Source organism: Kitasatospora saccharophila (assembly GCF_039529925.1).
Classification (GTDB): domain Bacteria; phylum Actinomycetota; class Actinomycetes; order Streptomycetales; family Streptomycetaceae; genus Kitasatospora; species Kitasatospora saccharophila.
Genome location: NZ_BAAANS010000014.1, coordinates 57,672 through 152,951, shown reverse-complemented (window position 1 = coordinate 152,951; position 95,280 = coordinate 57,672). Strand labels below are relative to the sequence as shown.

General features: G+C 74.6%; 88 protein-coding genes and 2 pseudogenes (1 of these 90 cut by a window edge). 41 read left to right on the top strand and 49 right to left on the bottom strand.

Features of this window, described 5'->3' with window-relative positions:
• A pseudogene (locus tag ABD345_RS13210) lies at window positions 1–93 on the bottom strand (electron transfer flavoprotein subunit beta); the annotation flags it as partial.
• Between the two features lie 116 nt (window positions 94–209).
• A complete protein-coding gene (locus tag ABD345_RS13205) occupies window positions 210–1,847 on the bottom strand; it encodes an FAD-dependent oxidoreductase (RefSeq protein WP_344552188.1) in 1,638 nt (545 codons plus the stop codon).
• Between the two features lie 94 nt (window positions 1,848–1,941).
• Between ABD345_RS13205 and ABD345_RS13200 the strand changes: the two genes are divergently transcribed.
• A complete protein-coding gene (locus ABD345_RS13200) occupies window positions 1,942–2,544 on the top strand; it encodes a helix-turn-helix domain-containing protein (protein ID WP_344552187.1) in 603 nt (200 codons plus the stop codon).
• A gap of 69 nt (window positions 2,545–2,613) precedes the next feature.
• On the opposite strand, the gene ABD345_RS13195 is transcribed toward ABD345_RS13200, so the two are convergent.
• Together ABD345_RS13195 and ABD345_RS13190 are read right to left on the bottom strand one after the other, a co-directional pair.
• On the bottom strand, window positions 2,614–3,276 hold the full coding sequence (locus ABD345_RS13195; RefSeq protein WP_344552186.1) for a Tat pathway signal sequence domain protein: 663 nt from the start codon (window positions 3,274–3,276) through the stop codon (window positions 2,614–2,616).
• Window positions 3,277–3,443: 167 nt separating this feature from the next.
• Complete coding sequence (locus ABD345_RS13190; RefSeq protein WP_344552185.1) at window positions 3,444–4,373, bottom strand: hypothetical protein; 930 nt, start codon at window positions 4,371–4,373, stop codon at window positions 3,444–3,446.
• Between the two features lie 543 nt (window positions 4,374–4,916).
• Between ABD345_RS13190 and ABD345_RS13185 the strand changes: the two genes are divergently transcribed.
• The 5 genes and pseudogenes from ABD345_RS13185 to ABD345_RS13165 all read left to right on the top strand — a co-directional run bounded on the left by ABD345_RS13185 (window position 4,917) and on the right by ABD345_RS13165 (window position 8,800).
• Window positions 4,917–5,546, top strand: a complete 630-nt coding sequence (locus tag ABD345_RS13185) for a DUF6230 family protein (RefSeq protein WP_344552184.1) — start codon at window positions 4,917–4,919, stop codon at window positions 5,544–5,546.
• Window positions 5,547–5,727: 181 nt separating this feature from the next.
• On the top strand, window positions 5,728–6,156 hold the full coding sequence (locus ABD345_RS13180) for a DUF6114 domain-containing protein (RefSeq protein ID WP_425556806.1): 429 nt from the start codon (window positions 5,728–5,730) through the stop codon (window positions 6,154–6,156).
• Between the two features lie 27 nt (window positions 6,157–6,183).
• Window positions 6,184–6,897, top strand: a pseudogene (locus tag ABD345_RS13175) (5-oxoprolinase subunit B family protein); the annotation flags it as partial.
• A 180-nt stretch (window positions 6,898–7,077) separates the two neighbouring features.
• A complete protein-coding gene (locus ABD345_RS13170; protein ID WP_344552192.1) occupies window positions 7,078–7,926 on the top strand; it encodes a 5-oxoprolinase subunit C family protein in 849 nt (282 codons plus the stop codon).
• 91 nt (window positions 7,927–8,017) lie between these two features.
• The gene (locus ABD345_RS13165; RefSeq protein WP_344552182.1) at window positions 8,018–8,800 is read left to right on the top strand and encodes a phosphotransferase; all 783 of its coding nucleotides are present in this window, start codon (window positions 8,018–8,020) and stop codon (window positions 8,798–8,800) included.
• Here ABD345_RS13165 and ABD345_RS13160 read toward each other — a convergent pair.
• From ABD345_RS13160 to ABD345_RS13150, 3 genes are all read right to left on the bottom strand, one after another.
• The gene (locus tag ABD345_RS13160) at window positions 8,787–10,043 is read right to left on the bottom strand and encodes a vWA domain-containing protein (RefSeq protein WP_344552181.1); all 1,257 of its coding nucleotides are present in this window, start codon (window positions 10,041–10,043) and stop codon (window positions 8,787–8,789) included. The two genes, ABD345_RS13165 and ABD345_RS13160, sit on opposite strands and share 14 nt — an antisense overlap.
• Window positions 10,040–11,284, bottom strand: a complete 1,245-nt coding sequence (locus ABD345_RS13155; protein ID WP_344552180.1) for an AAA family ATPase — start codon at window positions 11,282–11,284, stop codon at window positions 10,040–10,042. The genes ABD345_RS13160 and ABD345_RS13155 overlap by 4 nt, the downstream gene beginning before the upstream one ends.
• A gap of 167 nt (window positions 11,285–11,451) precedes the next feature.
• Window positions 11,452–12,795 carry a hypothetical protein gene (locus ABD345_RS13150; RefSeq protein ID WP_344552179.1) on the bottom strand — a complete coding sequence of 448 codons (1,344 nt, stop codon included), beginning with the start codon at window positions 12,793–12,795 and terminating at the stop codon, window positions 11,452–11,454.
• A 239-nt stretch (window positions 12,796–13,034) separates the two neighbouring features.
• Between ABD345_RS13150 and ABD345_RS13145 the strand changes: the two genes are divergently transcribed.
• On the top strand, window positions 13,035–14,021 hold the full coding sequence (locus ABD345_RS13145) for an oxygenase MpaB family protein (protein WP_344552178.1): 987 nt from the start codon (window positions 13,035–13,037) through the stop codon (window positions 14,019–14,021).
• Between the two features lie 201 nt (window positions 14,022–14,222).
• Here the strand turns inward: ABD345_RS13145 and ABD345_RS40420 are convergent, their stop codons facing one another.
• Window positions 14,223–14,300, bottom strand: coding sequence for a hypothetical protein (locus ABD345_RS40420; RefSeq protein ID WP_464336931.1), 78 nt, complete (start codon window positions 14,298–14,300; stop codon window positions 14,223–14,225).
• A 199-nt stretch (window positions 14,301–14,499) separates the two neighbouring features.
• On the opposite strand from ABD345_RS40420, the gene ABD345_RS13140 reads away from it, so the two are divergent.
• Window positions 14,500–14,685 carry a hypothetical protein gene (locus ABD345_RS13140; protein WP_344552177.1) on the top strand — a complete coding sequence of 62 codons (186 nt, stop codon included), beginning with the start codon at window positions 14,500–14,502 and terminating at the stop codon, window positions 14,683–14,685.
• A gap of 133 nt (window positions 14,686–14,818) precedes the next feature.
• Entirely contained in the window at window positions 14,819–15,151 is a 333-nt protein-coding gene (locus ABD345_RS13135; protein WP_344552176.1) for a WhiB family transcriptional regulator, read from the top strand.
• Between the two features lie 108 nt (window positions 15,152–15,259).
• Here the strand turns inward: ABD345_RS13135 and ABD345_RS13130 are convergent, their stop codons facing one another.
• The 3 genes from ABD345_RS13130 to ABD345_RS13120 form a co-directional block, all read right to left on the bottom strand.
• Window positions 15,260–15,727, bottom strand: a complete 468-nt coding sequence (locus ABD345_RS13130; protein ID WP_344552175.1) for an ATP-binding protein — start codon at window positions 15,725–15,727, stop codon at window positions 15,260–15,262.
• Between the two features lie 141 nt (window positions 15,728–15,868).
• Window positions 15,869–16,222: an STAS domain-containing protein gene (locus ABD345_RS13125; protein WP_344552174.1), complete on the bottom strand. Its 354-nt coding sequence runs from the start codon at window positions 16,220–16,222 to the stop codon at window positions 15,869–15,871.
• 161 nt (window positions 16,223–16,383) lie between these two features.
• Window positions 16,384–17,289 (bottom strand): RNA polymerase sigma factor SigF, encoded by a 906-nt coding sequence (locus ABD345_RS13120; protein ID WP_344552173.1) that lies wholly within the window; start codon window positions 17,287–17,289, stop codon window positions 16,384–16,386.
• Between the two features lie 204 nt (window positions 17,290–17,493).
• Here ABD345_RS13120 and ABD345_RS13115 point away from each other — a divergent pair, with 204 nt between their 5' ends.
• Window positions 17,494–17,865, top strand: coding sequence for an SRPBCC family protein (locus ABD345_RS13115; protein WP_344552172.1), 372 nt, complete (start codon window positions 17,494–17,496; stop codon window positions 17,863–17,865).
• A gap of 127 nt (window positions 17,866–17,992) precedes the next feature.
• Entirely contained in the window at window positions 17,993–18,388 is a 396-nt protein-coding gene (locus ABD345_RS13110; protein ID WP_344552171.1) for an SsgA family sporulation/cell division regulator, read from the top strand.
• Between the two features lie 48 nt (window positions 18,389–18,436).
• On the opposite strand, the gene ABD345_RS13105 is transcribed toward ABD345_RS13110, so the two are convergent.
• Entirely contained in the window at window positions 18,437–18,793 is a 357-nt protein-coding gene (locus tag ABD345_RS13105) for a PRC-barrel domain-containing protein (RefSeq protein WP_344552170.1), read from the bottom strand.
• 146 nt (window positions 18,794–18,939) lie between these two features.
• Window positions 18,940–19,407: a MarR family transcriptional regulator gene (locus ABD345_RS13100; RefSeq protein WP_344552169.1), complete on the bottom strand. Its 468-nt coding sequence runs from the start codon at window positions 19,405–19,407 to the stop codon at window positions 18,940–18,942.
• A gap of 115 nt (window positions 19,408–19,522) precedes the next feature.
• Between ABD345_RS13100 and ABD345_RS13095 the strand changes: the two genes are divergently transcribed.
• The gene (locus ABD345_RS13095) at window positions 19,523–20,422 is read left to right on the top strand and encodes an SAM-dependent methyltransferase (RefSeq protein ID WP_344552168.1); all 900 of its coding nucleotides are present in this window, start codon (window positions 19,523–19,525) and stop codon (window positions 20,420–20,422) included.
• Between the two features lie 110 nt (window positions 20,423–20,532).
• Here ABD345_RS13095 and ABD345_RS13090 read toward each other — a convergent pair whose 3' ends face one another.
• Window positions 20,533–22,383 (bottom strand): cellulase family glycosylhydrolase, encoded by a 1,851-nt coding sequence (locus tag ABD345_RS13090; protein WP_344552167.1) that lies wholly within the window; start codon window positions 22,381–22,383, stop codon window positions 20,533–20,535.
• Between the two features lie 473 nt (window positions 22,384–22,856).
• Here ABD345_RS13090 and ABD345_RS13085 point away from each other — a divergent pair, with 473 nt between their 5' ends.
• Window positions 22,857–23,795, top strand: coding sequence for a carbohydrate kinase family protein (locus ABD345_RS13085; RefSeq protein ID WP_344552166.1), 939 nt, complete (start codon window positions 22,857–22,859; stop codon window positions 23,793–23,795).
• A 52-nt stretch (window positions 23,796–23,847) separates the two neighbouring features.
• Here the strand turns inward: ABD345_RS13085 and ABD345_RS13080 are convergent, their stop codons facing one another.
• The 3 genes from ABD345_RS13080 to ABD345_RS13070 form a co-directional block, all read right to left on the bottom strand.
• Window positions 23,848–25,227, bottom strand: coding sequence for a glycosyl hydrolase family 28-related protein (locus tag ABD345_RS13080; RefSeq protein ID WP_344552165.1), 1,380 nt, complete (start codon window positions 25,225–25,227; stop codon window positions 23,848–23,850).
• 254 nt (window positions 25,228–25,481) lie between these two features.
• Window positions 25,482–25,712 carry a 4-oxalocrotonate tautomerase DmpI gene (dmpI, locus tag ABD345_RS13075; protein WP_344552164.1) on the bottom strand — a complete coding sequence of 77 codons (231 nt, stop codon included), beginning with the start codon at window positions 25,710–25,712 and terminating at the stop codon, window positions 25,482–25,484.
• 53 nt (window positions 25,713–25,765) lie between these two features.
• Window positions 25,766–26,668: a LysR family transcriptional regulator gene (locus ABD345_RS13070; protein ID WP_344552163.1), complete on the bottom strand. Its 903-nt coding sequence runs from the start codon at window positions 26,666–26,668 to the stop codon at window positions 25,766–25,768.
• A 151-nt stretch (window positions 26,669–26,819) separates the two neighbouring features.
• Between ABD345_RS13070 and ABD345_RS13065 the strand changes: the two genes are divergently transcribed.
• Complete coding sequence (locus ABD345_RS13065; RefSeq protein WP_344552162.1) at window positions 26,820–27,242, top strand: hypothetical protein; 423 nt, start codon at window positions 26,820–26,822, stop codon at window positions 27,240–27,242.
• 93 nt (window positions 27,243–27,335) lie between these two features.
• On the opposite strand, the gene ABD345_RS13060 is transcribed toward ABD345_RS13065, so the two are convergent.
• Together ABD345_RS13060 and ABD345_RS13055 are read right to left on the bottom strand one after the other, a co-directional pair.
• Window positions 27,336–27,908 (bottom strand): TetR/AcrR family transcriptional regulator, encoded by a 573-nt coding sequence (locus tag ABD345_RS13060; RefSeq protein ID WP_344552161.1) that lies wholly within the window; start codon window positions 27,906–27,908, stop codon window positions 27,336–27,338.
• 183 nt (window positions 27,909–28,091) lie between these two features.
• Complete coding sequence (locus ABD345_RS13055; protein ID WP_344552160.1) at window positions 28,092–28,745, bottom strand: NADPH-dependent F420 reductase; 654 nt, start codon at window positions 28,743–28,745, stop codon at window positions 28,092–28,094.
• 73 nt (window positions 28,746–28,818) lie between these two features.
• Here ABD345_RS13055 and ABD345_RS13050 point away from each other — a divergent pair, with 73 nt between their 5' ends.
• The 6 genes from ABD345_RS13050 (at window position 28,819) to ABD345_RS13025 (ending at window position 32,791) form a co-directional block, all read left to right on the top strand.
• Entirely contained in the window at window positions 28,819–29,181 is a 363-nt protein-coding gene (locus tag ABD345_RS13050; RefSeq protein WP_344552159.1) for a winged helix-turn-helix transcriptional regulator, read from the top strand.
• Window positions 29,178–29,474, top strand: a complete 297-nt coding sequence (locus tag ABD345_RS13045) for a hypothetical protein (RefSeq protein ID WP_344552158.1) — start codon at window positions 29,178–29,180, stop codon at window positions 29,472–29,474. The genes ABD345_RS13050 and ABD345_RS13045 overlap by 4 nt, the downstream gene beginning before the upstream one ends.
• A 123-nt stretch (window positions 29,475–29,597) precedes the next feature.
• A complete protein-coding gene (locus tag ABD345_RS13040; protein WP_344552157.1) occupies window positions 29,598–29,897 on the top strand; it encodes a DUF2316 family protein in 300 nt (99 codons plus the stop codon).
• Window positions 29,898–30,286: 389 nt separating this feature from the next.
• A complete protein-coding gene (locus tag ABD345_RS13035) occupies window positions 30,287–31,117 on the top strand; it encodes a hypothetical protein (RefSeq protein WP_344552156.1) in 831 nt (276 codons plus the stop codon).
• A complete protein-coding gene (locus ABD345_RS13030; protein WP_344552155.1) occupies window positions 31,114–32,052 on the top strand; it encodes a hypothetical protein in 939 nt (312 codons plus the stop codon). The genes ABD345_RS13035 and ABD345_RS13030 overlap by 4 nt, the downstream gene beginning before the upstream one ends.
• Window positions 32,053–32,140: 88 nt before the next feature.
• On the top strand, window positions 32,141–32,791 hold the full coding sequence (locus tag ABD345_RS13025; RefSeq protein WP_344552154.1) for a haloacid dehalogenase-like hydrolase: 651 nt from the start codon (window positions 32,141–32,143) through the stop codon (window positions 32,789–32,791).
• A gap of 757 nt (window positions 32,792–33,548) precedes the next feature.
• Here the strand turns inward: ABD345_RS13025 and ABD345_RS13020 are convergent.
• Entirely contained in the window at window positions 33,549–34,505 is a 957-nt protein-coding gene (locus ABD345_RS13020; RefSeq protein ID WP_344552153.1) for a helix-turn-helix transcriptional regulator, read from the bottom strand.
• A gap of 90 nt (window positions 34,506–34,595) precedes the next feature.
• Between ABD345_RS13020 and ABD345_RS13015 the strand changes: the two genes are divergently transcribed.
• The 5 genes from ABD345_RS13015 to ABD345_RS12995 all read left to right on the top strand — a co-directional run bounded on the left by ABD345_RS13015 (window position 34,596) and on the right by ABD345_RS12995 (window position 38,004).
• Window positions 34,596–34,958 carry a hypothetical protein gene (locus ABD345_RS13015; RefSeq protein ID WP_344552152.1) on the top strand — a complete coding sequence of 121 codons (363 nt, stop codon included), beginning with the start codon at window positions 34,596–34,598 and terminating at the stop codon, window positions 34,956–34,958.
• 117 nt (window positions 34,959–35,075) lie between these two features.
• On the top strand, window positions 35,076–35,237 hold the full coding sequence (locus ABD345_RS13010; RefSeq protein ID WP_344552151.1) for a hypothetical protein: 162 nt from the start codon (window positions 35,076–35,078) through the stop codon (window positions 35,235–35,237).
• A 387-nt stretch (window positions 35,238–35,624) separates the two neighbouring features.
• On the top strand, window positions 35,625–36,068 hold the full coding sequence (locus ABD345_RS13005; RefSeq protein ID WP_344552150.1) for a chromo domain-containing protein: 444 nt from the start codon (window positions 35,625–35,627) through the stop codon (window positions 36,066–36,068).
• 126 nt (window positions 36,069–36,194) lie between these two features.
• Window positions 36,195–37,082, top strand: coding sequence for a peptidoglycan-binding domain-containing protein (locus ABD345_RS13000; protein ID WP_344552149.1), 888 nt, complete (start codon window positions 36,195–36,197; stop codon window positions 37,080–37,082).
• 97 nt (window positions 37,083–37,179) lie between these two features.
• Window positions 37,180–38,004 (top strand): CHAP domain-containing protein, encoded by an 825-nt coding sequence (locus tag ABD345_RS12995; RefSeq protein ID WP_344552148.1) that lies wholly within the window; start codon window positions 37,180–37,182, stop codon window positions 38,002–38,004.
• 287 nt (window positions 38,005–38,291) lie between these two features.
• Here the strand turns inward: ABD345_RS12995 and ABD345_RS12990 are convergent, their stop codons facing one another.
• Genes ABD345_RS12990 through ABD345_RS12980 form a run of 3 tightly spaced genes read right to left on the bottom strand, consistent with a single transcriptional unit; the run spans window position 38,292 to window position 41,371 of the window.
• Entirely contained in the window at window positions 38,292–39,185 is an 894-nt protein-coding gene (locus ABD345_RS12990) for a hypothetical protein (protein WP_344552147.1), read from the bottom strand.
• 24 nt (window positions 39,186–39,209) lie between these two features.
• The gene (locus tag ABD345_RS12985; protein WP_344552146.1) at window positions 39,210–40,565 is read right to left on the bottom strand and encodes a hypothetical protein; all 1,356 of its coding nucleotides are present in this window, start codon (window positions 40,563–40,565) and stop codon (window positions 39,210–39,212) included.
• Window positions 40,565–41,371: a hypothetical protein gene (locus ABD345_RS12980; RefSeq protein WP_344552145.1), complete on the bottom strand. Its 807-nt coding sequence runs from the start codon at window positions 41,369–41,371 to the stop codon at window positions 40,565–40,567. The genes ABD345_RS12985 and ABD345_RS12980 overlap by 1 nt, the downstream gene beginning before the upstream one ends.
• A 432-nt stretch (window positions 41,372–41,803) precedes the next feature.
• Between ABD345_RS12980 and ABD345_RS12975 the strand changes: the two genes are divergently transcribed.
• The 4 genes from ABD345_RS12975 to ABD345_RS12960 all read left to right on the top strand — a co-directional run bounded on the left by ABD345_RS12975 (window position 41,804) and on the right by ABD345_RS12960 (window position 45,532).
• A complete protein-coding gene (locus ABD345_RS12975; RefSeq protein WP_344552144.1) occupies window positions 41,804–42,079 on the top strand; it encodes a hypothetical protein in 276 nt (91 codons plus the stop codon).
• A 65-nt stretch (window positions 42,080–42,144) separates the two neighbouring features.
• Window positions 42,145–43,395, top strand: coding sequence for an RCC1 domain-containing protein (locus ABD345_RS12970; protein ID WP_344552143.1), 1,251 nt, complete (start codon window positions 42,145–42,147; stop codon window positions 43,393–43,395).
• A gap of 46 nt (window positions 43,396–43,441) precedes the next feature.
• Window positions 43,442–44,695, top strand: a complete 1,254-nt coding sequence (locus ABD345_RS12965; RefSeq protein WP_344552142.1) for an RCC1 domain-containing protein — start codon at window positions 43,442–43,444, stop codon at window positions 44,693–44,695.
• Window positions 44,696–44,929: 234 nt separating this feature from the next.
• A complete protein-coding gene (locus ABD345_RS12960) occupies window positions 44,930–45,532 on the top strand; it encodes an HAD family hydrolase (RefSeq protein ID WP_344552141.1) in 603 nt (200 codons plus the stop codon).
• A 37-nt stretch (window positions 45,533–45,569) separates the two neighbouring features.
• Here the strand turns inward: ABD345_RS12960 and ABD345_RS12955 are convergent, their stop codons facing one another.
• A complete protein-coding gene (locus ABD345_RS12955) occupies window positions 45,570–47,909 on the bottom strand; it encodes an ATP-binding cassette domain-containing protein (protein ID WP_344552191.1) in 2,340 nt (779 codons plus the stop codon).
• A 347-nt stretch (window positions 47,910–48,256) separates the two neighbouring features.
• On the opposite strand from ABD345_RS12955, the gene ABD345_RS12950 reads away from it, so the two are divergent.
• Window positions 48,257–50,386, top strand: a complete 2,130-nt coding sequence (locus ABD345_RS12950; protein WP_380275752.1) for a carbohydrate-binding module family 20 domain-containing protein — start codon at window positions 48,257–48,259, stop codon at window positions 50,384–50,386.
• A 98-nt stretch (window positions 50,387–50,484) separates the two neighbouring features.
• Here ABD345_RS12950 and ABD345_RS12945 read toward each other — a convergent pair whose 3' ends face one another.
• Window positions 50,485–51,525 (bottom strand): response regulator, encoded by a 1,041-nt coding sequence (locus ABD345_RS12945; RefSeq protein ID WP_344552139.1) that lies wholly within the window; start codon window positions 51,523–51,525, stop codon window positions 50,485–50,487.
• Window positions 51,526–52,157: 632 nt separating this feature from the next.
• Here ABD345_RS12945 and ABD345_RS12940 point away from each other — a divergent pair.
• A complete protein-coding gene (locus ABD345_RS12940) occupies window positions 52,158–53,663 on the top strand; it encodes an FAD-binding oxidoreductase (RefSeq protein ID WP_344552138.1) in 1,506 nt (501 codons plus the stop codon).
• A 182-nt stretch (window positions 53,664–53,845) separates the two neighbouring features.
• On the opposite strand, the gene ABD345_RS12935 is transcribed toward ABD345_RS12940, so the two are convergent.
• The 6 genes from ABD345_RS12935 to ABD345_RS12910 form a co-directional block, all read right to left on the bottom strand.
• The gene (locus ABD345_RS12935) at window positions 53,846–55,117 is read right to left on the bottom strand and encodes an alpha/beta hydrolase family protein (protein ID WP_344552137.1); all 1,272 of its coding nucleotides are present in this window, start codon (window positions 55,115–55,117) and stop codon (window positions 53,846–53,848) included.
• A 117-nt stretch (window positions 55,118–55,234) separates the two neighbouring features.
• The gene (locus ABD345_RS12930; RefSeq protein ID WP_344552136.1) at window positions 55,235–55,801 is read right to left on the bottom strand and encodes a hypothetical protein; all 567 of its coding nucleotides are present in this window, start codon (window positions 55,799–55,801) and stop codon (window positions 55,235–55,237) included.
• Between the two features lie 83 nt (window positions 55,802–55,884).
• The gene (locus ABD345_RS12925) at window positions 55,885–57,009 is read right to left on the bottom strand and encodes an MFS transporter (protein WP_344552190.1); all 1,125 of its coding nucleotides are present in this window, start codon (window positions 57,007–57,009) and stop codon (window positions 55,885–55,887) included.
• A 132-nt stretch (window positions 57,010–57,141) separates the two neighbouring features.
• Window positions 57,142–58,029, bottom strand: a complete 888-nt coding sequence (locus ABD345_RS12920) for a hypothetical protein (protein WP_344552135.1) — start codon at window positions 58,027–58,029, stop codon at window positions 57,142–57,144.
• Window positions 58,026–58,385, bottom strand: a complete 360-nt coding sequence (locus ABD345_RS12915) for a PadR family transcriptional regulator (RefSeq protein ID WP_344552134.1) — start codon at window positions 58,383–58,385, stop codon at window positions 58,026–58,028. Before ABD345_RS12915 ends, ABD345_RS12920 begins: the two co-directional genes overlap by 4 nt.
• Window positions 58,386–58,680: 295 nt before the next feature.
• Window positions 58,681–63,684 carry a DUF5979 domain-containing protein gene (locus ABD345_RS12910; protein WP_344552133.1) on the bottom strand — a complete coding sequence of 1,668 codons (5,004 nt, stop codon included), beginning with the start codon at window positions 63,682–63,684 and terminating at the stop codon, window positions 58,681–58,683.
• Window positions 63,685–64,162: 478 nt separating this feature from the next.
• Here ABD345_RS12910 and ABD345_RS12905 point away from each other — a divergent pair, with 478 nt between their 5' ends.
• Together ABD345_RS12905 and ABD345_RS12900 are read left to right on the top strand one after the other, a co-directional pair.
• Window positions 64,163–65,629 carry a YncE family protein gene (locus tag ABD345_RS12905; RefSeq protein ID WP_344552132.1) on the top strand — a complete coding sequence of 489 codons (1,467 nt, stop codon included), beginning with the start codon at window positions 64,163–64,165 and terminating at the stop codon, window positions 65,627–65,629.
• 77 nt (window positions 65,630–65,706) lie between these two features.
• Window positions 65,707–65,961, top strand: a complete 255-nt coding sequence (locus ABD345_RS12900) for a lipopolysaccharide assembly protein LapA domain-containing protein (protein ID WP_344552131.1) — start codon at window positions 65,707–65,709, stop codon at window positions 65,959–65,961.
• Here the strand turns inward: ABD345_RS12900 and ABD345_RS12895 are convergent.
• Window positions 65,958–67,097, bottom strand: a complete 1,140-nt coding sequence (locus ABD345_RS12895) for a PP2C family protein-serine/threonine phosphatase (protein WP_344552130.1) — start codon at window positions 67,095–67,097, stop codon at window positions 65,958–65,960. The two genes, ABD345_RS12900 and ABD345_RS12895, sit on opposite strands and share 4 nt — an antisense overlap.
• Window positions 67,098–67,438: 341 nt before the next feature.
• Here ABD345_RS12895 and ABD345_RS12890 point away from each other — a divergent pair, with 341 nt between their 5' ends.
• Window positions 67,439–67,987 carry an LURP-one-related/scramblase family protein gene (locus ABD345_RS12890; RefSeq protein ID WP_344552129.1) on the top strand — a complete coding sequence of 183 codons (549 nt, stop codon included), beginning with the start codon at window positions 67,439–67,441 and terminating at the stop codon, window positions 67,985–67,987.
• Between the two features lie 73 nt (window positions 67,988–68,060).
• Here ABD345_RS12890 and ABD345_RS12885 read toward each other — a convergent pair whose 3' ends face one another.
• The 5 genes from ABD345_RS12885 to ABD345_RS12865 all read right to left on the bottom strand — a co-directional run bounded on the left by ABD345_RS12885 (window position 68,061) and on the right by ABD345_RS12865 (window position 74,020).
• Window positions 68,061–69,626, bottom strand: a complete 1,566-nt coding sequence (locus ABD345_RS12885) for a cellulase family glycosylhydrolase (RefSeq protein ID WP_344552128.1) — start codon at window positions 69,624–69,626, stop codon at window positions 68,061–68,063.
• Between the two features lie 210 nt (window positions 69,627–69,836).
• Window positions 69,837–70,856, bottom strand: a complete 1,020-nt coding sequence (locus tag ABD345_RS12880; RefSeq protein ID WP_344552127.1) for a LacI family DNA-binding transcriptional regulator — start codon at window positions 70,854–70,856, stop codon at window positions 69,837–69,839.
• Between the two features lie 10 nt (window positions 70,857–70,866).
• Complete coding sequence (locus ABD345_RS12875; protein WP_344552126.1) at window positions 70,867–71,718, bottom strand: carbohydrate ABC transporter permease; 852 nt, start codon at window positions 71,716–71,718, stop codon at window positions 70,867–70,869.
• Entirely contained in the window at window positions 71,715–72,665 is a 951-nt protein-coding gene (locus ABD345_RS12870) for a carbohydrate ABC transporter permease (RefSeq protein ID WP_344552125.1), read from the bottom strand. Before ABD345_RS12870 ends, ABD345_RS12875 begins: the two co-directional genes overlap by 4 nt.
• A gap of 29 nt (window positions 72,666–72,694) precedes the next feature.
• Window positions 72,695–74,020, bottom strand: a complete 1,326-nt coding sequence (locus ABD345_RS12865) for an ABC transporter substrate-binding protein (protein WP_344552124.1) — start codon at window positions 74,018–74,020, stop codon at window positions 72,695–72,697.
• A 295-nt stretch (window positions 74,021–74,315) separates the two neighbouring features.
• Between ABD345_RS12865 and ABD345_RS12860 the strand changes: the two genes are divergently transcribed.
• On the top strand, window positions 74,316–75,296 hold the full coding sequence (locus ABD345_RS12860) for an acetylxylan esterase (RefSeq protein ID WP_344552123.1): 981 nt from the start codon (window positions 74,316–74,318) through the stop codon (window positions 75,294–75,296).
• A 94-nt stretch (window positions 75,297–75,390) separates the two neighbouring features.
• Here the strand turns inward: ABD345_RS12860 and ABD345_RS12855 are convergent, their stop codons facing one another.
• Entirely contained in the window at window positions 75,391–76,053 is a 663-nt protein-coding gene (locus tag ABD345_RS12855; RefSeq protein ID WP_344552122.1) for a TetR/AcrR family transcriptional regulator, read from the bottom strand.
• A gap of 69 nt (window positions 76,054–76,122) precedes the next feature.
• On the opposite strand from ABD345_RS12855, the gene ABD345_RS12850 reads away from it, so the two are divergent.
• The 6 genes from ABD345_RS12850 to ABD345_RS12825 all read left to right on the top strand — a co-directional run bounded on the left by ABD345_RS12850 (window position 76,123) and on the right by ABD345_RS12825 (window position 82,092).
• Complete coding sequence (locus ABD345_RS12850; protein ID WP_344552121.1) at window positions 76,123–77,010, top strand: SDR family NAD(P)-dependent oxidoreductase; 888 nt, start codon at window positions 76,123–76,125, stop codon at window positions 77,008–77,010.
• A gap of 88 nt (window positions 77,011–77,098) precedes the next feature.
• Window positions 77,099–77,869 (top strand): polysaccharide deacetylase family protein, encoded by a 771-nt coding sequence (locus ABD345_RS12845; protein WP_344552120.1) that lies wholly within the window; start codon window positions 77,099–77,101, stop codon window positions 77,867–77,869.
• Window positions 77,870–78,417: 548 nt separating this feature from the next.
• Window positions 78,418–78,588: a hypothetical protein gene (locus tag ABD345_RS12840; protein ID WP_344552119.1), complete on the top strand. Its 171-nt coding sequence runs from the start codon at window positions 78,418–78,420 to the stop codon at window positions 78,586–78,588.
• Window positions 78,589–78,652: 64 nt separating this feature from the next.
• On the top strand, window positions 78,653–79,645 hold the full coding sequence (locus ABD345_RS12835) for an FAD-dependent oxidoreductase (protein ID WP_344552118.1): 993 nt from the start codon (window positions 78,653–78,655) through the stop codon (window positions 79,643–79,645).
• 22 nt (window positions 79,646–79,667) lie between these two features.
• The gene (locus tag ABD345_RS12830) at window positions 79,668–80,879 is read left to right on the top strand and encodes a hypothetical protein (RefSeq protein WP_344552117.1); all 1,212 of its coding nucleotides are present in this window, start codon (window positions 79,668–79,670) and stop codon (window positions 80,877–80,879) included.
• On the top strand, window positions 80,866–82,092 hold the full coding sequence (locus tag ABD345_RS12825; RefSeq protein ID WP_344552116.1) for an MFS transporter: 1,227 nt from the start codon (window positions 80,866–80,868) through the stop codon (window positions 82,090–82,092). Before ABD345_RS12830 ends, ABD345_RS12825 begins: the two co-directional genes overlap by 14 nt.
• 45 nt (window positions 82,093–82,137) lie before the next feature.
• Here the strand turns inward: ABD345_RS12825 and ABD345_RS12820 are convergent, their stop codons facing one another.
• The 11 genes from ABD345_RS12820 to ABD345_RS12770 form a co-directional block, all read right to left on the bottom strand.
• Window positions 82,138–83,724 (bottom strand): carbohydrate-binding protein, encoded by a 1,587-nt coding sequence (locus tag ABD345_RS12820; RefSeq protein WP_344552115.1) that lies wholly within the window; start codon window positions 83,722–83,724, stop codon window positions 82,138–82,140.
• A 196-nt stretch (window positions 83,725–83,920) separates the two neighbouring features.
• The gene (locus tag ABD345_RS12815) at window positions 83,921–85,027 is read right to left on the bottom strand and encodes an LLM class flavin-dependent oxidoreductase (protein WP_344552114.1); all 1,107 of its coding nucleotides are present in this window, start codon (window positions 85,025–85,027) and stop codon (window positions 83,921–83,923) included.
• Window positions 85,018–85,572, bottom strand: coding sequence for a flavin reductase family protein (locus tag ABD345_RS12810; protein ID WP_344552113.1), 555 nt, complete (start codon window positions 85,570–85,572; stop codon window positions 85,018–85,020). Before ABD345_RS12810 ends, ABD345_RS12815 begins: the two co-directional genes overlap by 10 nt.
• A 125-nt stretch (window positions 85,573–85,697) precedes the next feature.
• The gene (locus tag ABD345_RS12805) at window positions 85,698–86,537 is read right to left on the bottom strand and encodes an alpha/beta hydrolase (RefSeq protein WP_344552112.1); all 840 of its coding nucleotides are present in this window, start codon (window positions 86,535–86,537) and stop codon (window positions 85,698–85,700) included.
• Window positions 86,534–87,682 (bottom strand): LLM class flavin-dependent oxidoreductase, encoded by a 1,149-nt coding sequence (locus ABD345_RS12800; RefSeq protein WP_344552111.1) that lies wholly within the window; start codon window positions 87,680–87,682, stop codon window positions 86,534–86,536. The genes ABD345_RS12805 and ABD345_RS12800 overlap by 4 nt, the downstream gene beginning before the upstream one ends.
• Before the next feature lie 35 nt (window positions 87,683–87,717).
• On the bottom strand, window positions 87,718–88,899 hold the full coding sequence (locus ABD345_RS12795) for an acyl-CoA dehydrogenase family protein (RefSeq protein WP_344552110.1): 1,182 nt from the start codon (window positions 88,897–88,899) through the stop codon (window positions 87,718–87,720).
• On the bottom strand, window positions 88,896–91,439 hold the full coding sequence (locus ABD345_RS12790) for a molybdopterin-dependent oxidoreductase (RefSeq protein ID WP_344552109.1): 2,544 nt from the start codon (window positions 91,437–91,439) through the stop codon (window positions 88,896–88,898). Before ABD345_RS12790 ends, ABD345_RS12795 begins: the two co-directional genes overlap by 4 nt.
• A gap of 30 nt (window positions 91,440–91,469) precedes the next feature.
• Entirely contained in the window at window positions 91,470–92,426 is a 957-nt protein-coding gene (locus ABD345_RS12785; protein WP_344552108.1) for an ABC transporter ATP-binding protein, read from the bottom strand.
• A gap of 199 nt (window positions 92,427–92,625) precedes the next feature.
• Entirely contained in the window at window positions 92,626–93,633 is a 1,008-nt protein-coding gene (locus tag ABD345_RS12780; RefSeq protein ID WP_344552107.1) for an ABC transporter ATP-binding protein, read from the bottom strand.
• Window positions 93,611–94,507 (bottom strand): ABC transporter permease, encoded by an 897-nt coding sequence (locus tag ABD345_RS12775; protein ID WP_344552106.1) that lies wholly within the window; start codon window positions 94,505–94,507, stop codon window positions 93,611–93,613. Before ABD345_RS12775 ends, ABD345_RS12780 begins: the two co-directional genes overlap by 23 nt.
• Window positions 94,504–95,280 carry the 3' portion of an ABC transporter permease gene (locus tag ABD345_RS12770; protein ID WP_344552105.1) on the bottom strand. Its footprint extends 264 nt past the window's final position, so the window shows 777 of its 1,041 coding nt (coding positions 265–1,041); its start codon lies off the right edge, out of view — the gene reads right to left on this strand; its stop codon occupies window positions 94,504–94,506. Before ABD345_RS12770 ends, ABD345_RS12775 begins: the two co-directional genes overlap by 4 nt.

The following is a 95,280-nucleotide window of genomic DNA, read 5'->3' as shown; positions in this document are numbered from 1 at the left end:
GCCCTCCCGGTCGGTGGTGGCATCGTCCGCGAAGCGACGGTCACCGGTCGCGTCGGGCACGTACTTCACACAGACAACGATCCTCAAGCTCACGGCCGCCTTGTCCTTTCCTACGGGAGGGAACTGAGTACCCTAACTAGACCACACTCCGTGCCACAGATCCACTCTCCCGGCGGTGTGAGGGGGGACTCAGTTCCCAGGCCCGGCGGTCAGGCGGCGCGGCGCAGGCGCAGGGTGGAGTCGCGGTGCGGGCGGGCGTCCGGATCGGTGACGGGGTGCCCGGGGTGGTCGTGCCGGGCGTGCTCCTCGGCGAGCTCGACGGTCCACTCGGACGGGTCCAGTCGCAGCGAGGCGAGCATCTCCTGTGGGGTGGGGAAGTGCATCTCGGGGTGCGGGTGGTCGTGCTTGACGGGGGACGCGGCGTGGCTGGTGACCAGCAGCGTGCCGCCGGGGGCGACGGCCGCGGCGGCCCGGCGCAGCACCCGCTCGCGCGGGAACTCGGCGGGGGAGTGCAGGAACTGCGCCGAGACCAGGTCGTACGCGCCGGACGGGAAGGCGTGCGCCAGGTCGACGCGCTGCCACTCGACCCGGTCGGCGACGTTCTCCACGGCGGCCCGGGCGGCGGCCCGCTCCAGGGCGACCTGCGAGATGTCCGCGGCGGTGACCTGCCAGCCCTGCTTGGCCAGCCAGATCGCGTCCCCGCCTTCGCCGCAGCCCAGGTCCAGGGCGCGGCCGGGCTTCAGGTCGGCGGCCTGCACGGTCAGCGAGGCGTTCGGGCGGCCGCTCCAGATCTGCTCGCTCTCGCCGTAGCGCCTCTCCCAGAACTCGACCGCGTCGACGGCGAGCCGGGTCTCCTCGGCGACCAGGTCGGCGTTGATCGCGGCGGCGGCGCGCAGCCCGTCGGCGGCGGCGATCGCGACCTGCGCGGCCGGGTCGGTCAGGTTGCCCGCCGCCCAGACGCCGGGGACGCCGGTGGCGCCGGTCGGGTCGGTGGTGGCCAGCCGGGTGGCGAAGCGGACGCCCTCGCGGACCAGGTCGGTGGCCGCCAGGCCGAGCTCGGCCAGGAACGGCGCGGTCACCGCCATCTCGGTGCCGACGGCCAGCGCCTCGCACGCCGCCTCGGTGCCGTCGGCCAGCCGCACGCCGGTCAGCTCGGCGTCCGTGCCCTCCGGCAGCAGCGCGACGACCTCGCCCGCCAGCACGGTCACGCCGCGGGCGGCCAGTTCGCGCCGCTGCTGCTCGTCGAAGGGCGCGCTGGTGTGCGCGAGCAGGGTGACGTCCGCGCTCCACTGCCGCCACAGCAGCGCCTGGTGGACGGCGACCACCGGGTTGGTGGCCAGCACGGCGATCTTCCGGTCGCGGACCTCCCAGCCGTGGCAGTACGGGCAGTGCACCACCTGGCGCCCCCAGCGCCCGGCCAGGCCGGGCACCTCGGGCAGCAGGTCGGTGGTGCCGGTGGTCAGCAGCAGGCGGCGGGCGTGCACCGCGCTGCCGTCCGACAGCCCGGCGCGGAAACCGCCGTCCGCCTCCCGGCTGACGGTCAGCACCTCGGCGTCGTGGAACTCGCCGCCGTAGGAGGCGACCTCGGCCCGGCCGGCGGCGACCAGCTCGGCGGGCGGCAGGCCCTCGCGGCCGAGCAGGCCGTGGATGCCGTCGGCGGGCGCGTTGCGCGGCCGGCCGGAGTCGACGACCAGCACCGAGCGGCGGGCCCGGGCCAGGGTCAGGGCGCCGCTGAGCCCGGCGGCGCCGCCGCCGACGATCAGGACGTCGTGGTGGCGGACCGGGTGCGGGTGCCGGTCGGCGTGCTCGTGCGGGTGCGGGTGCTCGTGCTGGTGCGTCGTGGTCATGGCTCGATGGTGCGCCGCGTTCGCCGGATTGACAAACAATGTTGCTGAGGTGGCAAATGGAGGAGTGGACGGGACGAGGGAGAGGAGCAGGGCGATGGGCGAGGACTTCGAGGCGGTGCTGACCGGCGTCGGCCCCCGGCTGCGGGCGATCCGGCAGCAGCACGGCACCACGCTGGCGCAGCTCAGCGAGCAGACCGGCATCTCGGTCAGCACGCTGTCCCGGCTGGAGTCCGGCGGGCGGCGCCCGACCCTGGAGCTGCTGCTGCCGCTGGCCCGCGCGCACGGCGTGGCCCTGGACGAACTGGTCGACGCCCCGCCCACCGGCGACCCCCGGGTGCGGCTGCGTTCGTTCGTCCGGCACGGCTGGACGTACCTGCCGCTGGCCCGCAGCCTCGGCGGCATGCAGGCGTACAAGATCGTCGTCCCGGCGGGTGGCAGCCGGGAGAACTGCGAGCAGCGCACGCACGAGGGCCACGAGTGGCTGTACGTGCTCTCCGGGGAGCTGCTGCTGAAGCTGGGCGAGCACGAGGTGGTGCTGAAGGCGGGCGAGGCGGCCGAGTTCGACACCCGCACGCCGCACCTGTTCACCAACGCGGGGCGGACACCGGTGGAGTTCCTGAGCCTGTTCGGCCCGCAGGGGGAGCGGGTGCACGTACGGGCCCGCACCGCCAGCCGGGTTGGCGAGCAAGGGGATTGACGGTGCGTCAGATGGGGGCGCCGCGCCCGTGGGGGTGAGCGCGGCGCCCGAACGAGCGCTGGTGGTACGTCAGTTGACGAAGACCGTGCCGCCGAGGGTGGTGTCGGTGACCGGGCCGTAGGCGGCCGAGAAGCTGATCGCGGCGAAGCAGATGCTCGGACCGGTCAGCTTGGTGAAGCCCTGGTTGGTCATGGTGATCTGCGCCGGGGAGTTGGTGGCGTTGCCGTTCAGGGCGCCGCCGGTGGAGGCGTAGGTGCACAGGGCGTTGCCGGCCAGGGTCTTGAGGTTGACGACCGCCTGGATGGAGCCGCTCAGGGCGACCGGGAACCCGGCGGCGTCGGAGATGCTCAGGGTGTAGGGCAGGTTGCTCATGGTCAGGCTGTTCACGCCGCTGACGCCGACCACGTTGGAGGTGCAGCCGGAGAAGGTCAGGGTGCCGACCGGGCCGGACGCGGTGGCGGAGCCGGTGGCGAGCGGGTTGCTGCTCACGCTGCCGCCGATGGTGGAGGCGGTGCACTTGACGCCGGTGGTGGTGCCCGGGTTGTACATGGTGGCCAGGGTGCCGCTCACCAGGTTCGCCGACAGGCTGTCGCCGACCCCGACGGCGGCGCCGCTGCCGGCGATGGTCAGCACCGGGGTGGTGCCGGCCGCACTGGCCGGGACGGCGGGCAGGGCGAGCAGGGTTCCGGCGGCGGCGAGGGCGGCGATGCCCGCGAAGGTGCGGTTGCGCATGAGGGTTGGTTCCTTCCGGTGGGTGGGGCGGACGGAGCTGCTCCGGCGAGGTCGTCGGAGCGCGTGCCGGCCCCGCGCTGGGGACGGGGCGGCGGCACGGGTCGGTGGGGGAGCGGCCCCGGTGGGGCGGGGCCGGTGGGGCGGGGGACGGCGGAGCGGGAGCCGGGTCAGTGCGCGGCGCTGTCGCTCAGCGCGGCGGTGAGGTCGGCGATGTCGGTGTCCAGCACGAAGGAGGCGTTGGTCTGCTGGAAGCTCACCGAGTCCTTGCCCGCGGCGGCGGGCAGCCCCATCGTCCAGTTGATGATCTGGTTCAGCGAGCCGAGCAGGCCGCACCCGTTGGCGCCGGGCACCGCGAAGGTGTTGTCGACCAGGGAGGCGCCGGTCTCCGAAATGGCCAGCGCGCCGTGCCCGTTGGGGTCGGGGGCGTAGTCCAGGGTGCCCGGGTCGCCGGTCATCGGCGGGGTGGCGCCGGTGGCTCCCGTGGTGGGCTTGAGCAGCAGCGGCGCGGCGTCCGAGCCGACGTAGCAGTGCGCGCCGAACAGCGCGTTGTACAGGTGCAGTTTGATCGGCAGCTGGAACACCGGGTACGGCTCGCCGGTCGCCAGCGGGGTGAACTTGGTGACCGGGCCCGCGAGTTCGACCTGCGCGAAGACGCTGGTGATGCCGGGCAGGAAGTTCTGGATGCCCGGGATGTTGATCTGCACCATCGGCGCGCTGAGCAGCGGGGCGCTGGTGGGCGGCACCACGGTGTACTGGTTGGCGGTGCTGCCGTCCGGGAACGCCACCTCGGGCGCGGACTTGTCCCAGTAGAAGCCGAACTGCAGCGTGATCGGCGAGTTGAACGGCACCACGGTGCTGCCGAGGGTGAACTTCCCGGCGTTGGTCACCGACACCAGGCAGCCGACCTGGAGGTTGGCCGGATCGTGCATGGCGGGCGCGGAGAGCGGACAGTTCCCCATGCCGGTGTACGGGGCACCGGGTGCCGCGGTGCCGGTGGCGGCGGAGGCCGGGGTGACGCCCGCCAGCAGGGCGGCCGAGGCGAGGGCGGCGGCCGGCAGCAGCCGGCGGCGCTGGGGGGCGGTGGGAGGGAAGCGCATGGCGGGGCACTCCTGACGGCAGGGGGTGGGGGCGGGGCGGTGGAACCGGAGGGATCGGGGCGCTCGACGCCACGAGCGACCGGGCCGGGGGCGCGCGACTGCCACCGTCGCGCCGGAGCGGCCCGCCGTACCGGGAACGCGGCGCCCCCGTACGGGGAAAAGCGCCGGGCCGGAGCGAGAACGACCCGGGGGTACGGACGTGACGCCGTGGTTACCGCCGGGTACCTGCCAAGTTCTAGGTGGCTTTCCGGCTCAACGTCAAGGAGGAGGGCGGAAGTTGGAAGGAAGGTGAGCGGAGTTCGGGCGGCCAGGGAATCCAAATGCCCCACCAGTAACAGGAATTGACTGCTGTTCAGGAATTCACGGGCGGTGCGCGAAGTATTGACCCGCCATGTACCCCGGGGTAACTTCCAGTCAGCCGCCGGTTGTGAGAAAGATCGTCAACTGCACTGCCGTGCACCACAGTTGGCGATCCGGTCCCACGCCAGACCCACCCGCCCCCGGTGAGCCGCGGATCCCCCACCCGACCCTCTGGAGCTGTCCATGGCACCCTCCGCAGAACAACCCGCCGCCACCCCGACCGGGCGCGGCCGGGTACGGCTGCGCCGCGCCGCACTGATGGCGATACCGGCCTGCGTCACCGCGGGCGTCCTGGTGACCCTGACCGCGCAGAACGTCCTCGCCACCCAGTTCGCCATCTCCGGCATGGCCTTCGAGGTCACCGCCGACAAGCTCGACGGCACCGGGTTCGAGCAGTTCGGCACCCTCGACAACATGATCGAGAACAGCCCCAACGCCGGGGACACCGGCGGCCAGCTGTTCCTGATCCAGACCGTGGTCAAGAACGCCTCGCTCACCAAGCTCTGCCAGAGCGTCAACCTGGGCGGCATCAACCTGCTGATCACCGCCGGCGACAAGGGCACCCCCGTCACCGCCGAGAACCTCACCACCGACTCCGACCTGATGAGCGGCGACGCCGAGTTCAAGAACCTCGAAGTCGGCCGCGACGCCAGCACCTTCGACAAGGGCGGCGTGGCCGGCCCGCCCGGCATGTTCGGCCAGCAGGGCGACACCGTGGCCGTCGACCACTTCCGGCAGCAGAACTACGCCACCACCGCCGGGACCTTCCGGCTGCCCAACATGCACCTCAGCTTCAGCAGCAATGGCTGCTGAACCCGGACCGGCACCGGACCGGGCGGCCGACACCACGGCCGCCCGGCCCGCCGACAGCAGCGGCGGAGACGGTGGTGCGCCGGACGGCGGGGGGACCGCCGCGGCCACCCCGGGGCCGCCCGCCCCGCCCGCCCCGCGCGGCTTCGCCGGCTGGCGCGGACGCCGACCGTTCTGGGGCGGCCTGCTGGTCGTGCTGGCCGGCGCCGAGATCCTGTTCACCGAGAAGGCCCCGATGCGCATGGTCATCCGCATCGGCATGCTCGGCCTGGCCGGGTACGTCGTCCCCGCCCTGATGGTGCTCTGCGGACTCCTGCTGATCTTCCACCCCGTCCAGCGGGTCTTCTACTCCGTGCTCGCCGTCCTCGCCACCCTCGGCACCTGGGTCACCTCCAACCTCGGCGGCTTCTTCATCGGCCTGCTGCTCGGCCTGGCCGGCAGCAGCCTCGCCTTCGGCTGGCTCCCCGACCAGCCCCGCCGCCGCCGACTGCTGCGCCGCACGCCGAAACCCGCACCACGGCCCGCCTCGCAGCCCGCACCGGACCGCGAACCGGGGCGCGAACCGGGGCGCGGACCGGACTACGGGCCGGAACACCGAGCCACCCCGGCCTGAGGCCGGGGCGGCGTCCGGCGGAGGAGCGTGGCCACCGCCGGACGCGCCGGACGCGGTCCCCGCACACCGAGCGGGCGGGGACCGCGGCCGGGCCCCCGCACTTGGTACCTTGGGCGGCTGACGGCCCGTGACCGGGCACGACGGCGGGCCGGGAGCGGCCGCGGACGCGACAGGGGACAAGCAGTGCGGGTACTGCGGTGCGGCAGCGACGCCGTCCTGATCGAGGCCGACGACGCCGAACAGGCCCAACGGCTGCACGCCGCCCTGCGCGACAACCCGCCCCCCGGCACCGGCGAACTCGTCCCCGCCGCCCGCACCGTCCTGCTCCGCTACGACCCCGCCGTCACCGACCCGCAGCGCCTGCGCGCCGCCGTCGGCGCACTGCCGCCACAGGCGGCAGCACCCGCCGCGGCCGCCGAGACCGTGCGGATCCCCGTCCGCTACGACGGCCCCGACCTCGCCGAGGTCGCCCGGCTGGCCGGACTGACGCCGCAGCAGGTCGTCGAACGCCACACCGCCGCCCGCTACCGCGTCGCGTTCTGCGGCTTCGCCCCCGGCTTCGCCTACCTCACCGGCCTCGACCCGCGCCTACGGGTGCCCCGCCGGGCCGAACCCCGCACCCGCGTCCCGGCCGGGGCGGTCGCGGTCGCCGACGAGTACACCGGCGTCTACCCCCGCACCTCGCCCGGCGGCTGGCAACTGCTCGGCACCACCGACCTCCCGCTGTGGGACCCCGCCGCCGACCCGCCCACCCGACTGCGCCCCGGCACCGCCGTGCGCTTCGTCGCGGTCGGCGCGGAGGGGAACCCGGGGGCCGGAGTGGCCGAGGGGCCCGGAGCGGCCGGGGAAGCCCCGGCGGCCGGACGGGCCGGACGGGCCGGACGGGCCGGACGGGCCGCGGAGGCGCGGGGTGGGCTGCTGGTGGTCCGGGCCGGGTACGGGGCCACCGTGCAGGACCTGGGACGCCCCGGGCTGGCCGCGCTCGGGGTCGGGCGTTCCGGGGCCGCCGACCGGGGTGCGCTGCGGCTCGCCAACCGGCTGGTGGGCAACCCCGAGGACGCAGCCGGGATCGAAATGCCGCTCGGCGGAGTCGAGTTGGAGTTCGACCGGGCCGCCACCTGCGCGCTCGCCGGAGCCGACTGCCCGGCCTGGCTGAACGGCCGTCCGGTCGCCGCCCGCACCCCGTTGGCGGTGCCCGCCGGAGCCCGGCTGCGGATCGGCACCCCCGAGCACGGCCTGCGCGGCTACCTCGCCGTCCGCGGCGGCCTGGACGTCCCCGCCGTACTGGGCTCGCGCGCCACCGACACCCTCGCCGGCCTCGGACCCGAACGGCTCGCCCCCGGCCGACGGCTGCCCGTCGGCACCGCCGCCACCGGCTGGCCCGCCGCCGACCACGCCCCGCGCCGGGAACGGCCCGGCCCCACCGTGCTGCGGGTGGTCCCGGGCCCCCGCGAGGACTGGTTCACCGCCGCCGCGCTGCGCGCCCTGTGCGGCGAGCCGTACACGGTGACCGCCGAGAGCGACCGGGTCGGCATGCGGCTGGCGGGCCCCGTCCTGGAGCGGTCCCGGGGCGGCGAACTGCCCTCCGAGGGCATGGTGCCCGGCGCGCTCCAGGTGCCGCCGTCCGGGCGGCCGATCCTGTTCCTCGCCGACCACCCCGTCACCGGCGGCTACCCGGTGATCGCGGTGGTCCACCGGGACGACCTGGACGCCGCCGCGCAGGCCCGGCCCGGCGACACGCTGCGCTTCCGGGTCGCCGACGGGCGCTGAGCCCGGGTGCCGAGCCCGGGTGCCGAGCCCGGGTGGCGAGCCCGGGTGGCGAGCCCGTGTGGCGGGTCCCGCCCGGGGTACGGGAGAGCCCATGGATGAGGTCGAAGTCGTCGTCGCCCACTCCGAACGCGCGACCCTGCGCGTCGGCGGCGTGTTCCTGAAGGTGGACGCCGACCGGGCGCGGCTGGACGCCGAGGTCGAGTTGATGTCCCTGGTGCCGGTGCCGACCCCGGAGGTCCTCTGGTACCGGCCGCCGGTGCTCGCGCTGGCCGCTCTCCCCGGGGCGCCGCTCGGACGCCTGGGCGGGCCGGTCACCGGCTCCCCGGCGGGGTGGGCCGCGGCGGGCGCCGCGATCCGGGCGCTGCACGACGCCCCGCCGCCGCCCCGGGTCGGCCGGGCCGGGCGGAGCATCGAGCGGCTGGCCGAGGAACTCGACTCGGAGGGCGGGCGGTTGGTGGCGGACGGCCTCCTGCCCGCCGCGCTGGTCGCCCGCGCCCGCCGGGTCGCCGAGGGCGCGTTCCGGCCGTGGCCCGAGGCGTTCACCCACGGGGACCTGCAGATCGCGCACGTCTTCGTCGACGGCGACCGGGTCACCGGCGTCATCGACTGGTCCGAGGCCGGCCGGGGCGACGCCCTGTACGACCTGGCGACCTTCACGCTCGGGCACGAGGAGCACCTCGACGACGTCCTCGCCGGCTACGGCACCGGCGTCGACCTCGACGTGGTCCGCGCCTGGTGGGCGCTGCGCAGCCTGCTGGCCGTCCGCTGGCTGGCCGAGAACGGCTTCGACCCCTTCGCCCCGGGCTGCGAGGTCGACGTGCTGAAGTTCCTCACGGGGGAAGGACGTTGGGCGGACCGGCTCAGCCGAGGGTGACGGTCTTCGCCCAGGACGGCGGATCGTCGGGAACGTAGTCGGGATCGTCCTCGTTCACCGGGCGGCGGCGCGGGAACAGGCCGACGACGGTGCGGCACGGGGGAGCGGCGCTCGGCCACGGGGTCTGGCCGTCGGTCAGGACCACCAGCACGTCCGGGGCGGGGCGCCGGGCCAGGGCGGCGGCGAAACCGGTGCGCAGGTCGGTGCCGCCACCGCCGACCAGTGCCAGCCCGCTCCCGTCGGCGGCCTGCCGGACCGTCCGGGCGGCCGCGTCGCAGGAGATCACCGAGACCAGTTCGCGCCGCCCGTCCACCGCGCGCAGGATCGCCGCGGTCTCCAGCAGCGCGATGCCCAGCTCGGCGTCGCTGACCGAACCCGAGGTGTCGACGACCACCGTCACCCGGGGCGGGCGGTGCCGCAGCGAGGGCAGCACCACCCGGGGCAGGCTGGTCGAACGGCGGGCCGGGCGGCCGTAGCTGTAGTCCGCTCCGGCGCCCGCCGCGGCGATCGTGGAGCGGATCGCCGCGGCGAGCAACTGCCGCCAGGGCTGCGGCGGGTGGAACGCCTGCTCGGCCCAGCGCCGCCAGCCCGCCGGGGTGTCGCCGGGCTTGGCCAGGATGCCCCGGGCGACCCGGAAGCGGACCAGGTCGCGTTCGTGGTCGGCCAGGCCGTGCGCGCCGTCCGGGCCGAGCTCCCACTCCCGCTCCAGGCCGTCCGCGCCGCTGCCGCACTCCAGCCACACCAGGCGCAGGTACTCGGTGCCGAGGGTGAACTGCCGCAGGTAGTCCTCCATCAGCCCGTCCTCGGCCAGGCCCAGGGTGCTCGGGTAGACGGCGTCGGCGGGCCGGACCAGGCCGTCGCCGAACGCGTCGTCGTTGATCTCGCAGTCCGCCGCCAGGTTGACCCGCAGCCGGTCGGCGGGCCCCTCCAGGCCCAGCGCGCGCATCGCCAGGTCGCCGCGCCGGGCGTGGTCGCGCAGCAGGTGCGAGACCTCGTGCACCCAGACCGAGGCCAGCTCCTCCTCCGGGGTGCGGTCGACGAAGCCGGGCGAGACGTAACACCGCCAGTGCCGGTCCACCGCCATGGTCGGCACCCGCCGGGACTCCACCACGTGCATCGCGAACAGCGCGGTCGCCAGGTACGGGCGGGCCCGCACCGCCTGCAGCCGGGCCGCGAACAGCTTCTCGGTGTCCAGCCGCAGGTGCGACCGCTCGGTGGCGGGGCCGGTGGTTCGCGCGCTCATCGGCCACCCGCCCCGGCCGGGACGCGGGCCGCCGCCCGCTCGGCCCGCCGGACGACCTGCAGCGCACCCGCGAAGCGGTGGATCAGCTCCGGTACCTCCCAGGCGTCCTGGCGCAGCGAGGCGAGCGTGGTCACCGGCACCACCAGTACGTCCGGCGGGCAGCTCTCCAGTGCCCGGGCCATCAACGCCCAGGCGGAGTCCCACCGTTCGCGGGTCGGCCGGGAGCGGACGGCGGCCACCACCCCGTCCAGCACGGTCTGCCGCAGGTCGCCGCGCTCGGGCAGCACGGCGGCGGACGGGTCGGCGAGCAGGTCCTCGGGCGCGGGCAGGTCCATCCGGTCGACGGCGGCCAGCAGTTCGAGCCCCGGGCCGTCGCCGACACTGCCGCGCACCAGCAGCGACAGCACCTCCCGGGAGGACCCGGCCGCCGAGCCGAAGGCCAGCAGCCGCACGGTCATCTCCCAACTGCGCGGCGACGGCCACGCCTTGCCGCGCCGGGTCTCGGCGGACGGCAGTCGGTGGGTCAGCTCGGGCCGGACGGTGAGCAGCCCGCACACCGCGCGACGGGCGAACTCGACGGCGGCGGGCAGCCGTTCGGGATCCAGCCGGGGCAGTTCGGCGCGCGGCCACACCCCGCCGAGGCCGCGCACCACCACCTCGGCGTCGTGCACCCAGTCCAGGTGGACGAAGCGGTTGGCCAGCGGCGGGCTCAGCTCCCAGCCGTCGGCGGCCGAGGCGCGCGGGTTCGCCGCGGCCACGATCCGCACCCCCGGCGGGAGTTGGAGCGAGCCGATCCGCCGCTCCAGCACCAGTCGGAGCAGTGCGGCCTGCACCGCGGGCGGGGCGGTGGACAGCTCGTCGAGGAACAGCAGCCCGCGACCCTGCCGGACCAGCCGCACCGCCCAGTCCGGCGGCGCCAGCGGCACGCCCTGCGCGGCCGGGTCGTCGCCGATCACCGGCAGGCCGGAGAAGTCGGACGGCTCGTGGACGCTGGCGATCACCGTGGTGAGCGGCAGGTCGAGTTCGGTGGCGAGCTGGGTCAGCGCGGCGGTCTTCCCGATGCCCGGCTCCCCCCACAGCAGCACGGGCAGGTCGGCGGCGACGGCGAGGGTCAGCGCCTCGGTCTGGAGGTCCTGTCGGGGCTCGGTGCCGGACTCCTTCAGGAGGTCCAACAGCCGTTCCGCGACGGCGAGTCGGGAGGAGAGGGAGGAAGCGGTCTGGGGCGTGACGGAAGAAGGCAAGGGTGATCCACCTGGGGTCGGGAGAGGGGGCACGGGTGACGGTGCGGTACGGCGGGACGTCCTGCGGCAGGCGGCAGGCGGCAGGCGGCAGGCGGCAGGCGGCAGGGGCAGGGGCAGGGGCAGGGGCAGGGCAGGTCAGGGGCAGGCCAGGGCACGGCGGGGCGGGGTCAGCCCTGCCAGCCGCGCCGGTGCCGGGGGGAGCGGGAGGAGGCGCGGTGCGGCCGCCCGTGCGGGCGCGGGTCGCCCGGGGGGTAGGCGGGAGCGGTGTCGTAGCGGCTGCGTTCGGGTTCGAGACCGGCCGCGTGCAGGCCGTGCACCAGGCGCTGCCGGGTGTCGGCCTCCAGGGCCTCGGCCAGCGGCCCGGCGGGCAGGACGGCCTGCGCGCCGAGCAGCCGGTGCACGGCGGCCAGCGCCCCGGCGCGGTCGCCGTGCAGCAGCCGCTGCCGGACGGCGTCCAGGTCCTCCGGCTGCCGGTGCGCGCGGTCGATCGCCCGCAGGCAGGGCAGCGGCGGCCCGCCGAAGCCGGCCAGCAGCTCCTCGCGCCGCAGCTGCTCCGGGTCGTGGTCGAGCGGGACGAGCACCCCGTCGACCACGGCGATCCGGTGCGCCGCGCCACGGCACCGCACCGTCAACGGCCCGTCCGCACCGGCCGGTTCGGGAACGGCGCGGCGGTGGTCGGGGGCGAGGGCGGCCGCCACCAGCGGGTGCAGTCCGTCCGGTCCGATCAGCCCCGCGCGCAGTAGCAGCAGGTCGGGCGGCGTCCAGGTCGCCGCGTCCGGCAGCACGGCGAGGCCGGGCGTCCGGCGCCGGGCCTGCGGCGGGGCGGCACCGGACGCCCGGCCGCCGAGCAGCAGGTGCCGTCGGTGGGCGAGCCGCACCGCGACGGGGGCGTCCGCGGGCAGGCCGTCCGCCGCCCGCACCAGGTCGGCCTCGAACTCCCAGGCGGGCTCGGCGAACTGACTGTCTGTCAAGTTCGCCACCCGGTCCGCGAGTTCGGGGGCGCGTCGGGCGTCCCAGAGGTGCCGGTGCAGGTCGAGGCGGAAGCGCGGGTCGGGGCGCGGCCGGGGCCGCCCGGCGGCCGGGCGGTCGTCGGCGTCCCACAGCGCCAGCGTGACGCGCTGGGCCGCCGCCGCGCGGCCGGGTGCGGTGCGGGCCACCAGGTGCAGCGGCGCCCCGCCCCCGTCGCGCGGGTAGCGCGCCAGGGTCAGCGTCAGCCCGGGCCGCAGCACCCCGTCCGGGGCGATCCGCGGCAGGTGCCAGCGCAGCAGGTCGGGGGCCAGGTGCCGCAGGTCGGCCCGGAGCCGCCCGGTCAGCTCGGAGCCGTGGGCGCGGGTGACGGCACGCAGCTCGAACGCCGGATCGCATCCGGCCGCCGTGCAGGCGCCGCCCCAATCGCCCAGCGCACGGCGGGCGGTGGCGTTCTCGATCATGGTCGGGGGGACGGCGAAGCGCCGCACGCGCGACCAGAAACTGTTACGGGTGTCCTCGTCCAGGAGGGAAGTGTCGGCCATCAGCACGCACTTCGGAAGGACGGGACCTCCAATCCGTGAGTAGTCATCGCCGGTGATCGTAGCCGCAGATCGCCGACCTGTCAGCCCCTTTCCGCACCGGTCGGCCCTCCGGCCGGCCCTCCGGCCGGTCCTCCGGCCGGCCCGCCCGCACCGCCCGGTCCCCCGGATGCGGTCCCGACGTAGGGTGGGGCGGCAAGGGGCCGGGGCGGCCCGGGGCGGACCGGGAACGGCGGTGGGAGATGTCGGACGGAGGGATCGCGGACGGCCCGACGGCGGATGGTGCCGGAGCGGTCGGTCGTGCCGGCTGGCGGCGGCCCGCGGAGCTGCTGCGGCTGCGCCTGCTGCGTGAGATCAACTCCACGGTGCACGGCGCCGATCTGCACCTGGAGCGCTACGACCGCCCGCTCGGCGACCCCGGGCTGTTCGGGCCGGACAGCGTGGTGTGGCGGGTGCACGGGCACCCCGCCGGGATGCTGGTCGGCGGGTTCGCCGCGCTGATGCTCCAGTCCCTGCACCCGGTGGCGATGCGCGCCGTCGCCGAGCACTCCGACTACCGCACCGACCCGGTCGGCCGGTTGCACCGCACCGCCCGCTTCGTCTCCACCACCACGCTCGGCTCCTCCGCCGCGGCCGAGGCCGCGATCTCCGCCGTCCGCCGGGTCCACGGCTACGTCCGCGGCCGCGACGCCGAGGGCCGCCCGTACCGGGCCGACGATCCCGACCTGCTCTGCTGGGTGCACACCGCCGAGGTGGCCTGCTTCCTGGCCGGGTACCAAGTCTTCGCGGGGCAGGGGAAGTTGACCGACCGGCAGTGCGACGACTACCTCGCCGAGGCCGCCCAGACCGGCCAACTCCTGGGTGCGGACGGCGTGCCGCTCAGCCGGGCCGGGCTCGCCCGCTACCTGGCCGGGGTGCGCGGCGCCCTGCGGGTCACCCCCGAGGCGCTGGAGGCCGTCGCCCTGTTGCGCGACTTCGGCCGCACCCGGCGCGAACGCCTCGCCGTCCGGATCCTCACCAACGCGGCGATCGGCCTGCTGCCCGGCTGGGCCCGCCGCACGCTCGGCATCCGCCGCCCCTGGGCGGTGCGCCGCCTCTGGGACCGCCCGCTGGCCCGGCTGCTCGGCGCCGTCATGGTCTGGGCGTGCGGCCTGTCCCCGATCCGCGCGGCCGCGACCGCCCGGGCCCGGACCCGGGCGTCCGTACCGGCGGGCGGCGGGGCGCGCTGACGGCCCCTCCGCGGACTCCCGCGCGGGCCACGGCGGCGAGGAGCGCGGCGGCGGGAAGGGGGCGGGGCGCGGGAAGGCGGTCGGGAAGGGAACGGGAGCGGGGAACGCGGGGGAGCGACCGCCGTACCGGGGCTGGGTTTCCGGTACGACGGCCGCTCCGGCGTCGTCAGTGGTCAGCGGTGGGTGCGGGGCGCCCGGACGTCAGCACTGGGGCCGGCGGCCGTGGTTCGCTCCGCGCCTCGCGCGGGCCTTCTTCTTGCGGCGGCGCTTCGACGACATGGCCTCTCCTCTCACGGCGGTGCACAACGGCCCCCCGTCCACGGTGCCCCGTGCGCGCCGAACCCGCCAGCCGGACCAGGCGGCCGGCCCGGGCCCGGGCCCGGGCGCTGCGCGACGCGCGGTGCCGGTCGGGCGGCGGCCGGACGGCCCGGGGACCAGGATGGAGGACAGGGGGCCGAGACGGAGTAGCGGAGGCACGATGTCGCACCACACGCACGGGACCCACCAGGACGCGCCGGCCGACGAGTGGCCGCCCACCGAGACGCCCGAGGCCCGGATGACCGCGGAGGGCTCGCCGCCGCCGGACGAGAACGAGAAGACCCCCGAGGACGGCCCCGAGTTCGCCGTCCCGGTCTCCTCGCCGCCGGAGGACGACCACGGCTGAGCCGCGGCCGGGGTGCTCGAAGCGGGTGCGGCCCCGGGTGCTTCGCCCGGCGGATCCCGGTTAGACGGACAGGGCATTCGTCCGTTCGTCCGTCAAACCGTTGATCCGACCGTCCGGCGGAAGGAGCACCCCGATGACCGTGATCTCCCACCTGCCCGGCGCGCTGGAGGAGGAGTGGGACTGGCAGCTCGACGGCGCCTGCCGCGCCGCCGACTCCCAGCTGTTCTTCCACCCCGCCGGGGAACGCGGCCAGGCCCACGACGACCGCGACCGCGCCGCCAAGGCCGTCTGCGCCCGCTGCCCCGTCCGCGAGCGCTGCCTGCTGCACGCGCTGGCCGCCCGCGAGCGCTACGGCGTCTGGGGCGGCTGCACCGAGGAGGAGCGGCGCGGCATGCTGCGCCGCCGGCGCAACCGCAACCGCAACCGCAACCGCGCCCGCACGCTCGCCCGCGCCCGCACCCGCTGAGCGGGCGGCGGGCGCGGAGCACGACGGAGGCCGGTCCCCGGGTGGGGACCGGCCTCCGTCGTGCGTCGTTCTCCGGTGGGTGCGGGTGGCCGGACCGGCTGAGTGCGGTCAGGCCAGCAGGCGGGTGGCGTCGATCTCGGCCCAGATGGACTTGCCCTGGGCGTGCCGGTCCGCGCCCCAGCGGTCGGCGGTGCGCTGCACGATGTACAGGCCGTGGCCGCCGGGCAGGCCGGGCAGGTGCGGGGTGCGCAGCGCCGGCAGGGTCTCGGAGCCGTCGGAGACCTCGATCCGCAGCCGCTCGGGCGTCGCGTGGAGGACGAGTTCGAGCGGGCCGCCGGCGTGCAGCATCGCGTTGCCGACGAGCTCGGCGACCAGCAGCACGACGTCCTCGGCGAGGTCCGGGTCGGGCGGGGTGGACCAGGACCAGTCGCCGAGGGCCTCCGTGGTGAACGCCCGGGCCCGGGCCACCGGGCGCGGCACGCCCACCAGTCGTAGGCGCCGACGCTGCCCGCCGGGCGGCAGGACCGCCCCGGCGTCCGGACGGTCGCCGTCCAGGGTTCCCCGGCTCGGTGTCACGTGGGTTCCCTTCGCTTTCGACGGCGCTCTCACAGGCTCACGGGTCGCTCTCACGGATCGGTTTCCCGGCTGCGCCAGGATTATGCCCGGTGCGGCCGACAGTACGGGTACGGCGGGTGGCGGACGGTGCCGGAGGGCGGGTCAGCCGTCCGTGGCGATGGCCGCTTCCACCGTCTCGTGGATGGCGAACACGGCCTTCGCACCGGTCAGTTCGAGCAGGTGCTGGACCGGCCCGGACAGCGCCGCCAGGTGGAAGGAGACCCCTCCGTCGGCGGCTGCCATCCGGGTCTGGAGCAGCAGGTTCAGCCCGGACGAGTCGCAGAAGTCGACCCGTCCCAGGTCGACGATCAGCGCCCGGGGGCGTTCGGCGACCAGGAGATCGAGCGCTTCCCTGGCCGGAGCCAGGGTCTCGATGTCCAGATCGCCCGACAGTGCGCACACCGCCGCGCGGGACGGTGTACGTCGGACGTCCACCGCCAGGGGGGCCACGGGCATGTTCTCGGCTGGCATCCTCGTCCTGTTCCCTCGACCGGTCTGCCTCGACCTTACGCACTGATGGGCGCGGCGGTCGAGACGGGGGTGCCCGGTGCGGTCGGTGGTGGCGGCGGGGGCCGCCACCACCGAGGGAGTCGACCGACTCGCGTCGGCCGGTGTGGTCAGTCGGTCGCGTCGAGCCCGGTGCGGAGCTTGGCCAGCGTGCGGGACAGCAGCCGGGACACGTGCATCTGGGACAGCCCGAGACGGGCGCCGATCTGCGACTGGGTGAGGTCCTCGCAGAACCGCATCGCGAGGATCTGCCGCTCCCGCTCCGGCAGTCGGGCGATCAGCGGCTTCAGCGCGACCAGGTTCTCGACCAGCGCGAACCGCCCGTCCACCTGGCCCAGCCGCTCGGCGGGCTGCTGCCCGTCGCCCTCGCCCGGGGAGGTCAGGTCGAGCGACCCGGCGGTGTGCGCGTTCGCGGCGGCCAGACCCTCGATCACCTCCTCCTCGGTCAGCGAGAGGTGCTCGGCGAGGTCGGCGACGGTCGGCTCGCGGTCCAGGGTCTGGGCCAGCGCGTCCTGCGCCTTCGCCAGGTCCAGGCGCAGCTCCTGCAGGCGGCGCGGCACGTGCACGGACCAGGTGGTGTCCCGGAAGTGGCGCCGTATCTCGCCGATGATGGTCGGCACCGCGTACGTGGTGAACTCGACGCCGAGCTCCGGGTCGAACCGGTCGATCGCCTTGATCAGGCCGACCGAACCGACCTGCAGCAGGTCCTCGTACGGCTCCTTGCTGTGGCCGAAGCGGCGGATCGCGAACCGGACCAGGGTCAGGTTCAGCTCGATCAGGGTGTTGCGAACGTAACTGAACTCGCGAGTGCCCTCCTCCAGGCCGGCCAGCCGTCGCAGCAGCACCCGGGTCATCGCTCGGGCGTCGGCGGGGGTGGCGTTCACCGGGTCGGCGAGCACGTCCGGGTCGAGGTCCACGGTGGTGGCCTCGAACGCGGCGGTGGCGGGGTACTCCACAGGGGCGGAGGACGCCTCTATGGGGGCAGTCAGGAGAAGTTCATCAGTGGGCACGGGCATGCCAGTCCTTTCCTCGTCTCCGGCCGGTCCGTTCCCGGGTACCCGGGCTTCCTTCGATCATGCCAGGCTCGCCTGTGAAGTTTATGTGAAGCAAATGCGGAGGCGTTTGCCCCCCTTCGATCGTGCATGCGCCCCGGCGGCCGGGGCACACGGCCCTCCGACGCGGACCGCACCGGCGGCCGCCCCCGCGGAGGAGGGAAACCCATGGGTCGGATAGAGGAATCCGTCGAGATCGACGCGCCGATCAGCGCCGTCTACCGCGAGTGGACCGACTACGAGCCGCTCCCCGCCTGCATGCGCGGCGGAGCCGGGCGCGGCGCCACCGCGACCGAGGTGCTGCCGCTCGACCGGATCGCCTGGAGCGGCGGCCCCGAGCTGCCCGGACACTCCGGAGTCGTCACCTTCCACCGGGTCACCGAGGACAGCACCCGGCTGATGCTCCAGCTCGACACCGAACCCCACGGGCTCTGGGACCACCTGGTCGAGGGCCTCGGCTTCACCGACCGCCGGATCATCGACGAACTCGCCGCCTTCAAGGCCCAGGTCGAGGACCACCGGCAGCACCTGGCGGCCTGACCGCGCCGCGGCGCGGCGCCGCGGTCCGCCCGCTGCTCGCCGCCCGCCGCCCGCCGCGTGAAACGGAAGAACGGAAGATCGGAAGACGCAGTTCGCCCACCCGCGAGAAACGGAAGGGAGCACCGCCATGGGCCCCGTCACCGAGCGGATCACCCTGCACCTGCTCGCCCCCGACGGCACCACCGTCCACCTCGACACCGACTGGCGCTACCGGCCCGACGACCCGTACGCGGTGCGCCTCGACTTCGGCCCGCGCGCGGCCGGGGCCGGCTGGGTGCTGTCCCGGGAGATGCTGCTCGCCGCGCTGCACGGGCCGGTCGGCGACGGCGACATCCACTTCGCGCCGCTCGACGACGGCTCGCTGCGCCTGGTGCTCGGCGGCGCGGGCGGCCCGGTGGCGCTCAGCGTGGACTGCGCCGCGCTGGCCGCGTTCCTCGCCGCCACCCTCGAACTGGTGCCGCTGGGAACCGAGTTCGAGCGGATCGACTGGGACGGCGGGTTGGCCGGGCTGCTGTCGGCCTGAGCGGACGGTGGCCCCGCCCGAGGCGGACGGGGCCGGACCGGCCGGGGCTCAGCGGCGGGCCAGCCGGCGTTCGCCGCCCGTGCCGGTGGCGTACTCCAGGTGGTAGTGCGCGAAGACCTCGGGCTCCTGCTCGGCGGCCAGCACGTCGTCGGTGCCGATGGACGGCGCGTTCTTCACGTCGTTGCGGTTGAACGGCACCCGCAGGTAGCCGGGGCCGGCCACCGCGTCCGCGATCGGCACGAACACCAGGCGGTGCCGGCCGAGCATGCCGACCGTGACGGTGGCGAAGGACGGTGCGTCGGTGGCGGTGTCCACGTAGACGTTCTCCAGGCTGCCGATCTTCTTGTCGTCCTGGTCGACCACGTCGTGGTTGCGCCACTCCCGGATGTCGGCGATCTCGATCATTCACGGCCTCCGTCGGCTGGGTCCGGCCCCCTGGGCGTTGCGTCCCTTCCGTTCCATGCTCACCGACGGTGCCGGAGGACGCCCCTCCGAGTGCGCCCGTCGGACGTGCGGGGGCGCGGGTGCGCCGGGGGTCTCGGGCGGACGCGTCAGGCGCCGGGCGGTTCGACGGGGGTGGGCTCGGGGGTGGCCGCGGGAGGCGGACCGGGGAGCAGCAGGGTGGCGAGCTCGTCGAGCAGTTCGGCGGCCCGCCGGGCCTGCGCGGGGTCGGCGACGGCCTGGGCGAGCAGCGGTTCGGCGGGGCGGGCGACCCGGGCCCTGATGTAGCCGCGGGCGAGCGCGGAGACGGAGAGCAGGGTGCGGCGCCCGTCGGCGGGGTCGGGTGCGGCGTCCAGCAGGCCGCGTTCGCGCAGCCGGGCGACCGAGGTGGAGACGTGGCTCTGGGCGAAGCCGGTGCGGACCCGGATGTCCTGCACCGAGCTGCCGGGGTGCTGGTAGACGTCGGAGATCACCGCGATCTCGCCCGGGGTGAGGGCCGCCGAGGCGTGGTCGGTGACCATCGCCCGGCCGAGCTCGGTGAGCCGCTTGCCCAGTCGCAGAAGCCGTACGCCGTCCATGGCGGACAGGCTACCGCGAGGACGGACAACCGCATCGCCACAGATGCATCTTGGGAGATGTATCTGTGCAGATACATCTTCACGGATGCATCTGTGGCGATGTAGTTTTGCGGGCATGACGACGAACGAGCCCGTCGGCCCCGGCCCCGGCGACCCCACCTCCGCGCCTTCCGACCCCTCCCACCCCTCCGACCCCGAGGCCGGTTCCGACCGCGCCGCGCGGCTGAGCCCCGTCTCCCGGACCGCGCTCGCGGTGGCCCGGGTGCGCGCCTACGAGAGCAGCCGGCCGGAACCGCTGTTCACCGACCCGTACGCCCTCGCCTTCATCGCCGCCTCCGGCACCCCGCTGCCCACGGCCGGGCCCGACCGGCCGCTGGCCCGGCTGCTGGTGACCAGGGGCATCATGCGCACCCGCTTCTACGACGACCGGCTGCCCGCCGCCGGCGCCCGCCAGGTCGTGCTGCTCGCCGCCGGGCTCGACACCCGGGCCTACCGGCTGGCCTGGCCGCCCGGCACCCGGCTGTTCGAGGTCGACCTCCCGGCCGTCCTCGACTTCAAGCAGTCGGTCCTGGACGAGCAGGGGGCCGAGCCGGCCTGCGAGCGGGTCGCACTACCCGCCGACCTGGCCGAACCCGACTGGACGGACCGGCTCCTGGCAGCCGGGTTCGACCCCGGGCGGCCCACCGTCTGGCTGGCCGAAGGGCTGCTGGTCTACCTCGACGCCGAACAGGCGGCCGGGCTGCTCACCGCCGTCGGCGGCCTCTCCGCCCCCGGCAGCAGCCTGCTGACCGAGCAGGCGCGCGACGTCTCCCGGGTGCCCGCCGAGGCGGGGCTCACCGAGATGACCGCGCTGTGGCGCGGCGGCCTGGGCCCCGGCACCGCCGACTGGCTGGACGCGCACGGCTGGCGGACCGGCTTCACCGCGATGGACGCCTTCGCCGCCTCGCTGGGACGCGAACTCCCGGCGGCCGGCTTCGAGGGCGCGGGCTTCCTGGAGGCCGTCCGCACCGCCTGAACCGCTGAAGCACTGAACCGCTGAACCGACGTCGCGCACAAGCACGTTCACCGCCGGCCGGAGGAACCGGCCGACGGTGAACGGGGTTTGAGCGGCTGATCGGGGAGCGGTCAGGAGGTCGCGGTGCACACCGCCGTCGCGGTGGCCGCGGCCGAGGCGTCACTGCGGGTCGCCTGGACGCCGAACGAGGTGGACGCCGCCGGGGCCAGTGCCCCGTTGTAGGACAGGCTCGTCGCGGTGACGGTCGGCCCGCTGCGGGTCACGGTCGCGCTCCAACTCCCGGTGATCTGCAGGCTGGTGGGCCACGCCCAGGACACCTGCCAGCCCTTGACCGGCGCGCTGCCGGTGTTGGTGACGGTGACCGTCGCGGTCAGGCCGCCGCCCCAGTCGTTCAGGCTGATCGCCGCCGAGCACCCGGCGTTCGTCCCGCTGCCACCGCTGGTCGCGGTGGTCGCCGTCACCGCCGCCGAGGAGGCCGACACGTTGCCCGCCGCGTCCTTGGCCCGGACGGTGTAGCTGTACGCGGTCGCCGCGCTCAACCCGCTGTCGGTGTACGAGGTCGAGGTGGCCGAGGCGACCTTCGTCCCGTCGCGGTACACGTCGTAGCCGGTGACGGCGGTGTTGTCGGTGGACGCCGTCCAGGACAGCGAGACGCTGCTCGCCGTGGTGCCGGCGACCGCCAACCCGCCCGGGACGGACGGGGCCTGGACGTCGCCGCCGGTGCCGCCACTGGTGGAGGAGCCGAAGCCCGGGGCCTTGACCGAGGCCAGGTAGTTGTCCTTGACCGTGTTGACGGTGGTCCAGTCGTCGTTCAGGATGCCGCCGGTGTCACCGGAGTTGGGGTTCCAGGACCAGAACGTCCACTGGAAGGAGTCCGCACCCGCCGTCGCGGTCGGCCGCAGGTACTGCACCAGCGCCTTCAGCCAGGCCTGGTCGGTGGTCGACTGCAGCGTGGTGCCGAACTCGCCGACCCACACCGGCGCGATGTTCTGGTTGAACAGGTAGCCCCAGTTCTTGTCCCAGACGCCCGGCATGTTCGCCGGGAAGCTCGGGTCGGAGAACCAGGTCTGCTGCGCCACGCTGGTCGCGTAGTCGTGCGCCGAGTACACCACCCGGTTGGCGACGCTCAGTTGGACCGGGTACTGGCCCGCTCCCTGCAGGTTGCCGCCCCACCAGTACGAGCTGCCGTTGAAGCTCTGCACGCCCTCGACGAAGATCAGCAGCTTCGGGTTGGCGCCCAGCACCGCCTCGCCGCCGCGCTGGGCGGCCAGCCGCCAGTCGGTGGAGAGGTCACCGCAGCCCCAACAGGCCGGGTCGTGCGGCTCGTTGTGCAGGTCGATGCCGATCACGGCGGAGTTGCCCGCGTACCGGGCGGCGATCGACTTGAGGTTCGCCAGCCAGGTCGACTCCGGCACCGAAGCGGTGTACCAGAGCGCCGACTGCCCGGCGGAGTCCGGGCGGTGGCGGTCCAGGATGACCTTCATGCCGATGCTGCCCGCGTAGTTGACCAGCTTGTCCATCACGCCGAGCGAGCTCAGGCCGACCAGGTCGGCGTTCATCCCGCCGGAGGTGTTCAGGCTGCTCGGCGTGGTGCCCTTGAAGATGTCGTCGCTGTAGGGCAGCCGGATGGTGTTGTAGCCCAGCGACTTCATCTGGTCGATCATCGACTTGTAGTCGCGGCTCCACAGGCCGTGGGGCACGTAGTTGGAGGTCTCGAAGCCGAACCAGTTGATGCCCGCGATCCGCACCGGGTTCCCGGCCTCGTCGAGGATCTGCCGGCCGCTGGTGTGCCAGTAGCCGGCCCCCGCGCTGGAGGCGGCGGCGGTCGCGGTGGTGCCGGTGGTGGCGGCCTGGGCCGCCGGGACCGCCGGGGCGGTCAGCGTGGTGACGAGCGCGGCGGCCAGGGCCGCGGCACAGCCCGCCAGCCGGCGCGTCAGGCGCCGGTGCAGTCGGAGGCGCATGGGTCTCGTTCCTCTCTGGACGCGGGTGGGGGCGTCCGGTGGGGGTGGGGTGGTCCGAGACGTTCTTCGGGGTGCTGGGTGTTCGTGCTGGGTGTTCGTGCTGGGTGTGTTCGTGCTGGGGGTGCTCGTGGTGCGGGGTGCTCGTGGTGCTGGGGGTCGGGTCCTGCGGTGGCCAGCGGGGGTCGGAGGGGGAGCGGCCCGGTCGTGGTGGGGGGATGATCGGGAGCGCTCCCACTCGTGGCCCTCGCGGGCCTGCCATATGAAGCCAGACCTTCCGGGGGGTCGTCAAGAGTTTTGGGAGCGCTCCCACTTGATGGGGGTCGTTCGCGGTGGCGCGCTGAAACGTACATCGGGCGGCCGGGGGACGGTGGAGTGACCCCGCTGACGGTCCGCGCGTTGACTGCGGGGGGCCACCGGTGATGGAGTCCGGACCGCCGGATGTGCGTTTTCGCCCTGTTGGGAGGCTGGTTTCGATGGCGGGTCGGCAGATCACCGTGGTCGGGGAGTGCGTCGCCGACGCCTTCGTCGAACGGGACGGGGCCCGGCCGGGCGAACTCGGACTGCGGGTGCTGCCCGGCGGCGGCCCGGCCAACACCGCGGTCGCCCTGGCCCGGCTGGGGACGCCCACCCGGTTCGTCGGCCGGATCTCGGCCGACCCGTTCGGCCGGCTCTTCCGCGAGCACCTGACCGGCTCCGGCGTCGACCTGACGGGCACCGTCACGGCCACCGAACCCAGCACCCTGGCCCTGGCCGCGCTGGACGACGAGGGCCGCGCCACGTACTCGTTCCACGCGGAGGGCACCGCCGACTGGCAGTGGACCGAGGCGGAACTGGCCGCCGCCCGCGGGGACGGCTCGGTCTGCCTGCACACCGGCTCGCTCGCCCTGGTCCGCGAACCCGGTGGCCCGCGGATCGAGGAACTGCTCGCCGGGGCCCGCCCGCACGCCACCGTGTCGATCGACCCCAACGTCCGCCCGCTGCTCGCCACCCCCGAGCAGTACCGGCGGCGGCTCGACCGCTGGTGCGAACTGGCCGACCTGCTGCGCCTGAGCGAGGACGACCTGCACGCCCTGCTGCCCGGCGCCGCCCCCGAGGACGCCTGCGACCGCTGGCACGCGGCGGGCGCCCGGCTGGTCGTGGTGACGCTCGCCGAACGCGGCGCGCTCGCCTCGCTGGACGGCCGCCGGGTCCGGGTGGCCGCGCCCGTGACCCGGGTGGCCGACAGCGTCGGCGCGGGCGACTCCTTCACCGCCGGGCTGCTGCACTCCCTCGCCGTGCAGGGGCACCTCGGCGGGCGGCTGGACTCGCTCACCCCCGAGGACCTGGAGCGTGCCTGCGCCTTCGCCGCCCGGGTCGCCGCCCGGACGGTCGCCGTCCCCGGGGCCAACCCGCCGTGGGCCGACGACCTCTGACGGGCCGACGGCCGCTGACGGGCCGACGGCCCGGGGCGGGGGCGGGGGCGGATCAGCTGAGCGGCGAGGACTTCCAGACGCCGTTGACCCGTACGTACAGCCGCTGATTGGCGGTGTCCACCGCCAAGGTGCCGTTGGCGGGGGCGCGTTGGAAGGAGGCGTCCGAGACCGGGCCGGCGACCTGGCGCAGCGGCGGGTTCGGCGCGTGGGTGAGCGGGACGGCGCCGCTGCTCTGGGCGCCCTTGTTGCCGTAGCTGTTCTCGATCCGGAAGTCGCCGCTGGAGGTCAGCTCGTAGTACAGGTGCGCGCCGGCCGGGGCCGTCCCGTACAGGCCGATCACGTTGCGCAGCACCGCGGCGGTGCTGGGGCCCGCGTACACGGCGACGCCCGAATTGACCGTCGCCGTCGAGCCGTTGGCGATCAGCACGTTCTCCAGGGTGGAGGCGATCGGCGACCAGACGATGATGTTCTGGACCTTCTGCTGGTCGGTGGCGAGGCCGGGCGCGAAGTTGCCCGCGTAGCAGTAGATGTTGCTGGCGTGGACGTGCTTGCTGGAGGAGTCGGCCTTGAAGTGCGGGCCGCCCTGCATCTGCGAGGTCTCGAACTTGCAGTCCGTGACGTAGATGCCGTTCGGGTTGTTGGTCGAGCCGGTGCCCGCGGTGATCCACAGCGCACCGGTGCCGAACGCCTCGAACCGGCAGCCGGTCACGTGCACCTGGTTGGTGTTGTCGGTGCTGGAACCCCAGCCGGAGGCGGCGGAGGCGTTGCGCAGCCACATGTTGGGCGTGGTGGAGCTGTTCAGCGGGCCGGTGCTGGACTCCACCACCAGGTTGGAGAACCGTGAGTCCCACAGCTCCACGCCGTCCACGCAGATGTCCTGGTTGCTGGTGATGTAGACGTCCCGGACGACGGTGTTGTCGTTGTAGTACAGCTCGATGACCAGGCCGGTCTTGCCGTTGCCGTTGAAACCGAGGTCCTCCACCGAGCAGTACCGGCGGTGGGTCGCGCCGGTGGCGTCCGGGCCCGCGCCGGAGACCCGCAGCAGCATGCCGTTGTCGCCCTTGACCAGCATCGACGCCTTGCTGCCCGCGCCGGTCAGCCGCACCCCGTTGCCGCCCACGGTCAGCGCGGGCGTGCCGCCCGACGGCTTCACCAGGTACCGGCCGGCCGGGAAGTAGACCGTGCCGCCCTGGACGGCCGCCGCGTCGATCGCGGCCTGCACCTTCGCCGTGTCGTCGGTCGAACCGTCGCCGGTCGCACCGTAGTCCTTGACGTTGAACCAGTCCGAGACCCCGCTCGCCCCGGTCGTCGCCGCCGAGGCGGACGGCGCGCCCGCCGTCACCGCGATGCCCGCGACACCCGCCGCTCCCGTCAGCAGCGCCCGCCGCCGCAGCACGTCGCCGGCGTTCCGTGCGGAACCGTTCTCGCCCATCCTAGGCCCCCCTCTTGTGAGGCCGGGGTTCCTCCCCGGCCGCCGGGCAAGATCGCACGGACACGGAAGGCCGGTCAAGGCATTACCGTCGGTGACGAATCGCCCTGCCGGGGTGCCACCGGGTCTTTCCCCGCTTCGTCCCCGCCCCGGCCCCGCGTAGGTTGACGGCGGACCGTGAAGGAGGCCGTGATGCTGCTGGTGCCGGGGCCCGGGCGGTTCGCGGGGGTGCGAGCCGCCCGGTGCGGCCGGGCGGGCTACAGGTCGGCGATCAACTTGCCGGCCTTGCCCCAGTTCTCGCCCGGGTACTCCTGGATCCAGACCATGACGCTCTCGGCCGGGCAGCCCAGGGCGGTGACGAAGGCTTCGGTGACCCGCTCGACCAGCTCGCGCTTCTGCTCGACCTCGCGGGGGCCCTGCTGAATGGTGACGATCGGCATCTTCGGCTCCTGTGTTCCGTCCTGCTGGCCGGTCCTTCCGGCTGACACCAGTTCACCGGAAAGCGCCGTCCGCACCCAGACCCGATTCGCTCTCGCAGCGATCACGGATCCTGATCGTCGCAGCTCGGGGCCGCCGGGGAAGCCCGGCGGCAGGCTTCGAGCAGCAGCCGGGGCGGCGGGGCGGAGCGCCGGACGGCCAGCGACACCGGCAGGGCGAGCGGGGTGCGGCAGGGGCGGAAGGCGATCCGGCGGGCGTGCGTCATCCGGGCGTTGGCCGCGTACACCACCGTCCAGGCCGGGGTGCCGGCGCCGATCGCGGCCAGGGTGTTCGGCAGGGTGCTGTGCGGCGGGCCGAACAGCGGCCGGAAACCGGCCCGCTCGCAGGCGTCCGTCACCAGGTCGACCAGGGTCGGGTGGTTGCGCCGCTCGGTCAACAGCAGGGGCAGTTCGGCGAGTTCGGCCAGGTCGACCTCCGGCCGCTCGGCCAGCGGGTGCCCGGCGGGCAGGGCGATCACCAACTCGTCCTGCCAGACCGGCAGGTAGCGCAACTCGTCGTCGCCGGCCACCGCGCCACGGACGAAGGCGGCATCGAGCCGGCCGTCCGCGAGGCGGGCCAGCCGTTCCCGGACGGGCGCGGAGTGCAGTTCGACGCGCACCGTCGGCGCCCGGCGGCGGTAGGCGTCCAGGATGTCGTCCAGCCGCTCCCCGAGGCCGCCGACCGTACCCAGCCGGAGCACGGTCGGCGCGGCCAGGTCGGCGGCGAGGGCGCGGGCCGCGTCCTCGGCCGCCAGCACGTTCCGGGCCGCGGGCAGGAAACGCTCACCGGCCGGCGTCAGGCGCACGTACCGGGGCGACCGGTCGAACAGCTCCACCCGCAACTCCCGCTCCAGCCGCCGCACTTGCTGGCTCACGGCAGGCTGCCCGAGCAGCAGCCGCTCGGCGGCCCGCCCGAAGTGCAGCTCCTCCGCGACGGCGACGAAACAGCGCAACTGCCGCAGCTCCACGTGCTCCCCCTCTGCTCGGTGCTCGGGCCCCGCCGGTGGCGGACACCGACGGAGACCATGGTCGCAGCCGGGAGCGGCGGGTCAGGGGGGCGGGGGCGCCGCGCGGGGTCGGGCGGGGTCGGATGTCCGGGGGTGCTGCCAGGATGGGCGGGTGGACACGGAACAGTGGGAGGGCGCGGCCGTCCCCCGGGAGCTCGCGGAGTTCCTGCGCGAGGCCGCCGAGTACCGGCCGGTGCTGCTCGCCGGATGCGTGTGCGAGGGGTGCGGCGGGCGGGCGTTCACCGTCTGGGTGGACGACAGCGCGGGCTGCGCCGGGCGGGGGTGCCTCCGCTGCGGACAGCTGGCGTTCCTCGCGGACAGCGCGGAGGTATGGGTCGACGCCGAGCCCGGGGCGGCCGAATGCCCGTGCGGCGGAGACGAGTTCGAGGCGGCGGTGGCGTTCTCGCTGACCCCCGACGGGTCGGTGCGCTGGGTGACGGTGGGCCTGCGCTGCCTGCGGGACGGCGCGTTGGGCGTCTACGTCGACTGGAAGATCGACTACGTCCCGACGGACCACCTGCTGCGCGCCGTCTGAGCCGCCCGCCGCCCGCCGCCCGCCGCCGGGGCCGGGGCCGGGGCCGGAGCCGATGCCGGGGCCCGGGCCGGGGCTTGGGCTGGGGGCGAGGGCTCAGGGGGTGCCCGGGGCGGGGTGGATGCCGGTCAGGGCGAGGGTGAGCAGGTGGCGGGCCTCGACGGGGCCGTCCGGGGTGCTCTCGGTGGCGGTGGCGATGGCGCTGACCAGGGTGAGCAGGCGGGCGACCGGTACGTCCGGGCGGACGGTGCCGGTGGCGGCGGCGCGTGCCAGCAGGTCCCGTCCTGCGTCGGTGATCATCGTGTGGCAGTCGGCACCGAAGGCCGGATCGCCGTCCCCGCCTTCCTGGGCGCCGCGCAGCAGGGCGGCGCCCAGGCCCCGGTTGGTCGCCGCGTGGGCGCCGAGGGCGTGCAGCCACTCGACCAGGGCGGCCTGCGGGGGCAGGGCGGCGGAGAGTTCCGCGGCCCGCGTGCACAGGGCGGCCACCCGGCCCCGGAACACGGCCTCCAGGAGTGCCTGCCGGGACGGGAAGTGCCGGTGCAGCGTCGCCGACCCCACTCGGGCGGCCCGGGCCACCTCCTCCAGCGAGACGTCCGCCCCCTGCTCGGCGACGAGCGTTCCGGCGACCGTCACGATGCGCTCGTAGTTGCGCCGGGCGTCCGCCCGCATCGGACGGGACGGGGACGGGGGCGGCGGGGCGGGGCGCCCTGATCCGGCTGCTCGGCGGGACCGGCCGGGCCGAGGAGGCCCGGCGGGCCGTCCGGGGGTTCGCTCCGGCGGACGGGCGCGTGCACGTGCCCCTGGACTGCCTCCGGCCGCCCGACGGCGACGCGCAAAGGACCTGACTGGCCGTCAACTCCCTTCGGGGCCGACCGCGTACGCCAGCGGTGGTGCGATGGCCTGGACGTCCGCGCCGGCGCCGACCCACAGGCCGATGAACAGGGCGGCGGTGGCCTCCAACAGGCCGGCCCGGTCGAGGCCGCCGGCGGGCAGCGGGGTGCAGCCCGCGTCGCCGACCAGCTCGGAGACCCGGGCCAGCGCGGTGGCGTCGTCGCCGCACAGCGGGACGGCCAGCGGGCGGCCGTCGAAGACCGGCGGGCGCATCCGCCAGACGTCCTCGTGGCACAGGTTGAACGCCTTCACCACGTGCGCGTCCGGCGCGGCGGACGCCAACTGCTCGGCGGCGGACGGCCCGTGGCCGGTCAGCAGGCGGAAGCCGGGGCCGACGGGGTTGGCGCAGTCGACCAGGGTCCGCCCCGCGAGCGGTGCGGCCAGCGCCCGGACCACCTCCGCCCCGGCGCCGAACGGCAGTGCCACCAGCACCACTTCGGCCTCCGCCGCCGCCGTGCGCAGGTCACCGGCCCGCGTCCCGTGGCCGATCCGGTCGGCCAGCCGCCGGGCCTTCGCCAGGTCCCGCCCGCCGACGGTGAGCCGGTGCCCGGCCCGCGCCCAGTGGGTGCCCAGCGCGTCCGCCATGTTGCCCGTGCCGAGAATGCCGATCCTCATCAGCAGCCGTCCTTTCCAGGGGATTTCGACTTCCGGGACGAGCCTAGGGAGCCGGTCGGGCACCATTCGGTACGTGACTTCCGATCCACGGCTCGCCGACTGCCGGGCCCGCCTCGCCTTCGACCTGCTCTCCCACACCTGGAACGCCGTGGTGCTCTGGGCCCTGCGCGAGGGCCCGCGCCGTCCCGCCGAACTGCGCGGCCGGATCGGCGGCATCAGCTCCAAGGTGCTCACCGAGACGCTGCGCCGCCTGCAGTACAACGGCCTGGTCGAGCGCCACCCGCCGAGCCCCGGCAGCACCGGCGTGGCCTACGAACTCACCGAGCTGGGGCGGACCCTGCTGCCCGCCATCGACACCTTCGGCGCCTGGGCGTTCGCGCACGGCGACGAGGTGATGGCCGCCCAGGAGGCGGCGGAGGAGGGGGAACGGCCGTGACGGATGACAGGACCGACGGGACCGACGGGACCGACGGGGTCGACGGGATCGAGTGGCGGCTCGCCGAGGTCGCGGCGGGCCGGGCCGACCGGGACGCCGTCGACCGCTGGGCCGGGCGGCTGCTGCTGGACGACGAGCGGGACCGGGACGAGACCTCCCTCTGGGCGCTGAACCTGCTCTACGGCATCGACCTGCGGCACGGTCCCGGCGAGCCCCACCCGTACCTGCACGACGAGGAGCAGGTCGGCGAGTGGCTGGCGGAGTACCGACGGCGGCGCCGCGCCGGGGAGTGAGCGCGGCGCTCCGGCCGCGGGGGCCTGGGTAGCATGCCCGGGACGGGTGACCGCCGTCCGGCCGCGCCGTGGAAGCGCCGTGGACCCCCGTTGCCCCCCGTGGACCCCTGGAGGAGAGCCGCAGTGTCGTTGAACGACGAGGAGCGGGCCCGCACCGCCGCCGAGCTGCGGGCCAACCTGGAGCTGACCGGGCTCGACGCCGACCGGGCCGGTGCGGAACTCGGCTTCGACGGCGGGCGGTTGGCGCAGGTGCTGGCCGTCGCCGGGGCCGACCCGGCGGACGTCTGGCTGCTGCGCGACCACCTGGAGGACCTGGTGCGCGCGGCGGGCCGCGAGCCCGTCCCGTACACCGTGCTCACCGAGGAGGCACGGGCGGCGGCCGAACGCTGGTTCCCGCTGCGCCGGGCCCCGCGCCGGGCCTGATCCGCCACCGCTGGGCGTGCTTTGACGTCCCACCGGGTGACGTCCCATCGAATGGCGCACCCGCGGCGACCGACCGTTCGCCCGCGATCCGAAGGTCGCGGAGGATGGGGCCGGGGGGCCGTCCACGGGCTCGGTGCCCGCCCGGACGGCTCGGGTACGGGGGTCGTCGACGAGTGAGGAGCACATCCGTGGTTGGTTCCGCACGCCCGCGCACGGCGCGAACAGCGCGAACGACCAGATGGACGCGCAGGTGCGCCGCGCTGGCGCCGGGGGCCGCGCTGACCGGGATAGTCGTCCTGGGCGGCCTGGTACCGCTCGCCGCGCCCGCGTCAGCCGCTGCCGAGCCGGCCGAATCCGCCGAACCCGCGGCGCTCGCGCCGTTGCCGCCGATGCCCGCGGCCGAGGCGTACGAGGGCGACACCAGGCTGGCCTCGCCCGACGAGGTGGCCGCCGAGTGCGACAAGCCCGGCACCTGCACGTTCCGGGTGACGGACCGGATCGTCGGACTGTTCGGCAGCGCCGTCGCCTCGGTCGGCAACGCGGCGATCAACTGCACCGGCGAGGACATGGAGGTCGACCGCACCCTGACGGTGGCCAGCAGCAGCACCGACAACATCAGCGGCTCGATCTCCGGCAAGGCCACCGTCACCGGCAGCATCGACACCACCGTGACGGTCGCCGCGCAGGGCAGCCTGGCGGCGGCCGTGATCAACGGCACCACCCAGTACGGGCCGAACAAGGACAAGGGCCCCACCACCCAGGACAAGTTCCAGAACACGGCGGAGGCCACCGGCACCGTGGCCGGCTCCAACGCCCTCCACCTCGGTGCCAAGGCGAGCTTCGAGCTCGCCTTCCAGGCCTCGTACGCCAAGCAGTGGCAGGCTACCGTCCGGGAGACCACCCGGGTGGTGTTCACCGTCTCGTCCAACGACGAGCTCCAGTTCGGCACGGTCAACGCCGTCACCCGGGTCGTCGGTGTCCTGACGGTCGACCACACCGGCCGGTTCATCAAGAACGTGGTGGTGGACAGCCCGTCCGTCGCCACCAGCAGTTCCATCGTCGCGCAGACCTTCTCGCGTCCGGACGTCTGCCTGTCGCTGCGCCCGCCGGGCCGGTCGGTGGCGAAACCGGGCCCGGTCGAGGTGGCGCCGGAGCCACCCGGACGGGTACCGGACGCGGTGTACACCCGTACCGCCGAGGGCACCTGGAGCAAGCGGTGAAGCGGCGCGCGGCGCTGGCCGCCGCCCTGCTGCTGGCGGGCGGTCCGGCCGCCGGTCCCGCGTTCGCGGACGAGCCCGCCCCCCAGCAGGCCGACGAGGCACTGGTGGCGCAGGCGTTCGACGGTGACGAGCCGCTGCCGGACGCCGCCGCCGTCGCGCACGGCTGCGGACGCGACTACGGGTGCAGCTTCCGGTTCATCCCGGGCCTGACGGCCGAGCGGACCGCCGCCGTGGTCTCGGTCGGCAACACTGTCATCAACTGCACCAACAAGAAGATCACGGTCTACCGGACGGTGGTGCTGGAGTCGAGCACCACCGACAACCTGGCGGGCGAGATCTCCGGCTCGGCCACCATCGAGGGCACCATCGACAACACCACCAACGTGTCCGGCACGGCGGCCGGTTCCAACAAGACCGAGTTCTCGCACACCGACAGCACCGCGCCCAAGGACAAGGGCCCCAACACCGACATCACCAACGGCGGCACGACCACCGTCAGCGGCAGCGTCACCGGCTCGGGCCAGCTCAAGCTGACCGCCACCGCCGCCTTCCAGATGGCCTTCAAGGCCGCCTACTCGCACGAGTGGAAACGCACCAACACCGAGAGCACCCAGGTGAAGTTCACCGTCGGCATCGGCGAGGAGCTCCAGTTCGGCATGCTCGGCGCGATGACCCGCACCGTCGGCGTGCTCTCGGTCGACGGCACCGGGCAGGTCGTCAAGAACATCCTGGTGACCAGCCCGTCCAGCACCAACATCAGCACCGTGGTCGCCCAGACCTTCAACGCCAAGGACCGCTGCCTCACCCTGCGTCCGCAGCGCACCCTGCCCACGACCGGGGACGGCGTCTACGAAGGCGCCCCGCACCCCGCGGACCAGCAGCCCGTCGCCCGCTACCGGCTGACGGACGGACGGGAGTGGGTCCGCACCGACTGACCGGCACCGCCGGGCCCATCGCGCCGTACGGGAACCACTCGTGCGGCACAATGGGCCCGGCGTTCTCGTACGGGCGGGGGAGGGTGCGGTGCCGGAGCCGCGAGTGGCCGTGTTCGACCTGGACGGCACGCTGTGCCGGGGGGATTCGTTCGCCGGGTTCCTGCGGCGGTCGATGCTGCGCGGACGGTTCCGGGCGGTGGTGTCGCTGGCCGCGGCGGTGGTGCTGGTGCCGCTGTTCCTGCTGCCCGCCGGGCGGCGCCGGGCCGTGCGCGGCTTCGTACTGCTGGCCACCGCGGGCCGGAGCACCGCGCAACTGGCTGCGATGGCAGCGGAGTTCGCGGCGTCGCACGTGGCGCGGGGCCGGATCGAACCGGTGCTGGCCCGGCTGCGCGAGCACCGCGAGCGCGGGGACCGGGTGGTGGTCGCGACCGGCTGCGCCGAGCCGCTGGCGTCCGCCGTGTGCCGCGAACTCGGCCTGGACGGCGTCGAGTTGCTGGCCGCCGAACTGGCCCCCGGACGCTTCGCGCACCGGCCGGTGCGCGGCTGCCTGGGCACGCAGAAGGTCGCCCGGCTGGGCGAGTCGGGCATCGCCGTGCCGGTCGACCACGCCTACACCGACAGCTCGATGGACCTGCCGCTGCTGCGGGCCGCCGAGCACCGCTACCTGGTCGAACCCCGGCCCCGGACGGTGGCCCGGGTCCGGGCCGCGCTGGGGGCGGGGTTCACCGTGCTGGACTGAGCGGGCGGCGGCTCAGCAGTACCACCAGGTGCCGGGGGCGAGGACGGTCACCCCCGAGGCAACTCCTGCACTTGGAGGCGGCGAGCGCCGGCGCCTCCCGGCAACCTCGGCACTCGTGTCGAGCGCCGTTGCTGGTGGAGCTGGGCGGAGGTCTGCTCGACGACGCGGCGGAGTTCGCCGAGGCCGGTGGTGTCGGGCTCGCGCGGCGGGAGACGGTCGGCAGGATTCGGCGTCCGCGCGGTTCCCGGCGGTGGTGATCACGTGGAGCGGGGTGCCGCGAGACCGTCGCCTCGCGGCTGCCGGGCCCCGGGACGTAGCGCAGTCGTCCGGCCACACAGCAGGACCCTGGGCCGACATCGCGAGTTCAGGTTCCGTACTGAATTCGGCTGCCAGTGACGCGTTTTCGCGAATTCGGAATCTCCGGGCACCCGGATTTCCCGACGTCACGCCGGAATCGGTTTCGTCCGCCGCCACCGGCTCGGCTGACTCGGACGATTTCCGCCATGGAAAACCCTGCGGCCCCAGGTGTACGGAACAAGAACAGCAAGGGTGCATTTCCGCTCCGGAGAGGAGGAGGGGTGGAAGCCGGGGAATCCGCGGGGCTGGCGCGGGTCTCGCGGCCGGCGGCGGACGCGGGGGTGCCCGGCACCGCGGTCGGCGCGGCGCACCCGCCGGTCCTGGCGGCGCTGGAGCCCCGGGGGCGGGTCGTCGAGGCGGCCCGGTGCCTCGGCTTCACCCCGGGGCAGCCGCTCCGGGGTCAGATCCAGTCGTTCCGGACGGCCTGGGCCCCGGCCTGGAAGCGGCTCTCGGCGCCCAGCCGGTTCATCAGGTCCTGCATCATCCGGCGCACCGTCCGCAGGGACAGGCCCAGCTTGCGGCCCGCGGACTCGTCCGTGTGGCCGTGGCCCAGCAGTTCCAGCAGGGCACGCTCGGACCCGGTGAGGTCCTGGCCGTCGCGGGGGGCGGGCTGCCCGAAGTCGGTTCCGCTGCGCCACAGTTCGTCGAACAGCGCGCACAGCGGCTGGATCAGGGCCGCCCCGTGCAGCTCCAGTGCGCCGCGACGGCCGTCGCTGGGGTCGATCGGCACCAGGGCGATGCTGCGGTCGACGATCACCAGCCGGATCGGCAGGAGCGGCACGGTGCGCGTCAGACCGCCCAGCTCGGCCAACCACCGGGCGTACCGCAGGGTGTCGGGGTCGTTGCGGAAGCTGTCCTGGAAGATGCTGCGAATGACCACTCCGCGTTCCAGCGCCAGCTGATTGGGGTGCTTGCCTGCCTGGATGGAATCGGGACGGGCTGCTCCACCCCGCATCAGGGAGAGGCATTCCTGGGTCGCGGTCGCCGCGAGTTCCTCAAGGCGGTCGCGGACGGTTTCGAGGGACTCCAGCCGCAGGACCATCTCGTCGTCGGGCCGCCGGTCGACGTACTCGGCGGAGAGGGCGGCGATCTCGGATCGGGCGCTCTCCAACTCCTGCTGCTGGAACAGGAGTTGGTTCTGGTTGCGGGCGAGCAGCCTGGTCAGCCCGACCTCCGGGCTGACGGCCCGTAGGGCGTGGGAGTCAGCCGCGGGCCGAAGCAGCGTCAGTTTCAGCAGCTCGTCGAGTGCTTCACGCACCTGAGCCTCCGACAGGCGCAGGCTCGCGGCGATCCGCTCGACCCCCGCGTCCGGCTCCGCCAGCATGGCCCTGTAGACGCCCTCCGTCAGGGCGTTCAATCCCAGTACTTGCAACACCGTGACACCCTCCCGCATCGATGATCATCATCGGTGCACGGCGGCCGGGGGCGCAATGCTCTCGCGGGCGAAATGATCTGGCAGTTACATGCCGAGCGACTTGATGCCACTTCTGTAGTCGTGACATCGCCTTCCGTGGGCGGCAAGCTCTTCCTCGTCAGCGGAGAACGCCGCAAAAACCGGGACGAGTTCCGCGAACCACTCACTGGCACAGCAACCACTCACGGGCACAGCATGGGTACGAAACAGGAGAGAACAGTCGTGACTCGCTCGATACGCATCGTATGCACCGGTCTGATCGCCGCATTCACCGTCGGTCTGGTCTCCGTCGCCGCGGACGACGTCGCCACCGATCGCCCGGCCGCCCGACACTCCGTCACCGCCTCGGGCTTCGACTGGGATTCCGCCCCCGCTTCACCCCCCGCACAGAGTTGACCGGACCTCGTGCAGTTGGTCGCGGTGACTCTCGTCCGTTCCGATCCGGCGCCCTCGCAACTGACGGCTGAAGCGGTCACCGACCTGATCTGGGTCCACAGCCGCCACGAAGACCGAGTGGAACACGTCCGCACCTGCGTCGACCTCGACTGCTGCCGCATCGCCGCCGCGATCATCGCGGCCACCCCGGACGCGGCGACCGCGAACCTGCGCCGCGTCTGCGAACGCGCTCTGCAGCAAGCGTCGGCCCTGCGCGGCTGGCGCCTCGCCACCACCTGAGCCTCCACCGAGAGCTCGACCGGGCCTCTGCCGAGGGCCCCACCGAGGGCCCCGCCCGGACTTCTACCCAGACCTCCACGGACCGAGCCCGCGGCCCTCTTGCCGCACGAGGCCGTCCCGCCCGGAGATCGAGAACCACCTGCCCGCGCTGGCGTCACAACACCTCTTGTCGCCAAGGCGCTTGACGTCCGGTCGGGACGAGACGACCCCGATCGCGACAGCCCCCGACGGTCGACGCGGCGGTCGTCACAGACTCCTCGGCCCCGCCCGCCGGTCTCCGCCCGCCCCTGAGCGGCCCGGCCCGTCCGCGGCGGAACCCGCTCCGGCGCCCCGGCGACGGCCGAGACACCTCTTCCCTCCCTCTTCCCCGAAAGAAGGCTCCTCGCCATGCGCGTCCTCGCCAAGATCGCCACCGCCGCGGCCATCGCCGTGCCGATGCTCGTCGCCATCCCCGGAGCGGCCAACGCCGCCGCCTCCCCGTCCGGTTGTTCCAGCGTCACCCAGATCGGCAGCACCGCCTACCTCAACGTCGGCGGGCAGACGATGGCGTCGGTGAAGCAGTACAAGGGCTGCGGGAAGAACTACTCCTACCTGTACGTGTGGGAGGGCTACCGCAACACCCACAGCAGCTGGGACGTGTGCACGGCCATCGTCACCAACGGCGGACACGACGTCCAGGACCCCCGGTGCGGCCACAACTCCGTGGAGCTGTGGTCCTTCGGCGCCGCGACCCTGGCGGAGTGCACCCAGGGCCTGGGCTGGACGGGCTACGGCCCCATCCCCTACCCCAGCGACGGCGACATCGCGGTCAAGACCGACGTCCGCTGCTGACCGTCCCCCCTCCCCCCGCGGCGACCGCCGTGGCACCGGCTCCCGGAACGCCGATGACGGCCGCGCCGGGGTCGGGGCCGGGCCGGGGTCGAAGCCATCCTCCACCGAACCAGAAGGAACCATCGCATGGCATCCGCCATCAAGACCCGGAAGACCGCAACCCGACTGCTCACGGCGGTCGCCGTCCTGAGCGGCCTGGTGCTGAGCGCCGCACAGGCCAACGCGGCGACCCCGGCGCCCCGGACCGAGGCGTCGGCGGTCACCGCCACGCTGCCGACGGTGAACATGGAGGCCACCGTGCTGGCCGCCCAGATCGACCCCCGGCGCGCCGACAACACGCTGACCCCGGGGGCCAAGGACTCGGTCCTGGCCGTCGAGCGGGCCCTGCAGGCCCGCGGCCTCCTCGACGCCAAGTGGGTGGACGGCTACTTCGGCACCACCACCATCACCGCCTACGCCGCCTACCAGCGCTCCCTCGGCTACACCGGCCTGGCCGCCAACGGGCTGCCCGGCACCACCTCCCTCACCACGCTCGGGCAGGGCCGGTACACCGTCACCCAGCAGATCGGCCCCGGCGCGCACGTGCAGCGGGACGGATACACCATCGACACCCGCACCCAGAAGATGCTCACCGAGGCCGAACGCCTCCTGGGCTTCAGCCTCACCCTGGACCAGGGCTCCTACAACCCCGGCGGCGACCCCACCTCGGCCGGCACCCACGACGGCGGTGGCGTCGTGGACGTCAACGTCGACGGCATGACCAGTGCCACCCGCACCGCCGTCGCCAAGGCCCTGCGCCAGGTCGGGTTCGCCGCCTGGGTCCGCAGCCCCAGCCAGGGCGACTGGCCGTGGCACATCCACGCCGCCGCGATCAACGACACCGATCTGTCCACCCAGGCCCAGAACCAGACCGGTGACTACTACCTCGGCCTCAACGGCCTGGCCAACCACGCCGCCGACGACGGCCCGCGCATCCCCATCCAGACCTGGGAGGAGTACCAGCGCACGCACTGACCGAGCGCTCCTTCCCGAGCACGACCGAAGCACGACCGAAGCACACCCCGATCAACCGTCAGCACCCATCGATGACACGCCATCAGGAGAGAAGACCATGAGGAACATACGCAACGCGCTCACCGTCGCCGGCACCGCCCTGGCCCTGGCCGTCCCGCTGATCGCCACCACCTCCGCGCCCGCCTTCGCCGCGTCCCGTGACGGCGTCTGCGGCTCCGGAGAGTTCTGCTACTACTACAACAGCGACGAGGCCGGCTCGATCTCCGACTTCACCAGCTCCCTCAGCAACTACGGAGACACCCAGCCGACCTGCTACGACTTCAAGGGTACCGGCGCCGGCCAGGGCCTCTGCATCAAGAACAACGCCGCCTCGGTGTGGAACCGCACCAGCCAGACCGTCCGCGTCTACTACAACAGCGGCTACGCCGGCTCCTACCAGGACTTCGCCCCCGGTGCCAAGGGCAACCTCAACTCCACCCTGAAGAACAACAACGCCTCCCACAAGTTCCTCAGCAGCTCCAGCAGCGACAACGAGAGCCCCGTCAACGACTTCGACCACGGCACCCGCGGCTTCGCCGCCAACAACTGCACCGCCTTCGCGGCCTTCCGCATCGCGGACCGCCTCGGCGTCCCGAACTTCAGCAACTCCTACGGTGGCACCACCTGGGGCAACGCCGCCACCTGGGACGACGCCGCCCGCCGTCTCGGCATCACCGTCAACACCACCCCGACCGTCGGTGCCATCGCCGTGAACGACACCCACGGGCTCTACGGCCACGTCGCCTACGTCAACGCGGTGTACTCCGACGGCTCCTTCGACGTCGAGGAGTACAACTGGAACAACCCGCTCGCCTACGGCACCCGCAGCCACCTCAAGGTCAGCAGCTCGGAGGCGTCCTTCCAGCACATGATCCACTTCTAAACCGCCACCGACCGGCCCGGCCCGGCCGAGCCGATCCGGTGAGCGCGCGGCCCACGGCGGTGTGACGGACTCCGCCGGAGCCGCAGCGGTACGTGTCGAAGCCCCGTCGGGCAGGTGACCCCTCCAGGTCGCCGCCGTCCGACGGGGCTTCGACGTGCCGCCGGCAGGCCGGCCCGCCGACCTGCCCGCCCGCTGGCGCAGTACCGGCTGACGGACGGGAGGGAGCGTGCCCGCTCCGGCTGACCGGCAGCGCCGACACGCGGACAGGGGAGGCGGGGGACGGCGGGTCAGCAGTACCACCAGGTGCCGGGTGCGAGGACGGTGTCACCCGGTTCGAGGTTCTCGTTGTGCAGGTTCGCGACCTGGCAGAGACCGCCGAGCGCCGCGTTCGGGTCCTGGTCGCGCGGGGTGTCGGTGAACTCGTCGAGCGCCTGGGTCTGTTGGTCGATCCCGGCGTTCTCCTTCTCGCCCTTGCCGGCGACGGAGTCGAGGCAGTCCCGGCTGGTGGCCGGGCACTTGTCCATCTTCTCCTTGTTGCCCGCGTCGGTGCTGCAGGCCGGGCTGCTCGCCCCGTCGCCCGCGCACGGGTCGGAGGCGGTGGGGGCCGACGGGGCCGGCGGGGTCTGGGTGGCTTGCACGTTGGTGATCATCGGGCGGCAGCCCGGACCGGTGCTCGGGGTGCCGAAGGTGAAGGTGAAGGCGGGGGCGTCCTCGGCCGCGGTGAAGGAGTAGCTGCGGCCGGTGGACCAGTTGGCCTTCCCGTTGGCGTCCTTGGTGGTGTACGAGCCGGGCTTGTTGTCCGGACCGGCGACCGACACCGTGTAGGGCCGCCCGCCGCCGGAGGAGACGCAGGAGTCGGGGTTGTCGTCCCAGGTCAGGGTGACCGTCGCACCGGCGCGCACGCCGCGCACCCGGGTGCCGATCGGCGTCCCGGCGGAGGAGGCGAGTGCCACCGCCTGGAACCCCTGGGGGTGGCCGGCCCGGGTGGCGGACACCAGCAGGGTGCCGCCGGTCCAGTCGTCGGCGGCGCCGCCCCAGGTCTGCCCGTCGGGCACGGCGGGGGAGGAGAGCGTCGCGTTCGGTACCACCGCCGGTTGGAGGTCCGCCGCGCCGGACGGCCACGGCACGGCGAGGGCGAGGGCGGCTCCGAGCGGGACGGCCAGCAGACGGGTGAGCGGCACGGTGGGCTCCAAGCGGCAGAGGGGTCAGGGGACGAGCGGGACGGCGCGGGTGGCCAGGCCCTGCGGCGGGGCGTCCAGCGGGGTCAGCCGCTTGTCCGGGCCGGCCGTGTTGTCGGGCGTCCCGGCGGTCGGCCGGTTGGCGCCGCAGCGCTGCAGTTCGACCTCGGTGAGCGGGCCGGTGCGCTGGTAGTAGCGGTCCGGCAGCGAGGTCGCCGGGACGTCGAAGGTGGCGTCGAGCCGGTAGTTGTTGCGGGAGTTGGTGAACGAGCCGGTCACCCGTTCGCGGGCCGGCTGCACCTCGATCCAGCTCACCTCACCGGGCTGGATCACCGGGTTCAGCGGCTTGTTGGTGGTCCGCGTCCAGGTCAGCGGGTTGCTGGTGGAGACCGCCGCCGCGTTCCCGCCCGCCACGCTGAACCCCGCCTCGACCTGACTGGCCACGTTGGGGCGGCTCTTGGCGAGTTCGGAGCGGCTGGGCAGCAGCGGGGCGCCCTTGAGCGCGTAGTACTGGGTGAGGTTGTCGTACGGCGGCTCGGTGACCTCCAGCTTGCGGTCGTCGGTGATCGCGTTGCGGGTGCAGTTCAGGTACACCTCGCCGACGATCCGGGTCTGCCCGTAGTACTGGTACGAGTACCGCTTGTCGACCGTGAACGTGCAGGTGGTCGGCGAGCCCTCGCAGTCGTCCACCGCCACGCCCGGCTCCAGCGGGTCGTTGCCCCGGTACGCCTTCGGCGGCGGCAGCTGCTCCTTGCGGATCTTCTGGTCGACCGGCGCGGGCGTCTGCTTGGCCTGCACGTTGGTGATCAGCGGGCCGCAGGACATCGACCCGGCGGGCTCCGCCGAGTCGAAGGACACCATCGGGTTGTCCTCGGTCGCGGTGAACGAGAAGGCGCGCCCCGTCGTCCAGTTGGCGGTGCCGACGGTGTCGCTGCCCTTGGTGGTGACCTGCGGGTCGGGCGCGGGCCCGTCGGTGATCAGCGAGACGTTGTAGGTCTGGCCGTCCTCGACCTGCTCCGGCGTGCAGCCCCTGTAGGTGCTCGGGCTGTCGTCCCAGGTGAGGGTGACGGTGGAGCCCTTCTTGACGCCCCACAGCCGGGTGCGCATGGTCAGCGGCGCGCCGTTCCAGTTCAGCGAGGCGGCCTGGTAGCCCTGCGGGTGCTGGGCCAGGCCCTTGCCGAACACCACGCCGTTGCCGTCCGGCGACCAGCCCGCGTGCCCGGCCTGGGTGCCGTTGTCGGGCGCCACCGGATCGGCGAAGGTGCCGTTCGGGACGGTGGCCTCGACCGTGTCGGCGGCCTGCGCGGCGGGCGGCGCGGCCGTCAGGGCGAGAGCGGCGGTGAGCAGGACGGACCCTGCGGCATACGGGAGTTGACGTCGCATCAGCACTGACCCCACTGGCTCGGCGGAATGACCATGTACTCGGGCGGGAAGCCGTCGGTGAGGGCGTTCGACAGCGGGCAGAGGTGCTGGGCGGCCGCGTCCGGGCTCTCGTCGCGCGGGATGTCGTTGAAGTCCTGGACGGCGGTGGTCTGTTGGTCGATGCCGTCGTTGGTCTGCTTGCCTTCCCCGGAGACGCCGCTCAGGCAGTCGCGGTCGATGGGCGGACACTTGTCGATCTCGTCCTGGGCCTTGCCGAGGTCCTTGCACTGGGTGCCGTTGGCCGCCTCGCCCGCGCACGGGTCGGAGGCGTCCTTGGGCGGGGTCTTCGGGGCGGTCTGCTTGGCGGAGACGTTGCTGATCGACGGCTGGCAGCTCAGGCTGGCGTTGGAGGCGTCGAAGGAGAAGACGACCTTGGGCGAGTCCTCGGCGGCGGTGAAGGAGTAGGACCGGCCGAGGAACCAGTTCGCCTTGCCGATCGGGTCGTTGGTGGTGAACTTGCCGGGTTCGTTGGCATCGCCGGCGACCGTCACCGTGTAGGCGCGCCTGGCGACGCCCTTGCCCACGCAGCTGTCCGGGTTGTCGTCCCAACTGAGGGTGACGGTGGCGCCCGCGCGGACGGCGCGCAGCCGGGTGCTGAGCGGCGTCGCCGAGTCCGGGGAGGCCAGGAAGGCGGCCTGGTAGCCGCGCGGGTGGGCGGCGCGGGAGGCGGAGAGCAGGCCGGGGCCGTCCCAGCCGTCGATGGTCAGGTACTCCCAGTTCGAGCCGGCCGGAACCTGCGGGGAGGCGAAGGTGCCGTTGGCCACCATGGCCGGTTCGGTGTCCTCCGCACCTGCCGGGGCCGCCAAGGTCAGGGCGCATGCGCTACTGAGGGTGATGGCCAGGAGTCTGGCGGGTGAGGTCCGGAGCAACGGGTTCCTCCCTGAACTCGGCAACGGGGCCGATCGGTTGATATCTGATCGGGACTTCCGACGATCAAGATCCCTCGCCATGCTCGGCGGCTCGACTACGCACCGCAACCGAAGGCGGACCGAACGGGGGGCGTGCGGACGATCCACTGCGCCGTTGGCATGGAAAGCGGTCCGTGTCCGCACGAAGCCGGTGACGGTGGGTTAGGTATCCCGGTGATCGGACCGTCACCGCTCGACTTCGACCTTCGACCTTCGACCGGAGTCGGACCGCCGCCGCGCACCTCCCCGCGCCGCGCCGCGCCGCGCCCCGACCGTGACCACGAGGCACCGATGACACCCCACTCCCGAAGCGCCGCCCTGCTCGCGGCCGCCGCCCCCTGCCTGCTCGCCGGCCTGCTCGCCGCGCCCCCGGCCGCCGCCGCGGACGCCGACGCCCGCCAGGACGCCCGCCCGGCCGCCGCCGCGGAGGCCCGCCCGGTCGACTCCGGCGCCCCGGACGCCGCGCACCGGCCGGTGGACAAGGTCCACCCCGTCCAGCCCCCGCCGGGCCGGCTGGCCCAGGGCGGACCCGTCCAGCGCGCCGTCCCCGTCCCGCCCGCCCGTTGAGGCCCCGTCCACCGAGGCCCCGTTCGTCGAGACCCCGCCCCGCCACGTCCATGGAGGAACCACCGATGCACCGCAAGCTGCGCCAGCTGCCCGCCGTCACCCTGCCCGCGATGGTGGCCGGACTGACCCTGGTGTGCACCACCGCCCTGCCGGCCGGCACCGCGGCCGCCTACGACCTGCGGCTGCGCGCCTGGGGCAACAACGCCAACGGGCAGCTCGGCGACGGCAGCGCCAAGACCCAGCGGCTCACCCCCGTCTCGGTGGTCGGCATGGCGGGCGCCGAACTCAACGGCATCGCCGCCGGCGGCACCACCAGCGGGGCCACCGTCACCGGGTTCGCGCTCGCGCTGCTCGGCAACGGCACCGTCGAAGCCTGGGGCAGGAACGACAAGGGCCAGCTCGGCAACGGCACCACCAGCGCCACCGAGGACGCGGCCGTGCCCGGCCTGGTCGCCGGGCTGACCGGCGTCGAGGCCGTCGCGGCGGGCGGCGCGCACGCCCTCGCCCTGCTCAAGGACGGCACCGTCAAGGCCTGGGGCGCCAACGACAAGGGCCAGCTCGGCGACGGCACCACCAACACCACCGGCACCAACCTGCCGGTCACCGTCGCCGGCCTCTCCGACGTCAAGGCGATCGCCGCCGGTGACGCCTTCAGCATGGCGCTGCTCAAGGACGGCACCGTCAAGACCTGGGGCAACAACGACAAGGGCCAGCTCGGCGTCACCCCGGTGCCGGTCAGCTCCACCGCGCCCGTGCCCGCCGCCACCCCCGCCACCCGCAACACCGCGATGAGCATCCCCGGCCTGACCACCGTCAAGGGCATCACCGCCGGCGCCAGCCACGCCCTCGCGCTGCTCGCCGACGGGCACGTGTACGCCTGGGGCCTCAACGACAAGGGCCAGCTCGGCGACGACAGCACCGTCAACAAGCCCTACCCCGTGCCCGTCCAGGAGCTCACCGACGTCGTCGCGCTCTCCGCCGGGGCCACCCACAGCCTCGCCCTGCTCCAGGACCACACGCTGCGCGCCTGGGGCGCCAACGACAAGGGGCAGATCGGCGACGGCACCACCACCCAGCGCAACACCAGCGTGCCCGTCCCCGGCGTGACCGGCATCGAGGCGATCGCCTCCGGCGCCTCGCACAACCTGGCCGTGCTCGCCGACGGCACCGTGCAGGCGTGGGGCCTCAACGACAAGGGCCAGCTCGGCGACGGCACCACCACCCAGCGCAACACCCCCGTCCAGGTGCTCGCCAAGTCCGGCAGCGTCTCCCTGGTCTCCGCGCCGAGCAACGGCAACTTCAGCCTCGCGCGCTGACCACCCCCCTTCCGATCCTTCCCGAGGACCCGAGGAAAGGCCCTTCATGACCTCCACTCAGACCGCCGCCACCCGTCGCCACCGGCTGCGCCCCGCGCTGCGCCCCGCCCTCGCGCTGGGGCTGGCCGCGTTCACCGCGCTCAGCCTGACCGCCGTGCCCGCCGGGACGGCGCACGCGCAGGAGAAGCGGCTCAAGGCGTGGGGCAACAACCGGTCCGGGCAGCTCGGCGACGGCACCTGGACCGACTTCCGCACCACCTCCACCACCGTGCTCGGCCTGACCAGCGCCGAGGTGGAGAAGATCGCCGCCGGTGGTGGCGGCTCCACGATCGGGCACGGGCTGGCGCTGCTCAAGGACCGCACCGTGATGTCCTGGGGCGCCAACAGTTCCGGACAGCTCGGCGACGGCAGCGTGTTCAGCCACAACGCGCCCGGGCAGGTCGTCAACCTGTCCGACGCCCGCGACGTCGCGGCCGGCGGCTGGCACAGCCTCGCGCTGCTCGCCGACCAGACCGTGGTCGCCTGGGGCCGCAACAACTACGGGCAGCTCGGCAACGGCACCAACAGCGACAGCAGCGTCCCCGTCCGGGTCGAGGGCCTCAACAAGGTGGTGGCGATCGCCGCCGGACTCAACCACAGCATCGCGCTGCGCGAGGACGGCACCGTCTGGGCCTGGGGCTACAACATCAACGGGCAGCTCGGCGACGGTACTTCGGCCAGCCGCAACGTGCCCGCCCCGGTCGGCGGACTCACCGGCGTCACCAAGATCGCGGCCGGCTGCAACCACAACCTGGCGCTGGTCGGCCCGCCCAGCGGCGGCACCAAGCCCACCAGCGGCAACGCCGTGAAGGCGTGGGGCTACAACGCGACCGGGCAGCTCGGCGACAACAGCACCATCAACCGGTACACACCCGTCGACACCCAGGGCATCTGGCTCGGCGGCGTCTCGCAGATCGCCGCCGGCTGCAACCACAGCCTGGCCGTCACCGACAGCGACAACAAGCTCAAGGGCTGGGGCCAGAACACCTCCGGCCAGGTCGGCGACGGCACCACCGACTACCGGATCACGCCCGTCCCGGTGCCCGGCATCAAGGGCGTCCAGCTCGTCGCGGGCGGCCGCGAGCACACCATCGTGCTGCTCGGCGACAACACCGTCCGCTCCTGGGGCGCCAACGGCTCCGGCCAGCTCGGCAACGGCACCACCACCGAGAGCAGCACCCCGGTCACCACGCTGACCGCGCTGACCGGCGTCGACAAGATCGCCGCACCGGTGGGCGGGGACTTCAGCCTCGCCAACTGAGGCCGATGGAACGGACGTTCAGGGGCCCGCGCGAACACCGCGCGGGCCCTTCGGGTTCCTCGGCGGGCTGTCTGGACGGGCCTCCTCGGCGGGCTTCCCGGGTGGGTTTCCCGGGCGGGCTTCCTTGACAGGGAGGGTCCGGAATTCCTACAAAGGTGGTGTAGACCACTGGCGGAACGGTGGCTGGTGCGGCTGGTGCGGCCGGTGCGGCGGCAACCGACTCGGAGGACGGGCATGGTGGGGTTGGCGGATCCGGAGGAGTTCACCCGGTACGGGGCCGTGCTGTTCGACTGCGACGGGACGCTGGCCGACACCCACCCCGCGCACCACCTGGCGCTCGCCGCGACGCTGGAGCCGTTCGGGGTCACGGTCAGCCGCGAGTGGTACGAGGGGTACACCGGGACGTCCACGCCCGAGACGATCGGTGCCGCGCTGGACGGCCGGGGGGTGCGCGCCGACGGCGAGTTGATCGGCCGGCTGGTGGCGGAGTGCGGCGAACGCTACCTCGACCACCTGGCCGCCGTCACCGAGATCGCGGCGGTGACCGCGCTGGCCCGGGAGCTGTCCGGCCGGGTACCGCTCGCGGTCGCCTCCGGCGGGACGCGCCGCACCGTCGAGGCGACCCTGCGGCACCTGGGGCTGGACGGGCTGTTCGCTCGGGTGGTGACCCGGGACGAGGTGGAACGGGGCAAGCCCGCACCCGACATCTTCCTGCTGGCCGCACGGCAGTTGGGCGTCGACCCGGCGGCCTGCGTGGTGCTGGAGGACGCGGACAGCGGACTGCTGGCGGCGCGGCGGGCGGGGATGGCGGCGGTGGACGTGCGGGGCGGTCGGTGAACCGCCCGTCCGCCTGGCCGGTCGTCCGCACGGCCGATCAACTGCCGTGCCGGGAGAGGCGGTTCGCCAGGTAGGGGGCGGTGCGGCTGCCGGGGGCGGTGGCGACGGCGGTGGGGGTGCCGGTGGCGAGGACGCGGCCGCCCGCGTCGCCGCCGCCGGGGCCGAGGTCGATGACGTGGTCGGCGCCGGCGATCAGGTCGAGGTCGTGCTCGGCGACCAGGACGGTGGCGCCCGCGTCGACCAGGCGGTGCAGTTGGGCGGTGAGGACCTCGCTGTCGGCGGGGTGCAGGCCGGTGGTGGGCTCGTCCAGCAGGTAGAGGGTGCGGCTGCGGTGGGCGTGCTGGAGTTCGGCGGCGAGTTTGACGCGCTGGGCCTCGCCGCCGGAGAGTTCGGGGGCGGGCTGGCCGAGTCGCAGGTAGCCGAGGCCGACCTGCTGGAGGGTGGTCAGGACGCGGGCGGCGGCCGGGGTGTCGGCGAGGAACGCGGCGGCCTCGTCGACCGTCCGGGCGAGCACGTCGGCGATCGTGGCGCCGCGGTAAGTGACTTGCAGGGTCTGCGGGTTGTAGCGGCTGCCGTGGCAGTCGGGGCAGGGGCTCCAGGCGGTGGGCAGGAACAGCAGCTCGACCTCGATCGCGCCCGCGCCCTCGCAGGTGGGGCAGCGGCCGGCGGCCACGTTGAAGGAGAACCGGCCCGCGCCGTAGCCGCGGGCCTTCGCCTCCTCGGTGGCGGCGAACAGTCTGCGGACGGTGTCCAGCAGGCCGGTGTAGGTGGCCAGGTTGGAGCGCGGGGTGCGGCCCAGCGGGGTCTGGTCGAAGGTCACCACCCGGTGACCGTCGGCGGCTTCGGCGGCGGCTTCGGCGACGGCGGCGAGCAGCGTCGACTTGCCCGCGCCGGAGACGCCGGTGACGGCGGTCAGCACGCCCAGCGGCACGTCCGCGTCCAGGTCGCGCAGGTTGTGCCGGGTGACGCCGCGCAGCCGCAGCGTGCCGGTGGGGGCGCGGTGGCGGGACGGCGGCGGGGGTGGCGGGTCGAACAGGAAGCGGCGGGTCGCGGAGGCGTCCACCGCGCGCAGGCCGTCCACCGGGCCGCTGTGCAGGATCCGGCCGCCGCCGGAGCCCGCGGCCGGGCCGACGTCCACCAGCCAGTCGGCGCCGCGCACCACCGCCATGTCGTGCTCGACCACGAACACCGAGTTGCCCGCCGCCCGCAGTTCGGCCAGGACGCGGCGCAGCGCCTCGGTGTCGGCCGGGTGCAGACCGGCCGAGGGCTCGTCCAGGACGTACACCACGCCGAACAGGCCGGAGCGCAACTGGGTGGCCAGGCGCAGGCGTTGGAGTTCGCCGGTGGACAGGGTGGGGGCGGTGCGGTCCAGCGAGAGGTAGCCGAGGCCGAGGCGGTCCAGCGCGGTGAGGCGGTCGGCGAGGTCGGGGGTGATCAGGGCGGCCGGCCCGTCCCCGGCGGTGTGCGGGCGCAGCAGCTCGGCGAGCCGGGCGGCGGGCAGGGCGGCCAGGCCGGTGACGTTCAGCCCGGCGAAGGTGACGGCCAGCGCCTCGGGGCGCAGCCGGTGGCCGTGGCAGTTCGGGCAGACGGACTGCTCCAGGAAGGCGGCCGCCCTGGCGCGGGCGGCCTCGCTGCGGGACTCGGCGAACGCCTTGAGGACCAGGCGGCGGGCGCTGCCGTACTTGCCCCGGTAGGGGCGCTGGACGCGGCCGGGTTCGCGTTCGGGGTGGACGGTGACCACCGGCTGTTCGTCGGTGAACAGGATCCACTCCCGTTCGGCGGCGGGCAGTTCGCGCCAGGGCCGGTCCAGGTCGTGGCCGAGCGCGCCCAGGATGTCGCGCAGGTTCTTGCCCTGCCAGGCGCCGGGCCAGGACGCCACGGCGCCCTGCCGGATGGACAGCGAGTCGTCCGGGACGAGCGAGCGCTCCGTCACCCGGTGCAGCACGCCCTGCCCGTGGCACTCGGGGCAGGCGCCGGCCGGGGTGTTCGGCGAGAAGGCGTCGGAGTCCAGGCGCGGTGCGCCCGGCGGGTAGGCGCCGCAGCGGGAGAGCAGCATCCGCAGCAGGTTGGACATGGTGCTGATGGTGCCGACGGTGGAGCGGGAGGAGGGGACCGAGCGGCGCTGCTCCAGGGCGACGGCCGGGGGCATGCCGGTCACCGCGTCCACCTGCGGGGCCTCGACCTGGCGCAGCAGGCGGCGGGCGTACGGCGAGACCGACTCCAGGTAGCGGTGCTGGGCCTGGGCGAACAGGGTGCCGAAGGCCAGTGAGGACTTGCCGGAGCCGGAGACGCCGGTGAACGCGACCACCGCGCCGCGCGGCACCGCCACCGTCACGTCGCGCAGGTTGTGCACCCGGGCGCCGCGCACCCGCACCATGCCGTCGTCGTCGATCTGCGTGTGGTTCACCGCGTCACGCTAACCCGGGGGCGGACGCGGGCCGGGGAGCGGCGCGGTGGGTGAAAGTTTCTGCAAAGTATTTCGGCGCTGGCGGGATGAGCTGGGTGGATGGCGGGGAGGTATACACCTTTTCGGTGGATCGACTACCGGATTCGTGTTTCCGGCAGGGGTCGTTCCGAACGCAAGGGGATGAAATTTCTTGCACCGATGTCTTGACGGTGCCGCGGGCCGGGGTGGATCGTCTTCCCCGTTCCCGCACGTCTTCCCCCAAGACCCCCACCACCCCGGGAGTTCCGTCGATGACCCCTGTCCGTAGAACCGCGCCCGTGGCCGCCGCGGCCGGCGCACTGGTCCTGGGCGTGCTGCTGCCGCTCGGCCTGCAGGGCACCGCGCAGGCCGCCGCCACCCCCAACGGCGGCGACGTGATCGCCAACCTGTTCCAGTGGAACTGGAACTCGGTCGCGAGCGAATGCACCAACGTCCTGGGCCCCAAGGGCTACGGCGCCGTCCAGGTCGCCCCGCCGCAGGAGTCGATCTCGGTGGCCGGACACCCCTGGTGGGAGGTCTACCAGCCGGTCTCGTACAACCTGAACAGCCGGATGGGCACCGACGCGCAGTTCCGGGCGATGGTGACCGCCTGCCACAACGCGGGCGTGAAGGTGTACGCCGACGCGGTGATCAACCACATGGCGGGCACCAACCAGAGCAGCACCACCGGCTACGGCGGCTCGGCCTTCAGCCCGACCGGCTACAGCTACTCGGCGGTGCCCTACGGCAAGTCGGACTTCCACGGCTCCCCGCCGTGCCCCAACGCCGACCTGGGCATCAACGACTGGAACAACGTCACCCAGGTCCAGGAGTGCCAGCTGCTCAACCTCTCGGACCTCAACACCGAGAGCGACTACGTCCGCGGCAAGATCGCCGGGTACCTGAACACCCTGATCGGCGCGGGCGTCGACGGCTTCCGGGTGGACGCGGCCAAGCACATCGCCCAGGCCGACATGGGCAACATCGTCTCCCGGCTGAACGACACCCAGTGGGGCGGCCGCCCGTACGTCTACCAGGAGATCTTCCCCGGCAGCAGCGGCCAGCTCGCCCCGGCCGCCTTCGAGGGCAACGGCAGCGTGCTGGAGTTCACCTACGCCTCCAAGCTCTCGCAGCAGTTCAACGGCAACATCGCCAACCTCAAGACCTTCGGGCAGAGTTGGGGCTTCGAGCCGAGCGACAAGTCCAACGTCATGGTGACCAACCACGACCTGGAGCGCGACAAGACCACCCTGACCTACAACGACGGCTCCAAGTACAAGCTGGCGCACGTCTTCGAACTCGCCTGGGGCTACGGCACCCCGCAGGTCTACTCCGGCTTCCGGTACAACAACAAGGACGACTCGCCGCCCGCCGACGGCAACGGCTACGTCACCGACGTCAACTGCGGCAACAACACCTGGACCTGCACCGACCGCGACCAGGGCATCGCCAACATGGTCGGCTGGCACAACGCCACCCGCGGCGAGGCCGTCGCCAACTGGTGGGACAACGGCAACAACGCGATCGCGTTCAGCCGCGGCGGCAAGGGCTGGGTCGCCGTCAACAACACCGGCTCCGCCGTCACCCAGACCTTCACCACCGGCCTGGCCGCCGGCACCTACTGCGACGTCATCCACGGCGACGTCAGCGGCTCGAACTGCACCGGCCCGACCGTGAGCGTCGACGGCTCCGGCAAGGCCACCGTCACCGTCAACGCCGGCGACGCCGTCGCGCTGTACACCGCCACCACCGGCACCGCCAGCCCCTCGCCGTCCGCCAGCCCGAGCGGTGGCACCAGCCCCTCGCCGTCCGCCAGCCCGACCAACCCGAGCGGCACGGTCACCGAGACGTTCAACGAGAACAAGACCACCGTCACCGGCCAGAGCGTCTACCTGGTCGGCTCGATCGCCCAGCTCGGCACCTGGGACCCGAACGCGGCCGTCGCGCTCTCCCCGGCCGGCTACCCCGTGTGGAGCGGCAGCGTCCAACTGCCCGCCAACACCGCCTTCGAGTACAAGTACATCGTCAAGGACGCCTCCGGCAACGTTACTTGGGAGAGCGGCGCCAACCACAGCGCCAACACCGGCGCCACCGGCGGCACCCTGAACGACAGTTGGGGCGGCGCCGGCAGCACCGGCCAGGTGTCGGTCTCCTTCTCCGAGAACAAGACCACCGTGGTCGGCCAGAACGTCTACCTGGTCGGCTCCACCGCCCAGCTCGGCAGCTGGAACCCCGCCAACGCCCTGCTGATGTCCTCCGCCGCGTACCCGAACTGGAAGCTCACGCTCACGCTGCCCGCGAGCACCGCCTTCGAGTACAAGTACGTCGTCAAGGACGCGGCCGGGAACGTCACGTGGGAGAGCGGCGCCAACCGCAGCTACACCACCGGCGCCTCCGGGACGGCGACGCTCAACGACAGCTGGAAGTAACCCCCGCCCGGGGACCGGACCCCCACGGAATGAGGCCGCCACCCCGTCACCGGGGGTGGCGGCCTCGCCGTCATCCGGCGGGAGCGGGAGCGGGCCGCTCAGGCCCCCGCGCCGCGGGCGCGGTGCAGCTCGACGAACGAGGCCACCTTGGCCCGCACCGCCCACGGGTCCACGGGCTTGGGCAGGAAGTCGGCGGCGCCCGCGGCGTACGCGCGCACCGCGTGGTCGGGTTCGCTGCCGATGGCGGTGACGAAGACGATCGGTATGTCGCGGGTCCGGGCCCGGCTGCGGATGTGCGCGGCGGTCTCGTAGCCGTCCATGCCGGGCATCTGCACGTCGAGCAGGATCGCCGCGTAGCCGTCGGGCTCCATCAGCGCCCGCAGCGCCTCGGGGCCGGAGGTCGCGGGGACCAACTGGTGCCCGTGCGGGCCGAGCAGCGCCTCCAGCACCACCAGGTTCTCCGGACGGTCGTCCACCAGCAGGATCTTGGGCGGCGGGCCGTCACCGTCCGCCGCCCCGGTGGGCGCGGGCGGCGCCGCCGTGGTGCCCTGCTGCCGCTCCAGCAGGGCGAGTTGGCGCCGCAGCAGGGTGCGGCGGGCGCCGGCCCGGGCGGACTGCTCGCGGGCCCGGACGGCCAGTTCGGCCAGTTCGGCCAGTTCGGCGTGTGCGGCCGGCCGGACGGCCCGCTCCGGGCCGCCGTCCTCGACGCCGTCGCCGCCACGGGCCTCCAGCTCGGCGAGCGCGCGCTCGGCCCCGGCGGCCTGCTCCCGCGTCTGCCTGATCTCCCGTTCCGCGGCGTGCAGTTGGTCCTCCAGCTGGCACACCGCCCGCCCGATCGGCCGGGCGGTGCGCAGCGCCGCCATCCGGGCGCGGCACAGCCGCTCGCGGGCGGCCGGTTCGACACCGCCGTCGTGGACGGCGTCCAGCAGCGTCCCGACGAACTCCCGCGGCGGCACCCGCACGCCCCCGAGGTAGTCCGCGAGCTCCGCCGGGTCCAGCCCGCAGCGGGCCGCGAACTCCGCCACCGGCAGCTCCAACCGGCGGAAGAGCGTCCGCAGTTGATCGGCGAACTCGCGTTGTGCCGTGCCGAGTCCGGTCCCCAGCGGCGGGAGGCCGTCGACGGCCGTCACCAGTCGCACCCCGCCGAGAGAACCGAGGCCGGCCGCCCCCGCATCCGATCCCGCACCCGCTTACCTCCACCCGCTCCGTCCGACCCGCCCGACGCTTCCGGGCAGCGTCCAGCCGCACGGCAGCGACGGTGCGCGATCACCTGCGATCGCGACCGGCCGAGACGGCGACAATACGGCACCGGCAGGTGAATTGACGTCCAGTCAGGTCACGGTTCGGGGGCGGTCGGAGGTACACGGGCCCCCGGGTCGCGGTCCGGCGCGCCCACGGCGCGGCCGACCGGAGCGGACGGCGGGCGGTAGGCGGCGGGTGACAGACGGCGGGCCCGGAGCGCGGGCCACAGCCGGCAGGCGCTCGGCGACCCGCTCGCCGTCGCCGAGACCGCCGATGTTCCGCTGCGCGACGAGGCCGGCGAGAGGGTCACGGGCCTGTTCGTGCTGCCCCGAGGCCCCTGCGGCCCGAAGCCCGCCGAATCGGCCGGACCGGCGTGCGCGAACTGACGTGCCGTCGGGCGCGCGCCGGTGCGCGCTGCGCCATCGGACGCACTCCGGCGGGCCGCAGCCGGGCCGGCGGGCCGCGGCGCGTGACGATCGGCGCAGGGTCCCGCGCACCCGGCGCGGGAGAGAGAGGGTGCGTCGTGACCATGGACCGTCGTCGTTTCCTGACCGTGGGCGGAGCCGTCGGGGCCGCAGTGCTGCTGGGGGCCGCCCCGGCCCGGGCGCGGGGGGCGGTGGAGGCGTTCCCGGCCCGGCCGCGGGGCCGGCGGGCGGCCCCGCCGGACTGGCAGGCACTGCGGCAGCGGCTCGGCGACCGACTGGTGCTGCCCGCCGACCCCGGGTACGGGACGGCGCGGCTCGGCTTCAACGAGCTGAACGACGGCCAACTGCCCGGCGCCGTCGCCAAGTGCGCCACCGCCGACGACGTCCGGGCCTGCCTGGACGTCGCCCGCGGCCACGGCATCCCGATCGCCGCCCGCAGCGGCGGCCACAGCTACCTCGGCTACAGCGTCCCCGACCGCGGCCTGGTGATCGACCTGCGCGCGATGAACACCGTCCGGGTCGACCCCGACGGCACCGCCGAGGTCGGCGCGGGCGCCCGGCTGATCGAGGTGTACGCGGGCCTGGCCGCCGCCGGCCGGCTGCTGCCCGGCGGGAGCTGTCCGACCGTCGGCATCGGCGGCCTCACCCTCGGCGGCGGCATCGGCGTCCTGGCCCGCAAGTACGGCCTGACCTGCGACCGGCTCACCGCCGCCGAGGTGGTCACCGCCGACTCCTGCGTGCGCACCGCCGACGCCGAGCACGAGTGCGACCTGCACTGGGCGCTGCGCGGCGGCGGGGGCGGCAACTTCGGCGTCGTCACCCGGTTCACCTTCGACACCCCGCCCGCGCCCGGCCTGACCGTCTTCATCGTGCCGTTCCCCGCCGGGTCCGTCGCCCAGGTGATCGGCGGCTGGCAGCAGTGGTGCGCCGACGCGCCGCCCGAACTGTGGGCCAGCTGCCAGGTCTCCGGCGGCAACCCGCCCACCTGCCGGATCGTCGGCTGCTGGGTCGGCGACCCGTCCGGTGCCAACCAGCAGATCGACCGGCTGGTGCGACTGGCCGGCACCGCGCCCAGCGGTCGCACCGTCGCCGCCAAGGACTACCTGGCCGCGATGAAGTTCATGGCCGGCTGCTCCAACGACACCGTCGCCCAGTGCCACCCCACCTGGGAGGGCGGCCGACTCACCCGCACCGGCTTCGTCGCGGTCTCCCGGATGTACGGCCCCCGCCCGCTCGACCCGGCCCGGCTCACCGAGCTGATGACCGGCCGCACCGGCGTCGACCTGCTGCTCGACTCGCTCGGCGGCGCGGTCGGCGAGATCGCTCCCGACGGGACGGCCTTCCCGCACCGCGACTCGCTCGCCAGCGCCCAGGTCTACGCGGGCGCGACGGCCGCGAACGCGGACCGGGTCCGGGCCGCCGTCGACGAGATCCGCGACGGCCTCGCCCGGCTCGGCGCCCCCGGCGCGTACGTCAACTACATCGACGCGACGCTGCCGGACTGGGGGCGGGCCTACTACGGGGAGAACCTGCCGCGACTCCAGCGGGTGGCCCGGCAGTACGACCCGGACGGGGTGTTCGCCTTTCCGCAGTCGGTCACGGCGGCCTGAGCGGGGAGAGGAGAAGCCCCGCCAGGGGCTCGGGGAACGGCGAGCCCGGGTCTGCGAGAGGTTCACTGCCGCCCAGCGCATCGGCTTCTGGTTCCGTTTACTACACGCAGCAGCACGGACCTTCGATGGGCTCCGACCGTCAGCAGCACGGACTCGCCGTTCCCCGAGCCCCTGATTGCGCTCTAGCGTTCGTAGGTCATCTCGGGGAAGCGGGCCGAAGGTCCGTCCAGCAGGTGGTCGTCGTGGGCGCGGAGCCAGCGGTCGAAGAAGGAGGCGACGTAGGCGCGGGTGGCGGCTTCGGCGCGGGTCGGGGGGAGGTCGCCGATGTTCTCGCGGAGGGTGGTGGGGGAGAGGGCACCCTGGTGGGCGAGTTGGGGGAGGAGGGACTCGGCGTCGGTGTAGGAGGCGTGGCGGGAGCCTTCGAGGGTGACGTCGGCGTGCCAGCCGGTGCTGTGGTGCCAGAGGGCGTCCCAGCCGGGTTGCCGGTGGTAGGGGCCGGAGTCGGGGCTGCGGGTGCCCATCAGGAGGAAGGGGCGGTCGAGGCCGTCCTCGGCGACGGTGGGGAGGAAGACGCCGGTCCGCCCGTCGGGGCCGGGGAAGTGGAGTTGGCCGTCGAGGTCGATCGCGGCGCGGATCCGCGGGTCGTCGTGCATGGCCTGCAGGGCGGTGAAGCCGCCCGCGGAGTGGCCGGCCATGCCGATCCGGGTCAGGTCGAGGGTGGCGGCGAGTCCGGCGGGGAGGCCGGGGCGTTCGCCGAGGCGGGCGAGCCGGTCCAGGACGAGGCGGGTGTCGGCGACCCGGGCGTCCACGGACTTGCGCAGGACCGCGCCGATGTCGAGATTCGGGTCGCCGAGCATGCCGGGGAGCACCGAGGTGGCCAATTCGCCGTCGGGGAAGGCGACTTCGGAGGCTTCGTAGGTGTGGTCGACGGTGACGACGACGTACCCGCGGGAGGCCAGGTCCTCGACCAGGGCGGTGCCCCAGGTGCGCGGGTCGCCGAGGCCGGCCGAGTAGAGCACCACCGGGCGCGGGCCGCCGGGCAGCGCCGGGGCGTCGGTGCGGGCGTGGGTGCGGATCGAGGACCAGTCCGTACTGCCGGGCGTGACACCGTAGTTGATCAGTCCGATGCCGTCCGGCCCGCCGAAGTGGGCTCCGGCGGCCGAGGCCATGTACGGGGTGCGCGGGCCGCCGGAGGGGCGGGCGGCCGGGTACCAGACGCTCACCATCAGTGCGCGGGTGCGTCCGGCCGTCCAGGGGTCGGGGCGGGAGTCGTCGGTGAGCCGCAGGGCGGTCGTCCCGATCGCGAACGGCCCGCTCGGATGGGGGAGTCGGGCTGTCGCCTGCCGGTGGGCGGCCGGGCCCCCGCTCGCTGCCGCCGGGCCCGGCAGGGCCGTCGTCGCCGCCAGCGCCGCGAGCAGCAGCGCCGCCCCGGTCCGTCCCCGCCTGCCCGTCATGGGGAGTCCCCTCGTGTCCGGTGCCTGTTGACGGGCCCCACCGTACGGGGGCGAACGGGCGGTGCGCGCCCTACTGCAGAGCCAACCGGCCGTGTGTTACCGGGGTATGACGCCCGATCAGGTGGTGGAGGCCCGTCGGGGGAGGGAGAGCAGGGTGAGCACGGCGGTGACCGCGGTCAGGGCCAGGACGAAGGCGCCCAGGGTGAACAGGCCCAGGCCGAGGCAGCCGGTGAGGGCGAGCACGGCCAGCGAGAACAGGACGGCCCCGGTGCGGAGCGCCGCGCGGCCGGTGGCCCAGGCGGTGCGCAGCGGGCCCCGGCGGTACCAGAGCCCCGTCAGCGCGCACAGGCCGATGAGCGGGAAGGCCAGGGCCAGCGCCCCGAGGTCGTGCCCGCGGGTGAACAGCGACCGCGCGTCCACGGAGAACACCTCGACCGCGCCGAACACCGCGGCGCCGGCGCCGGCCAGCAGGAACACCGCTCCCAGCGGCCGCAGGACGGAGGTTCCCCGTAGCGGTGCCGTCAGGCCCGACTGCGCGCGCTGCGCCTCCAGGAAGGCGACGAGCCGGTCCACCGTGCCCCGGAGGTCGAGGGCCAGCACGCAGCCGATCGAGAACGCGGCGATCCCCCAGCAGAGCAGGAACAGGTATCCGGACCCCGGGTCCGTCCGGTCGGCTATCAGCATGGTCGATCCCTCCGTACGCGCGGTGCCGGGGCACTCCTACCACGCGACGGCGAGCCGGGGGAAGGCCGACAACCGGTGGGCGGTCAGTCCAGGGCGCGGGCCCGGCGCAGCAGGAAGGCGCCGGAGGCGGCGGCCAGGACGGCCATGCAGACGGTGAAGACCAGGCCCGCGTCGGGCAGGCCGAGCGGGCCGTCCAGCAGGCCCACGCCGATCACCGGGATCGAGATGCCCAGGTAGGCGACCACGAACAGGGCGGAGAGCACCCCGCCGCGGTGGGCGTCGGGGGCGACCGCCGCGACCTCGCCGACCGCGCCGCGCAGCGTCATGCCCTGCCCGGCCCCGCCGACCAGGGCGGCCAGCACGAGCGGGGCGAGGGCGTGGGTGGCCAGCGAGAGGGCGAGCAGGCCCAGGCCGCCGATCAGCACCAGGCAGCCCAGCGGGATCGCCCGCCGCGCGCCCAGCTTCGGCACCAGCAACTGGCCGCCGGTGGAGGCGAAGAACGCGGTGGCGACGACCAGGCCGACCACCGCGTGGTTGTGCACGCCCACCTGTTCGGCCAGGAACGCGGGCGTCACCGAGGTGAACACGCCCAGCAGCGAGAACCCGGTGAACGCGGCGACGGCCGCGGGCACGAACACCCCGCGCACCTCCGCGGGCAGCGACGGCCGGTGCGGCCGCGCGGTGCGCAGCGGGCGCGCCCCGTCGACACTCTCCGGCAGCGCGCGCAGCACCGCGAAGGACAGCACCAGCAGCACCAGGTGGACCACGAACGGCAGGGTCAGCGGCCGCGCCGCGTACTGGGCCAGCAGCCCGGCCAGCAGCGGGCCGCAGCCCAGGCCGCCCATGTTGGCGGCCGTCGCGACGAACCCCGCCCGGTCCTTGCGGCCCGGCGGGGCGAGTTCCAGCACGTACGCGGTGGCGGTGCCGGTGAACAGGCCCGCCGCGAAACCCGACAGCAGGCGGCCCGCGAACAGCCAGGCCAGGCCCTGCTCGGCGAGGAACGCCACCGCGCTGGCCGCCGCGCACCCCAGGCCGACCAGCAGCACCGGCCGCCGCCCCACCGCGTCCGAGACGTTCCCGAACAGCAGCAGCACGCCGATCACCCCGAGCGCGTAGACGGCGAACACCACCGTCACCATCAGCTCGGAGAACCCGATCCGCTCCTGGTACAGCCCGTACAGCGGGGTGGGCAGCGTGGTCCCGGCCATGCAGACGGCGAACGCGGCCGCCGCCCCCAGGTACCCGCCGCTTCGACGATCAGTCACCACCCCACCGTAGGCAGCGCGCCGGACCGGGGGGAACCGGCGCGCCGGGGGCGGACGGGCGCGGACGGCCGCCCGTCAGGACGGGCGCTGCGCGCGGCGGCGCACCCGCAGCAGCACGGCGGCGGCGACCGCCGCCACCACGGCGAACTGCAGGGTCTGGACGGGCGACGGGCGGTGCGGGGCGAACTCGTCCAGCACGGCCGGGTACAGCGGCAGCAGCGCGACCAGCCCGGTCAGCGCGGCCCGCCGGGTGTGCCGACCGGCCAGGCCGACCGCCAGCACCACCGCGACGCCGACCACGCCCTGCCCGCCGACCGCCGGGACGGCCGGCAGCACGCCTGCCGCGCCCGCGCCGAGGCCCAGCGCCAGCAGCGTCCCCCGGCGGTCCGGCGCGGGCGTCAGCCGCAGCGGGGCCAGCCACAGGAACAGGCAGGCCGCCAGCGGGTTCAACAGCGCGGTGACCGGCTGGCCGGTCTCGCCGGCCAGCCAGTGCGGCGCCGCCAGCGCCGCCGAGAGCGCGGCCGCCGCCAGCGCGGCGGTGCCGAGCAGCCGGGCGGTGGTGACCCGGCCCAGCAGCAGCGCGAACAGCGCCACCGCGGTCAGCGCGACGCCCGCCCAGGCGGGCTGGGTGCCGTACGTCCGGGCCAGCTGATCGGGCGTCATGACGGTGCCGAACACCCGGGCCTCCCGCAGCCGGAAGGCGGCCTGCCCGGCCGCGGCCAGCGCCAGGACGGCGGGCGCGGCGTCGGCGGCGGCCCGGCCGAGCGGGCGGTCGGCGCCCAGGCCCAGCCGCAACCGCAGGCCGTGCGAGGCGAGCTGGGCGGCCTCGGCGAGGACGGCGGCGCGCGGCCGGCCGGCCATCGAGGCGAGCGCGGCCTCCTCCAGGTCGGGCCCGAACTCCTCGCGGTAGTAGGGCGGGTGGAGCCGGACGGCCCACCGCAGCAGTCGTGCGCCCGTCGTCATCCCGTCGCTCCCAGGGTCCGTGCGGTCCGCTGCATCCGGCGGCGGGCCTCCACCGCCACGGTCTCCATCCGGCGCACCTCGGCGTCGAGGTCGGTCCGCCCCCGGTCGGTCAGCGCGTACACCCGGCGGGCCCGCCCGTCGACCACCTCCTCGCGCTCGACCCGGACCAGGCCCTGCGCCAACAACCGGTCCAGCGCCCCGTACAGGGTGCCGGCCCGGAGCCGGACCCGGCCGTCGGAGATCCGGGTGACTTCGCCGAGCAGGGCGTACCCGTGCCGGGGCTCGTCCGCGAGGGCGGCCAGCAGCAGGAGGGTGGGCTCCCGCATCGGCTGGCTGTGACTGCTGCGTTCACTCATGGTCACTGTATATACCGGATGACTGACTATGGTCCAGCGGGGATGGTGAGGCGCCGTCGGGGAGGAAGCGGGGAGGGTGCCGCGATCCGGCCGTCGGGGGTGGTCGGCCGCGCAGTTCCTCGCGCCCCTGGCGGGGCGCTTCTCACGGGCAGGTCCAGCGGGGATGGTGAGGCGCCGTCAGGGAGGGGGCCGTCAGGAAGGAGTGCCGGCGGGCGCGGGGGCGGGGCGGGCGTGCCGCGGCCCCGGCCGGGACGGGGGTCCGGGCCGGGGCCGTGGGGTCGGGGGCGGGCGGGGGTCAGTGGCGGCGGCTCCGGGTGGTCAGGCGCAGGGCGGCGCCGGCGAGGAGGGTGAGCAGGGCGGTGGCGGAGGCCCACAGGGCCCAGCCGGCGCCGGTGGAGGGGAGGGTGCCGCCGCCGTTGTCGGTGGGGGTGCTCGGGGTCGGCGAGGGCGAGGGGGCCGGCGGTTCGAAGGTGTTGGTGACCTCGACGGCCGCGCTGCCGTGGACCGTGGTGCGGCCGTCGGCGACGGAGTAGCCGACGGCGTCCCCGGCGGGGGTGTCCCGCTCGGTGACGGTGCACTCGGCGCCGTCGGGGACGGTGACCTCCCGGCTCTCGCCGTCCTTCAGCGCGAACGCGCTGTCCGCGGCGGCCAGCGGGACCGGCCCGCTCGCGGTGGTGCAGGCCAGGGCGAAGGAGTACGGGCCCGGGCCGCCGTTCACCACGTGCTTGGTGACGGTGAGCTTCCCGGCCGGGTAGGTGTTGGTGACGGTGATGGTCGCACCCGTCGGGTCGCCCGCGGTGACGGTCACCGGGTCGTCGGCGGTGCCGTGGTCGACGACGGCCTTCGCCGCGCCCGCGGTGTCGATCTCCTCGGCCCAGCAGCGGGTGTTGACGGGCAGCGGGGAGACGGTGACGGGCTGGTCGGCCGTCAGCTGGTAGTCGTGGTGCAGGACGAGGTCGGTCGCGTCGCCGGCGGCGTCCGGCAGGGCGCAGGAGACGGTGACGGTGAAGGTCTTCCCGGCCGCGTACCGCGCGGCCTCGCCGGTGAGGGCCTTGGCCAGGGTGATGCCGCCGAACCGGAAGTCGTTGCGGATCCGCACGGTCTGCACGGACTCGCTGCCGAGGCCGGGCGTGACGTCGATGGTGACCGGGTCGCCGACGGGGTGCGCGGAGGCGCCGCCGCGGGCGGAGGTCTCCCAGATGCGGCAGGTGGAGCCGGCCGGGATGCCGCCGACGGTGACGGGCCGGTTCGCGGAGACCCGGTAGTCCTGGTCGAGGACGGTGGACCGGCCCACGCCCACCGGGCTGTCGGTGCACACCACGTGGAACGGGAACGGCACCCGGTCCAGCGCGGCGCCGAGCTGCCCGGGCCGCTCGCCGAAGGTCTTGACCAGTTGCAGGCTGCCGTAGGCGGTGGCGACGCCGACCTGGATCGGCTCGTTGGGCTGGAGCACCCGCAGGCTGCCGGCGCGCTGGGTGGTCTCGTTGTGGGCGTAGGAGTTCCAGGCGACGGTCGGGTCACCGTCCTGGGTGACCTTGGCCGGGGTGTCCATCGCGTAGGTGAGGTCGACCGTGCCGCCGGGCGCGAGCGCGGGGGAGAAGGTCAACTCGGCCCGGAAGCCCAGGGCCCGGGCGCTGAACGGGTCGTCCCAGGTGGTCGCCGGGCACTGCGCCTCGGCGGAGCCGGCGCCGCCCATCTTCAGGTCGTCGGCGCACAGCGGCTCGGTGTCCTCGTACGCGAGCGCCATGGTGCCGGGGCCGGTGAGCTTCGGCTCGGTGGCCAGGGTGGGGCGGTTGTCCCAGGCGGTGCCGCGCTGCTGCGGGAGCAGCACGCCGGTGTCGCCCCGGACCGGGAAGCGGTCGACGATCCGCATCGCGGTGCCGGCCTCGGTGCCCGCGTTCTGCAGGCGCATCAGGTAGTGGTAGCGGTCGCCGGGGTTGACCAGCGCGATGCACGGGGCGGTGGTGTAGCGGACGCCGTCCGCGTCGGTGGCGGACAGGCAGGAGGCGTCACCGGCCGGGACGCCCTGCTTGGTCCGGGTGTTGTACCAGCCGAGCGCGTCGTTGCCGGAGACCCACTTGCGGGCCTGGAAGGCGGCGCCGGACTTGGCGGTCAGGGTGGCGGTCGCGGTGCAGTACAGGCCGCTGCCGAACACCGTGCCGTCGCGCTGGCTGTCGCCGGCGCAGACCAGCGCCGGGTCGGAGGAGGTGGCGCCCATGGTGTTGGTGACCACCTGGTCGGCGGTGATGCCGGCCTCCAGGGTCACGTGGATCTCGATGGTGAAGGTGGCGCCGGGGGCGAGCACCCAGGCCGAGCCGTCCGCGTTCTTGGAGAAGTCCCAGGTCAGCCCGGAGATCCGGGAACCGCTGGTGGTCTGCGTGAAGACGGGGGCCGGGACGGTCGGGGTGCCGTCCGGCACCTGGACGTCGGTGATCCGGTAGGGCTGCCCGTTGTCGCCCTGGAAGGAGCTCAGGAAGGCGATGCCCGGCGGCAGGTCGTCCTTGACCACCAGGTTCGGCACGTCGGCGGTGCCGGTGTTGGTGACCTTCAGGTAGAACGGGGCGTCCTCGCCGGGGGCCAGCGCGGTGTTCGGGGTCTTGTGGACGTCCAGTTCGGGGGTGCCCTTGACCAGGTCCAGGGTCGCGGTCACCGGCGCGATGGGGGCGAGCTGCCCGCCCGGCTCCAGCTTGGTGGAGAACTCGCCGGACAGGGTGTCCTCCAGGTGCGCGGGCACCGGCTGGCCGGTGGAGCGCAGCGCGGGGCGCGGGCTGACGTCCAGGTGCAGCACGCCGGAGCAACTCGTCGCCGCGCACGGGGTGATGGTGTAGCCGCCGTTGAACGAGCTGGTGGAGGTGTAGCTCGCCCGCAGCCCGGTCACGTCGGCGGCGTTCACCCCGGCGGGCAGCGCGGCGCTCCCGGCCGGGGTGCCGTTCACCCAGGCGCCGTTCACGTACGCGTCGACCTGCACCCGGTCGGCGCCGGCCGGCAGTTGGCCGGAGGTGATGCCGACCAGGTCGACGGCGTCGAAGAAGTCGCCGTCCTGGTCGGTCATCCGCAGCAGGTTCGCCGACATGTTGCCGGTGTTGAGCACGGTCAGCGCCACGTCCGCGTGCTGCCGGGGCAGGCCGGGCACGTACTCGGGCAGCTGCCCGGGGCTGATCGACTTGTTCAGCGAGGCGGCGTCGGCGGCCGGGCCGGTGGTCATGCCCGCCGAGCAGACCGGGGCGCCGGAGGCGTAGCCGGAGTCGGCGGTCAGGTTGAAGCAGTTCTGGAAGCTGGTGCCGTCCCCGGCCCCGGGCCGCCGCTCGGTCACCAGGTCGATGCCGTAGCTGCCCTCGGGGGGCAGGCTGCCCGCGTACGAGACCTGGATCGCGGTGGCCCGGTGCAGCAGGTCGGTGTTCGCGGCGTCGTACGGGACCCAGCTGTTGGTGGTCGGGTCCCACAGCTTCACCGTCACCGGCGCGCCGGACGGGGTGATGGTGATCGAGTCGATCTGCAGCACGCTGAACGGGGTGCCCGCCGAGAAGTCGGGCGTGCCGTCCGGCTTGGCGGGCGGGTCGGTCAGCACCGGGTTCACCATCGGCACGTTGCCGTTGTTGCGCACCGTCAGGTGCATCGGGATCGGCTGCCCCGGCGGCACGTCCGTCTGGTCGGTGGACTTGCTGCCGCCGCTGGCCGAGCGCGGGTCCTCCACGGTCAGCGCCTGGCAGGCCCGCCCGGCGGCCGTCCCGCTGCCGTCCGCGCGGCCCGCGTCCGCGGTGAACGAGGCGCAGTTGGTCAGCGGACCGGCCGTCACCCCCGGCACCAGCGTGCCGTGCAGGTCCAGGCCGGCGTCCGCGCCCGCCGCGATGGACGGGTTGCCGTCCGCGTCGGTGCCGGTGTACACCACCTCGACCTTGGTGACGGTGGTGCCCGCCTTGGCGACGTCCACCACGGTGTCTGCGGTGTACGCGTTCGTGCTGGTGGTGCCGTCCGCGTAGGTGACGGTCAGCGAGGCCGAGGTCGCCCCGGACGGGAAGCGCAGCCGCACCTGCTGGACGTCCAGCTTGGCGAAGTCGGCGGGCTGCAGGGTGGACGGCTCGGTGACGGTGAGCGTCTTGATCGGGAACGGCGACTGGTTGACCGCGTCCACCTGCGCCGTCACCGGGGAGTTCTCGCCGACCACGGCGTGCTCGCCGCTCTGCTGCGTCCAGTCGCCGTTGGTGTCCGGGAAGAACTTCTTGGTCGCGTTGACCACCAGCACGTCGGGCAGGATGTCGTACCCGGCGCAGGCGTCGGTGCCGTTGACCGTGCCGGAAGCGGCCTCGTTCGCCTGCGGGGTGGCGCAGTTGTTCACGGTGATCTTGTCGGTGGGCTTGAGCGGCTGCCCGGTGGAGCGGTAGGTGTCGCGCAGCTTCAGCTGCACCGTCACCGAGCCGCCGTTCGGGTCGTTCGGCAGCGGGTCGCCCTTGCTGTTGCTGAACACCACCTGGAAGCCGGTCACCTGGGCCGGCTCGACGCCGTCCGGCAGCGGTAGCGCGCCCGGGGAGCTGATCGCCGCGCCGGTGTGCGTGGTGCCGTCGGCGGTGGTGACCACCAGCTGCGCCCGGTCCGCGCCGGCCGGGAAGGCGGTGACGGTGGCGGAGCGGAAGTCGAAGTACTCGAAGGTCTGCTGGTCGGTGTCGGACACCGTCAGCTGGGAGACCTGCGCCGAGGAGGAGGAGTCGTTGCGCACCCCCAGGGTCAGCGTCGACTCCTCGCCGCTGCCCGCGACCGCCGAGCCGTCGCTCCAGCTCTTGGTGCCCACCGGCTCGACCACCAGCGGGATCCGCACCGTGACGTCGCTGGTGTCGGTGGCCGCGGCGGCGTTGTCGGCGTCGACGGTGGCGCTGTTCGGGACGACCGTGCCGTCCTTGACGTCGGTGTCGGCGGGCAGCCGCATCCCGACCTCCACCGACCCGGCCTGCCCGGCCCGCAGCCCGGTCTCGCCGGCCGGGTTCTGCAGCGCCTGCTTGTAGACGATGGTCAGCTGCCGGGTCGCCGCGTCGTAGGTGACGTCCCGGGTGCTGGTCGACTGCGGCAGGCTGGTCACCTCGAACTCGGCGGGCAGCGTGTCCGTCACGGTGAAGTGCACGCAGTCCACCGTCAGGCCCGAGCACTGCCCGTTCAGCGTGTAGACGAACTCGCCGCCCGGCTCCAGCGGCTTGCCGTCCAGGTCGTTGGTCTTGGTGATGCTGACGGCGCTCTGCTCGTCCGCGGCGAAGGCCAGCGGCAGTGCGGTGCCGAGCGTGCCCAGCAGCAGGCCACCGGCGGTCAGCACCCCCAAGGAGGAGCGTAGGGGGAAACGTCCTGGTCGTGGCATGCGCAAGGGTCCTCGCCGTGGAAATGGACAAATACGGCGAAACCCTATGATCCGCCACCCGGGGAACGGGTCGGCCACACCGAAGGGCTGATCATTTGTCAGGCGGACGGCCGGAGGGCGGGGTGGCAGGGGGCGGTCGATCGACTCTCGAACAACCTTGTGAATACGGGCAGTTGGGGAATCCGGGCGGGTACGACCGGTGCGGCGGCGTTTCGGACAATGCGTCAGGACGCCGTTCGGCGGCCGCGAGCACGGGCCCGGCGGGAACGCGCTCCGGCCCTCCCCGGGAGGCGCCGGATGGCGCAAACCCGCCCTTGCGGCCCGAGCGGCCCGCCCAGCAGCATGCACACCCGGTGATCACCCGCACACCCCCGGTCGCGACCGCGGGACGGGTGCGCCCCCGCCTCCTTGCCCTCGCGAACGAAATGAGACGGCAGTGCGTCCCCTCCGCTCCACCCCCCTCCGCGTCCGCCGCAGATCCGCCCGCCGCGCCGCGTCCGCCGCCCTCGCGCTCGCCCTGACCGCGCCCCTGCTGCTCGCCGCGCCCGGGCCCGCCGCGGCGGACACCCCGGCCCCCGCCGCACCCGTCGCGTACGTGGTCGACCAGTGCTGCGGCACCCTCACCGCCGTCGACACCGCCACCCGGCAGCCGACCGGACGGATCACCCTCCCGGACGGCAGCCGGCCCGCTCGGATCGCCGCCGCGCCCGACGGCCGCCACCTCTACGTCACCGACCAGGGCGCGCCCGTCGTCCGGGTGGTCGACCCCGCCGACCCCGGCCGGAACACCGCCATCGCCACCCGCACCGGCACCCGGGCGATCGCCGTCTCCCCGGACGGCACCCGGGTGTACGCCGGGGACCACCAGGGCGACCCGGCGCTCGGCGCGCTCTCCGTGCTCGACCCGGCGGCCGGGACCGTCACCGCCACCGTCCCGCTCGGCTTCCTCCCCGAGGACGCCGCCGTCTCCCCCGACGGCCGCGACCTCTACCTCACCCAGCCGCAGGGCCTCACCGTCGTCGACACCCGCACCGGCACCGTCGCCGCCACCCTCCCGCTGCCCGGCTCGCCCCGGCAGGTCGCCTTCGCCCCCGACGGCAGGCACGCCTACGTCACCGAGTACGACAGCGGCGTCGTCGCCGTCGTCGACACCGCCAGCCGCACCGTCAGCGCCGAGGTACAGGTCTACGCGGGCGCCGACGGCGTCGCCGTCTCCCCGGACGGCACCCGCGGGTACGCCACCAGCGCGCTCGGCCCCACCGTCACCGCCTTCACCACCGGCAGCGGACAGGTCACCGGCATCGTCGAGACGCCCGACGAGCCCGGCGCCCTCGCGCTCACCCCCGACGGCTCCCAGCTGTGGGTCGCCAACCCGGCCGACGACTACCTGACCGTGGTCGACACCGCGAGCGACACCGTGACCGACCGGGTCCGCGGCGTCCAGGGCCCGGTCGACCTGGTCATCCCGGCGCCGCCCGCACCCGTCGACCCCCCGGCCGAACCGAAGGCCGACCTCGCCGTCACCCTCGACGCGGCCGCCGTCCCCGCGCTGCTCGGCGGCCGGATCGACTACACGCTCACCGTCACCGACACCAGCACCACCACCGCGTCCACCGGCGCCACCGTGACCGTCGCCCTCACCCCCGGCACCCTCACGCCCGCCACCACCGCCCCCGGCTGCACCGCCGCCCCCGGCCGCCTCACCTGCACCCTCACCGGCCTCGCCCCCGGCGCCAGTGCCCGCCGGACCTTCAGCCTCCCCGTCGCCCTGCTCAGCCTCGGCACCGCGTACAGGGCCACCGCGACCCGCACCGCCGCCACGCCCGCCGACCCCGGGCCGGGCAACGACAGCGCGAGCCGCAGCTGCACGGCGCTCACCGCGCTGATCATCACCTGCGGCTGAGCCGGGGGCCCCGGCCGCGGGGGGCCGCCCCGGGGACCGACGGGCCGAAGTGGGACATTCCTCAGATAATGGTCCGTATGGCTGACAAGACGAGCAGTGCGGACCGGCCGGCCTCGGTCACCGTCGGCGGCCGCGAGATGCGGATCAGGACCATCGCGTTCCTGATCCTCGGCGTCCTGGCGATCTGGTTCATCGCCGCGAACACCGCCTCGGTGCAGATCCGCCTCTGGATCCCCACCGTCACCCTCCCGCTCTGGCTGGTGCTGCTGGTCACCCTGCTGGTGGGCGCCGCCCTCGGCTGGCTGCTGGTCCGCCGCCGGGCCCGCGGTTAGGCCGCGACGGCCCCCGGCCGCGCGCCGTCGGTGCTTCCGGCCGCGCCGGCCGGGCGGAAGTCGCAGAGCAGCAGCGCGGAGTCGTCGTCCGGGCCGGTGCCCGTCCACGCCTCGACGTCCGCCCGCAGCCGGGCCAGCGCCCGCCGCGGGCAGGACGGGGCGAGCACCGGGCCGGCGCGGTCGGCCAGCGGGTAGAAGGCGCCGGAACCGTCCCGGGCCTCGGTCAGGCCGTCGGTGCAGAACAGCAGCCGGTCGCCGTCGTGCAGGGTCAGCACGGTCGGCCGCGGGGCCGGCCCGCCGCCGGCCAGCGCGGACAGCCCGAACGGCGGGGCCGGGTCCAGCCGGGGCAGCACCGGCGCCGCCCCGCCCGCCCGCAGCAGCACCGGCACCGGGTGCCCGTGGTCCAGCAGCGCGGTCCGCCCGTCCTCCCGGACGTCGGCCAGCAGCGCCGTCACGAACCGGTCCCCGGAGGTCTGCGCGGCGAGCGACCGCTCGATCTGCGCGGCGAGCGCGCCGAGGTCCGGCGCGACCGGCGCCGCGTTGCGGAACGCGCCCAGCACCGCCGCCGCCGTGCTCACCGCCTCCAGGCCCTTGCCCTGCACGTCCGCGACCAGGATCCGCACCCCGCCCGGCACCTGCACCGCCTGGTACAGGTCACCGCCCACCCGGGCCGTCCGGTGCGCCGAGCGGTACGAGCCGGTCAGCTCCAGCGGGCCGACCCGGGGCGGCAGCGGCGGCATCAGCACGTTCTGCACCGTCTCGGCCACCGCCCGGACGTCCACCAGCTCGCGCTCCGCCCGCCGCCGGGTCACCGACACCCAGCACGCGGCCAGCGCCGTGAACACCACCCCCGCCAGCGCCACCCACACCCGGGTGTGCCCCCACAGCCCGTCCCACACCGAGATCAGCAGCACCAGCACCACCCCCAGCAGCGCCGACCCCAGCACCGTCCGCGGCGAACCGCGCCCCGCCGCCAGGGCCGGCCCCGCCGCGAACAGCGGCAGCAGCCCCAGCGCCGGCCCCATCAGCAGGTCCCCCAGCGCCACCAGCAGCATCGCCGCCACCGGGGCGGCCCACGGCCGCGACCACCACCGTCCCCGTCCGGCGGGGCCCGGCCCGTTGGCGGTCGACGACATCTCGCTGCTTCCTCTCGGGTTCCCGTGCGCGGGTCCGTTCTCGCGTCCGGGCCCGGTCCGTCCCGCTGCTCCGGACCGGCCGGAGGACGGACGCCCGGCGGGGAGCGGGCCGACGGGGGCCGCCGGCACCGGCCTCCGACGGTAACCAGCCGCCCGCACCCGCCGGTAGGGCCCTTCGCCCCCACCCGCGCCCGGCCCGCCCCCGAAAAGATGCGGGGCCGCCCGGACGGCGGTACGAAGGGCCGACGGACGGACCGGACGGCGCGGCCCGGCAGCGGGAGCGGCCGGGCCGTCCGCCGCCGCACCGCCGCACGCCCAGCAGCCCAGGAGAGGACGCCGGCATGTTCGAGGAACGACGGGCCCGCCGCCAGGCCAACCGCGCTTTCGACCACGGGGAGGGGGTCACCCGGTACCGGATGCGCCAGAAGGTCCTCGCCATCGGCGACGACTACTGGATCGACGACGATTCCGGCGACCACGTCTACAAGGTCGACGGCAAGGCCCTGCGGATGCGCAAGACCTTCCACATCGAGGACCGCTCCGGCCACCGGGTCGCCACCGTCCAGAGCCGCGCCCTGCGGATCAAGGACTCGATGGAGATCGAGGACGCCGACGGCCACCGCATCGCCATGGTAAAGAAGGCCCTGATCAACCCGCTCCGCGACCGCTGGCACATCGAGCAGCCCGACGGCCCCGACCTCGACGTCCACGGCAACGTCCTCGACCACGAGTACACGATCGAGGACGACGGCCGGAAGGTCGCCGAGGTCTCCAAGAAGTGGTTCCGGGTCCGCGACACCTACGGCCTGGAGATCGGCCCCGGCGCCGACCACGCCACCGTGCTGGCCGCGGCCATCGCCATCGACGCGATGTCGCACCCCGGCGACTGAGACCCCGCCCGGGCGCCGCCGGACCGGGCGCCGCCGGACCGGAGGGGTCCGGCGGGCCGGCGGGGTGGTGCGGCTACGGCTGCTGCGCCAGCAGGTGGGCGCGGTAGCCCTCGCCGAAGGTGGACGTCGGGGTGCCGTTCCAGTCGGTGACGAGCACGTTGCCGTTGCTGTCGCACACGCCCCACGGGTTCCACGTCCAGGCGGTGTACCCGACGGCGTGCGCGTCGGCCCAGGCCATCACCTGGTCGATGTAGTCGTGGGCGCAGGTCGCCTGGCCGATCTCACCGGCCTGGACCGGGACCTTCGCGGCGACCGCGCCGATCGTGCTGTCCCAGCAGGCGGTGGTCACGCAGCCGTTCCAGCTGTACGAGTGCCAGGAGGCCATCAGGTTGCCGGTGGGGTCCTGCGGGGCGTAGGCCAGCCACTGGCTGAGGTCGTTGGTCCAGGTCAGGCCGCCGGTCATGACCACGTTGGTGGCGCCGGTGGCGCGCACCGCGTCCACCAGGGACTGCATGCCCGCGACCGGGTAGCCGATGCCGGGGCAGCTGCCGCCGTCGCGCAGGCAGGTCCAGGCGGCGGTGGCGTCGGCCCAGTTGTCGGCGGCGTCCGGGTAGGGCTCGTTGAACAGGTCGAACAGGACGGCGTCGTCGCCCTTGAAGGTCTCGGCCACCTGGGTCCAGAAGGTCGGGGCGTACTGCTGGTCGGGCATCGGCTTCTGGCAGGTCGCGGCGGTGTCCGAGCAGCCCGCGCCGGGGCCGGTGTACTGGCCGTGGCTCCAGTGCAGGTCGAGGATCACGTTGATGCCGTTGGCCACCAGCAGGTCGGTGTAGTCCTTCACCGCCTTCCGGTACGCGGCGCCGGTGGTGCCGCCCGCCGGGACGCCGACGGCGGTGTCCAGCCAGCACTCCTCGTTCAGCGGGAGGCGCACGGCACGGACGTTCCAGCCGCGCATCGCGTCGACCGTCGCCTGGTCGGCGGGGCCGTCCCACACCCCCTTGCCCTGGACGCAGGCGAACTCCCCGCTGGAGCGGTTGACGCCCAGCAGGCGGTACGGGGTGCCCGCGGCGGTGACCAGCCGGTTGCCGGAGACGTGCAGGGCCGGGGCGGGCCCCGCGGGCGGGGTGGTCGGCGGGTCGGTCGGCGGCGGGGTGGTCGGCGGGGTGGTGGGTGCGGACCCGTCGCAGGGGACGCCGTTGACCGTGAAGGCGGTCGGGGCGGGGTTGGCGCCGCTGTAGCCGAAGGTCGCGGCGGGCGCGACGCTGCCGCCGGACGGGACGGCGGCGTTCCAGGGCAGGCTGGTGACGGTGACGTCCCGGCCGGACTGCGTCCAGCTGCCGTTCCAGCCGGAGGACAGCGCCTGGGTGCCGGCGTAGGAGAAGCCGAGCTTCCAACTCGTCCACGCCGTACCGAGGTTGGTGATGGTGACGGTGGCCTGGAAGCCGCTGCCCCAGTCGTTCTGCACCGCGTACGTCGCCTTGCAGTGCACCTCGGCGGCCTGCGCGGCCTGGGCGGCCTGGGGGAGGGTGGTCAGGGAGGCCGCCGCGAGGGCCAGCGCCCCGGCGGCGGCCGCGCCGACGACGGTGCGGGTGCGGACGCGGGCGGGGTGGTGGGGGCGGGGGTCGGGGAACGTGCGACGCATGGAGGTCCCTCCTGAAAGCGCGTCGAATCGGGTGGGGGAATTTCCGTCGGAACGGCGGGGGCGGCCGCGCGGTGCGCTGCTTATGCGCTTAAGTCCGCGGCGCGGAAATGCGGCCCGGTCGTTTTCCGGGAAAGTAGGGTGGAAACTGACGGGACGTCAACAGCCTTGGGAGGAAAGGGGGAAAGGGGGGAGCGGCGGGCCGAAAGTTTCTCAGCCGGCCGGTGCCGCGCCGGTGCTGCCGCGGACGGTCAGGACGGGGGTCCGCTCCTGGTGCGAGCGCGGCGGCAGGCCGTCGATCAGCTCCAGCAGCACCTGGGCGGTGTGCAGGCCGTACGCCTGGATGTCCCAGGACAGGGCGGTCAGCGCGGGGCGGACCAGGACGCACAGCTGCGAGTCGTCCCCGGCCAGCAGGGACAGCTCGGCGGGCACCGCGATGCCCATCTCCTGGGCGACGTTGAGCGCGGCGACGGCCATCACGTCGTTGTCGTACAGGATCGCGGTCGGCCGGTCGGGCCGGGACAGCAGGGCCCGGGTCGCCCGCGCGCCCTCCTCCGCGGTGTAGTCGGTCTCGACCACCCGCGGTTCGCCCAGGCCGTGCCGGAGCACGGCCGCGCGGAACGCCGCCACCCGGACCCGGGTGTGGTCGAGGGCGGGCAGCCCGGACACCCGGGCGATCCGGCGGTGGCCCAGCGCCACCAGGTAGTCGACGGAGGAGTCCACCGCCGCGGTGTCGTCGGCCCAGACGGCGCCCAGCCCGCTGTCGGCCCGGGGCCGCCCGGCCAGCACCGCCGGGACGCCCAGCTCCTCGATCACCGGCAGCCGGGCGTCCTGCGCGTACAGGTCGGTCACCACCAGGCCGTCCACCCGGCGCTCGGCCCACCAGCGGCGGATCGCCTCGACGGCGGCGGCGTGGTCCCCGACCACCTGCAGCAGCAGGCCGACCCGCCGCCCCGACAGTTCGCGCTCCAGCCCCGAGATGAACCGCATGAAGAACGGCTCGACGCCCAGGGTGTCCGCGGGGCGGGCCAGGATCAGGCCCACGCTGTGCGCCCGCGAAGCCGACAGCGACCTGGCGGCCAGGCTCGGCCGCCAGCCGAGCCGGTCGGCGATCTCCAGGATCCGGCGGCGGGTCTCCTCGGACACCCCCGGCCGGCCGTTCAGGGCGTACGACACCGCGCCGATCGAGACGCCCGCCCGCTCCGCGATCTCCCCGATCGTGACCCGCTTCACCGCTGCGCCGTCACTTCGTGGCCCCCCGGGTGAAGCCGTTGTAGAGGAACCGCTGCAGGAACAGGAACACCACCAGGGTCGGCAGGATGACCAGGACGGTGCCCGCGCAGATCACCTCCCAGCGGGCCCCGTACGGGCCCTTGAAGTAGAACAACGACGTGGAGACGGTGCCGAGTTCGGGCGAGGGCATGTACAGGAACGGGATGTAGAAGTCGTTGTAGACCACCACCCCCTTCACGATCACCACGGTCGCGATCGCGGGCCGCAGCAGCGGCAGGATCACCGTCCGGTAGATCCGCAGCGGCGAGGCCCCGTCGATCCGGGCCGCCTCGTCGAGCGAGACCGGGATGGCCCGCATGAACTGCAGGAAGATCACGATCGAGACGATGTCGGTGCCGGTGTACAGGGCGATCGCGGACCAGCGGTTGTTGAACAGGCCGAAGGAGTTGACGATCTGGAAGGTCGCCACCTGGGTGGTCACCCCGGGCACCAGCGAGGCCAGCAGGAACAGCGAGACCGTCAGCTTCCGGAACGGGAACCGGAACCGGTCGATCGCGTACGCGGCCATCGAGCCGATCAGGACGGTGCCGGTGACCGAGAAGACCAGGATGAAGGCGGTGTTGCCGAAGGCCCGGAGCAGGTGGCCCTGGGTGAAGGCGACCCGGAAGTTGTGCAGGTTGAACCAGTCGTGCGGCGGCGTCAGCGGACCGGTGTCCGCGGACTCCGGCTCGGTCTTCAGCGCCGCCATCAGCACCACCGCCAGCGGCAGCAGCGTCGCGGCCGAAGCGGCCAGCAGGGACAGGTACTTGGCGGCGACCGCGGTGCGGGCGCCGGCCCCGCGCGGGGCGTGGTGGGCCGTCATACCAGGTCGACCCCTTCGTCGGGGACCAGCCGCCGCTGGATCCAGGTGGTCAGCAGGACGACGGCGAGCAGCACCACGGCGGCGGCCGAGGCCAGGCCGACCTTGTTGAACTGGAAGGCCAGCTTGACCGTCTGGATCACGAAGGTGGTGCTGCCGTTGGCGCCGCCGGTCATCAGGTACGGGATCTCGAACGCGGACAGCGAGCCGGAGACCACCAGGACGGCGCTCAGGCTGACCACGGGCCGGATGCCGGGCAGCACGATGTGCCTCACCTGGTGCCAGCGGTTGGCCCCGTCCAGGTCCGCCGCCTCGTAGACCTCCCCGGGGATCGACTGGATCGCGCCCAGGAACAGCACGAAGTTCAGCCCCAGGTACCGCCAGAGCGAGACCGAGGCGAGCGACCAGTTGACCAGGTGCGGATCGCCCAGCCACAGGTGGTCGCCGCGCGCGCCGAACAGGCCGAGGACGGAGTCGAGCGTGCCGCCGGGCTGGAAGAAGTACAGGAAGACGAAGCCGATGGCGACGCCGTTGATCAGGTACGGGAAGAACAGCACGCCCTTGAAGAAGTTCCGGAACCGGACGTGGAAGCTCAGCACCGTGGCGAAGTACAGCGCCAGCAGCATCTGCACGGCGCCCGACGCCAGGTAGAACAGGCTGACGAAGAAGACCTGGAACAGGTCGGGCCGGGTGAACAGCTCGGTGTAGTTGGCCCGGCCGACGAACTCCTGGTCCGGGCCGAAGCCGTCCCAGCTGGTCAGGCTGTAGTACAGCATGTTGAACACCGGCGTGTAGGTGAAGGTGACCAGGAATGCCAGCGGCACCGCGAGGAACAGCCACGGGGTGGCGCGGGCGAGCAGCCTGGTCCGGAGGGGCGCGGCCGCGGGGGGCGCTGCCGCGGTGGTGGCGGTGGTGGGATCGGTGGGGGTGGCGGTGGTGGGTTCGGGCATGTCGCCTCGCTCGTCCGTCGGCCGGCCGGTCAGGACCCGGCCCGCTTGAGCGCGGCGGCCCACTTCCGGTTCAGGTCGGCGAAGTAGCCCTCCAGGCCGCCGCCGCCCCCGGCGCCGCGGGCCAGGTCGACGATGTGCTGGCGGTAGTCCGGCTTGTTCAGGCCGATCTCGGACTGGTTGTCGATCGTCGAGACCTCGGCGTTCTTCGCCTGGCTCAACTGGATGAACCGGACCCCCGCGTCCTGGTACGCCTGGAGCTCGGCGGGCATCGCCCCGCTCTTGAGGGTCGGCAGCAGGGCCTCGTCCTGCGCGTAGCCGCTCTTGTCGACGAACCAGTCCACCCAGGCGCGGGCGGCCTCCTTGTGCTTGGAGTGGACGTTCACGGCCTCCCGGTAGTCGGGGGAGACCACCGAGCAGAAGTGCCCGTCCCGCTGCGCCGGGAAGGGCATGAAACCGATGTCCGCCGGGTCGGCGCCCGCCGTCCGGGCGGCGTCCTTCATCTGGGAGATCGCCCAGGAGGCGAGCGCCAGCGTGCCGACCTTCCCGGTGCCGAGCTGGTTCTTGGAGCCCTCCCAGGCGGTGGTGGTCGGGTCCTTCTCCACCAGCTGCTGGTGCACCGCGTCGTACAGCAGGGTGTCGATGCGGTTGAGCTCCTTGCCCGCCGCCCAGGGCGCGGGGTCGGTGGCCAGCGCGTCGTTGGCGGCCTCGTCGCAGCTCGCCCCGCCGAGGTAGCTCTGCCAGGCCGTCATCGGCCAGCCCTCGTGGTAGACGGTGGAGAGCGGGGTGGCGGAGGTCCTCTCCTTGATCGCGCGCAGGTCCGTCAGGAACTCGTCCGGGGTGGTGGGCCAACCGGTGATCCCGGCCTGCTTCCAGACCGCCTTGTTGTAGACCAGGCCGGTCGCGTTGCCGTTGGTGGCGACGCCGTAGACCTGCCCGTCGTAGGCGCCGCCGTCGACGAAGCGGTACTTGCGGTCCAGCTCCTCCGGGGTGCCGAGCGGGGCGAAGAACTTCGGGTAGTCGGCGACCGGGACGGCGGCCGGGATCATCAGCACGTCGCCGTAGTCGGTGCTGTTCAGGCGGATCTTGACGTCGCCCTCGTAGTTGACGATCGCCTCGAACTTGACGTGCACGTTCGGGTAGACCTTGTTGAACTCGGCCGCGTACCGGTCCAGGGTCCCGTCGCCCGCCAGGTCGGTCTTGTGGGTGAGCACGGTGATGGTGCCGCTCACCGAGGCCGGGTCGGACGGGGCGACGGCCGCGCCGCCGGTGCCGCCGCCGCTCGCGCCGGAGCAGCCGGAGACCGCGGTGATCGACATCAGGGCCACGGCCAGCAGGGCCGCCGATCGCTGTTCCATGTACCGACTCCCGGGTGGTGGAGGTTCGACTGACACAGGGCTGACACAGGGCTGACGGGGGATCAGGAGGGTTCGGGGCGGAGGCGATCGGGCCGCTTATGCGCTTAAGCGGAGCGGTGCGCGAAAGGCCCGGACCGACTTCCGGGAAAGTAAGAGGCTCCGCATGATCAGGTCAACAGTCGGGGCGGGCCCCGGCGCCCCACCGGCGCTTCTGGGCTTAAGCAGTTAAGTAAGTTTCACGCTTTTCCGACCCCGACATTGGCGCGGTCGTCGGCCGGCCCTACCCTGGGCCGTCATGGCCTTCCTCTCCATGGACTTGCCCGAGCTGCACAAGCACCGGCCCGAGCGCACCGAACCCGCCGACTTCGCCGCCTTCTGGGCGGACACCCTGGCCGCCGCCAGGGCCTTCCCCGCCCGCCTCGACACCGCGCCGGTCGAGACCGGCCTCACCACCCTCACCGTCGAGGACGTCACCTTCCCCGGCTACGACGGACAGCCGATCAAGGGCTGGCTGGTCCGGCCGCGCGGCGCCGAGGGACCGCTGCCCGCGGTCGTCGAGTACATCGGGTACGGCGGCGGCCGGGCCCTGCCCCACGACCACCTGCGGTGGGCCAGCGCGGGCTACGCCCACCTGGTCATGGACACCCGCGGACAGGGCGGCACCTGGTCCACCGGCGACACCCCCGACGACGGGCCCGGCGCGGGCCCGGCCCACCCCGGGTCGATGACCCGCGGCGTCCTCGACCCGGCCGCGTACTACTACCGCCGGCTCTACACCGACGCGGTGCGGGCCGTCGACGCCGTGCGCACCCACCCCGGCGTCGACCCGGAGAGGGTCCTGGTGGCGGGCGGCAGCCAGGGCGGCGGCCTGGCGCTGGCGGTCGCGGGCCTGGTGCCCGACCTGGCCGGGGTGGTCGCGGACGTCCCGTTCCTGCAGCACATCCGCCGCGCCACCGAGATCACCGACGCCTTCCCCTACAAGGAGGTCGCCGACTTCTGCAAGGTCCACCGCGACAAGGTGGAGACCGTCTTCGCCACCCTCGCCTACTTCGACGGCCTCCACTTCGCGGCCCGCGCCACCGCCCCGGCGCTGTACTCGGTCGCACTGATGGACGAGGTCTGCCCGCCCGAGACCGTCTTCGCCTCCTACCACCACTACCGCGGCCCGAAGGAGATCAGCGTCTATCCCTACAACGGGCACGAGGGCGGCGGCAGCCACCACGTTCCGGTGGCGCTCGCCTTCGCGGCGTCCGTGCTCGGAGGCGCTGAGCGCTGAGCGCTTCCGAGCGCTGAGTGCTGAGTGCCGGAGGCGGCCGGGGCGGACGGCGGGCGGGCCGTCCGCCCCGCTCCGCCGCCGGCCGGGGGCGCCGTCAGGCGGGGGCGGCGGTGGTCGTGCCCAGCAGGAAGGCGGTGAGGACGCGGTGCAGGCGGGGTTCGACCTCGACGACGGCGTGGGCCAGGCGGGGGTCGGAGGTGTAGAGCTCGCGCAGGCGGGGGCCGGGGCTGGCGATCTGCCACAGGGCGCCGGCCATGCCGGTGGCGGTGGCCAGGGTGTCGAGCACCTGGGCCTCGTCCAGGCCGAGCAGGCGGGTCAACTCCCGGCCGATCTGCGTGACTTCGTGCCGGGTGAGGAGTTTGAAGGCGCGCACCGCCTCCAGTGAGACGTTCCGTTCCAGGTTGAGCGGGGCCTGGGCGAGCAGGTCGCAGAACGCCGGGCGGGCGGACAGGGTCGCGGCGAAGGCCCCGGCGACCTCGGCGGGGGTGGCGGAGCTCCGGGCCGTCAGGTCGGCGCGCAGGGCCGCGGACCACTCCCGCCAGCCCTCGGCGGTGAGTTCGAGGAAGATCTGCTCCCTGGTCTCGAAGTAGCGCAGCAGCGCGGACTTGTGCATGCCGACCTCGGCGGCGATGTCGGTCAGGGAGACGTCGCGGATGCCGCGGTCCCGGCCGAGGGCCCGGGCCGCGTCCAGGATCGCGGTCTCGCGGGCCTGCTTGGCCTCGGTGCTGCGGGCCCGTCGGAAGGCTGGCTGGCTCATGACCCCCATCATAGGAAGAGGTAACGGAACGGCGTTGCGTTATTAAGAGAACGGTGTTGTACTAAGTGCATGAGCGAAGACGCACGCAACACCCAGCAGGTCTGGTTCGTCACCGGTTCGTCCCGCGGCATCGGCCGCGCCCTGGTCACCGCCGCCCTCGACGCGGGCGACCTGGTGGTCGCCACCGCCCGCCGCCCCGAAGCCCTCCGCGCCGAACTCGCGCCGCACGGCGACCGGGTGCTCGTCCTGCCCCTGGACGTCACCAGCCCCGACCAGGCGCGCACGGCCGTCGACGCCGCGCTCGCCCGCTTCGGGCGCATCGACGTGCTGGTGAACAACGCCGGGTACGCCAACGTGGCGCCGGTGGAGAGCGCCGACGACCAGGATTTCCGCGCCCAGTTCGAGACCAACTTCTGGGGCGTGTACCACGTCACCAAGGCCGCGCTGCCCGCGCTGCGCCGCCAGGGGGCGGGCACCGTCGTCCAGTTCTCCTCGATCGGCGGCCGGGTCGGCGGCTCGCCGGGCATCGCCTCCTACCAGGCGGCCAAGTTCGCCGTCGACGGCTTCACCCGGTCGCTGGCGGCGGAGACCGCGCCGTTCGGCATCCGGTTCACGGTCGTCGAGCCGAGCGGCTTCGCCACCGACTGGGCGGGCGACTCGATGACCGTCCACCCCGTGCCCGAGGCGTACGAGCAGACCGTCGGCGCGATGAACCGCCGGGTCCGCCAAGGGGTTTCCGGCGCGGCCGGGGACCCGGCGCGGGCCGCGGAGATCATCGTGCGCGCCGTGCGCCGCGGCGACGCGCCGGGGCACCTGCTGCTCGGGGCCGACGCGGTGGGGATGGCGCTCGACTACTCCCGCCGGCAGTTGGAGGAGGCCGGGGCCTGGGAGCGGGTGAGCCGCTCGGCCGACTTCGCCGAGCCCTACCCCGTCGAGCTGCCGGCCCGGGCGTCCTGAGGGGCGGGCCGGGGCGGGGAGGGGCCGGTCGGGGAGGGGTGGGGTGCGGGGTGAAGCGGGAGGTAAGGGCAAATATAGGGTTCGGGGAATGAAAAGGGTGAAACGGGGACCGCGGTTCTATCTGACGCTGGGTGCGGCGGTGCTGGCGGTCGCGGGGCTGGTCACGGTGCTGGTCGTGCGGAGCTTCGCGATGGTGACGGTCGGGCCGGCGGAGGCGCGGAAGCGGGCGGCGGCGGACGCGGCGCCGGGGCGGGTGGACTGCGCGCGGGTGAAGTGCATCGCGTTGACCTTCGACGGCGTCCCGGGCGAGCGGACGGGGGCGGTGATGGACCTGCTGGCGCAGTACCGGGCGGTGGGGACGTTCTTCCTGGAGGGGCGGGACGTGGCGGCGAACGCCGAGGTGGTGCGGCGGATCACGCGGGAGGGGCACGAGATCGGCGACCACACCTGGAACCACCCCCGGCTGACCGAGATCGGGGACGACCGGGTGCGGGAGGAGCTCGACCGGACGGCGGACGCGATCGAGGAGGTCACCGGGCGGCGGCCCACCCTGATGCGGCCGCCGGAGGGGCGGACCGACGACCGGGTGTCGCGGATCTCGCGCGAGCTCGGCATGGCCCAGGTGCTGTGGACGGTGACCGCGAAGGACTACGCGACCGACGACAGCGGGCTGATCGCGAAGCGGGTCCTGGAGGGGGCCGCGCGGGACGGGATCGTCCTGCTGCACCCGCTGCACGCGGGCACGGTGCCCGCCCTGCCCGCCGTCCTGGAGTCGCTGGCCGGACAGGGCTACACCTTCGTCACGGTGGGGGAGTTGCTCGCCCCCGGGACCGCGGAGCCCGGCGTCATCTACAAGTGAGCGGAAATCGGCGCCGGGGGTGACCGGGTTCTTGACCGGACCTTTGACAGGAACCCCCGGCGCTGACATGCTGTCCGGCGGATTGGTGTGGGAGCGCTCCCACTCGATCTTCCGAAACGGACGGCCGCGGGAGGGAAACGGCGTGTCGGCGCCAGGAACCGGACCCGTTCCGCGGATTTCCGGGGTGCCGCGCCCGGCTCGGGCCGGAGCGGCGGGATAGCGCGAACTCCCTTGCGGGCGTGGCGGGATCGCGCCCGGAGCACCTCGGGAGTGCCTCGGGAGCACCGTACCGGGGGCACCCGGGCATTGTCGGGCGAAAGGCGGGCGGTACGGACGCCCGGGTTTTTCGTGCCGGAATCGCGGGTCGATTCGTGCGGACCGATTCGTGCGGGCCGATTCGCGCGGTCGATTGGCGCGGCCGGGTTCGTTCGGGCGGGTTCGTGCGGGCGGACGGGAAAAGCCCCGGGCCGCACTCCGGTCCCGGTGGAATGCGCGGACGAATTGCACCGTGCGCGGTGCACGGTGAACGACGAAAGGTGCTGACCGGGATGACTCCCGACCGCGGCCGCTCGTGCGGCCACTCCCACCTGCCGGTGGGCCTCCAGTACGGCGACGGGGACGAGGCCGAGACCGTCGGCCGGCTCGCCCCCGGGCGCGACCGCACCGCCGGGTCCGCCCGCCCCGGCGCCCTCCCGGCCGCCCGGCAGGCCGGCGCATGAGCCCCCGCCCGCCCGGCGGCGGCCCGGCGGACGCCGGGACGGCGCGGTCCGGGAAGGCGGCGCGGTGAGCGGCGCGGTGGGCGGGCGCCGGGAAGGCGGTGCGCCGGGCGGGCCCGCCACGGTGGTCGGCGGCGGCGTCAGCGGGCTCACCACCGCCCTGGAACTCCAGGAGCGCGGCCGCCCGGTCACCCTGGTCACCCCCGAACCGCCGCACCACACCACCTCGGTGCTGGCCGCCGCGATCTGGCACCCGCTGCTCCGCCGCCCCGACCCGGTCTACCTGCGGCGCGCCACCACCGCCCTGCACCGGCTCACCGCCCTGTCCCGGCGGCCCGCGGAGAGCGGCGTACGGATCCGCACGCTCACCGAGTTCTCCGCGACCTCCAGCGAAGTACCGTGGTGGGTCAGGGAAATGAGCGGGGACAACCTCGCCCGCCCGGCCCCCTGCCCGCCCGGGTACGCCGCCGCCTGGACGCTCCCCGTCCCGGCCGTCGACGCCGACCGCTACCTCGCCCACCTGGCCGAGCGCTTCGCCGCCCGCGGCGGCCGGACCGAGCACCGGCTGGTCACCGACCTGGCCGCGGAGGCCGGCCGCACCGGCGCGGTGGTCAACTGCACCGGCTACGGCAGCGCCGCGCTGGCCGGTGACCGCAGCCTGTCGCTGGTCCGCGGGGTACTGCTGCGCTGCGCCAAACCCGAAGGACTGCAAGGCTGTTGGATCGACGGCAGCGACCCCAGGCGCCCCACGTACGTGATCGAGCGCGAGCACGACGCGGTGCTCGGCGGCACCGCCGACCCCGGCCTGGTGGCCACCACCGTCCCCGAGGAGACGGTCGCCGACGTGCTGGAGCGCTGCGCCCGGCTGGTGCCCGCCGCCGCGGGCGCCCGGGTGCTGGAAGTCCGGGTGGGTTTCCGGCCCACCCGGGGCACGGTCCGGGTCGAACGGGACCCGTACATTCCCGGCCTGGTCCACAACTACGGGCACGGCGCCGCCGGTTACACCCTCTCCTGGGGGTGCGCCGCCGACGCGGCCGACCTCCTCGACAAGCCCCACTAGCGGAAGCGAGGCGACAGCGCCCGTGGCCCCACCACTCCTGACCGCCGCCCGCCCGGCGGCCACCGCCCCGCCGCGGCAGCCGGAGGTCCGCTCCCACCCGCACCACGCCTTCCGGTGCGAACTGCTGCGCACCCACCCCGCCTTCGAGGACTGGCTGGCCGGCGGCTTCCTCTGCCTGTACGCGCACGAGGACCCCGCCCTCCCGTTCGGCTTCGACCTCGACTTCGACACCGGCGATGGCCGGGGCACCGGACCGCTGGACCTGGAGGAGCACCCGCGGGAGGCCGTCGCCACCCTGCCCCGGGCGGCCGCCCTCCTGGCCGGGGCCGCCGGCGCGGGCCACGCGGTGCTGGTGCACGCCGAGAAGTCCCACGTGCCCGGCACCGACGAGTACGGCCGGGCCCGCGCGGTCGGGCAGGTGATGTACGTCCGCGGGCCCGCCCCCGGCACGCTGCGGGCGCACAGCACGGACGCCGCGGGCCACTACGCGCGCGCCGAGACCACGCCCGCCGAGGCCGCGCTCGCCTGCGTCGAGGCCGGCGAGGGCGGTGAGGGGACCGGGCGGCCGCGCCCCGTCCTGCTGCTGCGCGCCCGGCCGGACGACGGCGCGCACCGCTTCACCCCGGCCGCCCTGCACCTCGCGCTCACCCGCGCGCTCGACGGCCGACTCGTGGGCCGGGTCGGCGAGTTCGGTGGACCCCGGGAAGGAAGGGCCTCCCGGATCACCGTCGGACCGGCCGCCTCGCGCACCCTGTACGCGCGGGCCGTCCGGATGCTGCGCGGTGAACTGCCGCTCGACGCACGGCCGTTCCGGGTCCTGCTGGAACACCGGCGGCGCCTGGCCGCCGCCCTGGAACTGCTGGCCGCCCGGGCCGCCACCGGCACCGGGCGGGCCGCCGCCTTCGCGCCCTCGGCCGCCGCGCTCCGGCGCGCCGTCGAACTGCGGGACCGGACGGCGGAGTTGAGCTCCTGGACGACCGGGGAAGGAGCGGCGCGGCCGGACGCCGACAGCTGGCTGGAGCGGGCCCGGGCGGTGCTCGAACGCGAACGCCTGCTGCACCACCTGCTGTGCCGGGAGACCGCACCCAACCGCCGGGTCACCGTCCCCGTCACCGCGCCGGCCTCCGTCACCGCCCCGGCCCCCGTCACCGGGCCCGACGCGGGGCCGAGCCCGGCCCGGGAGCCGGACCCGTCCACCGCCGGACCGGGAGGAGCTGGCGATGGCGACCACTGACAGCGGCAGCGACCCCGGCACCGTCCTCCCGGCCGCCGACGCCACCACCACCACCGCCGATGCCGCCGTCGGCCCGGTGGTCTCCCGTCGGCGGGCGGTCGCCGCGCTGCTCGCGCTCTCCTTCGCGGCCTTCTGCTTCGTCACCACCGAGGTGCTGCCGACCGGCCTGCTCACCATCATCTCCGCCGACCTGGGCCGCTCCCGGTCCCAGGTCGGCCTGCTGGTCACCGGCTACGCGCTGGTCGTCCTGCTGGCCTCGCTGCCGCTGGCCCGCGCCACCCGCGAGGTCCCGCGCCGGTTGCTGCTCAGCGGGACGCTCGGGCTGCTGGCGCTGGCCACCCTGGTCACCGCGCTCGCCCAGGACTTCTGGGTCCTGCTGGCGTCCCGGCTGCTGACCGGCCTCACCCAGGCGATGTTCTGGGCGGTGGTGGCCTCCACCGCGACCGGCCTGTTCCCGCCCGAGGTGCGCGGCCGGATGGTGGCCCGGCTGTCCATCGGCAACGGCCTCGCCCCCGTGCTCGGCGTGCCGGTCGGCACCTGGCTGGCCCAGCAGACCCACTGGCGGGTCGCCTTCGCCGTGATGAGCGGCCTGAGCGTCGCCACCTGCGCCGCCGTCGCCCTGCTGTTGCCCGGCACCGCCCCCGGGGAGGGCGCGGCCGCCCGCGGCACCGCGCCCGACCGCCGCCGGATGACCGTCCTGCTGGTCACCACCGGCCTGGCCGTCACCGGTGCGATGGGCACCTTCACCTACCTCACCTCGCTGCTGCTGGACTTCAGCGGCTTCGGCAACGGCTCGCTCGGCCCGCTGCTGTCGGTCTCCGGCGTCTTCGGCGTGCTCGGCACCCTGCTGCTCGGCCGCTACCTGGACCGCTACCCCCGGCCGGCCCTGATCGCGCCGCTGGGCCTGCTCACGGCCGCCATGCTGGGCCTGTTCGCGCTCGGCGGCACCCGGCCGGCGGCGCTGGGGATGCTCGCGCTGCTCGGCCTGTCCTTCAACGCGCTCGCCGCCGCCATCCAGCACCGGGCCCTGCAGGTGGCGCCCGGCAGCACCGACATGGCCTCGGCCGCGATGAGCGCGGTGTTCAACCTCGGCATCGCCGCCGGGTCGCTGCTGGGCGCGGGCCTGGTGGCCACCGCCGGCGTCCGGGCGGTGCCGCTGGTCGGCAGCCTGCTCGCCGCCGCCGCGCTGCTGGTGATGCTCACCCAGGGGTGAGCCGGCGGTCTCCCCGGCCTCCCGGGAGGCCGGGGAGACCGTGGGTCACAGGTTCACCGCTCGGCCGCCGAGGGTGACGGCCAGGTGCCCGTCGGCGGCGAAGGACCAGGCCAGGGCGCCGCTGTAGGGGGCGCAGCGGGAGCCGTTGGTGCCGGTCCAGAACTGGTTGGTGGAGTCGGCGTCGCCGATGGTCTTGTCGTTGGAGCCGCTGACCGCGAACCGGCAGGAGGTGTTGGTGCGGAACACCGAACTACCGCCGTCCCAGGAGTAGTTGCGTTCGGCGTTGTCGATGCTCAGGTTGCCGGTGACGGCCATCGCGCCCGGGTTGCTGTTCCAGGTGAAGCCGTGGTGGCCGTTGCGGTAGGCGATGCTGCGGCGGACGGTGTGGTTGACCGCGATGTCGTCGCCGCCGAGCTTGTAGCCGTTGCGGTCGCCGTTGGCGTTGACGGTGCCGTTGGAGAGCGTCCCGTTGCCGTAGGAGAGCGAGTCCTCGACGGTGACGGGGCCGATCGGGCCGGTGTCGGTCTTGGTGTAGAGGTCCCAGCCGTCGTCGATGTTGTTGTGCGAGACGGCGTAGCGGAAGACGTTGCCGGGGCCGACGGTGAGCTTGGCGGCGAAGCCGTCCGCGTCCTCGCCGTCGGAGTCGGCGTTGTCGTGCGACTCGGCGCTGAGGACCAGGTTGTCCGAGGGCCACTGGGCGGCGGGGGTGCTGGAGGAGATCCGGCCGAGCTGCAGGCCGGAGTCGCGGTTGTACCGGGTGACGGTCCGTTCGACGACGTTGTGGCTGCCGCCGACGTAGATGCCGTTGTCGCCGGCGCGCTGCACGGTGAGCCCGTACACGTGCCAGTAGTCGGCGTTGAGGACCAGTCCGCGGTTGGCCGGGTCCTCGGTCATCGCGGAGAAGTCCAGCACCGGGGTCTCGCCCGGGTAGGCGGACAGCGTGGTGCGGGCGGCGGCGGTGCCGTTGCTGCCCGCCGGGACGGTGACGGTCTTGCCGTACGCGTAGGTGCCGCCGCGCAGGTAGATGGTGCCGCCGGGGGTGATCCGGGCGATCGCGGAGGTGAGCGTGGTGGGGGCGGACTGGGTGCCCGCGGCGCCGTCGGTGCCGTTCGGGGCGACGTAGAGGGCGTTCGCGGTGGGCGGGGGCGTGCTGCTGGTGGAGGTGGTGACCTCGGCGTCCAGGTAGTCCAGGTTGGGCAGCCCGGCGGCGGTGGTGGGGGTGAGCCGGATCGTGTTGCTGCCCGAACGGACGGGCACGGTCACGGACTTGGTGGTCCAGCCGGTCCAGCTGCCGGTGCCCTCGAAGGAGAGCGTGCCGCTGCCGGTGCCGTTGACGGCCAGGTCGGCGGGCCGGGCGGTGGTGGTGCCGTTGGCGAACCGGAACGCCAGCGTCGCGGTGCCCGCGGCGGTGGCGTTCACCGTGAACTGGGCGTACGCGCCGGTGGCGTTGGTGCCGTTGCAGAAGCCGGAGCCGGAGAAGCCGGTCCAGTCGGAGTCGATGGTGCCGGTGCAGACCGCGGGGGAGGACTCGGCCTCGTACCGGGTGGCCGCGGCGCTGGCCGGGCCGGTGGACAGCACGGCCACGGTGCCGGCCAGCAGGGCCGCGGACGCGAGGGCTGCTCTCTTGCGCATGCGTTCGTCTCCAGGGGTGGGTCACGGATGTGAACGTGGAGCGGGTGCGGCGCCGCTCCACGGACAGTAGGAGCCCGTCCTGGACGCGTCAATGGACTTGTACGTGACCGTAGTTCAAGGATGTGAACAGCAGGGTTTCCGGCAGGTGGGGGCCCGGGCGGGCCCGAAAACTTTCCGGCGCCCGGCCGCGGAACTTTCACGGACGGGCGCCGGGCGCGAGCAGCCCCCGGGCGGTGAGCAGCGGGAGCAGCCCCTCACTCACCCGGTACGCCTCCTCCAGGTGCGGGACCCCGGACAGCACGAACTCCTCGACGCCCAGCCGGTGGTACTCCTCGATCCGGTCGGCGACCTCGGCGTGGCTGCCCACCAGCGCGGTGCCCGCGCCCCCGCGCACCAGGCCGAACCCGGCCCACAGGTTCGGGTACACCTCCAGCCGGTCCACCGCCCCGCCGTGCAGCTCCCGCATCCGCCGCTGGCCCTCCGACTCGCTCCCGGCCAGGGCGAGTTGGGTCGCCCGGATCCGCTCCGGGTCCATCCCGGCCAGCAGCCGGTCGGCCTCCGCCCACGCCTCGGCGGCGGTGTCCCGGCTGATGGTGTGCAGCCGGACGCCGAACCGCGGCCGGCGCCCGTGCGCGGCGGCCAGCGCCCGGATCCGCTCCACCTTCGCCGCCACCTGCGCGGGCGGCTCCCCCCAGGTCAGGTACACGTCCGCGTGCCGGGCGGCGACCTGCTCCGCCGCCGCCGACGAACCGCCGAAGTACACCTCCGGCACCGGGTCGGGCCGCCGGGTCAACTCCGCGCCCGCCACCCGCAGGTGCGCGCCCTCGTGGTCGACCCGCTCGCCCCGCCACAGCCGCCCGGTCACCGACAGGAACTCGTCGGCCCGGGCGTACCGGCCGTCCTTGTCCAGGAAGTCCCCGTACGCCCGCTGCTCCCGGGACTCGCCGCCGGTCACCACGTTCAGCGCCAGCCGGCCGCCGGACAGGTTCTGGAAGGTCGTCGCCATCTGGGCCGCCAGCGTCGGCGAGAGCAGGCCCGGCCGGAACGCCACCAGGAAGCGCAGCCGCTCGGTCAGCCCGGCCAGCATCGCCGTGGTCAGCCAGGCGTCCTCGCACCACGGGCCGGTCGGCGTCAACACCCCGGCGAAACCCAGCTGTTCGGCCGCCCGGGCGATCTGCCCCAGGTAGCCGAGGGACGGCGGCCGGTCGCCGCCGGACACCCCCGGCGCGGAACCGTGGCCCCCGCCGACCACCTCGCGGCTGTCCCCGGTGGTCGGCAGGAACCAGTGCACGGTCAGCGCCACGGGCCCTCCCCGGCGCCCGGCGCGAACCCGCCGAAGGCGCCGTCGTGGTGCACCAGCGGCTCCCCGCCCGGCACCTGGGCCGCCAGCACCTCACCCACCACCAGCAGGTGGTCGCCCACCGGGTGCAGCCCCACCCGACGGGCCGTCAACCGGGCCGCGACGCCCGCCAGCAGCGGCGTCCCGTGCGGGCCCTCCTGCCACTCCACGCCGGCGAACCGGTCCGTGCCGCTCCGGGCGAACGCCCTTGCCAGCGGCTCCTGTTCGCGGCGCAGCAGGTGCACGGTGAACGCCTCCGCCGCGCGCACCGCCGGGGCCGTCGACGCCCCCGAGGCCAGGTAGAACGAGACCAGCGCGGGCTCCAGGCTCACCGAGGTGAACGAGGTCGCGGTGAACCCGGCCGGTCCCGGCACGGTGATCACCACCACCCCGGAGGCGTGCCGGCGCAGGGTGCTGCGCAGCAGTTCGGCGGGCAGTGCGGTGGGCGCTTCGGCGGGCGTAGCGGTGAGCGGGGCCGTGGTGGGCGGGCGTTCGTCGAGCGTGGTCATCGGGACGGTCCTTTCCAGGAGCGGGAGGGGCGCACCGGCCCGGGGGAGTGGGCGGGCCGGTGCGGTACGGTGCGGTGCTGTGTGGTGTGGTGTGGTGTGGTGCGGTGTGGTGTGGTGCGGTGTGGTTACGCGTGGGTGTCGAGCGGGACGAGCAGCGGCGGCGGGAGGGCCGGCAGCCCGTCCAGGCCGGAGCGCAGCCGCTCCAGCCAGAGCACGGTGCGGGCCGCGACGCTGCGGTGCACGGCGTCGTTGAACACGTCGTGGCGCCCGTCGGCCACCGCGACCGCCTCGACCGACGGCAGCCGCCCGGCCAGCTCCCGCAGCGCCCCGACCGGCGCGACCTCGTCGGCCAGGCCGTGGAACGCCAGCACCGGCACCGCCGGACGGGCCGCGGCCGCCGCCCCGGCCAGGGCGGCGGGCACCGGCTCGAACAGCGCGCCGGGCCGGAACCCGGGATCGTCCGCCAGCAGCCCCCGGTGGACCGGGCAGGCCGTCCGCGCGGACAGCTCGTCCGCCGTCCGGACCGGCCCGCCGTCGCCCGGCAGCCCGGCCAGCAGCAGTCCGTCCGGGCGGACCTCGGCGGCGAGCGCCAGCGCCAGCAGCGCGCCCTGGTCGGAACCCGCCAGCACCACCGGCCCGCCGTCCCCCTGCTCGGCCCGGGCCCGGGCGAACAGGACGACGGGGCCGGGGCCGGGGCCGGGGGCGGAGGCGGAGGCGGGGGCGTGGAGCGGGTCGGGGAACGGAACGGCCCGCGCCGGGACGAGCAGGCGGTAGCCGTCGGACGCCAGCCGGCGGCCGAACCTGGCGTACACGCCCGGGTGTTCGCCCCGGCCGGGCAGCAGCACCACGGTGCCCCGGACGGCCGTGCCGGGGGCGGGCTCCCAGCGGCCGTCCGGTGCTGATGCCGGTGCCGGTGCCGTGGCCGGGTCGGTTTCGGGGGCGGCGGCGAGCACGGGCGCGGTCACCGGGCGCCCGCGGTGGCCGGGGCGGCAGTGGTGGCGGCGGTGGCGGCGGCCGCGTCGCGGCGGGCGACCTCCTGGCGGACCAGCGGCAGCAGTTCGCGGCCGTAGTCCAGGGCGTCGTCCAGCGGGTCGTAGCCGCGGATCAGCAGCGTGGTCGCGCCGATGTCCACGTAGTCGAGCAGGGCCTGCGCCACCGTCTCGGGGGAGCCCACCAGGGCGGTGGAGTTGCCGCCGGCGCCGGTGGCCTTCGCGGTGGCCGTCCACAGCGCCCGGTCGTGCCGGTCGCCCTTCGCTGCGGCGGCCAGCAGCCGCTGCGAGCCGACGTTCTCCGGCGCCGGGCCGGCGCCGGACAGCTGCGTCCCCCGGCGCCAGCCGAGCGTGCTGCCGCGCTGCTCGATGGTGCCCAGGATGCCCCGGGCTCGCTCCCACGCCTCCTCGTCGGTGCGGCCCAGGATCGGCCGGAACGAGACGCTGATGCCCGGCAGGTCGGTGCGCCCGGCGGCCTGGGCGGCGGCCCGGACCCGGGCGATCTGCTCGGCGGTCTCGGCCAGCGGCTCGCCCCACAGCGCGAAGGTGTCGGCGTGCTTGCCGCCGACCCGGTAGGCGGCCTCGGAGGAGCCGCCGAAGTACAGCGGGATCCGCGGCTGCTGCACCGGCCGGACGTCCGAGCGGAAGTCGGCCAGCCGGTAGTACGGGCCCTCGTGGTCGAACGGGGCGTCCTCCGTCCAGGCCCGCTTCACCACCGTCAGGTAGTCGTCGGTGCGGGCGTAGCGCTCGTCCTTGGTCAGGTAGTCGCCGTCGCGGCGCTGCTCGGCGTCGTGGCCGCCGGTGATGACGTGCACCGCGACCCGGCCGCCGGAGAACTGGTCGAGGGTGGCGAAGGTGCGGGCCGCGACGGTCGGGGCGAGGAAGCCGGGGCGGTGCGCGACCAGCAGGCCCAGGCGCTCGGTGTGCGCGGCGGCGAACGCCGCGACCTGGTTCGGGTCCGGGCTGCCCGAGGACTGGGCGATCAGGATCCGGTCGAAACCGGCCTCCTCGTGGGCCTGGGCGAACCGGCGGGTGTAGTCGACGTCGACCACCGGGCCGGTGGCGGAACGGGTCTCGGAGACGTCGTGGGTGGAGATCATGCCGACGAACTCGACGGGCACGGCGGTGGTCCTTTCGGGAGGTGGAACGGGAAGGGTCAGAGCGGGCGGACGCGGGCGAGCGCGGCGCGTCCGGCGGTGAGCAGGACCGAGTCGTCCTGCGGGGTGTGCACCCGGGCGCACAGCACGTCGCGCAGGTGGCGCTCCAGCGGGTGGCGGCGGGTCAGGCCGTGGTTGCCGACCAGGGCCACCGCCCGCTGCACGGCGTCGATCGCGGCCCGGGTGCCGAGCACCTTCGCGCCGCCCGCCTGCTCGGCGGCGCCCGGTTCGCCCGCGTCCACGGCCGCCGCGAGGGCGTCGACCAGCCGGTCCGCCCCGGCCAGCGCGGTCTCGATCTCGCCGACGGCGGCCTGGAAGCGGGGCAGCGAGGCGAGCGGGGCGCCGAGCGCGCTGGGGGTGCGCTCGTGCAGGAAGCCGAGCAGCCAGTCCCGGGCGGCGCCCGCGACGCCCAGGTAGAGGGCGGTCAGGCCGAGGCTGTTCCAGGCGCCGCCGACCGGGTCGCGTCCGCCGTCGCCGCCGCTGCCGTGGCGGGTGAACAGTGCGACCCGGTCGGCGGGCACCGGGACGGCGTCGAGGCGGACGTCGTCGCTGCGCGAGGCGCGCAGGCCCAGGTGGTCCCAGACCGGTTCGACGGTCAGGCCCGGGCTGCCGGAGCGGACCAGGAAGGAACCGACCCGGGGCCGCTCCTCGTCGGTGGCGGCCCAGACCAGCAGCCAGTCCAGCAGGTACGCGCCGGTCGAGTAGATCTTGTGGCCGGTCAGCTCCCAGCCGTCGCCGCGGCGGCGGGCGGTGGTCGCGGGCAGGCCGCCGCGGACCGGGCTGCCGAGTTCGGGCTCCACCCGCAGCGCGTTGACCAGCACCGGGCGGCGGGCTGACTCGGCGAGCAGCTCGGCCAGCGGGCCGGCCGGCCAGTGCGGGGCGCGGGCCTCGGCGGCGTGGGTGAACAGCGTCATGGCGGTGATCAGCGCGACCGCCGGGTCGCCCGCACCGAGCGCCCGCAGGATCCGCACGGTGTCGGCCAGCCCGGCCCCCGGACCACCGTGCCGGACGGCCACCGTCGCCGTCAACAGCCCGGCACGGTGCAGGAGTTCGAAGTCGGCGAGCGGGAGTTCGGCGTCCCGGTCGTGGGTGGCGGCGCAAGCCGCCAGGGCGGCGGTCACCGCGGGCAGCCCGTCCGGAGCGGGGGCCGGAAAACCGGGCGGAGCGGTGGTGACGGTCATCGGACGGCCTCCGGAGCGGGATCGGGGCGGGAAGCGTGGGCGGAGTGGGAAGCGGGGGCGGGACGGGAAGCCGTCGGTGGGGTCAAGTCAGTTGCCGGGACGGCTGGTTGGGGCGGGACGGCGTGGGTGGCGGGCGGTGGGGGTGGGCCGGGGGCGGCGGGGGGAGGATCGGTCGGCCCGGAGCCGGGAGCGGTCGGTTGGGTCAAGTCAGTCGGCTGATCGGGGAGTTGATCGGGCTCGGGGAGCAGGGTGGGCGGGTGGTGGACGGTCACCGGGGGTGGGGGGCCGTCGGTCCAGCGCTCCAGTTGGACCAGGGCGTGTTGGCCGGTGCTGCCCTGGGAGAGCCGGGAGCTGGGGAGGTCGGCGGTCAGGGCGTTGGGGTTGCCGTGGGCGCATAGCGGGGGGTCGGTGCCGGGGACGGGGTCGAACCAGGCGCCGGTGGGCAGGCGCAGGACGCCAGGGCGCAGCCGGTCGCTGATCCGGGCCCCGGCCAGGCAGGCGCCGCGGTCGTTGAAGATCCGCACCAGGTCGCCGTCGGCGATCGAGCGTTCCGCGGCGTCCCGGGGGTGCACCTCGACGGCTTCGCGTCCGGCGACCTTGTCGGCCAGACTGGCTGCGCCGACGTCGAGTTGGCTGTGCAGTCGGGTGGCGGGCTGGTTGGCGATCAGCAGCAGCGGGTGGCGCCGGGCGGCCGGGGTGCCGGGGCGTTCGGGCGGGTCCAGCCAGGCGGGGTGGCCGGGGCAGTCGGGGAGGCCCAGCGCGGCGATCGCGGGGGAGTGCAGTTCGATCCGGCCGCTGGGGGTGGCCAGCGGGTGCCGCTCCGGATCGGCCCGGAACTCGGCGAACAGGGTGCGTTCCGCGGGCTGTTCGGGCAGCTGCCACTCGCCGTCGGCCCAGAACCGGTCGAACGGCGGCGGGTCGCCCGCGCCGTCCGCGCGCAGCTGACCGGCCCACTGCCCGTACAGGTGCTCCAGCCACTCGCGCTGGCTCCGCCCCTCGGTGAACTCCGGTGCGAATCCCAGGCGTTCGGCGAGTGCGGCGAGGATCGCGTGGTCGTCGCGGGCCTCGCCGACCGGGGCGACGGCGCGGTGCATGGCGATCAGGTGGGTGTCGCGCCGGCCGCCGCCGAAGTCCTCGCGTTCCAGCGGGGTGGTGGCGGGCAGCACGATGTCGGCGTGCCGGGCGGTGGCCGTCCAGTGCGGTTCGTGGACGACCACGGTCTCCGGGCGGGCGAAGGCGCGGCGCAGCCGGCCCAGGTCCTGGTGGTGGTGGAACGGGTTGCCGCCGGCCCAGTGCACCAGCCGGATGTCCGGGTAGCGGCGGGTGGTGCCGTCGTAGCGGTACTCCTCACCGGGGTGCAGCAGCAGGTCGGCGATCCGCGCGCAGGGTATGAACTCCTCGACCGGGTTGACCGGTTGGGGCAGGAAAGGCAGGCGCAGCGCGGGCCCGGTGTCGCCGACGTCGCCCATCGAACCGTAGCCGTGGCCGAAGCCGCCGCCGGGTAGGCCGATCTGGCCGAGCGCGCAGGCCAGCGCGAGCGCCGCCCACACCGGCTGCTCGCCGTACCGGGCGCGCTGCAGCGACCAGGTGACGGTGACCAGCGTCCGGGTGGCGGCCATCTTCCGGGCCAGCGCGCGGATCCGCTCTGCGTCCAGACCGCAGATCGGCGCGGCCCAGTCGGCGTCCTTGGGCGTGCCGTCGGCCCGGCCGTCCAGGTAGCGCTCCAGCACCGGCCAGCCGCTGGTGCAGCGGGCGAGGAAGGCCCGGTCGTGCCGGCCCTCGGCGACCAGGGTGTGGGTGAGGGCCAGCATCAGCGCGGTGTCGGTGCCCGGGACGACCGGCAGCCAGTCGGTCACCGGCCCGTCCGGCAGGTCGTCGCGCAGCGGCGAGACCAGTGCCACCTCCGTTCCGGCGGCGGCCAGTTCGGCCAGGAAGCCGGGCGTGGAGTGCCGGGTCACGCCGCCCGGCGTGACGTACACGTTCTTCGCCGGGACGCCGCCGAACGCGACCAGCAGCCGGGTGTGCCGGACGATCGTCGGCCAGGAGGACGCGGCCCGCAGCACCGCCTCGGCGTCCCCCACCACCCGGGGCAGCAGCACCAGCGAGGTGCCCAGGCTGTACGAGTTCCGGGAGGCCGTGTACCCGCCGAACAGGGCCAGGAAGCGGTGCAGTTGGCTCTGCGCGTGGTGGAACCGGCCCGCCGACGCCCAGCCGTACGAACCGCCGAACACCGCCTGCGGACCGAACTCCCGCTTCACCCGCGCCAGTTCACCCGCAACCAGGTCGAGCGCCCGCTCCCAGGACACCTCCACGAACGGCTCCCGCCCGCGCCCGGCGCCCGTCCCCGGCCCGCCCCGCAGCCACCCCTCCCGGACGGCCGGCCGCCGCACCCGGGTGCGGTGGTGCAGCGACCCGGCGACACCCGCCAGTAGCGGCGAGGGCGCCGGATCCGCCGGGTGCGGTTCGACCAGCACCCCGCCGGAGCGGCGCGGGCGGACCCGGAAGGCACCCCAGTGCGAGGTGGTGGGACGAGCGGGCATGGCGTTCGGACTCCAGGAATTGACGAGGCGTCAGGAAGCTTCGGGGGTGCGCCAGTCGGCGGCGCGGTGGCAGGCCACCTTCCGGCCCGGCAGCGGTTCGTCCTCGGCCGGACGGTCCGCGCAGCTCGCGACGGCGAACGGGCAGCGGTGCGCGAACGCGCACGCCGAGACCCCCGGCCGGTCGGGCGCCGGGGCGCGCAGCACGGCCAGCTCGGCCCGCCGGGCCGCGCCCCCGCCCGGCGCGGACGCCGCCAGCAGCGCCGTGTACGGGTGCAGCGGCCGTCCCAGCACGTCCGCCGCCGGGCCGCTCTCCACGATCCGCCCCCGGTACAGCACCGCGAGCCGGTCGGCGACCCCCGCCAGCGACTCCAGGTCGTGCGAGATCAGCACCACCGCGAGGTCCAGCTCCCGCCGCAGTCCGTCCAGCAGGCGCAGCACGTGGTTGCGGTTCGAGGCGTCCAGCGCCGAGACGGGCTCGTCGGCGAGCAGCAGGCGCGGACGGGTGACGATCGCCCGGGCCAGCGCGACGCGCTGGCGCTGGCCGCCGGAGAGCAGGGTCGGGCGGCGCCCGGCCAACGCGTGGTCCAGGCCGACCAGGTCCAGCGCCTCCAGCACCCGCCGCCTCCGCTCGCCCTCCGGGACGCCGGCCACCGCGAGGGGCTGGCCGACCAGCCGCAGCACCGTCAGGTCCGGGTCCAGCGAACGCAGCGGGTCCTGGAACATGTACTGCACCGCCCCGGCCCGCCGGGCCTCCCGCAGCGCCCGGCCGCGCAACCGGGTCCGGTCCCGGCCGTCCACCGAGATCCGCCCGGCGGTGACCGGCGCCAGCCCCACCACCGCCCGCGCCAGCGTGGTCTTCCCGGAGCCGGTCTCGCCGATCACCCCGAGGATCTCCCCGGCCCGCACCTGGAGGTCGATCCCGTCCAGCACGGGGGCGCCGCGGTCGAACTCCACCTCCAGCGAACGGACTTCGAGCAGAGCGGTCATGACAGGCACCTCCGGTGGGAGAGAACGGTGGGAAGTGAAATCAGGGGCTCGGGGAACGGCGAGTCCGTGCTGCTGCGTGTCTTGAACGGAACCGGAAGCCGATGCGCGCTCTGGCAGTGCACCGTGAGCAGACTGGGCCTCGCCGTTCCCCGAGCCCCTGAATGCGCGCTCCGCCGAGCCCCTGTACGTGCGAGCGTCCTCAACTGCCCTTGAGGCAGCGCACCTTGCGGCCGTCCGGCCCCGTGGTCAGCGGGATCGGGGCGAGGGTGCAGTCCGGGGTCGCGTAGGCGCAGCGCGGGGCGAAGCGGCAGCCGGGGGCGGGGGTGGCGGGGGCGGGGGGCCGGCCGGGGATGACGGGGAAGCGGGTGCGGGTGCCGGGGCCGAGGCCGGCGACGGCGAGCAGGGCCTCGGTGTAGGGGTGGGCGGGGGCGGCGACCACGCTCGCGGTGGGGCCGTCCTCGACGACCTCGCCCGCGTAGAGGACCAGCAGCCGGTCGGTGGCGTCGGCGACCACCGCGAGGTCGTGGCTGACCAGCAGCAGGCCGAGGCCGCGCTCCTCGCGCAGCCGGGCCAGCAGGTCGAGGACCTCGGCCTGGACGACGGTGTCCAGTGCGGTGGTGGCCTCGTCGGCGACCAGCAGGGCGGGATCGCCGCTGACCGCGATCGCGATCAGGACGCGCTGCAGCATGCCGCCGGACAGCTCGTGCGGGTAGCGGTCGTGCACGGTCTCCGGGTCGCGCAGCCCGACCGAGTCGAGGAGTTCGACGGCGCGCCGGCGGGCGTCCGGCCGGGACAGGCCGCCGTGCACCCGCAGCGGTTCGGCGAGTTGGCGGCCGACGGTGAGCGAGGGGTTGAGGAAGGAGCCGGGGTCCTGGAAGACCGCGCCGAGCCGGGTGCCGCGCAGCCGCTGCCAGCCGCGTCCGTCGAGGCCGAGCAGGTCGGTGCCGGCGAGGGCGAGGGTGTCGGCGGCGGCCTCGACGCCGGGGGCGGGCAGGCCGAGGACGGCCCGGCAGGTCAGCGTCTTGCCGCTGCCGGACTCGCCGACCAGGCCGACGGACTGCCCGGCGAGGACGGTGAAGGACACCTCCCGCACCGCCTCGGCGGCGCCCCGGCCGACGCTCACCCGCAGGTTCTCCACCTCCAGCACCGGGCTCCCGGGCGCGGGGCGGTCGGACAGCGGGCGGTCAGACACGGACGCGGTGGTCATCGCGGGCCTCCTCCGGTTCGCGCAGCGGGTCCGGGGCGGCGGCGGCCGGTCCGGGGTCGGGGGCGGGCGCCGCCGGTTCGGCGTCCCGCAGGGCGTCGGCCAGCAGGTTGAGCGCGCCGACGGTCAGCATGATCAGGGCGGTGGGCACGGCCGGGGCCCACGGCTGCTGGGCGAGGAAGCCCAGGTCGCTGGCGAGCATCCCGCCCCAGGTCGGGGCCGGCGGCTGGACGCCGATGCCGAGGAAGGTCAGCGAGGCGACCGTGAGCAGCGCGGTGGCCAGCGCGTGCGCGGTGGTGACCGCGACCGTCGGCAGCACCTTGCGCCACACGTGGGTGCGCAGCACGGTGAACCGCCCGGCGCCCATCAGTTCGGCGGCCTCCACGTACTGGGCCCGGTCCAGGCCGAGCGCCGCGGCCCGGGTGACCCGGAAGAACAGCGGGGCGAGCAGCACGCCGAGGGCCAGCATCGCCTGGTGCAGCCCGTTGCCGAGGACGCCGACCGCGGCGATCGCGAACAGCGTGAACGGCAGCGTCATCAGGGCGTCCACGGCGCGCAGCGCGACCCAGGACAGCGGGGCCGAGAACCGCACCGAGGCCAGGCCCGGCAGCACGCCGAGCAGCAGGGCGGTGCCGACCGCCTCGGCGGCCGCGGCCACCGACGGGCCGGTGCCCGCGAGCAGCCGGCTGAGCACGTCCCGGCCCAGGTAGTCGGTGCCCAGCGGGTGCCCGGCGCCGGGCCCCCGGAGCAGGTGCGCGGTGTCCTGGGCGAGCGGGTCGAGCGGGGCGAGCCGGCCGCCGAGCACGGCGAGCAGCAGCACCGCGGCCAGCACCGCCAGCGCGACCCGCGCCACCGGGCGGCGCAGCGCCGCGCTCACCGCGCACCCGCCGGGGCACTGCGGCGGGCGCCGCGGCGGGCGGCCGGGTTGAGCGCCAGCAGCCCGGCGTCCACCGCCAGGTTGGCGACCAGCACCACGGCGACGGTCACCAGCAGGGTGCCCTGGATCACCGGGACGTCGTGCTGCTCGGCGGCGCGCAGCGAGAGCTGGGCGATCCCCGGCAGGTTGAAGATCCGTTCGGTCACGACGGCGCCGCCGATCAGCATCGGCACGCTCATCCCGAGCACCGTCACGGCGGGCCCGGCCGCGTTGCGCAGCACGTGCCCGAACAGCACCCGGCGGCGGGACAGGCCGCGCATCGTCGCGCCGGTCGCCCAGTTCTCGCGCAGCGCGCCGACCAGCGACGTGCGCAGCTGCCGGGCGATGCCCGCCGCCGCGTCCAGGCTCAGCGCCAGGGCGGGCAGCAGCGCGAACCGCAGCCACTGGACCGGGTCCTGACCGAGCGGCACGTAGCCGCCCGAGGGCAGCAGTTGCAGCTGCACGGAGACCAGGGTGATCAGGCCGATCGCCACCACGAACGCGGGCAGCGTGCCCAGCAGGGTGCACAGCGCGGTGACCGCCCGGTCCAGCCGGCTGCCGGGGCGCAGCGCGGCCGCGATGCCCGCGGCCGAGCCGAGCAGCACGGCCAGCAGCAGCGCCAGCCCGGCGATCGACAGGTCCACCGGCAGGGCGGCCGCGATCGAGTCGCCCACCGGCAGGGTGGTGAACCAGGAGCGGCCCAGGTCGCCCTGCACGGCGTGCCCCAGCCAGCT

Coding starts and splice junctions, on each gene's coding strand:
- ABD345_RS13205 (WP_344552188.1), bottom strand. CDS start 1,847: ATGACCACGACGCACCAGCACGAGCACCCGCACCCGCACGAGCACGCC.
- ABD345_RS13200 (WP_344552187.1), top strand. CDS start 1,942: ATGGGCGAGGACTTCGAGGCGGTGCTGACCGGCGTCGGCCCCCGGCTG.
- ABD345_RS13195 (WP_344552186.1), bottom strand. CDS start 3,276: ATGCGCAACCGCACCTTCGCGGGCATCGCCGCCCTCGCCGCCGCCGGA.
- ABD345_RS13190 (WP_344552185.1), bottom strand. CDS start 4,373: ATGCGCTTCCCTCCCACCGCCCCCCAGCGCCGCCGGCTGCTGCCGGCC.
- ABD345_RS13185 (WP_344552184.1), top strand. CDS start 4,917: ATGGCACCCTCCGCAGAACAACCCGCCGCCACCCCGACCGGGCGCGGC.
- ABD345_RS13165 (WP_344552182.1), top strand. CDS start 8,018: ATGGATGAGGTCGAAGTCGTCGTCGCCCACTCCGAACGCGCGACCCTG.
- ABD345_RS13160 (WP_344552181.1), bottom strand. CDS start 10,043: ATGAGCGCGCGAACCACCGGCCCCGCCACCGAGCGGTCGCACCTGCGG.
- ABD345_RS13150 (WP_344552179.1), bottom strand. CDS start 12,795: ATGGCCGACACTTCCCTCCTGGACGAGGACACCCGTAACAGTTTCTGG.
- ABD345_RS13145 (WP_344552178.1), top strand. CDS start 13,035: ATGTCGGACGGAGGGATCGCGGACGGCCCGACGGCGGATGGTGCCGGA.
- ABD345_RS40420 (WP_464336931.1), bottom strand. CDS start 14,300: ATGTCGTCGAAGCGCCGCCGCAAGAAGAAGGCCCGCGCGAGGCGCGGA.
- ABD345_RS13140 (WP_344552177.1), top strand. CDS start 14,500: ATGTCGCACCACACGCACGGGACCCACCAGGACGCGCCGGCCGACGAG.
- ABD345_RS13135 (WP_344552176.1), top strand. CDS start 14,819: ATGACCGTGATCTCCCACCTGCCCGGCGCGCTGGAGGAGGAGTGGGAC.
- ABD345_RS13125 (WP_344552174.1), bottom strand. CDS start 16,222: ATGCCCGTGGCCCCCCTGGCGGTGGACGTCCGACGTACACCGTCCCGC.
- ABD345_RS13120 (WP_344552173.1), bottom strand. CDS start 17,289: ATGCCCGTGCCCACTGATGAACTTCTCCTGACTGCCCCCATAGAGGCG.
- ABD345_RS13115 (WP_344552172.1), top strand. CDS start 17,494: ATGGGTCGGATAGAGGAATCCGTCGAGATCGACGCGCCGATCAGCGCC.
- ABD345_RS13110 (WP_344552171.1), top strand. CDS start 17,993: ATGGGCCCCGTCACCGAGCGGATCACCCTGCACCTGCTCGCCCCCGAC.
- ABD345_RS13105 (WP_344552170.1), bottom strand. CDS start 18,793: ATGATCGAGATCGCCGACATCCGGGAGTGGCGCAACCACGACGTGGTC.
- ABD345_RS13100 (WP_344552169.1), bottom strand. CDS start 19,407: ATGGACGGCGTACGGCTTCTGCGACTGGGCAAGCGGCTCACCGAGCTC.
- ABD345_RS13095 (WP_344552168.1), top strand. CDS start 19,523: ATGACGACGAACGAGCCCGTCGGCCCCGGCCCCGGCGACCCCACCTCC.
- ABD345_RS13090 (WP_344552167.1), bottom strand. CDS start 22,383: ATGCGCCTCCGACTGCACCGGCGCCTGACGCGCCGGCTGGCGGGCTGT.
- ABD345_RS13085 (WP_344552166.1), top strand. CDS start 22,857: ATGGCGGGTCGGCAGATCACCGTGGTCGGGGAGTGCGTCGCCGACGCC.
- ABD345_RS13080 (WP_344552165.1), bottom strand. CDS start 25,227: ATGGGCGAGAACGGTTCCGCACGGAACGCCGGCGACGTGCTGCGGCGG.
- ABD345_RS13060 (WP_344552161.1), bottom strand. CDS start 27,908: ATGCGGGCGGACGCCCGGCGCAACTACGAGCGCATCGTGACGGTCGCC.
- ABD345_RS13055 (WP_344552160.1), bottom strand. CDS start 28,745: ATGAGGATCGGCATTCTCGGCACGGGCAACATGGCGGACGCGCTGGGC.
- ABD345_RS13035 (WP_344552156.1), top strand. CDS start 30,287: ATGCCCGCGGCCGAGGCGTACGAGGGCGACACCAGGCTGGCCTCGCCC.
- ABD345_RS13015 (WP_344552152.1), top strand. CDS start 34,596: ATGATCTGGCAGTTACATGCCGAGCGACTTGATGCCACTTCTGTAGTC.
- ABD345_RS13005 (WP_344552150.1), top strand. CDS start 35,625: ATGCGCGTCCTCGCCAAGATCGCCACCGCCGCGGCCATCGCCGTGCCG.
- ABD345_RS13000 (WP_344552149.1), top strand. CDS start 36,195: ATGGCATCCGCCATCAAGACCCGGAAGACCGCAACCCGACTGCTCACG.
- ABD345_RS12995 (WP_344552148.1), top strand. CDS start 37,180: ATGAGGAACATACGCAACGCGCTCACCGTCGCCGGCACCGCCCTGGCC.
- ABD345_RS12985 (WP_344552146.1), bottom strand. CDS start 40,565: ATGCGACGTCAACTCCCGTATGCCGCAGGGTCCGTCCTGCTCACCGCC.
- ABD345_RS12980 (WP_344552145.1), bottom strand. CDS start 41,371: ATGGTGGCCAACGGCACCTTCGCCTCCCCGCAGGTTCCGGCCGGCTCG.
- ABD345_RS12975 (WP_344552144.1), top strand. CDS start 41,804: ATGACACCCCACTCCCGAAGCGCCGCCCTGCTCGCGGCCGCCGCCCCC.
- ABD345_RS12970 (WP_344552143.1), top strand. CDS start 42,145: ATGCACCGCAAGCTGCGCCAGCTGCCCGCCGTCACCCTGCCCGCGATG.
- ABD345_RS12965 (WP_344552142.1), top strand. CDS start 43,442: ATGACCTCCACTCAGACCGCCGCCACCCGTCGCCACCGGCTGCGCCCC.
- ABD345_RS12960 (WP_344552141.1), top strand. CDS start 44,930: ATGGTGGGGTTGGCGGATCCGGAGGAGTTCACCCGGTACGGGGCCGTG.
- ABD345_RS12955 (WP_344552191.1), bottom strand. CDS start 47,909: ATGGTGCGGGTGCGCGGCGCCCGGGTGCACAACCTGCGCGACGTGACG.
- ABD345_RS12940 (WP_344552138.1), top strand. CDS start 52,158: ATGGACCGTCGTCGTTTCCTGACCGTGGGCGGAGCCGTCGGGGCCGCA.
- ABD345_RS12935 (WP_344552137.1), bottom strand. CDS start 55,117: ATGACGGGCAGGCGGGGACGGACCGGGGCGGCGCTGCTGCTCGCGGCG.
- ABD345_RS12930 (WP_344552136.1), bottom strand. CDS start 55,801: ATGCTGATAGCCGACCGGACGGACCCGGGGTCCGGATACCTGTTCCTG.
- ABD345_RS12925 (WP_344552190.1), bottom strand. CDS start 57,009: ATGGCCGGGACCACGCTGCCCACCCCGCTGTACGGGCTGTACCAGGAG.
- ABD345_RS12920 (WP_344552135.1), bottom strand. CDS start 58,029: ATGACGACGGGCGCACGACTGCTGCGGTGGGCCGTCCGGCTCCACCCG.
- ABD345_RS12915 (WP_344552134.1), bottom strand. CDS start 58,385: ATGAGTGAACGCAGCAGTCACAGCCAGCCGATGCGGGAGCCCACCCTC.
- ABD345_RS12900 (WP_344552131.1), top strand. CDS start 65,707: ATGGCTGACAAGACGAGCAGTGCGGACCGGCCGGCCTCGGTCACCGTC.
- ABD345_RS12895 (WP_344552130.1), bottom strand. CDS start 67,097: ATGTCGTCGACCGCCAACGGGCCGGGCCCCGCCGGACGGGGACGGTGG.
- ABD345_RS12890 (WP_344552129.1), top strand. CDS start 67,439: ATGTTCGAGGAACGACGGGCCCGCCGCCAGGCCAACCGCGCTTTCGAC.
- ABD345_RS12885 (WP_344552128.1), bottom strand. CDS start 69,626: ATGCGTCGCACGTTCCCCGACCCCCGCCCCCACCACCCCGCCCGCGTC.
- ABD345_RS12875 (WP_344552126.1), bottom strand. CDS start 71,718: ATGACGGCCCACCACGCCCCGCGCGGGGCCGGCGCCCGCACCGCGGTC.
- ABD345_RS12870 (WP_344552125.1), bottom strand. CDS start 72,665: ATGCCCGAACCCACCACCGCCACCCCCACCGATCCCACCACCGCCACC.
- ABD345_RS12865 (WP_344552124.1), bottom strand. CDS start 74,020: ATGGAACAGCGATCGGCGGCCCTGCTGGCCGTGGCCCTGATGTCGATC.
- ABD345_RS12860 (WP_344552123.1), top strand. CDS start 74,316: ATGGCCTTCCTCTCCATGGACTTGCCCGAGCTGCACAAGCACCGGCCC.
- ABD345_RS12855 (WP_344552122.1), bottom strand. CDS start 76,053: ATGAGCCAGCCAGCCTTCCGACGGGCCCGCAGCACCGAGGCCAAGCAG.
- ABD345_RS12850 (WP_344552121.1), top strand. CDS start 76,123: ATGAGCGAAGACGCACGCAACACCCAGCAGGTCTGGTTCGTCACCGGT.
- ABD345_RS12845 (WP_344552120.1), top strand. CDS start 77,099: ATGAAAAGGGTGAAACGGGGACCGCGGTTCTATCTGACGCTGGGTGCG.
- ABD345_RS12840 (WP_344552119.1), top strand. CDS start 78,418: ATGACTCCCGACCGCGGCCGCTCGTGCGGCCACTCCCACCTGCCGGTG.
- ABD345_RS12825 (WP_344552116.1), top strand. CDS start 80,866: ATGGCGACCACTGACAGCGGCAGCGACCCCGGCACCGTCCTCCCGGCC.
- ABD345_RS12820 (WP_344552115.1), bottom strand. CDS start 83,724: ATGCGCAAGAGAGCAGCCCTCGCGTCCGCGGCCCTGCTGGCCGGCACC.
- ABD345_RS12810 (WP_344552113.1), bottom strand. CDS start 85,572: ATGACCACGCTCGACGAACGCCCGCCCACCACGGCCCCGCTCACCGCT.
- ABD345_RS12795 (WP_344552110.1), bottom strand. CDS start 88,899: ATGACCGTCACCACCGCTCCGCCCGGTTTTCCGGCCCCCGCTCCGGAC.
- ABD345_RS12790 (WP_344552109.1), bottom strand. CDS start 91,439: ATGCCCGCTCGTCCCACCACCTCGCACTGGGGTGCCTTCCGGGTCCGC.
- ABD345_RS12785 (WP_344552108.1), bottom strand. CDS start 92,426: ATGACCGCTCTGCTCGAAGTCCGTTCGCTGGAGGTGGAGTTCGACCGC.
- ABD345_RS12780 (WP_344552107.1), bottom strand. CDS start 93,633: ATGACCACCGCGTCCGTGTCTGACCGCCCGCTGTCCGACCGCCCCGCG.